This window comes from Streptomyces sp. NPDC043870, from assembly GCF_056435785.1.
The window spans coordinates 312,943-404,213 of sequence record NZ_JBWKDT010000005.1; the positions used below are offsets into that span (position 1 = coordinate 312,943).

Genomic DNA, 91,271 nt, shown 5'->3' on the forward strand with positions numbered 1-91,271 from the left:
GCTGGAGAGGGCGAGCTGAACCGACCGCCCGGGTAGGGCGGGCCCTACCCCCAAGACTCCGTCCCGCCGGGCTGTGCGGGAGGACCGACAGCGATTGAGTGTGAGGCATGAACGACGACGCGATTCAGTTGCGCTCCGTGAGCCGGACCTACGGATCGGGGGACAGCGCCGTCACCGCCCTCGACCACGTCTCCCTCGGCTTCCCCCGGGGCACTTTCACAGCGGTGATGGGCCCTTCGGGCTCCGGCAAGTCGACCCTCCTCCAGTGCGCCGCAGGCCTGGACCGGCCCACTTCGGGATCGGTCACGGTCGGGGACACCGAACTGACGAAACTGAGCCAGACCAGACTGACGCTGCTCCGGCGCGACCGTATCGGCTTCGTCTTCCAGGCGTTCAACCTGCTGCCGTCGCTGACGGCGGAGCAGAACGTGGCGCTGCCGCTGCGGCTGGCCGGGCGCAAGCCGTCCCGGGCCCGGGTGCGCGAGGTGCTGGGGCAGGTGGGTCTGGGTGACCGGGCCCGGCACCGGCCGACGGAGATGTCCGGCGGACAGCAGCAGCGCGTCGCCCTGGCACGTGCGCTGATCACCCGCCCCGAGGTGCTGTTCGGTGACGAGCCGACGGGCGCGCTGGATTCGCGGACGAGCCGTGAGGTGCTGACGATGCTGCGGTCCATGGTCGACCGCGAGGGACAGACGATCATCATGGTCACCCATGACCCGGTGGCGGCGTCCTACGCGGACCGGGTGGTGTTCCTGGTCGACGGCCGGGTCAACGGCGAACTGGTGTCGCCGACCGCCGAGTCCGTCGCCGCGCGCATGACCAAGCTGGAGGGCGCGCCGTGCTGAGCGTCGCCCTGCGTACCCTGCGTACGCGCTGGATCACCTTCGTCGGAAGTTTCGTCGCGCTCGCGCTCGGCGTCGGGCTGATCGCGACGATGGGTCTTGCCCTGGCGTCGAGCCTGGACGCCCCGGAGCGCGGACCGGAGCGGTTCGCCCAGGCACCGGTCGTGCTGCGGCCGGCGGACACCCTGCGAGTGCCCACGTCGATCGGCGACCGGGTCAGGCCGCTGGCGAACCCGAAGGCCGTCACCGCGGAGCAGGCCCGGCAGGCGGCCGCCGCCGGACGTACCGTCGAGGACCGTTCGTTCCCGGTACGGGCCGAGGGCGGCCCCGGCGATCTGGTCGGGCACCCGTGGTCGACGGCCGCTTTCGGCCCCTACCAACTCTCCGCGGGGCGGGCTCCGAAGGCCTCGGGCGAGGTCGTCGTGTCCGGCGACTGGGCCGGTCCGGGTCAGCGGGTGCGTACCGGCAGGGGCACGGTGACGGTCGTCGGGACGGTGTCCGGGCTCGGCTTCGAGAACGCCGTCTTCTACACCGACCGGCAGGCCGCCGAGATCTCGCCGCGCATCGATCAGCTGGTGGTCGACGCCGACGCCGACGCCGTACGGGAGAGCGCGGCGGGACTGCGGGTACTCACCGGCAACGACCGCCGCCTCGCCGACGCCGACCCCGACCGGGACAGCCAGGCGCTCGTCACGGTGAACGCGATGCTGGGTACGGCGGCCGGGATGACCGGTTTCGTCTCGGTGTTCGTGGTGGCGTCGACCTTCGCGTTCGCGGTGGCACAGCGGCGCCGTGAGTTCGGTCTGCTGCGCACGGCGGGTGCCACTCCGGTGCAGGTGCGCCGCATGGTGGTCGCCGAGGCGATGCTCATCGGTGTGCTCGCGTCGGCGGCGGGCTGTGTGCTCGGCGCCTACGGTGCGCCCCGGCTGGCGCAGTACATGGTGGACAACCAGGTCGCCCCGTCGTGGTTCGCGATCGGGGACTACTCCTGGCCCTACCACCTGGCCTTCTGGACCGGCCTGCTGGTGGCACTCGCGGGTGTCGTCGCCGCGTCGTGGCGGGCCGGCCGGGTCGGCCCCACGGAGGCCCTGCGGGATGCCTCGGTCGACAGCAGGACGATGACGTGGGGGCGCCGGCTGTTCGGCGGGGCGCTGCTGCTCACGGGTGTCGGCACGCTCGTGTTCGCGCTGCTCTCGGAGCCGGGTGACCTGCTGCACCGCAAGACGTACACGAGCCGTCCGATGCTGCTGATCACGGCGTTCGCGCTGCTCGCGCCGGTGCTGGTGCGTCCCCTGACCCGGCTGCTGGCCTGGCTGCCGGCCCAACTGCCGGGCCCGGGCGGCATGCTGGTCCGGGAGAACGCGGCGGCGGGGGTGCGGCGCACCGCGGCCATCGCGGCGCCGGTGCTGGTCACGGTCGCCCTCGCGGGCTCGCTGCTGGGCGCCACGGCGACCCTCAACGAGGCCAAGGCGACCGAGGTACGGGAGCAGACACACGCGGACTTCGTGATCAGCGGCGCGGGTCCGGGCGGCTTCGACGAGGCCACCGTGGAGCGGATGCGCAAGGTGCCCGGTGCTCAGGTCTCGGCGTCCGCGGAGTCCGCGGTGTTCGTCCTGGAGGAGGGTGTCGCGCTGATCAGGTCCGACGCCCGCGCGGCGGACCCGAAGGGACTCGCCGCCACGTTCGGTCTGCCGCTGGTGGCCGGGAAGGTGACCGATCTCGACGACCGCTCCATCATCGTCAACGACGAGTGGGCGAACCACACGGTGGGCAGCACGGTCGACGTGTGGCTGGGCGACGGCTCGAAGGCCTCGCTGAAGATCGCCGCCGTGATGCACGCAGGCACCGGCAACAACGGCGTGTACGTCAGTCCGGCCAACGCCGCAGGGGCGAGCGTCGACCGGGTCGACGTGAAGCTGACGGACGGCGCCGACCGCGCGGCCGTGGCGGCCGGTCTGCGCGAGGCGGCGGCTCCCGTCGGCGTCAAGGTGCTGTCGCGGGACGAGTGGGTGGCGGCTGCGTACCCCGAGACGAACCGGCAGACCCGGGTCGGCTATCTGGTGGTGCTCGGAATCGCGCTGCTGTACACGGGCATCGCGCTCGCCAACACCCTGGTGATGGCGACGTCGGACCGGGTGCGTGACCTGGCCGTGCTGCGGCTGGCGGGTGCGACGGGCGGGCAGGTGCTGCGGCTTGCCGCGGCGGAGGCCGCGATGGTGGTGGCCGTCGGCGGAGTGCTGGGCGCGGCGGTCGCCGGACTGAACCTGGTGGGCATGTGGGGCGCGCTGGGGGTGCTCCAGGTGTGGTCTCCGATCGTGGTGCCGTGGGGCACGCTGGGCGCCACGGTGGCGGCCTGCGGGGTGATCGCGGTGGTCTGCGCGGTGATCCCGGCGGGACTCTCGCTGCGTGTCCGGCCGGTGGAGCTCGCGGGCGTACGGGAGTGACGTACCCCAGGGCCGGATCCAAGGGACAGGCCCTCACTACAGCGACGGCCGGGCCGCCCCCTTCATCAGGGGGCGGCCCGGCCGTCGTGTGTCCGCCGTGATGCGGTGGCGGTCCCGTGGGTCAGGCGTCGTCCTCCACGGGCGTGTCGGCCCCGCCGCCGGTCCAGCGCGCGGCCGATTCCGGTCCGCCGGTCCGCCTGAACGCGTCCGCCACGAAGGAACCGATGCCCTGGCCGGATTCGGCATTGGTGAGGACGATGAAGCCCTCGCAGCTGTCGAGCCGGGTGAACGTGCCGGCCCGGATTAGTCGGCGTCGCGGGCCCGACAAGATCGCCCGGACAGGCCCAGTCGGCCGTGGACGGGGTCGTCGATGCGGCCGCAGGCGCTCAGCCGGCTCGTCGGGCCGCCATCGCCGGGGCGAGCAGCTCCAGTGCCTCCTCCCAGCGGAACGGCCCGTCCCCGCCCATCAGTACGCCCATCCCGCGCAACCGGGCCACACTCTCCCGGTACGCGGGATGGGCGGCGAGGTCGGCGTTCACGCTCGGCAGTACGGCGGTGGGAAGGCCCGACCCGTACGCTTCGCACAGCGTCGCCACGGCGAGGGTGTCGGCCAGTCCGGCGGCCCACTTGTTGATGGTGTTGAACGTGGCCGGAGCCACCGCCATCGCGTCCGCGGGTGGGAAGGGACGGGCCTCGCCGGGGCGGCGCCAGGCCGAGCGGATCGGGTGGCCGGTCTGGGCCGTCACGGCTTCGACGTCGATGAAGCCGAGGCCCTGGGGGGTGGCGATGACCCCGACATCCCACTCACGCTCCTGCGCGGCGGTGATCAGCTTGCCGACGTCGCCGGCGTTCCCGGCCGCGCACACGATGACGTAAAGGAACGGCTTCCTCGGCTGCTCACTCACGCGAAACTCCTGAACTCCTGAACCCGGACTCGTGAACCCGGGATCCCTGAAGCCTCAACCGGGACTCGTGAACCTTCAACCCGGGACCCCTGAACCCTCAACCGGGACTCGTGAACCCTCAACCTGGGACTCCTGATCGACGCTGCTCGAATGATGTCGGACCGTTTGACGACTGCTGCTCAAGGGCAGTTTGACGGCTGCTGAACGGCTGCCCGGCGGCCGCTTCGAGGGAGCGGGCAGAACACGGACCCCGGCCCGACCGGCCGTCGGGGGCGCTGAGGCAGTAGTAGCATCCGTGGCTTCGGGGGTCCGGTGAGGATCCGGCGTGGGGCTGAGCGCAGGAGGAATGGCATATGGCGTCTCCTTCCGGCCCGGGCGTACTCGCGCGGCTCGCCGACCTGCTGGCCGATGATGCGTCAGCCGAGCGGGGCGGGGCCTTGTGGCGCCTCGCGGAAGGCGGGCGGCAGCTCGACGCCAACGTGGTGCGGCTGCCACCGGACGCCGGGGTCGGCGAGCACGTGGAGCCGGATCTGGATGTTCTCCTGTATGTGGCCGCGGGCAGCGGGCTGTTGGACGTGGACGGCGTGCGCCACGAGGTCGCCGCGGGATCGGTCGTGTGGCTGCCGCACGGCAGCCGGCGGGCGCTGCGCGCCGGGCCCGAGGGGCTCGTCCAGCTGAGTGTGCACCGCCGGCGTCCCGGACTGGCCATCAAGAGCGCCGGCGGGCCGGCTGACGTCGACGGGGCAACGGACTTCAGCGGGGCGACGGACTCCAACGGGTCGGGAGTCGGGTCCCCGGAGGTCACCGGCTCGGCTGACGCCAACGGGTCGACGCAGGAGGGCGGCGAGGCCCCGTGTCTGCTGGACCGGGTGTGCCCGGAATGCGGGCGACTCGCGACGGAGTCCGACGCACGCTACTGCGGCCGGTGCGGGGAGCGACTGCCCGGCCGCTGAACCGCTCCCGAAGGAGACGGGTTGCCCCGGGTGGGGGGGATCGGCCCCCATCGGCATGGGGAACGACCGGGGCAACCCGTCCCCGGCCGTGCCCGGCGGGGCGCGCCGGAGTCCGAGCCGACATCGTTGTCTCACGTGTGCCGTTACGACCGTACAAGGCTCCCCGCCCCTGGGAGCTGTCGACTTGCCGTCAGTGTCGGCTTTCCGTCACGCCTGCGAGGCCCATACGAGGAGGGCGAACGAGGCGAGGACGAGCACCGTCCGGACAAGGTGGAGACGGTTCCATTTCGCCTCGAACGCGGCACGGACCTCGGAGTCGGGAGAGGCCTCGGAGGAGGCCAGCGCGTTGTTCAGCGGGATGTTCCCTGCGATCGTGACCAGGTGGTTGAGTACGGCGCACACCAGTCCGGCCAGGATCAGCCACATCTGGGTGTCCGAACGGCCCTCGACGGGCACCGCGAGGGCGGCCACCGGGAACGCGATGACGGCCAGAAAGACCACCAGGAACACGGCGCGCGGCACCTCTTCGTTGATGCGCCGCATGGCCGGTACGAACTGGTCGTCGGAGAGCCTGGCCAGCGCGGGCATGATCGCGGTCTGGAAGATCAGCATGAAGCCCGCGTACAGGCCGGTGAAGATGACGGCGAAGGCGAGCAGCAAGGTGGCCATGCCGCACATCATGACGCGGAGGCCGGGCGTACGCAGCCCACTTGCCACGGCCGCGCAGGCTGGAGGGGCGGGGCTGGGCCAGGACCGACGCGGGCCGGAGCGGGGGCCGGGGAGCAGCGGACCGGGAGCCGGCAGGGGCGGGCTGGTCCACCAAGTCCCGCTCCCGCCTGCTCCGGTGTCCCGGCCGGCCGCTTCGCCGATCGGCCACTTCGCAGGTCGGCCACTTCGCAGGTCGGCCACTCCGCCGATGAGCCGCCCCTACCGGGTCAGCCTGTCACTCGAGCAGCGAGTCGGCCTGGCGGATCGACTCGGCCAGCTGACGTACGGACGCGTCCTCCGTGCGCTTCGCGAGGGTGCCTGCCCGCTCCCCCAGGACGTCCAGCCGGGGCACGCCCGGAGTGTCGGAACCGCGCAGCCGCTCGGCGAAGTACGCGGCGACGGCGCTGACCTGCAGCCGCGGCGAGGTGCGCGGCGACCAGAGGTCTCCACCGAGCGCGCCCGCCTCCACGGTGCCCGACACCTCATGCGGGGCCCGGCTCCGCGGGTCGAGCCAGCGCACGGTCGCCGTCGCGACATGTCCGCTCGCGCCCTCCCGGAGTCGTACCGCGTACAGCGCGGTGACGGTGTGACCGGGGCCGACCTCACCACCGTCCACCCTGTCGTCGCGGAAGTCCTCGTCGGCAACCGCCCTGTTCTCATATCCCATCAGCCGGAATTCCTTCACCGTCTGCGGGTCGAAGGCGACCTGCGCCTTCGCGTCGCGGGCCCTCAGCTCGACATGCGCGGGCAGTTGGTCGACGAACACCTTCCTGGCCTGTGCGGAGGTGGACACGTACGTGGTGTGGCCGTCACCCCGGTTCGTGAGCCGCTCCATCAGTTTGTCGCCGTACTCACTGCCGACACCGACGCCGAAGAGCGTGATGCCGAACTCGCGGCGGGCGTCCTCGATCCGTTGCAGAATCGCATCGGCCTCGGTCTCACCGGTGTTGGCGAGCGCGTCGGAGAGGAGCACGACCCGGTTGTTCGCTCCACGCCTGCGGCCCTCGACGGCGACGTCGTAGCCGGTGCGCACGCCGGCCTCCACATTGGTGGAGTCGGTCGGTTCCAGTTCGTCGACGATGTTGTGGATGGTGTCCCGGTTGCCGGCGAGCCGGGTCATCGGCAGCCGCGTCTCGGCCTCGTCGCTGAAGGTGACGAGGGCGATGGAGTCGTCCTCGCGCAGCTGGTCGGTGAGGATGCCGAGTGACTCCTGGACGAGGTCGAGCCGGCCGGGCTCGGCCATCGACCCGGAGATGTCGACGACGAACGTCAGCGCGACCGGGGGTCGTTCGGCGCTGCGCGTGGACGAACGGGTCGCCAGGCCCACCCGCATCAGCGACCAGTCCTCACCGTCCCGGCTGCCCGCGTGGGCGCCGTCCACACTCACCGTGAACCCGTTGCCCTCGGGGCGCGGATAGTCCTGCCGGAAGCTGTTGACGAACTCCTCGGGCCGTACGGAGTCCGGCTCGGGCAGCCGTCCCCCGGCGAGACTGCGCCGCGCGTAGCCGTACGAGGCCGTGTCCACATCCAGCGCGAACGTGGACAGATAGTCGGGTGCGGGCGCGATGTCCCGCTGTGCTTCGCTGCTCTGCTCGCCTTCCTTTCCTTCGTCACGACTGCCTTCCGCAGGCCGGCCGCCGCCGTCGGGCGCCATCGGCGCCGGCTGGCCCTCCGCGCCCCGGTGCTCGCCCCCGCCCTGCGCCGCGCGATCGACCTGCCCACCACCCGCACCGCAGCCGGTCAGCAGCACTGCCCCGGCCAGCAGCGCCACGAGCGCTCCTCTGTACGTCCTTGTGTACGGCGTCATTCCGTCCCCCTGGATCGTCAGCACTTGTGAATGTGACGTGCGAGACGGTCCGAGGGAGCAGTCGAACGAGTTGCGGATGAATCTCAATGCGGCAACGACAAGCGGTCGTTGAGCGGAATCGGCATGCACCGCTTTCCGCGCCGCACCTCCAGACTGACGGACACCCACGTCGCGACTGAAGCGACTGGCAGACACTCGCCATCCCCTGAACTGGGTCTTGTCACGATTCGCAGTCGCATGCGTACATGGAGTGGCGTACGGCTCCGAGATCAGGGGGGTGGTCAGCCGTGCCGAATGTCATCACCATGCCCGGACCGGACTCCGTCAAGTGCAGGCCTGCCCTGCCCGAGGCGTCGCCGGGACGGTCTGTCAGAGGACCCGCGCAGGTGAGCGCCACGCTGACGGGTCTGGTCCACTCGGCCCGTCACGAACTGCTCACGTTCGACGACCCGGTGGGCCCGGTGGCCGCGCCCGAGCCGTTCCGTGCGCTCGCCGGCGCCTGCACCCGCACCGCGGCGGGGCGGACGGCGACGGTCCGCCGTATCGTGCCGCGGCGGGCACTCCCGTATCTGCCGCCGGCCGGACACATCGACGGGCGGGCACGGGTGGCGGACTCGATCCCGTTCAAGCTGGTCGTCGCGGACCGTACGGTCGCTGCCCTGCCGCTCGATCTCGATCTGCACTGCAACGGACTGCTGCTGATCCGCGACCCGGTCGTCGTCCAGGCGCTGGTCCGCACCCATCATGCCTGGTGGGACGGCGGTGACGACCTCGCGGCCGCCGCCTGCGGGACGGCCCCCGCGCATCTGCGCCCGGTCCTCGACGCACTGTTGGCGGGTCTCACGGACGAGTCGGCCGCGACCCGCCTGGGCATGTCGGCGCGCACGTACAGCCGCCGCGTCGGCGAGCTCCTGACGGCCCTCGGGACGGCGAGCCGCTTCCGCGCGGGAGCGGAGGCGGCCCGCCGTGGCTGGATCTGAGCGGACAGCGCCCCGGGGTCAGGACACGATGTCCTTCCGGGCGAACCCGCGGAACGCCAGGGCGAACAGGACGAGTGCGTATGTCACCGAGACGGCCGTGCCCTTCAGCATCCCGCCCCACTCCAGCTGGGGCTGCAGCGCGTCGGCCCAGGCGAACTGCCAGTGCGCCGGCAGGAAGTCGCGCCAGGAACCGAGTGCCGTCACCGCGTCCAGGACGTTCCCGATGATCGTCAGACCGACGGCGCCGCCGACCGCGCCCAGCGGCGCGTCCGTCTTGGTCGACAGCCAGAAGGCCAGCCCCGCCGTGACCAGTTGGGAGACAAAGATGAATGCGACGACGAGCGCGAGCCGCGGCACTGTGTCCGCCGTCGCCAGGGAGCCCCCGGTGGGCAGCGCCAGCGGCCCCCAGCCGTACGCCGCCGTTCCCGCGGCGAGTGCGACCAGCGGAAGCAGCAGCATCGCCGCCGCGCTGAAGCCCAGCGCGACCGCCAGCTTCGACCACAGCAGCCGCGCCCGGGGCACGGGTGCCGCAAGCAGATAGCGAAGGGAGGACCAGCTTGCCTCGGACGCCACGGTGTCCCCGCAGAACAGCGCGACCGGCACCACGAGCAGGAAGCCCGCCGACACGAAGAGGCAGGTCGCTGCGAAGTTCGCGCCGGACGCGGTCGCCGTGTCCATCAGCGTGATCCGGTCGCCGCCCCCGCCGCGCTCGTCCGGAGTGCCGCCGATCGCGAACGCGACGATCAGTACGAACGGCAGCACCGCCAGGATCGCTCCCATCACCAGCGTCCGCCGCCGCTTCAGCTGGCGTACCGCCTCGACGCGGAGCGGCAGGGTGTGCCGCGCCCGATAGCCGGGTGCGGTCGCCACGGTCGGCCCGTTGTGCACGGTGGTCATGCGGATGCTCCTCCGATCAGGGTGAGGAACGCGTCTTCCAGGCGTCGGTGCGGGCTGACGCCGGTCACCGGCACGTCCAGCCGTACGAGTTCGGCGATGAGACCGGCCGCGCTCGCGCCGTCGAGGCGGACCAGCAGCCCGTCTCCGTCGTCCGTGAGAACCGCGGAGCCGATCCCGGGCAGGGCCGCGATCTTCTCCACGAGTGGTGCGGACGGTTCCTCGGCGGTCGTCACCAGCAGGGTGTCGCCCGAGCCGGTGATCTCCGCGACGGGGCCCGCCTGCACCAGCCGGCCGCGGTCCATGACGACGAGATGCGTGCAGGACTGCTCGACCTCCGCCAGCAGGTGGCTGGAGACGATGACGGTCCGGCCTCCGGCCGCGTACCGGATCATCACGTCCCGCATCTCACGGATCTGTGGCGGGTCGAGTCCGTTCGTCGGCTCGTCGAGGATCAACAGATCCGGCAGGCCGAGCATGGCCTGCGCGATGGCGAGGCGCTGGCGCATGCCCTGCGAGTAGGTGCGCACGGCGCGGGCGAGCGCGTCGCCGAGGCCCGCGATCTCCAGGGCCTCCTCGATGCGGGAGTCCTCGGCGGGTCGGCCGGTGGCACGCCAGTACAGCTCCAGGTTCTCCCGGCCGGACAGGTGCGGCAGGAAGCCCGCCCCTTCGACGAATGCGCCGACCCGGGAAAGCACGGGCGCACCGGGCCTGATGGCGTGCCCGAAGACGCGGATCTCACCGTCGTCGGGAGCGATCATCCCCATCAGCATGCGCAGAGTGGTGGTCTTGCCGGCGCCGTTCGGGCCGAGGAGTCCGAGCACCTGGCCCTTCTCGACACGGAAGGAGAGGTCCCTCACGGCGTACCGGTCGGCGGACTTGGCATAGCGCTTGGTGAGACCGCTGATCTGCAGGGGTACGTCGGCGAGCTCAGGGGCGGGCGCGGGGGCCGTGGTGCGGCGGCGGGCGGTGAGCAGCAGCCCGGCGGCGACTGCCGCGCCCGCGGCGGGCAGGCCCCACACCCACCAGGGCAGCCCGGCGGCCTGGGTCGTGACGCCGGGCGCGGTGGGCACCGTCAGCTTCCCTGCGAGGGCCACGGTGTACGTGGCCGGCGCGGCCGGTGAGGCGTAGCCGAGGTCGGTGGCGGCGAGGACGAGGCGGAGGCGGTGGCCGGCTTCGACCTCGTGGTCCACGGCAGGCAGCGTCACCTCGACGGTCCGGCCCGGCTTGGCGCCCTGGACCCGGACCGGGGAGACGAGCTGCGCGGGCAGCACCTGCTGACGGCCGTCGGGGCCGACGTCGTACACCTTGCCGAAGAGGACCGCTTCGCCGTTGTCGGACGTCACCGTGGCCCGGACGGTGGGCGAGCCGGTGATCCGGGTGCGCCGGTCCAGCGGCTGGGAGTCGAAGCGGGCGTACTGCCCGGGGAAGTCGAGGGAGAGCCCGACGCCGAGAGAGGACAGTTGCGACAGCCCGCCGCCGACGCCCGGCACCGCGGAGATGGCGGGCGGGTTCGCCCCTGCCGGATTGCCGAAGGTCTGCGCGCGACCGTCGAGTTCGAAGGTCTGTCCGTCGGCGCGCAGGCCCGGGTAATCCGCCGCTGTGGCGCCGCGCAGGGTCGCCTGCCCGTCGGTGGAGTCAACTCCTCCGGCCCTGCTGACGCGGAACACCGGGCCGGTGTCCGAGGCCTCGTTCCCGTTCAGATACCGGTCGAACCACGCGGAGACTCGCCCCTGGATCCTGTCGGTCTCCAGGTCCCCGCCGTCGTGACCGCCCGCAATCCAGTCGACGGCGACAGGCGCACCGTTCCCCTTGATCGCCTTGGCCATCGCGTCGGCGTGCGAGAGCGGGAAGAGCGAGTCGGACTGGCCCTGCACGATGAGCGCGGGCACCTTGATGCGGTCGGCGACGGCGGACGGGCTGCGCGCCTCCAGCAGCGCACGGGCCTCGGCATCGGGTCGGCCTGCGGTGGCGACACGTTCGTACATCTCACAGAGGGTGGGCTGGAAGCGCCCGCATGCGGATGCGGCGGCTCCTGCGGTCCGACGGGCCGACGCCGAACCCGCCGCAGGCCGTTCGGCAGAGCCGCCATCGGCAGCCGGGCTGTCGTCGTCGCGCCCGGCCGCGCCCTGTCCGGTCCCGGCGGGTGTGTCCGTCCCCGCCGGGGCCTCCGCGTCCGGTGCTGGTCCTGTTGTGCCCACGGAGCCTGTGGTGAAGAAGATGCCTGCCCAGAGTTTCTTGAAGACCCCGTCCGGGAACAGCGCGTCCGCGAGATTCCAGTACGTGATTGCGGGAGCGATCGCATCGACGCGCCGGTCGTACCCCGCCGCGAGGAGCGAGACCGCCCCGCCGTACGAGGCACCCGTCACCCCGACGCGGGGGTCGCCCGTCGCGTCGAGGCGGACCTCCGGGCGCTCGGCGAGCCAGTCGATGAGCCGGGAGACGTCCTTGACCTCGTGATCCGGGTCGTTGAGCCCGATCTCGCCGGTCGACGCGCCGAAGCCGCGCGCGGACCAGGTCAGTACGGCGTACCCGTCACGGGCCAGGGCCTCCGCCTGTTCGCGCACGGAGTCCTTGCTGCCGCCGAAGCCGTGTCCCAGCAGCACTGCGGGCCGCCGCCCTGCGCCGGAGGCGGCAGACGTGAAGAACGAGGTGTCGATCCTCGCTCCCGGCATGGGCAGCACCTGGTCCTCGCGGTGCACGGAGGGCTCGTCGTCCGAGGCCGCCGCTGTCCACGTACCCACGCCTGCGAGCACGGCAAAGGCGGCGATTCCCGCGAACCATCGCCCGCGTCGCCGAGGCACGCTCGCCCGCCAGGGAAGTCGGATCTTCATGGTTGAAACCTTAAGCGGACGTCCATGCCGACCGCGGCTGCCGCCGGGCGGAACTCAGCGACCTCCTCGGGTAGTACCCGGTACCGTCCTCGTACACCAGACGCGGTACACGAAGGCCGGACCGGCCCGAGGAGGAGCTGCCTTGGAGATCCGCCGTGCGACGACCGTCACTGAGCTCCTTTCCGCCGAGCATCTGTACGACGGGCCGGCACGCACGGAGTGGGCGGAGCGCTTCCTGGCAGCGCCCGGGCATCTGATGCTGATCGCGTACGTCGACGGCGCGCCGGCCGGGATGGTATCGGGCATCGAGATGCTCCACCCGGACAAGGGCGCGGAGATGTGTCTGTACGAGCTGTCGGTGGACGAGGGGTACCGGCGGCGCGGGATCGGAAGGGCGCTGACCGAGGCGCTGGCGGCGATCGCCCGGGAGCGCGGCTGCTACGACATGTGGGTCGGTGTCGACACCGACAACGAACCGGCGCTGGCGACGTACACCTCCGCACATGCCGTGAACGAGGGTGAATTCACCTCGCTGACCTGGGAATTCATGACCGATGACGGTTCGGGCGATTCGCGCTGACGGGCCGCTGGAGCGCAACCGCCGGGGTGTGCACCGCTGATATCGGTGATGTCCGCCAAATTCGGTACGGCACCAGGGCATTGCCTTGAACCCATCGGTAACAACCTCTTGTCTGCTCGATCACTGCACGAGACGCTGTCCTGCACATCCGCACGAGCCATGCGGATTTTGTCGTGTTCCGATCAAAGAAAGGTCAGGTGCACGAGATGAGATTCACTGCCCGGCGCTCCATACGCATGGGCGCGCTGCTCCCCGCAGTCGCCCTCGCAGCCGGTCTCCAGTTCGCCGCCACCCCCACCGCGCAGAGCGCGCCCCTCGGCGATCTCCGTCTCGCCCCCACTGCAACCGCGGTCCAGGACAGCTGGATCGTCGTTCTCAAGGACGGCAGCACCCGTGCCGCCGATCTCGGTGTGACGCCCAAGCACACCTATCGGTCCGTCCTCGAGGGATTCTCCGCGTCGATGTCCAAGGCGAAGGCCGCCAGCCTCGCCGCCGATCCGCGCGTCGACTACGTCGAGCAGAACGCCACTGTGCGGCTCAACGACACCCAGTCGAACGCCACCTGGGGCCTCGACCGCGTCGACCAGCGGAACCTCCCGCTGTCGACGACGTACACGTACAACACCACCGCGTCGAATGTGAACGCGTACATCATCGACACCGGCATCCGCACCTCGCACAGCGAGTTCGGCGGCCGCGCGAGCATCGGAACGGACACCGTCGGCGACGGCCGGAACGGCCAGGACTGCCAGGGCCACGGCACGCATGTCGCGGGCACGGTCGGCGGCAAGACCTACGGTGTCGCCAAGAGCGTGAAGCTTGTCGCGGTCCGCGTGCTGGACTGCGAAGGCTCAGGTACGACGGAGGGCGTCATCGCCGGTGTCGACTGGGTGACGGCGCACGCGGTCAAGCCTGCTGTCGCCAACATGAGTCTGGGCGGCGGGGCCAGCGCCGCCCTGGACAACGCGGTGAAGAAGTCCATCGCGTCGGGAGTCAGCTACTCGATCGCGGCGGGCAACGGCATTCTCATCGGCATCCCCGTGAACGCGTGCAACTACTCCCCGGCCCGCGTCCCCGAGGCGATCACGGTCGGCGCGACGGACAACACGGACCGCAGGGCGTCGTTCTCCAACTACGGCACCTGCCTGGACCTGTTCGCGCCGGGGGTGAACATCACGTCGGCGTGGAAGGACAACGACACCGCGACGAACACCATCTCCGGTACGTCGATGGCCACCCCGCACACGGCGGGCGTCGCAGCGCTCTACCTCGCCAACCACCCCACGGCCACCCCGGCCCAGGTCCGCGACGCGCTGGTGAACAACGCAACAAGCGGCAAGGTCGTGGACGCGCGCACGGGCTCCCCGAACAAGCTGCTGCACTCGCTGTTCTGACATCGACGTTCGCCGCCGTTCGTCGATTTCGTCGCAGTTCACCTCTGTTTGTCGTCCGTCACTGTTCCGACGGTCAGTGCATGAGATGCCCGAGGAGCTCCACCCCACCCGGGTAGGGCCGCTCCTCGGGCATCAGCCTTTCCGCATGATGTGAGGCATCGGGCAGTCGTGCGGTCGGCGTGCCGCTTCCCGTGTCGCCCTACATCGGTCCGGCGACCGTCCGTTAGGCTCGCGTCGCCCACAAAGGTCCCGATCTTCACGGAGGGCAGGACGACGGGGATCAATCGAGAGCGCCTCGTCAGAACGCTGACGTTCTGGCTGCGGCCTGCCTTCGCATTGCGGGTCATCAACCGGTTCCAGAAGATCGTGGGTTTCGACCGCTCGATGGCCCTGGCGTCCAGCGCCTTGACGGCGTTGGTCCCGCTTTCCATCCTCCTTGGCGCTGTCTTCGCGCAGTACGACGCCGCAGAGGGGATCATCAGGCGCTACAACCTCACCGGAGCAGGCGCCACGGCAGTCAGCTCGCTGTTCTCTCCTGCCGAAGGGGCCAGTGCGAGCTTGGGCATCTTCGGGGTCGTGTTTCTGACGATCTCGGTGCTGAGTTTCACGCGAGCCGCGCAGCGACTCTTCGAACAGGCATGGGAGCTCAAACCCCTCAGTGTGCGCAACACGCGCAACGGCTTGTGGTGGATCCTCACTCTCGGTGGCTACGGCGTGGTCACCACGTTGCTTTCCGCGCTCCTTGGCGGGTACGCGCTCGGTCTGGCCGCCTTGGTGTGCCAGGTACCGGTGACCGCTGCATTCCTCGTCTGGAGCGGCTGGATCCTGTCGGCGAAGCGGATCAGCTGGCCGGACCTGCTTCCCTTCGGCGTCACCGGCGCCGTTCTGACGGCGGCCTATTCAGTGGGCGCAACCATCTACATGCCGCGTCTCTTCAACTCCTCCGCCGCACGCTACGGGGTGGTCGGTGCAGTCTTCGCGATGATCTCCGCCCTCTTCGCAGCCATGCTCGTCCTGGTTGCATCGGCGGCACTGGGACGAGAGGTACGAGACGAACTCAGCCGCATCCGTCAGGGCCACCGCCCTTCCGACCGTGAGGTCCGCCGGCAGTGGGACAACGTGGTCGAGCAGACACGGTCACAGTGGCGCACGGCGCGGGAACAGGTCTCTCGTCATCAGAACAAGGGCCCGAACCACTGACGGGCACGACCGGCCACCGCCCATATCCACGTTTCCAGCGTCACCGGCCAGGAAAGAGGTTGCGAACGCGCCTTGATGGCCCAGGCCATCAAGGACGACCGCGCGACCCGTACGGGGTGAGGGTTCCGTACGAGCCGCGCGGCGTGGGGAAGAGTCCGGTCGAGTGTCAGTGGTTGCGCGGGAAGCCCAGGTCCACGCCCGCCGGGGCCTCGGAGGGGTCCGGCCAGCGGGTGGTGACGACCTTGCCGCGGGTGTAGAACTGCACGCCGTCGTTGCCGTAGATGTGGAGGTCGCCGAAGAGCGAGTCCTTCCAGCCGCCGAAGCTGTGGTAGCCCACCGGCACCGGAATCGGCACGTTCACACCGACCATGCCTGCCTGGACCTCCATCTGGAAGCGGCGGGCGGCGCCGCCGTCGCGGGTGAAGATCGCGGTGCCGTTGCCGAACGGCGAGGCGTTGATGAGCTCGATGCCCTCCTCGTACGTCTTGGCGCGCAGCACGCACAGCACGGGGCCGAAGATCTCGTCCCGGTACGCGTCGGAGTCGGTGGAGACCTTGTCGAGGAGCGACAGCCCGATCCAGTGGCCGTCCTCGAAACCGTCCACCGTGTAGCCCGTGCCGTCGAGGACGACGTCGGCGCCCTGGTCCGCCGCGCCGTGGACGTACGAGGCGACCTTGTCGCGGTGGGCCCTGGTGATGAGCGGGCCCATCTCGGACGTGGGGTCGTTGCCCGGGCCGATCTTGATCTTCTCGGCGCGCTCGCGGATCTTGTCGACCAGCTCGTCACCGATCGCGCCGACCGCGACGACCGCGGAGATCGCCATGCAGCGCTCGCCCGCGGAGCCGTACGCGGCGGAGACGGCGGCGTCGGCCGCGGCGTCCAGGTCCGCGTCCGGAAGGACCAGCATGTGGTTCTTGGCGCCGCCGAGCGCCTGGACGCGCTTGCCGTTGGCAGACGCGGTGGTGTGGATGTGCCTGGCGATCGGCGTCGAGCCGACGAAGGAGACCGCCGAGACGTCGGGGTGCTCCAGGAGACGGTCGACCGCGACCTTGTCGCCGTGGACGACGTTGAACACGCCGTCCGGAAGGCCCGCCTCGGCCAGCAGCTCGGCGATCTTCAGGGACGGGGACGGGTCCTTCTCGCTCGGCTTGAGGATGAAGGTGTTTCCGCAGGCGATGGCGAGCGGGAACATCCACATCGGCACCATCGCCGGGAAGTTGAACGGCGTGATGCCGGCGACGACGCCGACCGGCTGGCGGATGGCCGCGACGTCCACCCGGTTCGACACCTGGGTGGACAGCTCGCCCTTGAGCTGGGTGGTGATGCCGCAGGCCAGGTCCACGATCTCCAGACCGCGGGCGACCTCGCCCAGCGCGTCCGAGTGGACCTTGCCGTGCTCGGCGGTGATCAGCTCGGCGATCGCGTCGCGGTTGGCGTCCAGCAGCGCGCGGAAGCGGAAGAGGATCGTGGTGCGCTGGGCCAGCGAAGACGTGCCCCAGGTGGCGTACGCGGCCTTCGCGGCGGCGACCGCCGCGTCGACCTCATCGACGGACGCGAGTGCGACCTGCGTGGTCACGGCTCCGGTCGCCGGGTCGGTGACCGGTCCCCAGTTGCCGGACGCGCCCTCGACGGTCTTGCCACCGATCCAGTGGTTGACGGTCTTCGTCATGACGAAAAGCTCCTTCAGATCCTTCAGAGATGGCGGCGTCGGGCTGCGACTTGCCGGTCGTACTCCTCTCGTGCCTTGACCGCCGACGGGCGGGTCGCGGTCTCGGCCACGGGAACATCCCACCACGCCTGGGCCGGGGGCGCGCCCGACACAGTGTCTGCCGTTTCGGTCTCGGCGTAGACACATGTGGGGCGGTCCTCCGCGCGGGCCTCCGCGAGAGCTTCGCGCAGGTCACGCACGGTCTTGGCCCGGATCACCCGCATCCCCAGGGACGCTGCGTTGGCCGCGAGGTCGACCGGGAGCGGGGGCCCCGTGTATGTACGGTCGGGCTCCCGATAGCGGTATGCGGTGCCGAACCGCTCGGAGCCGACCGCCTCGGACAGCCCGCCGATCGACGCGTACCCATGGTTCTGGAGGATGACCACCTTGATGGGGATGTTCTCCTGGACCGCGGTGACGATTTCGGTGGGATTCATCAAATATGTACCGTCGCCGACGAGGGCCCACACGGGCCGGCCGGGCGCGGCCATCGCGACGCCGATCGCGGCGGGGATCTCGTAACCCATACAGGAGTAGCCGTACTCGACGTGGTACTGGTCGTGCGAGCGGGTCCGCCACAGCTTGTGGAGATCGCCCGGGAGGGACCCCGCGGCGTTGATCACGATGTCGTCCTCGGTGATCAGAGTGTCGAGTACGCCGAGGACCTGCGGCTGCGTGGGGCGCACGTCTTCGTCGCGCGTCTCGTACGCGGCGTCGACGCGGTGCTCCCAGCGCTCCTTGTCGTCGGTGTACTCCGTCTCGTAGGTGTGCTCCACGTGGTGGCCGTGGAGGGACGCGATGAGACCGTGCAGGCCCGCCCGGGCGTCCGCGACGAGCGGGAGGGCGGAGAGCTTGTGGGCGTCGAAGCCGGTGATGTTGAGGTTGAGGAAGCGGACGTCGGGGTGCGTGAAGAGGGTTCCGGAGGCGGTGGTGAAGTCGGAGTAGCGGGTGCCGACACCGATGATCAGGTCCGCGGCGCGCGCCAGCTCGTCGGCGGTCGAGGTGCCGGTGTGGCCGATGCCGCCGACGTCCTGTGGATGGTCGTGGCACAGCGAGCCCTTGCCCGCCTGGGTCGAGGCCACGGGGATGCCGGTCGCCTCGACCAGCGTCTTGAGGGCGATCTCCGCACGGCTGTGGTGCACGCCGCCACCCGCGATGATCAGGGGGCGGCGGGCCGACCGTACCGCCGCGGCCGCCGCAGCGAGTTCGTCCGGGTCCGGCATCGGGCGGCGTACGTGCCAGACGCGCTCGGCGAAGAACTCCTCCGGCCAGTCGTACGCCTCGGCCTGCACGTCCTGCGGCAGCGCGAGCGTGACCGCGCCGGTCTCGGCGGGGTCGGTGAGGACCCGCATCGCGGCGAGGGCGGCCGGGATCAGTGCCTCGGGGCGGGTGATCCGGTCGAAGTACTTCGACACCGGGCGCAGGCAGTCGTTGACGGAGACGTCCCCCGCGTAGGGGACTTCCAGCTGCTGGAGGACCGGGTCGGCGGGACGGCTCGCGAACACGTCGCCGGGCAGGAGCAGCACGGGGAGCCGGTTGATCGTGGCGAGGGCCGCGCCGGTGACGAGGTTCGTGGCGCCGGGGCCGATGGAGGTGGTGACGGCGTGGGTGGAGAGCCGGCCGCACTGGCGGGCGTAGCCGACGGCCGCGTGCACCATGGCTTGTTCGTTGCGGCCCTGGAAGTACGGCATGCCGTCGGCGGACTCGCCGGTTTCGAGGAGGGCCTGGCCGATTCCCGCGACGTTGCCGTGGCCGAAGATGCCCCATGTGGCGCCGATCAGCCGCTGCCGGTGGCCGTCGCGCTCGGAGTACTGGCGGGCGAGGAAGGCGACGAGGGCCTGGGCCGTCGTGAGGCGGCGGGTGCCGGGGCGGCGCGTGCTGGGTCCCGTGCTCATCGGTAGCCCTCCGTGTGATCGGGGTGGAAGCAGATCCGCCATTCCCGCTCGGGGCCCGGGCCCGCCATGACGTTCAGGTAGTACATGTCGTGGCCCGGGGCGGCGATGGACGGGCCGTGCCAGCCGTCGGGGACGAGAACGGCGTCGCCGCTGCGGACCTCGGCGAGCAGGTCGGTGCCGCCGGGGCGGGACGGGGACACCCGCTGGTAGCCGAAGCCGTGCTCGCCCTCGATCTCGAAGTAGTAGATCTCTTCCAGTCTGGTCTCTCGGCCGGGCCGGTGCTCGTCGTGCTTGTGCGGCGGATACGACGACCAGTTACCGCCGGGGGTGAGCACCTCGACGGCGATGAGGCGGTCACAGTCGAAGGAGTCGGCAGCGGCGAAATTGTGCACCCTGCGCGCGCAGGTGCCGGTGCCGCGGTCTTCGACGGGGACCTCCGGCGCGGGGCCGTAGCGAGCGGGGAGTCGTCGCTCGCATTTCGCTCCTGCCAGGGCGAAACGGCCTCCCGCGCCGGAGGCGATCTGTGCATGGGCGTCGCGCGGCACGTACGCGAAGTCGGTGACTCCGGCGAACACGCCCTGCCTGCCCCGCAGTTCCATGGTCGTGCCGTCCGTCTGCACCGAACATCCGCCGCTCAGCGGAAGCACGATCCACTCGCTGTCCCCGGTGCCCAGCAGATGCGAACCGCCCGGGGGCAGCTCCAGGATCCGCAACGCCGAGTAGCCCCACCCGGCCGTCTTGGGGTCGATGTCCAGCGCGTACGGCCCCTCGGCCGCGGTGCCTGCCCGTACATGCATGTGGTCGTCCATGAGTTCTCCGTACCCCCTAGAGCAGCCCTACGGCCGTATCGACGGCTCCCGCCACATCGCCGTCGACCGGATAGAGCAGTGAGCGCCCCACCACCAGTCCCTGGACCGTGGGCAGTTGCAGTGCTCCGCGCCATTTCTCGTACGCCCGCTCCTGCCCTCCGGCGGAACCGCCCACTTCACCTCCGAGCAGCACGGCCGGCAGCGTCGAGGTCTCCATCACGCGGGCCATGTCGTCCGGGTTCTCGGTGACCGGGACCTTCAGCCATGTGTACGCCGACGTGCCCGCGAGGCCGGAGGCGATGGCGATGGAGCGGGTGACGGCCTCGGCGGACAGGTCGTTGTGCAGGTGACCGTCGACGCGGCGGCAGATGAACGGCTCGACGAAGACCGGCAGTCGGTACGCGGCCATTTCGTCGATTGCCCGGGCCGTGGAGTGCAGCGTCTCGAGGGACCCCGGGTCGTCGTAGTCGATACGGAGCAGCAGCTTGCCGGCGTCGAAGCCGAGCCGGGCCAGGTCCTCCGCGCGGTATCCGGTGAAGCGGTCGTCCAGTTCGAAGGCGGCGCCCGCGAGCCCGCCACGGTTCATCGAGCCCATGACGACCTTGTCCTCGAGGGCGCCGAGGAGAAGGAGGTCCTCCAGGATGTCGGCGGTGGCGAGGACCCCGTCGACGCCGGGACGCTCCAGGGCGGTGCAGAGCCGCTCCAGCAGGCCGACGCGGTTGGCCATGGCCAGCCGCTGATCGCCGACGGCGAGGGCGCCGCGGGCGGGATGGTCGGCTGCGACGATCATCAACCGGCCGTTGCTCCCGACGAGTGGGCGCCTCCGCCGGCGGGCGGCCGCCTCGGCGACGGCCTCGGGGCGGTGCGCCCTGATCCTGACGAGGCCGGCGACATCGACGCGGGTCACGACGCTGCCCCGGGTGCGGCACCGGGGCCGGGAAGCGGGTCCGTGTCCGGGTTCGGGTCCGTGTCCGGGTTCGGGTTCGGGTCCGTGTCCGGGTTCGGGCCGGGTGCTATGCCGGATGCGGGGCCCGGTGGGTGGCCGTCGAGGAGAGCATCCACTTCGGTGGTGTAGGGCATGGCCGAGGAGCAGGCGAGGCGGGAGGCGACGATCGCTCCCGCGGCGTTCGCGTACCGCATCACCCGCTCCAGCTCCCAGCCGGCCAGCAGCCCGTGCACCATGGCCCCGCCGAACGCGTCACCCGCACCGAGTCCGTTGACCACTTCGACCTCCACCGGCGGGACCTCGGCGGTGGTGCCGTCCCGGTGGACGGCCAGGACTCCCTTGGGTCCCTGTTTGACCACGGCCAGCTCAACCCCGGCACCGAGCAGCGCGCGGGCCGCGGCACACGGTTCGCGCTCGCCGGTCGCGATCTCGCACTCGTCGAGATTGCCGACGGCGACGGTGGCGTGAGCGAGGGCCTGTACGTAGTACGGCCTCGCTTCGTCCGGAGCCGCCCGGGCCGTGCTCTCCCAGAACATCGGGCGCCAGTCGAGGTCGAAGACCGTCGTACCGGACTTCGCCCGGTGTTCCAGAGCCGCGAGGGTCGCGGTCCTGCTCGGCTCCGCGCACAGGCCCGTGCCGGTCATCCAGAAGACCCGCGCCGAGCCGATGGCCGCCAAGTCAAGATCGTCCGCGCGCAGTTCGAGATCGGGCGCCTTGGGCTGCCGGTAGAAGTACAGCGGGAAGTCGTCCGGCGGGAAGATCTCGCAGAACGTGACCGGTGTGGGCAGCCCCGGCACCGCCGTCACCCAGCGGTCGTCGACCCCGAACTCCCGCAGCGCCTCGTGGAGATACTCACCGAAGGCGTCCTGACCCGTGCGGGTGACGACCGCGGAGCGGCGACCGAGCCGGGCCGCCGCCACCGCCACATTCGTGGCGGAGCCGCCGAGGAACTTCCCGAAGGTCTCGACGCGCGCCAGCGGCACCCCGGTCTGCAGGGGATACAGGTCTACTCCGATCCGGCCCATCGTGATCACGTCGTACGGCTGAGGCATACGTGTCCCTTCGGTTCCACGCCCGGCTGTCCCCTGGTCTAGCCCGCTCTCCTGAACGCTGTCAACATTTTGTCCTTACATTCGGACGAATGCTTGACACCTTTCTCGGGCGGCCGGAAAGCTGACCGCCATGACCTCCTCCGCACCCTCGCTCAACCGCATCCGGATCGGGTCGGCCCCGGACTCCTGGGGCGTTTGGTTCCCCGACGACCCGCAACAGGTCCCCTGGCGGCGTTTCCTCGACGAAGTCGCACAGGCGGGGTACGAGTGGATCGAACTCGGCCCGTACGGCTACCTCCCGACCGACCCCGCCGTGCTCACCGAGGAGACCGCGGCGCGCGGGCTGAAGGTCTCCGCCGGAACCGTCTTCACCGGGCTGCACCACGGGCCGGCCGTCTGGGACACGACGTGGGCCCATGTCGCCGACATCGCGGCGCTCACCCGCGCGATGGGCGCCGGCCATCTCGTCGTCATCCCCTCCTTCTGGCGCGACGACAAGACCGGCCAGGTACTGGAGGACCGCACACTCACCGCGGCCCAGTGGCGAGACCTCGCCACCCAGACCGAACGACTCGGCAAGGAGGTCGGTGACCGCTTCGGGCTGCGGATCGTCGTCCACCCGCACGCGGACACCCATATCGACAGCGAGGAGAACGTGAGCCGTTTCCTCGACGCGACCGACCCGGACCTGGTCTCGCTCTGTCTGGACACCGGGCACTACGCCTACTGCGGCGGCGACAGCGTCAAGCTCATCGAGACCTACGGTGAGCGGATCGGCTACCTCCACCTCAAGCAGGTGGACCCGGAGATCCTCGCCGAAGTGGTCGCGGACGAAGTGCCGTTCGGTCCGGCCGTGGCGCGAGGCGTCATGTGCGAGCCGCCCGCAGGCGTGCCCGCTCTGGAGCCGGTGCTGGCCGCGGCCCAGCGGCTCGACGCCGAACTGTTCGCCATCGTCGAGCAGGACATGTACCCCTGTCCTCCGGACAAGCCCTTCCCGATCGCCGAACGCACCCGCCGCTTCCTCCGCTCCTGCGGGGCGTGAGCCCAAGCCTGTCCGGCCAGATCCCCGGCCGACTCTGTGCAACCACGGGCTGCGTGACACGCTTACGTCACAGAAGTCGCCTCCTCGTCACATATGTCTCCGTTACGCGGGCCTTCCGTCACAGGTCCCCGACACCCCCTCCCTTCGGGTCGCTCTGTTTCGTTCAACGGGCACGGGCTCAGTGATCGCCAGCGTCCGCGCCGCAGCTCCCCCGACGGCTCCCCTGCCGCCGCTGTGGCGCGCGCAGGGAGGTGCCACAGATGACGGACAGAAAGCTCTGGTCCTACAAGGAGATCGCCGCGCACATCAAGGTGCAGCCGGACACGGTGCGTTCGTATCGCAAACACGGCCTCCTTCCCCCGCCGGACCATGTGGAGGCCGGCAAGCCTTACTGGTACGCGGACACCATCCGTATCTGGGTGGCCAACCGCCCAGGCAACAGGAGCCGCAGGGAGTGAGGCCGACGGGCCCCGCATCCGGCCGGTGCGGGGCCCGCCCCGAAATCGGCTTGCACCCAGCACACCGCGTTTTCAAGAATTCCCCGGTGACGCATACCCCGGCGACCGAGCAACCGACCACGGACTTCTCCGTCAAGCCCACCCTCACCGGCGAGAAGGTGGTCCTACGTCCCTTCACCGAGGCGGACACTCCGACCATGGCCGTGATCCTCAGCGATCCTGAGGTGGTCCTCTTCACCGGCTGCGCCGGCGATCCCCCTCTCTCCGAGGAGCGTCTGCACTCCTGGTACGCGACCCGCAGCGACCAGACCGACCGCCTCGACCTCGCTGTCGTCGACCGAGCCACCGGTGAACTCGTCGGCGAGGTCGTTCTCAACGAGTGGGACGAGCGGAACCGCAGCTGCTCCTTCCGTACCCTGATCGGCCCGCCCGGCCGAGACCGCGGTCTCGGCACCGAGGCCACCCGGCTGATCACCGGCTATGGCTTCGGGCAACTCGGCCTGAACCGGATCTCCTTGCAGGTCTTCGACTTCAACCCCCGGGCCCGACGGGCCTACGAGAAGGCGGGCTTCGTCGCCGAGGGCACCCAGCGCGAGGCCCTGCGCCACGGAGACGGGTGGATCGACGCCACGGCCATGTCGGTCCTGGCCCGTGAATGGACAGTCCACCGTGGCCACCCGCGCCTGTGAATCCCAGAGGCGCTCGGGGCCTGTCCGGTGGATCAGGCCCTGGGGAGTGTCTTCAAAGTAGCGTCGTCCGCCCGAAGGGCGGGCAGACGGGACTTTGAAGACACGACCTGGCCACGAGCCGGCTCGATGATCGTCACGCCCGCACCCGGGGTCCTCCCCATGGCCGACAGCGCGGCGGGAGCGGCGTCCAGGGAGATCACCGAGGTCACCAGGAGATCCGGCCGGAGCGCCCCGGAGCGAACCATCTCCAGCATCGGGCCATAGGCGTGGGCCGCCATCCCGTGGCTGCCGAGAATCTCCAGCTCCTCGCCGATGACCCGGCTCATGGGCACGACAGGGTCACCGGCTGCCGAGGGCAGCAGACCCACCTGCACATGCCGTCCGCGGCGGCGCAGGCTCTGCACGGAGGCCGCGCAGGTGATGGGCGAGCCGAGCGCGTCGAGCGAGAGATGGGCACCGCCGCCCGTCAGCTCGCGCACCGCCTCGGCAGTGCCGCCCGTACCCGTGAGCGCCGTGGCGTCCAAGCATTCCGCCGCGCCGAACTTCCGCGCCAGTTCCAGGGCGCGCGGTGAGACGTCCACCGCGACGACCCGCGCCCCGCACGCCGCCGCGATCATCACCGCGGACAGTCCGACTCCACCGCAGCCGTGTACGGCCACCCACTCGCCCGGCGCCACCCGTCCCTGGGAGACCACGGCCCGGAATGCGGTCGCGAACCGGCAGCCGAGCCCCGCTGCCGTCGCGAACGACAGCTCCTCGGGCACACCCACCAGATTGACGTCCGCATGCTCCAGCGCCACGAACTCGGCGAAGGAGCCCCAGTGCGTGAACCCGGGCTGGGTCTGGCGCTCACAGACCTGCTGGTCGCCTGCCGCGCAGGCGGCACAGCGGCCGCAGGCGCAGACGAACGGCACGGTGACCCGGTCCCCGGGTTGCCAGTTGGCGACCCCGGGGCCCACCGCCTCGACCACTCCGGCCAGCTCATGCCCGGGGACATGCGGGAGGGTGATGTCCGGGTCATGGCCCATCCAGCCGTGCCAGTCGCTGCGGCACAACCCCGTGGCCTCGACGCGCACGACCACGCCGTGCTCCGACGGCACCGGGTCCGGCACCTCGCGCACGCCGGCGTCCTGCCCGTACTGCTCGAACACCACAGCCCTCATCGGCCACGCCTTCCCTGGCTTCGCTCGATCCAGTGCGAACCTAACCGCCCACAGCGGCCTTGTCGCGGTCCCGGTCGTCCCGCCCCGGAATGCTCCGCGCCGCCTCGTCCCGCTCCTCGACGCCCTGCTCCGCCGGGGCGGGCCCGGATATCTCGCCCTCGCTGAGGCCGAACCTCGCGTGGAAGGCGCGCAGCGGAGCCGGCGCCCACCAGGTAGCCCGCCCCGTCAGCTGCATCACCGACGGAACCAGAAGGCTGCGCACCACCATTGCGTCCATGAGAACGGCGAGGGCGATCCCGAGACCGAGCATCTTCGTGTTGGCCACCCGCGAGGTGCCGATCGCGACCATCACGACAGCGAGGATCACGGCCGCGGCAGTGATCAGCCCGCCCGTGCGGCGCAGTCCGTAGGCCACCGCATGCTCATGGTCGCCGGTGCGGTCGTACTCCTCCTTGATCCGGGAGAGGAGGAACACTCCGTAGTCCATGGAGAGGCCGAAGGCGACACAGAACATCAGGACCGGGAGCGTCGTCTCGATGTCGCCGGTGGACGTGAAAGCGAGGGGCCCGGAGAGATGGCCTTCCTGGAAGACCCAGACCACGGCCCCGAACATCGCGGTGAGGCTGAGGCCGTTGAGGACGACGGCCTGGAGCGGGATCATCACGCTGCCGGTGAGCAGGAAGACCAACAGCAGCGTGACGACGGCGATGATGCCCGCCGCCCAGGGCAGCCGGTCACCGATCGCGTCCTTGGAGTCGACCAGCATCGCGGCCGCGCCGGTGACCGACGTCTCGAACGGGGCAGGCTCCGCGCGGAGCTCACGCACGATCCGCTGGGACTCCTCGCCCACGGCCTCCTCCTCGGGAAGCACCATGAAGGTCGCGTGCGTGCCGGAGACGAGCGGTCCGTCCACCCGCAGTACACCCGGGAGTGCCGAGACGCGCTCCCGGTACTCGGCGTACTGCGCGGGGGTGGCCACGCCCTCGGCGAAGACATCGAGGCCGCCGCCGGGGCTCCCGGGGAATCCGTCCCGGATGTGCTGCTGCACGACATGCGACTCGGCGGTCGGCGGCAGCTGGCGGTCGTCGGCGCGCCCGAACTTCACGTCCAGGAAGGGCAGTCCGAGCAGCACCAGCCCGGCGGTGGTGGCCGCGGCGAAGACCGGCGCCCGCCGCATCACCCACGCCACCACCCTGCCCCAGCGCGCACCTTCAGCAGCGTCCGAGGAGGCGGCCTTCCTGCTGCTGCCCCGGCGCAGCAGGCGGCGCAGATCCAGCGCGTTCACCCGGTTCCCCAGCAGCATCAGCGCGGCGGGGAGCAGAACAAGAGCGGCCGCGGCGGCCAGCAGCACCACCGCTATCCCGGCGTAGGCGAACGACCGCAGGAAGTACTGCGGGAAGACCAGCATCGCGGCCAGCGACACGGCCACGGTGAGGGACGAGAACAGCACCGTCCGCCCTGCCGTGCGCAGGGTGGTCCCGACCGCCTCCCGGGTCTGCGCACCCGCTGCCAGTTCCTCCCGGAATCTGCGCACGATGAACAGGGCGTAGTCGATGGCGAGTCCGAGACCGAGAGCTGTCGTGAGGTTCTGCGCGAAGACCGAGACATCGGTGAATTCGGTGAGTCCGCGCAGGACCGCGTTCGTACCGAGGATGGCGACGATGCCGATGCCCAGCGGCAGCAGGGCCGCGACCGCGCTGCCGAAGACCATCACCAGCAGCACCAGCGTCACCGGCAGGGCGATCATCTCGGCCCGCAGCAGGTCCTCCTGGATGATCGTCTGCATGTCGTGCATGACGGCGACGGGCCCGCCGACGGAGACCTTCACAGGACCGTGTGTCCCCCGGTATTCGGGGGCGATGCGCTCCAGCACCTGCCCGGCCGCCTTCTCGTCCCCTTCTATCCGGGCGACGATCAGAGCCTCGCGGCCGTCCTCGGCGCGCAACGCGGGCGACTTGCTCTGCCAGTAGGAGCCGACGCCCGTGACGCCTTTCTCACCTGCCAGCCGCTCGGTCAGCCGGGCGGCCTCGGCGGCGACCGCCGGATCGTCCACGCCTGCCGGCCCGCTGCCGACGAGCAGCAGCAGATTGGGCCGCGCGGCCGGGAACTCGCGGTCGAGCGCGTTCTTGGCGTACGTCGACTGGGCGTCGGGGTCCTCCCAGCCACCGCTGCCCATCCGGTCGCCCACTCCGCTGCCCGCGAACACGGCGAGTGCCGTGATGATCAGGGCGAGCAGCAGCGACAGCCGTGGTCGCGCGGTGACAGCCCTGGTCCAGCCGCCAAGGCGCGGCTCGGCGTTGACTTCGGACATCGTGCGGTGTCCCCTTCACCGAGACCGGTGCCGCGCAGCAGGCAGCACAGATCGTCCATTGCCATAGACTGACAAACACGAGTCATCGCTCGCGTTCCTCAAGAATGCGAGCGACCACTCGCGTTTGTCAACCGAACCTGAAGAGCTGGGGATTGGTGATTCACATGCCACAGGCACCCGACGCCGAGGCCCAGACCAAGCCCGCACAGGCCAAGTCCGCGCAGTCCAAGCCCGCGGAGCCCAAGCCCACACAGCCACGCCGCCGCCAGGCCCGCGGCGAGCGCCGTATCGCCCAGCTCCTGGAGGCCGCGGCGGGCATCTTCTGCCGCAGCGGCTACACCGCGGCCAGCACCAACGCGATCGCCCGCGAGGCAGGCGTCTCACCCGGCACGCTGTACCAGTTCTTCCCGAACAAGGAGGCCATCGCCGTCGAACTGGGCGGCCGACTGATGCAGCGCTGGCGCGAGTCCCACGGTGCAGCCTTCGAGGCGCTCGACCCCACCCTCCCCCTCCACGAGCTACTGGACTCCGCCCTCGATCCACTGATCGAGTTCAACTGCGAGAACCCGGCCTTCGCCGTCCTCATGCACAACTCCGAGATCCCCGGCCGGATCACCGAGGAGCACGACGCCGTGCACTCCGCACTGCTCACGCGCGCCGAGGAAATCCTCGGCGACTTCCTCCCCGACGCCGACCCCGCCGAGCTCCACCGCACGGCGAGCATGGCGTTCTCCGTCGCCAAGGCGGGCCTGGACCTGATCCTCGCCCACGAGGGGGACGAACGGGAGGCGTACAAAGCGGAGCTGAAAACGGTGCTGTACCGCTACCTCTCGCCACTGTTCGACCAGGCACCGCCGGAACACGCCCCTGCCGGGACAAGCTCGCATTAATACCCCCTAGGGGTATAGTCTGACGACTGTCAGGGAGTCCCGTCATTCCCAGGGGCCTCTTGATGCACCATGACTTCGTTGCACGAAGCGATCACAAAGCGACACGCCCTCGAACAGGAGAACGCCATGACCGTCGAGACGAAGACCGAGACTCCCGAGGCCACCGGCTCCTGCTGCTCGCCTTCCGGTTCCTGCCACGGCGGCGGCGCGGCAGACGTCCAGCTGGGCGGCGTCACCGCGGTGTACGAGGTGAAGGGCATGACGTGCGGTCACTGCGAGGGGGCGGTGACTGCCGAGGTCTCCGAGATCGCGGGCGTCACCTCGGTCAAGGCCGTCGCCGCCACCGGACAGGTCACCGTGATCTCCGACGCGCCACTGGACGAGTCCTCGGTGCGCGCGGCGGTCGACGAGGCCGGCTACGAGCTCGTCGGCCAGGCCTGACACCCCACATCCGGCCGGGCCTCAGCTGCGGCGGACGGCCCGGCCCCGGCCTTGGAACCCAGCACAGATGACCAGCAGCGCAACCGAGATCCCGGACGCGGGTGGCTCGCGGATCGAGCTCCTGATCGGCGGAATGACCTGCGCGTCGTGCGCGGCCCGCGTGGAGAAGAAGCTCAACCGCATGGACGGCGTCACCGCCACGGTGAACTACGCCACCGAGAAGGCCCGCGTCATCTACGGCGGCGGCACGGACGTCGTGGATCTCGTCGCCGTGGTCGAGAAGACGGGCTACGCAGCCACACCGCTCCTGCCTCCAACCGCGATACCCGGCACTCCGGCCGCACCCCTCCTGCCCCCAACCGCGACACCCGGCACTCCGGCCGCACCCCTCCTGCCCCCAACCGCGACACCCGGCACTCCGGCCGCACCCCTCCTGCCCCCAACCGCGATACCCGACGCTCCGGCCACGGCGCCTTCGGCCCCGGCCCCGGACACGGCAGGCGGGAACCCGATCGCCCAGCTGACGGAGAAGACCGAGCCCGGGCAGCCAGGACCCGAAGAAGAGACCGCGACCGAGACCCAGCCCAGGGCTCATCTCGGCACCACGACCGAGACCCAGCCCAGGGCTCGCCTCGAAGCCGCGACCGAAACACGCCCCAAAGCCCGCGACAGGGATCACGTCACCGCGCTGGGGCAGCGGCTGAGCGTGTCCGCCCTGCTCGCCGCGCCCGTTGTGCTGCTCGCCATGGCGCCCGCCCTCCAGTTCGACAACTGGCAGTGGCTCTCCCTGACCCTGGCCGCCCCCGTCGTCGTCTGGGGCGGACTGCCGTTCCACCGCGCCGCGTGGACCAACCTCCGGCACGGCGCGGCCACCATGGACACCCTCGTCTCCCTCAGCACTCTCGCCGCCTTCGGCTGGTCACTCTGGGCGCTCTTCTTCGGCCATGCGGGCATGGCAGGCATGCGCCACGGTTTCGACCTCACCGTGGACACAACAGCCGACCGCACCAGCGGAGCGTCGACCGTTTACCTCGAAGTCGCCGCGGGTGTCATCACCTTCATACTCCTCGGCCGGTATCTGGAGGCACGTGCCAAGCGGAAGGCCGGTGCCGCCCTGCGCGCGATGCTGGAGCTGGGCGCCAAGGACGTGGCCGTCCTCAAGGACGGCGCCGAGTTGCGCATCCCGGCCGCCCGGCTCGCCGTCGGCGACCTCTTCGTCGTCCGCCCGGGTGAGAAGATCGCCACCGACGGCACCGTCGTCGAGGGCACCTCGACCGTCGACGCCTCGATGCTGACGGGCGAATCCGTACCAGCAGACGTCAGCGTCGGCGACGCCGTCACCGGCGCCACCGTCAACACCGCGGGCCGGATCGTCGTCGAGGCGACACGCGTCGGGGCGGACACACAGCTGGCCCGGATGGCCCGGATGGTCGAGGACGCCCAGAACGGCAAGGCCCGGGTGCAGCGGCTCGCCGACCGCATCTCGGCCGTCTTCGTCCCCGTCGTCCTGCTGATCGCGCTCGGCACCCTGGTCGCATGGCTGCTGATCACCGACGATACGACCGCGGCCTTCACGGCCACCGTCGCGGTGCTGATCATCGCCTGTCCCTGTGCGCTGGGCCTGGCCACCCCCACCGCGCTCATGGTCGGTACGGGCCGTGGCGCGCAGCTCGGCATTCTGATCAAGGGACCGGAGGTCCTGGAGTCGACCCGCGCGGTGGACACCGTCGTCCTGGACAAGACCGGAACGGTCACCACCGGCCGTATGCACTTGCAGGACGTGTACGTCAGTGGCCCCACCACCGAGGAGGAGCTGCTGCGGCTCGCAGGCGCCCTGGAGCACGCCTCGGAGCATCCCGTCGCCCGCGCGGTCGCGGACGGCGCGGCTGAACGCGTCGGCCCGCTGCCCGTCCCCGACGCCTTCGAGAACGTCCCCGGCCTCGGCGTGCGCGGCACGGTGGAGGGCCGCACCGTCCTCGTCGGCCGAGCCCGCCTGCTCATCGACGCCGGAGTGGAACCGCCTGGCGAGCTCGACGGGATCACCGGACGCACCGCCGTCGCCGTGGCCTGGGACGGCAAGGCCCGCGGCGTACTGACCGTGGCAGACGCGGTCAGGAGCACCAGCGCCGAGGCGGTCGTCCGGCTGCGGGCGCTGGGGCTGAGGCCCGTGCTGCTGACGGGAGACGACCGCGCGGTCGCCGAGGCGGTCGCGGCCGAGGTAGGCATCCACGAGGTGTGCGCCGAGGTGCTGCCGCAGGACAAGGTGGCCGTGGTCCGGCGTCTTCAGGCAGAGGGCCGTACGGTCGCGATGGTCGGCGACGGCGTGAACGACGCGGCTGCGCTGGCCACCGCCGATCTGGGACTGTCCATGGGCACGGGCACCGACGCCGCGATCGAGGCCGGCGATCTCACGCTCGTACGGGGCGATCTGCGGGTCGCCGCCGACGCCATCCGGCTCTCGCGTCGGACCCTCGCCACGATCAAGGGCAACCTCTTCTGGGCCTTCGGCTACAACGTCGCGGCGCTGCCGCTGGCCGCCGCCGGACTGCTCAATCCCATGATCGCGGGAATTGCCATGGCTTTCTCGTCCGTTTTCGTGGTCAGCAACAGCCTGCGTCTGCGATCCTTCACGTGATACACAGGACCTTCACAAAGAGATCCAGATCACAGATATTTGAGGGTAACCATTCGGGCTCTTCGCGAGTCTAAGTGGGCGATGCCAGGACGTCTTGGGGGACGTTCATGGGATGTCTTGGGGGACGTCCCAGGCAAGCGTTGGCCGGGGCACGTACGACCGGGGAGCTTTGAGCGGCCCTCCCGTAGATACGTACCCCGGCAGACCGCGAAGAGCTTCTGCTGGACACCAGCAGACGCCCGGGCCGGATCCCGTGGGGGGAATCCGCACCGGGGATATGGGAAGCGCCCCGCTCGCCGACCCGTGGGGGGATCGGAAGCGGGGCGCTTCTCGCTGTACCGGGGCCCTCGCCGTTACCTGGGTTCTCGCTGTTCCCAGGGGGCGACAGCCCGGAACGACACCCCGGGCGACTGCCCGCGATGTCAGGCGTCGGGTGTCAGCGGGCCTCGACCGGGACGAAGTCCCGAAGGACCTCACCGGTGTAGATCTGGCGCGGGCGGCCGATGCGGGAACCCGGCTCCTTGATCATCTCGTGCCACTGGGCGATCCAGCCGGGCAGTCGGCCGAGCGCGAAGAGCACGGTGAACATCTCGGTCGGGAAGCCCATGGCCCGGTAGATCAGGCCCGTGTAGAAGTCCACGTTGGGGTAGAGGTTGCGCGAGACGAAGTACTCGTCGGAGAGCGCGTGCTCCTCCAGCTTGAGGGCGATGTCGAGCAGCTCGTCGGACTTGCCGAGCGCCGAGAGGACATCGTGCGCCGCCGCCTTGATGATCTTGGCGCGGGGGTCGAAGCTCTTGTAGACGCGGTGGCCGAAGCCCATCAGGCGGACGCCGTCCTCCTTGTTCTTCACCTTGCGGATGAAGGAGTCGACGTCGCCACCGTTGGCCTTGATGCCCTCGAGCATCTCCAGCACCGACTGGTTGGCGCCACCGTGCAGCGGCCCCCACAGGGCGGAGATACCCGCGGAGATCGAGGCGAACATGTTCGCCTGCGAGGAGCCCACCAGGCGCACGGTGGAGGTCGAACAGTTCTGCTCGTGGTCCGCGTGCAGGATGAGCAGCTTGTCGAGCGCGGCGACCACGACCGGGTCCAGCTCGTACTCCTGCGCCGGGACCGAGAAGGTCATCCGCAGGAAGTTCTCCACGTACCCGAGGTCGTTGCGCGGGTAGACGAAGGGGTGGCCGATCGACTTCTTGTAGGCGTACGCCGCGATCGTCGGCAGCTTGGCCAGCAGCCGGATCGTCGACATGTTGCGCTGCTGCTCGTCGAACGGGTTGTGGCTGTCCTGGTAGAACGTCGACAGCGCGCTGACCACGGACGACAGCATCGCCATCGGGTGGGCGTCGCGCGGGAAGCCGTCGAAGAACCGCTTGACGTCCTCGTGCAGCAGGGTGTGCTGGGTGATGTCGCCCTTGAATGTGGCCAGCTGGTCGACCGTCGGGAGCTCACCGTTGATCAGCAGGTACGCCACCTCAAGGAAGGTGGAACGCTCGGCCAGCTGCTCGATCGGGTAGCCGCGGTAGCGGAGGATCCCCTGCTCGCCGTCGAGGTAGGTGATCGCGGATTTATAGGCGGCTGTGTTGCCATAACCGCTGTCCAGGGTCACCAGACCGGTCTGCGCCCGGAGCTTCCCGATGTCGAAGCCCTTGTCACCGACGGTGCTCTCGACCACCGGGTAGGTGTATTCACCGTCCGCGTACCGCAGTACTACAGAGTTGTCGCTCACGTCATCCCTCACCGACGTAGTGCCTCTTCTTCGAGGTGCCCTGACTGTCTCTACCATCCCCCATTTGGCTGAGGAGAGTGCACTCGGGGTCGACCATTGGCCCTATTGGCGGCACTCAGTGCCGCCAGCCTGCCCATACTGCTCCCTTCGCCCCGGTTCCGGAAGTCCTAGGTGATCTTTCCCACGAACCGTCCACCTGTCAGCCGGTGGTCGAGTGCGGTAAAGCGCCTGCCTGCGGAAACGGTGCGGACTGCCTGTCCTATCGCCTTGCGGGAACCGACGAGTACAACGAGCTTCTTGGCGCGTGTCACGGCCGTGTAGAGCAGATTCCGCTGGAGCATCATCCACGCTCCGGTGGTGACCGGGATCACCACCGCCGGATACTCACTGCCCTGAGAGCGGTGGATCGTCACGGCGTAGGCGTGCGCGAGCTCGTCCAGCTCGTCGAAGTCGTACGGCACCTCCTCGTCCTCGTCCGTCAGCACCGTCAGCCGCTGATCGACCGTATTGAGTGAGGTCACCACGCCGACCGTGCCGTTGAAGACTCCGTTCTCCCCCTTCTCGTAATTGTTGCGAATCTGAGTGACCTTGTCGCCGACGCGGAAGACCCTGCCGCCGAGCCGCTTCTCCGGAAGATCGGGGCGGGCGGGGGTGATCGCCTGCTGCAGCAACCCGTTGAGGTTGCCCGCACCGGCCGGGCCTCGGTGCATCGGGGCGAGCACCTGCACATCGCGCCGCGGATCCAGACCGAAGCGGGCCGGGATACGCCGCGCCGCGACGTCCACGGTCAGCCGGCCCGCCTCCTCGGTGTCCTCCTCGACGAAGAGGAAGAAGTCACTGAGGCCCTGGGTGAGGGGCTGCACCCCGGAGTTGATGCGATGCGCGTTGGTGACGACGCCGGACTGCTGGGCCTGCCGGAAGATCCGGGTGAGCCGGACGGAGGGCACCGGGCTGCTGTCCGCGAGGAGGTCGCTGAGCACTTCTCCCGCGCCGACGCTCGGCAGCTGGTCCACATCCCCGACCAGCAGCAGATGCGCACCCGGAGCCACAGCCTTCACCAGCTTGTTGGCGAGCAGCAGATCCAGCATGGATGCCTCGTCGACCACCACCAGATCCGCGTCGAGCGGCCGGTCCCGGTCGTACGCCGCGTCGCCGCCCGGCTTCAGCTCCAGCAGCCGGTGGACGGTGGACGCCTCGGCTCCGGTGAGCTCGGCGAGCCGCTTGGCCGCGCGGCCGGTGGGCGCGGCAAGCACCACCTTGGCCTTCTTGGCCCGGGCCAGCTCCACGATCGAGCGGACCGTGAAGGACTTGCCGCAGCCAGGACCGCCGGTCAGGACGGCGACCTTACGGGTGAGTGCGAGGCGCACGGCCTCCTGCTGCTCGGGGGCGAGCTCCGCGCCCGTGCGGTCCGCGAGCCAGGCCAGCGCCTTGTCCCAGGCCACGTCCTGGAAGGCCGGCATACGGTCCTCGTCGGCGCGCAGCAGCCGGATCAGCTGGGCGGACAGGGACAGCTCGGCGCGGTGGAAGGGCACCAGATAGACCGCGGTCACGGGATCGCCCCCGTCCGCGGCCGGGACCTGCTCCCGTACGACTCCCTCGTCGTCGGCCGCGAGCTCGCCGAGGCAGTCGATGACGAGGCCGGTGTCCACCTGGAGGAGCTTCACGGCGTCCGCGATCAGCTGCTCCTCCGGGAGGAAGCAGTGGCCCTGGTCCGTGGACTGCGACAGGGCGTACTGCAGGCCGGCCTTGACCCGGTCCGGGCTGTCGTGGGGTATCCCGACCGCCTGGGCGATCCGGTCGGCGGTGAGGAACCCGATGCCCCACACATCGGCCGCCAGGCGGTACGGCTGGTTCTTCACGACGGAGATCGAGGCGTCCTCGTACTTCTTGTAGATCCGCACGGCGATGGACGTGGACACACCGACCCCCTGGAGGAAGACCATGACTTCCTTGATGGCCTTCTGCTCCTCCCATGCGGCGCCGATCATCTTCGTGCGCTTCGGACCGAGGCCGGGGACCTCGACGAGCCTCTTGGGCTGCTGCTCGATGACGTCGAGGGTGTCCGCCCCGAAGTGGTCGACGATCCGCTCGGCGATTCGGGGGCCGATGCCCTTGATGAGGCCCGATCCGAGATAGCGGCGGATGCCCTGGACGGTGGCGGGGAGGACCGTCGTGTAGTTCTCGACGGTGAACTGCTTGCCGTACTGGGGGTGGGAGCCCCAGCGGCCCTCCATCCGCAGCGATTCACCCGGCTGCGCGCCGAGGAGCGAGCCGACCACGGTGAGGAGGTCACCGCCGCCGCGACCGGTGTCGACGCGGGCGACCGTGTACCCGTTCTCCTCGTTGGCGTAGGTGATCCGCTCCAGGACCCCTTCGAGCACTGCCAGATTGGACATGATCCGACGCTACCGCCAGGGTCGGACAGCGTGCCGGGCCTGTGGACAACCGACGGGGTCAGACCTGTGGACAACCTGCCTCGGCAACCAACTTCAAGGGGCCCGGTCGATTGACCGGGCCCCGCCTCCCCCATCAGAGCTCCCCGATCCCCCCAGATCCCTCCCCCGGGAACCCCGATGCCAAGTACGACTCACCTCACGCCGGAAGGGTTGCACGACTGCGGGCAGTTATTTTTCCGGAATCTCGAAATGCTGATATAGCGGGGCAGACTCGGCGTTTTCGCCAAGAGTGACGATTCAGCGAAGCAGGCGCCGAGTGCTACAGCGCGTGCCGTACGTACCGCAATGCCGTCTCGGACAGCACCTCGACACCGTCCCGTGCCCATAGAGCGTCGTTGAACAGCTCCACCTCGACAGGGCCTGTGTAGCCCGCCGCGTCGACCCTCTCGCGCCAGGCGCGCAGGTCGATCACCCCGTCACCCAGCTGGCCGCGGCCGTTGAGCACCCCCGCCGGCAACGGGGTGACCCAGTCGGCCAGCTGGAAGGAGTGGATCCGCCCGCCCGCGCCCGCGCGGGTGACCGCCGCGGGCGCCTGGTCGTCCCACCAGACGTGATACGTGTCCACGACCACGCCCACCTGCTCCGCGGGGAACCGCTCCGCGATGTCGAGCGCCTGCGTCAGCGTGGAGACGGCGCAGCGGTCCGCCGCGTACATCGGGTGGAGCGGTTCGATCGCGAGGCGCACGCCACGCTCCTGTGCGTAGGGCGCGAGGACGCCGAGCGCGTCCGCGATGCGTTCCCGTGCGGCAGCCAGGTCCCGGCTGCCGGGCGGGAGCCCGCCCGAGACGAGTACGAGGGTGTCCGTTCCCAGCGTCGCCGCCTCGTCGATGGCCGCGCGGTTGTCGTCCAGGGCTCGTGCCCGCTCCCCCGGATCGGTCGCGGTGAAGAAGCCGCCCCGGCACAGCGTCGTGACGGCCAGTCCCGCCTCCCGTACGAGCTTGGCCGCGGCCTCGACGCCGTACGCCTGTACGGGTTCGCGCCACAGGCCGACTCCGGGTACGCCGAGCCCCCCGCACGCGTCTGTGAGCTCCGGCAGCGTGAGCTGTCTGACGGTCATCTGATTGATGCTGAACCGGGCGAGGCCACGAGCGCGAGATTCGTCGGTCACTGGACAACTCCGTACACCGTGAGCAGGGATTTCATCCGGGCTTCCGCCAGCGCCGGGTCCGGGAACAGACCCAGCCCATCGGCCAGTTCGTACGCCCGCGCGAGATGGGGCAACGACCGCGCGGACTGGAGGCCACCCACCATCGTGAAGTGCGACTGGTGACCCGCCAGCCACGCCAGGAGGACGACTCCCGTCTTGTAGAAGCGGGTCGGCGCCTCGAAGAGATGGCGCGACAGTTCGACGGTCGGGTCCAGCAGTTCGCGGAAGCCCTTGGTGTCGCCCGTGTCCAGGACGCGTACGGCTTCGGCCGCGGCCGGTCCCAGGGGGTCGAAGATCCCGAGCAGGGCGTGGCTGAAGCCGTGGTCGTCGCCCGCGATCAGCTCGGGGTAGTGAAAGTCGTCGCCCGTGTAGCAGCGCACTCCCTCGGGCAGCCGCCGCCGCAGGTCGATCTCGCGCTGAGCGTCCAGCAGCGAGATCTTGACTCCGTCGACCTTGTCCGGATGCTCGGCGATCACCTGAAGGAGGATCTCCGTGGCCACGTCGAGCTCGCCGCTCCCCCAGTAGCCGTCCAATGCGGGATCAAACATGGGTCCGAGCCAGTGCAGGACGACCGGCTCGCGCGCCTGCCTCAAGAGGTGGCTGTAGACACCGAGATAGTCCTCGGAGGTGCGGGCGACCGCGGCCAGCGCCCGGGACGCCATGAGGATCGCCTGTGCTCCGCTGTCCTCGACGAGTGCGAGCTGTTCCTCGTACGCCGCGCGGACCGCGGCGAGATCCGCCGGACCGGTCAGCTGGTCGGTGCCGGCACCACACGCGATACGGCCGCCCACCGCCTTCGCCTCCGCAGCCGAGCGCCGGATCAGCGCCGCGGCACCCGCCCAGTCCAGCCCCATCCCCCGCTGCGCGGTGTCCATCGCCTCCGCGACACCGAGTCCGTGCGCCCATAGATGGCGCCGGAAGGCGAGAGTGGCGTCCCAGTCGACGGCAGCGGGACCGTCCGGTGCGGTGTCCGCGTACGGATCCGCGACGACGTGCGCCGCCGAGAAGACCGTGCGGGAGACGAGCGGTGCACTGCCTACGGAGTAGGCAGTGGGTTCGGTACGCGGCGCGTACGTACGCGGTGCGCCGTCGACGCCGGGCAGCCGGATCGTCACAGCGTCAGCTCCGGAACGTCGAGACGGCGTCCCTCTGCCGACGATTTCAGCCCCAGCTCGGCAAGCTGCACTCCGCGCGCGCCCGCGAGCAGGTCCCAGCGGTACGGCTCCCCCACCGCGACGTGCCGCAGGAACAGCTCCCACTGCGCCTTGAAGCCGTTGTCGAAGACCGTGTTGTCGGGCACTTCCTGCCACTGGTCGCGGAAGGACTCCGTCGCGGGCAGATCCGGGTTCCACACGGGCTTCGGCGTCGCGCTGCAGTGCTGGACGCGGCAGCGCCGCAGACCCGCGACCGCCGAACCGTGCACCCCGTCCACCTGGAACTCGACCAGTTCGTCGCGGTTCACGCGGACCGCCCAGGAGGAGTTGATCTGGGCGACGGCTCCGCCCTCCAGCTGGAAGACCGCGTACGCCGCGTCGTCGGCGGTCGCCGCGTACGGCTTGCCGCGCTCGTCCCAGCGCTGCGGAACATGCGTGACGACCTGCGCCTGGACGCTCGTCACACGGCCGAAGAGCTCGTGCAGTACGTACTCCCAGTGCGGGAACATGTCGACGACGATGCCGCCGCCGTCCTCGGACCGGTAGTTCCAGGAGGGGCGCTGGGCTTCCTGCCAGTCGCCTTCGAAGACCCAGTAGCCGAACTCTCCGCGCACGGAGAGGATCTCGCCGAAGAATCCGCCCTCCACGAGTCGCTTCAGTTTCAGCAGTCCCGGCAGGAAGATCTTGTCCTGGACGACGCCGTTCTTGATGCCGGCGGCCTGCGCGAGGCGGGCCAGCTCGAGTGCCCCCGGCGTATCGGTCGCGGTGGGCTTCTCGGTGTAGATGTGCTTGCCCGCCGCGATCGCCTTTTCGACGGCCCCGACGCGGGCGGATGTGGCCTGGGCGTCGAAGTAGATGTCGACCGTTCCGTCGGTGAGCACCGCGTCGAGGTCCGTGGACCACTCCGTCAGGCCGTGGCGCTCGGCGATCTCACGCAGGGCGTGCTCGCGCCGGCCGACGAGGACGGGTTCGGGCCAGAGGAGATCGCCGTCGCCGAGATCGAGACCGCCATGTTCACGGATCGCGAGGAGGGAGCGCACGAGGTGCTGCCGGTAGCCCATCCGCCCCGTGACGCCGTTCATGGCGATCCGCACTGTCCTGCGTGTCACGAAGTTGCCTCCATACTTCCTCGAATCCTCGACAGGGTCGCGAAACGGTTATAGTAAGCGCTTTCTATCCGCTATGACGCTAGCCTGCCGACACCAGCCCGGACAAGGGCGCGGCCCGATCCCTCTCGGAGGAAAGCGATGACAGTCACGCTGGCTGATGTGGCCGCCCGCGCCCGGGTGTCCCCGGCGACCGTCTCCCGGGTTCTCAACGGCAACTACCCCGTCGCCGCGTCGACGCGGGAGCGGGTGCTCCGTGCGGTCGACGAACTCGACTACGTGCTCAACGGGCCGGCCAGCTCGCTCGCAGCGGCCACGTCCGACCTGGTCGGCATCCTCGTCAACGACATCGCCGACCCGTTCTTCGGAATCATGGCCGGGGCCGCGCAGACCGCGATCGGCGAGGGGGCGGCGGGACGTGCGGGCGGCGAGAAGCTGGCGGTCGTCTGCAACACGGGCGGCTCGCCGGAGCGGGAGCTGACCTACCTCACCCTGTTGCAGCGGCAGCGGGCCGCCGCGGTCGTCCTCACCGGAGGGGCGCTGGAGGACCCGGACCACATCGCCGCGATGTCGGCGAAGATCGCGAAGCTCGCGGACGCGGGGACGACGGTGGTGCTGTGCGGCCGGCCGCCCGTGCCCGGCGACTCCGTGACGGCGACCCTCACCTTCGACAACCGCGGCGGCGGACGGCGGCTCACCGAGCACCTGATCGCGCTCGGGCACCGCCGGATCGGCTACGTCGCGGGCCCGACGGAACGGACGACCACCCGGCACCGCCTCGAGGGCCACCGGGCGGCACTGGCCGCCGCGGGCATCGGCGAGGACGCGGGCGCCGGGGGCGGCACCGGCCTGGTCGATCAGGAGCGGCTCACGATCCACGGCCCGTACGACCGCCGCTCGGGCTACGACGCCACGCTGGAACTGCTGCGCCGCGACCCGGACCTCACGGCGATCGTTGCGGCCAACGACACTGTGGCACTGGGTGCCTGCGCCGCCGTACGCGATCGTGGACTGCGCATTCCGGAGGACGTCTCGGTGGCCGGATTCGACGACCTGCCGTTCTCGGTGGACGCGGTGCCGGCGCTGACCACGGTGCGGCTGCCGCTGTACGACGCCGGGGCACGGGCGGGCCGGCTCGCGATGGGCAAGGAGGCTCCGCCGCCGGGCGGGATCGCGACGATCGGCGCGGAGCTGATGGCGAGGGCGTCCACGGCACCGCCGCGGAAGCGCTGACGGGGCGAGTGCGGGCCCGGCGAAGCCGTCGGGCCGGGCCGGGTGATACCGGGCGGCCGACTGCCGGGCCGGCGGACACCCGGCCTGACCAGTTGCCGGAGCGATGGCCGCCGGGGCGATGCGTGCCCGGCCAGTACGCGCCGGGCCGGAGTTATCCACAGGCCTTGTCGGGGTGGATGCCCGAACCTACCCTTGACTCAGTCAAAGGAAAGGTCTGGGCAGGTCATGGCCATTCATGAGATCCGCGCGTTCAACCGCTTCTACACCAACCTCATCGGCGCACTCGACTACAGCAAGCACCTGTACACGCCGTACACGCTCACGGAGTCGCGCGTGCTCTACGAACTGGCCCACGCCCCACGTACCGACGCCGCGGACCTCCGGCTGGAGCTGTCCCTGGACGCCGGCTACCTGAGTCGGCTGCTCGGCAAGTTCGAGCGCGACGGCCTGGTCGAGCGGGCTCCCTCGGAGGTGGACTCACGGCGCCAGCGCATCACTCTCACGTCACGAGGGCGCGAGGCGACCGCACTGCTGGACGAGCGGTCACGGGAGGCCGTCGGCAAGCTCCTCTCCAGCGTGCCCGCGGACGACCGCACCCGTCTGACGGAAGCCATGCGCACGGTGCGGCACATACTGAGCGAGGCCCGGCCCGACGGGGACCGGCACGGCGAAGGTCCGGTGCTGCGCGATCCCGCGCCCGGCGACCTGGGCTGGATCGTCCAGCGCCACGGCGCGCTGTACGCCGCGGAGTACGGGTGGAACACGGACTTCGAAGGCCTGGTCGCGCGTATCGTCGCGGACTTCGCCCAGGACCACGACCCGCATCTGGAGCGGGTGTGGATAGCCGAGCTGGACGGCCACCCGGTCGGCTCGGTCATGTGTGTACGGGACGACACACCAGCCACCGCCCGGCTGAGGCTGCTCCTGGTCGAACCGGAAGCGCGGGGCCATGGCCTCGGGGACCGGCTGGTGGGCGCCGTCGTGGATTTCGCCCGTGAAGTGGGGTACAGGGAGCTGGTGCTGTGGACCAACGACGTCCTCACCGCCGCCCGCAGGATCTACCAGCGCGCCGGGTTCACACTCGTCGCCGAAAAGCCGCACCGCTCGTACGGGGCCGATCTGGTCGGCCAGGACTGGCGGCTCCCCCTCCAGGAAGGATCGCCCAAGTGAAGTTCGCCTTCTCGACCCTCGGCGTCCCTGCCATGCCCATCCCCGAGGTGGCTGCCCTTGCCGTCGCGACCGGCTACCAGGGGGTGGAGCTGCGTGCCGATCCGGAGGAGCCGGTCCACCCGGGCATCGGAGCGCGCGAACGAGCCGCGGTGGCGGAGGAGTTCGCCCGGGCCGGTGTGGAGATTCTGACCATCGCCGGCTACGCACGGGTGGCGGCGGGTGACGACGACGCCATGCGGCAGGAGCTCAGCGAACTGCTCCTCCTGGCCAAGGACTTGGGTGCCTCGTACATACGGGTCTTCCCGGGTGGTGGCGATCAGGATCCGGAGACGGCGGACGCGACCGCCGCTCGCCGCCTCGCCACGGCGGCGGAGACCGCAGCGGACCTGGGCGTACGCATCCTGCTGGAGACCCACGACTCCCATCGGACGGGGGCCGCGGCGTCCCGCATCCTGGGCCGGGTCGGTCACAAGCACCTGGGTGCGCTGTGGGACGTCCTGCATCCCTGGCTGGAGCACGAGTCCCCTGCCGCCACCCATGCGGCGCTGGGTCCGTACCTCGGCTATGTCCAGGTCAAGGATGTCGCCTCGGCACAGGACCTCGCGCCTCTGCCACTCGGAGCCGGTGTCCTGCCCCTGGCCGCCTGCCTGGCGCTCGCGGGCGACGACGGCTGGGTCTGCTGGGAGTACGAGAAGCGCTGGCACCCGGAAGCGGCGGAGCTGCCGGCGCTGCTGGTGGCCGGGAGGGAGCATCTGGAATCACTGCGGGGAGGTCACTGAGACGCGGGGAAACCCGCCCGCCACGGTGCAGCGCCCACGCCGGAACCCAGCACGCCACGGTGCGGCGACCACGCCGGAACCCAGTACGCCTACGCCGGGCGGGGGGCTGCCGTCGCGCGGCCGGACACGGCTGGAGAGATCGTCAGCCGGGGCGGCCGCAGTAGGCTGATTCTCATCGGCGACAGCGTGGAGAGTCCCCAGTGAGCCAGCACCCTCAGGACCCGCAGAACCCGCAGAACCAAGCCCCCGTCGTCATCGGCTGGAGCCACGGCGACCGCGTCGTCCGATGGACCTGCGCCGGGCAGACCGTGGAGAAGGAGTTCGCGAGTCCGACGCAGGCCGCGCTGGTCTGGGACGGCCGGGTTCTCGTTGTCGAGGCACTCGACGACACGCCGTACACGCCGACGGACAACGCGGTGGTGTACGAGGCCGACGGGTCGGAGCTGGCCCGGCTGAAGCCGCCGCGCGACCTGGTGGCGGACCCGTCCTGGATCTTCGGGTTCTACACGGCACATCTGGACACCGACGGGGTTCCGGTGCTCGTGATCGGGACCCAGGTCGGCGACTTCTGGGGGCATCCGGACCTGACGGCCGGCACCCTCGTCGACGTACACGAGTGGCGCTGAGGCGCGAAAGGGGGATTAGGGGGATTAGGCGGATTACGGCATCAGGGCGACCAGCAGCACGCCGCCACTGACGCAGGCCCTGGAGCGCCGACGGCGAGCCCTTCCCACGCCACACCCTTCCCGACGCCCCTTCCCGCCACGCCCTCCCCAACCCCCCACCCTTCGCCACGCCACGGCCTCCCCGACGTCCTGGCCGCGCCCGCGCCACGCCGCACTCGCGGCCCGCCCACGCCACGACCGACCCGTCCACCGCTCTCGCACGCCCCTCCGGCAGAATCCCTTGACTGGCAGTTACTTTCCGGATATCCGTGGCCCTTGGAAGTTTCCTTCACGGAAGGAGCACCAGTGCCCGACCGGACCACCCCCTCCAGACGTGCTCTCCTCGCCGCGACCGCCGCCGGAGCGGCATCCGTCGCCCTCTCCTCCGCCCCCGCACATGCCGGCACCCTCACGAACAGCGCCGGACCCGACCGTCATTACGATCGGAAGCGCGACCGACTTCGGAAGCTCATCGCCCGGATGAGCCTGGAGGAGAAGGTCGGCCAGCTCTTCGTGATGCGGGTGTACGGACACTCCGCCACGGCTCCCGACCAGGCCGACATCGACGCCAACCTCAAGGAGATCGGCGTCCGCACCGCCGTCGAGCTGATCGGGCGTTACCACGTCGGCGGCATCATCTACTTCGCCTGGGCGCACAACACCCGCGACCCGCACCAGATCGCCGATCTCTCCAACGGCATCCAGCAGGCGGGGCTCGCCCAGCCCACTCCCCTCCCGCTGCTGATATCCACCGACCAGGAGCACGGCATCGTGGCCCGCGTCGGCAAGCCCGCCACCCTGGCGCCGGGCGCGATGGCGCTGGGCGCGGGCGGTTCCCGCTCCGACGCCCGTGAGGCCGCGCGGATCGCGGGCGCCGAACTCGCCGCGATGGGCATCACCCAGAACTACGCGCCGGTCGCCGATGTGAACGTCAACCCGGCCAACCCGGTCATCGGCGTACGGTCGTTCGGCTCCGACCCGCAGGCGGTGGCCGGGCTCGTCGCCGCTCAGGTGCGCGGGTACCAGGGCGCGGGCATCGCCGCTACGTCCAAGCACTTTCCCGGACACGGCGACACCAAGGACGACAGCCACTACTCGCTCCCCACCATCCACCACACCCGCGAGCAGTGGGGTGAGCTGGACGCGCCGCCGTTCCGGGCGGCGATCGCCGCCGGGATCGACTCGATCATGACCGCGCACATCGTGGTCCCGGCGCTCGACCCGAGCGAGGACCCGGCGACGCTCTCGCGCCCCATCCTCACCGGCATCCTCCGCGAACAGCTCGGCTACGACGGCGTCGTCGTCACCGACTCCCTCGGCATGGCGGGCGTACGGCAGAAGTACGGTGACGACCGCGTGCCCGTACTCGCCCTGAAGGCGGGCTGCGACCAACTGCTCAATCCGCCGGACCTGGCCGTCGCTTGGAACGCCGTGTTCCAGGCCGTCAAGGGCGGCGAGCTGACGGAAGCGCGCATCGAGGAATCGATCCTGCGCATCCTCCTCCTGAAGTCGAAACTGGGGCTGTTCCAAGACCCGTTCGTCTCGCACGACGGCGTGGACCGCACCGTCGGCATCCGGTCCCATCTGGCCGCCGCCGACCGGATCGCCGAGCAGACGACGACCCTGCTGGCCGACGACGGACGGCTGCTGCCGCTGTCCCGCCGCCGCCACCGGAACGTGCTGGTCGTCGGCGCCGACCCGGCCTCCCCCTCCGGAACGACGGGCCCGCCGACCGCCACCCTCGCCAAGGCCTTCACCGAACTGGGCTTCACCGCCACGGCGTTGTCCACCGGCATCACCCCGACCGCCGCCAAGATCGAGGAGGCGGTGGCGGCCGCGGCCGGGAAGGACGTCGTCATCGTCGGTACGTACAACGTCTCGGCGACCAGTCCCCAGCGCACCCTCGTGTCCCGGCTGGCCGCGACGGGTGTACCGGTGGTCACGGTCGCCATCCGCAATCCGTACGACATCGCCCAGCTGACCGGCACCGGTTTCACGGCCTCACTCGCCGCGTACAGCTGGACGGATGTCGAACTGCGGGCAGCCGTAAGGGTGATCGCGGGCCGGGCCGAGCCCGAGGGCAGACTGCCCGTGCCCGTGCAGCGCGCGGACGATCCGACGCAGGTGCTGTACCCGGTCGGACACGGGCTGACTTATTAAGGCGTAGCGCGGTGTACGCCGCGCAACCTGCGCACCACCTCCACGCGGCGGAAAGCCCCCTGCTCCCCTGGCGTGCGCCCGCCCCGACGGGTCACGCTGGACGGACCGATCGGGGGGAACATGCGATTACGGCGTCTGGGCGTGGGGGTGGTGTGCGCTCTCGTCCTCACCGGCCAGGTCGTCGCCTGCCAGCAGATGCCCGGAGGCGATGCCTCTGGTTCCGGGGTGGCCCCGGCGACGGACACCGTGACGCCGTCCGGGTACGGGGCGGTGTTCCTGGGGCCCGGCGACTGCAGCAGCCGGGGCCGCGGCGACGTCCGTGAGGTGCCCTGCACCAGCGAGAAGGCGGCGGCCAGGGTGATCACGCGGTACGAGGGACGGCCCTCGGCGGGGCCCGCCTGCCCCGCCGCGACCGACTTCGTACTGCACATCTCGGAGAGCCGGCCCGCGCTGGACGAGGACGGGGACGGGGCGGTGCCGCAGGGGTATGCCTGCATGCGCAACCTGGAACCACCGCATCCGGGCGACCCCGGCGGTGGCGGCGGACCGCACACCGTCGTCGGTGACTGCGTCTCCACCCCTCGCAAGGGGCAGGTGAAGGAGACCGCCTGCGACGGTTCGGGCGAGCAGCGGCCCGAGTTCGAGGTGGCGTCGGCGGTGGACAAGCGGGCCCAGTGCCCGCCGTCGACCGATCTCTATGTGCAGCTCGGCGGCGAAAGGCCGGTGGGCTGCGCCCGTCGCCTCTGACCCAGCGGCGACGGACACAGCCCACAAGACCCCAGAACCCCAGATCCTCAGATCCTCAGAGCGTCAGAGCGTCAGAGCGTCAGAGCGTCAGAGCGATCTCAGGGTCTCGGAGCACAGAACGCTACGGCCGCAAGGCGAACGGCTCGCGCTCGATGTCCTGCTTGTCGAGCTTCGCGTCGTACCGCGTCAGCCGCTTCGCCAGCTCCGGGTTCTGCTGAACGGCTGCCGGAGCCACGCCCGCCCACTCCAGGATCCGCGCGGTCGCCTTCGTGCGGTCCGCGTCCCGCAGACCCGCGACGCTGGCGCCGTGGTTGCCGCCGTACTCGGTGAAGACGTACGCGTCACGCGAGCCCTTGCCGGTGCGGAAGCGCTCCGCGCCGTACGGGTCGTTCTCGCCGTACACCCACATCATGTGCTGGGCGTTGTGCCGCACCCAGGTGTCGATGCTCGCCATCGCCCGCCGGTCGAACGCCGGCATCGGGATCGCCCGGGGCACGTACGACCGGGGAGTGAAGTAACCCGGGTACCGCAGCACGTCCTTGAGCTGCGGGTAGGCGAGCGTGGGCGCGCCGAGCTGGGTGCCCGCCTGGTAGTAGTACGGCGTGTACGGCTCCAGACCCTGGTCGGTGTAGAAGGCGAAGCCGGAGATCGCGTCGAGGGAGTCGTAGATCTCCTGGTCGGTGGCGGTCTTCGCGTCCGGTACGGAGGCGCAGTCGGCGAGGAGGCTGTACTGCCAGAAGGCCCATGCGTAGTCGGAGACGAGGCTCTCGTACGCCTTGTCGAGCGAGCCGATGGTACGGAAGGTGCCGTCGTTCGCGGTGGCCCACTCCTGGTACTTGGCGGTGATCGCGGCCCGCCGCTTGCCGAGTGCCTCGCGCTGGACGGCGGTCAGCCGGTCGCGGCACTCCTTGGTGCCGACCTTCTCGAAGAACCGGTCGTACGCCGAGTCCTCCTTGTCGCTCACGTCGTTGGGCGCGACGTACGCGACGATGCCGTCCATGTCCCGCGGGTAGAAGCGTTCGTAGTACGTGGCCGTCATACCGCCCTTGGAGATGCCGGTGGCGATCCACTTCTTGGCGTAGATCTTCTTCAGCGCGGCGAAGACACGGTGCTGGTCGCTGGCGGCCTGCCAGATGTCGAGCTTGCTCCAGTCGGCCGGGCTGGGCCGGGACGGGGTGAAGAAGCGGTACTCCATGTCGACCTGGTTGCCGTCGACGATCTGGGTGGGCTCACGGCGTCGGGGGTTCGTACCGACGGCGTAGCCGCTGGTGTAGAAGACGGTAGGGCGGGCGGTGTCCTTGTGCAGCAGGGTGATGCGCTGCTGGAACGTGCCCTTGGACGGGTGCCGGTGGTCGACCGGCTGGGTGTAGTTGAGGACGAAGTAGCGGTAGCCGGGGTACGGCTTCTCCTCGATCAGGCTCATCCCGGGGATCGCGAGGATCCGGTCCTTGATGTCCGAGACCGAGCCTGAAGTGGTGGCCGGATCGGCGGCGGTGGCCGCGCTCGCCGTCGTGCCTGCCATGCCTATGAGCATGACGAGCGACAACAGCCATCTCAGCGCCTTGCGCATGCACCCTCCCCATGGTTCACAGCGGTCGCGGTGAACCTAGCGGGGGTAACACCCGTACCGCCAGACCCAGTTGTACCTGTGGGCGGGAGTCAGCCGGCGCGGCCGACGCATGGTGCGGCTTCAGCGTTCAGCGTTCAGCGTTCAGCGTTCAACGCAGGATCGGCGCGTGGTGCGGCTTCGGTTCTCAACGTTCAACTCAGGGTCGGCGCGGCGTGCGGCACGGGATCCGTACGGCGAGCGGCACGCTCAGCACAGGATCCAGCCCGTCGAGGCGCTCCGCCCCGCAATCGCGCCCGAGACGCGGACGCAGCGGTTGAGTGCGTGCACGGTGATCGGGCCGGCCTGCCGGGTGAAACGGCCCTTGTCGACGGCGGCCCGCCCGCCGCGCGGCTGGAGCGACACCGACATCGCCCTCGGTGCGCCGGGCCGTCTGGCGACCGCGAGGGCGCACACGTACTGCCGCTTCTTATAGATGCGCAGCTCCCCCGTGGCGAACGGCACCGTCTTCACCGGGCGCCCGGAACAGGCGGACATGGCCTCCGCCTGCTGCACCCCCGGGCCCGTCAGCGAAACGGCCACCACGACCGCGAGTACCGCGAGCACGTGCACCAGCAGTTTTCCGAACACTCTTGCTCCCCTCCCACACCACGCCGTACTGACGTACGACGCAGCGAACGCCCGCGCGGTTTCCGGCCGGGCACCATCACGCGGTCATGCACCCTCGGCTCGGCCCTGTACTCCCGCGCACTCCTGTATTCCGGCGCAGCCCCGTACTCCGTCGCACTCCTGAACTCCGGCGCAGCCCCGTACTCCCACGCGGCCCCGTACTCCCACACGCCCCTGAACTCAGGCCGGAGTGGGCGCCTCCGCGCCGATGAACGTCCGCCACAGCTCGGCGTACCGGCCGCCCAGCGCCAGCAGTTCGTCGTGCGTACCGTCCTCGACGACCCTGCCGTGGGCCATCACGACCACCCGGTCCGCGCGGGCCGCCGTGGTGAGGCGGTGGGCGACGACGAGGGTGGTGCGCCGGCCGGTGAGCCGGTCGGTGGCCTGGTTGACCTGCGCCTCGGTGGCCAGGTCGAGCGCGGCGGTCGCCTCGTCGAGCAGCAGTACGTCCGGGTCGACGAGCTCTGCCCGGGCCAGGGCGATGAGCTGGCGCTGCCCGGCCGAGAGGTTGCGGCCGCGCTCGGCGACCTCGTGCAGGTAGCCGTCCTCAAGGGTGGCGATCATGTCGTGGGCACCGACCGCGCGGGCGGCTGCCTCCACTTCGGCGTCGGTCGCTCCGGGACGCCCGTACGCGATGGCGTCGCGGACCGTACCGGCGAAGAGGTACGCCTCCTGCGGAACGACGCCGAGCCGGTGGCGGTACGCCGTGAGGTCCAGGTCGCGCAGATCGGAGCCGTCGGCGGTGACCCGGCCCGACGTCGGGTCGTAGAACCGCGCCACCAGCTTCACCAGTGTCGACTTTCCAGCGCCGGTCTCGCCGACGAAGGCGACGGTCTGCCCGGCGGGGATGCGCAGATCGATGCCGGTCAGGGCGGCTTCCGCCGCGTCACCGCCGTCGCCCCCGTAGGCGAAGCCGACGTCCTCGAAGGCGATCTCACCGCGCAGCGACGGCACGTCCAGGGGTTCGCCGGCCTGCGCCGTCGACGTCGGCTCCCGCAGCAGCTCCTGGATGCGGCCCAGCGACACCGTCGCCTGCTGGTAGCCGTCGAAGACCTGCGACAGCTGCTGCACGGGCGCGAAGAAGAGGTCGATGTAGAGGAGGTACGCGACCAGCGCGCCCGTCGTGAGCGTGCCGGCCTCGATCCGGCCGGCGCCGACGATCAGGACGGCCGCGGCGGCCACCGAGGACAGCAGCTGGACGAACGGGAAGTACACGGAGATCAGCCACTGGCCGCGCACCCGCGCCTCGCGGTAGCTGCCGCTGCGCTCCACGAACCGCTGGTTTCCGGAGCGCTCGCGGCGGAAGGCCTGGACGATCCGCAGCCCGCTGACCGACTCCTGGAGGTCGGCGTTGACGACGCTGATCCGCTCGCGGGCCAGTTCGTACGCCTGCACCGACCGCCGGCGGAAGAAGAACGTGCCGACGATCAGTACCGGCAGGGTGGCGAAGACGACCAGCGCCAGCTGAACGTCGATCACGACGAGCACGACCATGATGCCGAAGAACGTGACGACCGAGACGAACGCGGTGACGAGTCCGGTCTGCAGGAACGTGGACAGAGCGTCCACGTCCGTCGTCATCCGGGTCATGATCCGGCCGGTCAGTTCACGCTCGTAGTAGTCGAGGCCGAGCCGCTGGAGCTGCGCGAAGATCTTCAGCCTGAGCGCGTAGAGGATGCGTTCGCCCGTGCGTCCGGTCATCCGGGTCTCGCCGATCTGGCCCGCCCACTGGACCAGCACCGTGAGCAGCGCCAGGGCGGAGGCCGCCCACACCGCACCGATCGCCACCCGCTCGACACCGTCGTCGATGCCGTGCCGGATCAGCACCGGAAGCAGCAGACCCATGCCCGCGTCGACGGCGACGAGCAGCAGACTGACCAGCAGCGGGAGCCCGAAGCCGCGCAGCAGCCGGCGCAGCCCGTACGACTCCTCGGGGGTCACGGCCCGCGCCTCGTCGACCGCGGGGGTGTCGTCGGCCGGCGGGAGCGCCGCGACCTGGGCGAGGAGTTCGGGGGTGGCGCCGGCCACCGCGTCCTCCTCGGCCTCTTCCTTGCGGACCCAGAGCGGGGGTGTGATGCCGCGCTCGGCGTCGAACTCGGCGTCCATCTCGGCCCGGAGCGTGCGGTCCTCGGGGATCTCGACGGGGACGGTGCGGCCCGGGGAGACGCCGCCCATCTCGTCGGGGTCGGTCAGCAGCCGCCGGTACAGAGCGGAACGTTCCTGCAGCTCGTCGTGGGTTCCGATGTCGGCGAGGCGGCCGTCGTCGAGGACGGCGATGCGGTCGGCGAGGCCGAGGGTGGAGCGGCGGTGGGCGATCAGCAGCGTGGTACGCCCGGCCATGACGCCGCGCAGCGCCTCGTGGATCTCGTGCTCGACGCGCGCGTCGACGGCCGAGGTCGCGTCGTCGAGGAGCAGCAGCCGGGGGTCGGCGAGGATGGCGCGGGCGAGGGCGATGCGCTGGCGCTGGCCGCCGGAGAGGGTGAGGCCGTGCTCGCCGACCGTGGTGTCGTAACCGTCGGGAAGCTCATCGATGAAACGGTCCGCCTGTGCGGTGCGGGCCGCCTGGCGGATCTCGTCGTCCGTCGCGTCCGGCTTTCCGTACGCGATGTTGGAGCGGACGGTGTCGGAGAAGAGGAAGCTGTCTTCCGGTACGAGGCCGATGGCGGCCCGCAGCGAGTCCAGAGTGAGCTCGCGGACGTCGTGCCCGCCGACGAGGACGGCTCCGTGCGTGACGTCGTAGAACCGGGGCAGCAGCAGCGAGACGGTGGACTTGCCGCTGCCGGAGGAGCCGACCACCGCCACGGTCTCACCGGGGCGGATCTCCAGCGAGAAGCCGTCCAGGACCGGCTTCGAGCCCTCCCCGTCCCCGTAGGCGAAGCTGACGCCGTCGAACTCGACGGTCGCCGGGGCGTCGGCCGGGAGTTCCTTCGTACCGTCCTTCAGGACCGGCTCGGTGTCGATGAGCTCCAGGACCCGCTCGACACCGGCCCTGGCCTGCTGTCCGACGGTGAGCACCATGGCCAGCATCCGTACCGGTCCGACCAGCTGGGCCAGATAGGTGGAGAAGGCGACGAACGTACCGAGGGTGATCTGTCCGCGGGTGGCCAGCCAGCCGCCGAGCGCGAGCATGGCGACCTGTCCGAGCGCGGGGACGGCCTGCAGGGCGGGGGTGTACTTGGCGTTGAGCCGGATGGTGCGCAGCCGGCCGGCGAAGAGCGTGCGGCCGACGTCCCTGAGCTTTGCGGTCTCCTGCACCTCCTGGCCGAATCCCTTGACGACGCGGACGCCGGAGACGGCTCCGTCGACGACTCCGGCGACGGCGGCGGCCTGCTGCTGCGCGTACCAGGTGGCGGGGTGCAGCTTCACCCGGCTGCGTTTGGCGATGAACCAGAGGGCTGGGGCGACGGCGAGGGCGACGAGGGTGAGCGGCAGGGACAGCCAGGCCATGACGACCAGGGAGATGAGGAAGAGCAGGACGTTCCCGATCGTCATCGGGAGCATGAAGAGCAGACCCTGGATGAGCTGGAGATCGCTGGTGGCACGGCCGACGACCTGGCCGGTGGAGAGTTCGTCCTGACGGTGCCCGTCGAGCCGGCTGATGGTCCCGTACATGTCGGTACGGAGGTCGTGCTGGACGTCGAGGGCGAGCCGGCCGCCGTAGTAGCGGCGTATGTAGGTGAGGACGTAGACGACGACCGCGGCCGCTATGAGCAGGCCGGTCCACACGGCCAGTGACCGGCTGTGACTGCCGATGACGTCGTCGATGACGACCTTGGTGATCAGCGGAACGACGGCCATCACCGCCATGCCGGCGAGGGACGATCCGAGTGCGAGCACCACGTTCCGCCGGTACCGCCAGGCGTATCCGGCCAGCCGCCGTGCCCATGAATGCTCTGCCGCCGCCGTCACCAAAAGCCTCCCGTTGTTCTGTTCTGCCGGAAGGAACCAACGCGGGCGCGATCGGATTTCATCCCGTTGCAACAAGCTGCAACGGGCCGCAACGAAAGTACGGTCCCTGGTCCTAGGACCAGGGACCGTCTCCATCGTGGCCGATCTGCCGGGACAGGGCCCAGTGGCCGATCTGCCAGGGGGGCCTAGCGGAGCGCCGGGTTCGCGGACACCGCGTCCTGCGCCGGGCGGCCGGGGACCGCCGGAATCGCTTCCTGCGGGGTGGCGGTCGGCGTGTAGCCGAGGCGCGCGGTGGGGTTGAGGTCCTTGTGGACGGCACGGGCGACGGCCTGGATGGTGTTGATGCCGTCGGTCATCGTCGCGTTGTCGTGCGTGAGCACGGTGATCTGGTAGTTGTGCGCCGTTCCGGTGAACGCCCCGATCGAGTGGACGCGCCAGCCGTGGGTGGACCGGGACAGCCAGCCGTTCTTGACGTGGATCTTGGCGGTGGAGGGGGCGCCGGCCGGGGTGCCCCAGCGCTGCGACGAGATGACGGCGTTCATCAGCTGGAGGACGTAGCCGCGCGAGGCGTCCGTGAGCACCGCGTTCTTCGCGGTGAGCAGTGCGAGCAGCTTCTGCTGGTCACGCGCGGTGATCTGGGTGAGCCCCCAGTAGCCGTTCGCGCCCGGCACGGTCTTCGTCATGCCCGCGGCGGTGAGGAAGCCCTTGACCTTGGTCACACCCAGCTGGCGCCACAGCGCGCTGGTGGCGTCGTTGTCCGACTTGGTGATCATGGCCGTGGCGCGGGACTTCTCCGTGGCGGTCAGCTGGCGGCCGGTCTTCTGCGCGTCCCAGAGCAGGGTGGCGAGAACGGTCACCTTGACCACGCTGGCGGAGTCGAACTGCTGGTCCGGCCGCAGCACACAGCTGGTCTTGGTGATCCGGTCGTTGACGAGCACGGCGGTCGTCGAGGCGCGGCCCTTGAGGGCGGCGGTGATGTCCGTGACCAGCTTGGCGGCGAGGCCCGCCTTCTGGGAGGTGCAGGCCACGACGGGCACGGCCGCGGCGGCCGGCGTCGCGGTGGCGGCGGTCGGCAGGAGTACGCCGAGGGCGACCGCCGCGCAGAGGGCCCCGCGGCTGCGGCGGGGTATGGGGTTTCTCTTCACGCCTCACATGACTCGGCAGCACCCGAAAGGTTGTATGAAACCTGGCCGCCGCAGGGAGTGGTACGTCTCACTGGTGCGGCAGCCGCACGGTCAGTCGGTAGAGCCGGGTTGTCTGGGCGGCGTTCTGGTTGTCGTCGCTGGCCAGGAGGAGCCGGAGGCGGCCGCCGGGGCCGTGGGAAGTGACGGCCAGGGCCTCGATGTTGTCCAGCAGCGGATTGGGCTGGGGCTGCTTGGCGGGGGCGCCGAGAGAGGGGCAGTCGGCGATGTCGGCGAGGAGGGTCTTGCGGACCAGCCGGACACCGCCCTGACCGTCGACGTCCTGACCCTCGACGTCCTGACCGTCGGGGCGCTCGATACCGCTGACGTCCTGACCGTCGGGGCGCTCGATACCGCTGACGTCCTGACCGTCGAGGTGCTCGATGCGGCTGACGTCCGTGGCGTGGCGCAGGTCGGCGAGGTACAGCCGGACCGTGTTGCCGACGCCGGCGGTGAACCCGCGCTCCAGGACGAGGAGGCGCCCGTCGCCGGTGGCGGTGATCTCGCTGATGCCGAGGGCGGGGTCGGCGGCGTAGCCGTACTGCTCGGCGAGCCGGAAGTCACCGCCCCGGTGCCGTCGCCACGTCTGGATCCGCCTGACGCTGTCCCCGGAGAGAGGCGTCTCCATGGCCGCGACGATGGTGCGCCCGCCGGGCTGCAGGGTCAGCCCCTCGAAGGTGCCGTTGCGCAGGGCTCGTCCGGCGGGGGCGACCCGCAGGGCGTCAGGGACGGGGAGGCGGCCGAGGATGCGCCCGTCCGTGCTGTAGCGCCGGATGGACGGTTCGGTCTCGGAGGCCACGAGCCGGCTCCCGTCCCGCTCGACGACCAGCCCCTCGGAGTCCAGATCGGCCCCGTTCTCGTCCGCGAGCCGTACGACGCCGCGCGGCTGAAGGCTCCGCCCGTCCAGGCGGAACAGCTGCGAGCGATCCGAGAGAGCGGCCACCTGGCCGTCCCGGTCGACGGCGAGTGCGGAGAAGTTCCCGACGAAGGCCCCCTCGTACTCGGTCTTGTCGAGCGCATCGGAGTAACTCTCGATGCTCACGCGCGGCGAGCAGGCCCGGGAGTCGGTTGCCGCGGTGGCGGCAGTGGACGATGCCGGCCCGGCGGCGCTGAGACACGTGGCCACGGCCAGTGAGGCGGTGAAGACGACGGTGACGTTTCGCAGGCGCATACGGTGACGCTATGCCGCGTTGTGCCGCCCCGGGTTGAGTCCGGGGGGACTTCCCATGAACGTTCGCCGGACGAGGGTTCGGGGTAGTTACTACCGGCAGCCGCCGGGCGGGCCGGCGGGGAGGGGGAGTTCGTGGCGAACGGGCAGGAGAGTGCGGCGTATCTGTGCGGGCGGTTGTGGGCGGCTCTGCACGCGTTGCGTGTCATCGGAGGCGGCAACGAGAAGCGCAAGTTGGCGGAACTGCTCGACAAGGCGGAGAAGCGGCCGAGGGACCATGTCCCGGAGCAGTTGGAAAGGGCCGTGAAGTATCTGCTCGCTGCCCGGCAACGGGGCGCCTCGTACGGGAAAGCGGCCGATGAGCTCGTCCGGACGGCTCTGGACCTCGTACCGGACAACGGCAGGTTTCCCGGGAGCCACGGCCTCGAGGAGCAGAACGACTTCCGCAAAGGCTTCCGCCACGATCAGAGCACCTACGAGATCGCGCACCGGTCCCTCATGACGTGACCGGTGCGCGCCCTCGAAACGCTCACAGGTGCGTCGGCTCGAACATCCTCAGCAGCGCCGGCAGCACCACGACCGAAGGGCCTGGCTGTTCGAAGGACTTCGCCAGGTCCTCGCGGAGCGACTCGGGGGTCGTACGGACCGCCGGTACCCCGAACGACTCGGCGAGCGCCACGAAGTCCGGGCGGGACAGCTCGGTCGCCGTGGCCTCGCCGAAGGCGTCCGTCATGTATTCGCGCAGGATGCCGTAGCCGCCGTCGTCGACGATCAGCCAGGTGACGGGCAGGCCGTACTGCTTCGCCGTCGCGAGCTCCGCGATCGAGTACATCGCGCCGCCGTCGCCGGAGACCGCGAGCACCGGCCGGGACGGGTCGGCGGCGGCCGCTCCGAGCGCGGCGGGGAAGCCGTAGCCGAGGCCGCCGGCACCCTGGGCGGAGTGCATCGTGTTCGGGTGCCGGGCGTCGAAGGCGGACCAGGCCCAGTAGGCGAGGATGGTCATGTCCCAGAAGCTCGGGGAGTCGTCCGGCAGAGCCGCACGGACCGCGGCGAGCACCTCCTGCTCCAGGGTCAGTTCCTGGCCGGCGATCCGCTCCCGTACCTTCGCGAGAAGGGTGGACACCCGCTCGGCGACGGCCGGGTCGCGGCGCTCCTCCACCGTCTCCAGCAGCGCGGAGAGCGCGATGCGGGCGTCGGCGTGGATACCGAGCGCGGGGTGGTTGGACTCCAGCTTGCCGAGGTCCGCCTCGATCTGGATGACGCGTCCACGCGGGGCGAACGTGTGGTAGTTCGAGGAGAGTTCGCCGAGGCCCGAGCCGACGACGAGCAGGACGTCGGCGTCCTCCAGGAGGTCGGTGGTGTGCCGGTCCTCCAGCCAGGACTGCATCGACAGGGGGTGCTCCCACGGGAAGGCACCCTTGCCGCCGAAGGTGGTCACGACCGGCGCGTCCAGCTTCTCGGCCAGCGCCAGCAGTTTGCCGACGGCGTCGGAGCGTACGACACCGCCGCCCGCGATGACCGCCGGACGGGAGGCGTTGGACAGCAGGTGCGCCGCCACGGCCGTCAGTTCGGGGCGGGGCACCAGGTCGTGCGGTGTGGCGTCCATGGCCGTGACGACGGGCAGGCTCGTCCCGGCGAGCAGCACGTCCTGCGGGATCTCCACCCAGACCGGGCCGTGCGGGGCGCTCAGCGCGGACTCCCAGGCGGCGGCGATCGCGGAGGGGATCTGCGAGGCCGTACGCACGGTGTGCACGGACTTGACGATGTCGCGGAACGACGCCTTCTGGTCGCGCAGTTCGTGCAGGTACCCGTGGCGTCCGCCGCCGAGACCCGCGGTCGGGATCTGGCTGGAGATGGCGAGCACCGGAGCGGACGCGGCCGCCGCCTCCTGCAGCGCGGCGAGCGAAGTGAGCGCGCCGGGCCCGGTGGAGAGCAGCAGCGGGGCGACCTCGCCGGTGATCCGGCCGTAGGCGTCGGCGGCGAAGCCCGCGTTGTTCTCGACGCGCAGTCCGACGTACCGGAGCGACGAGCGGCGCAGGGCGTCGAACATGCCGAGCGCGTGCTGGCCGGGCAGGCCGAAGACGGTGGTGGAGCCGAGGCCCTGGAGGGTCTCGACGACGAGGTCACCGCCGTTGCGCCCGGCCGGCGGGTTGAGCGCGGCCTCGACCTGCTGCGCGGTCGGACGCAGTACGAGGTCGTGGTCGTGGGTCACTTCGCGGTCCTCGCGGCCGCGATCTGGCGGGACATGATCGTGGTCAGTTCGTACGCGGTGTGGGAGGCCGCGACCGACGTGATCTCGGCGTGGTCGTAGGCGGGGGCGACCTCGACGACGTCCGCGGAGACCAGGTTGCAGGAGGCGAGCCCGCGCAGGATCTCCAGCAGCTCGCGGGAGGTCATGCCACCGGCCTCGGGGGTGCCGGTGCCGGGCGCGTGCGCAGGGTCGAGGCAGTCGATGTCGATGGAGATGTACAGCGGACGGTCGCCGATGCGCTGGCGGAGCTGGTCGGCGACCTCGTCGGCGCCACGGCGGTAGACGTCGGAGGAGGTGACGATGCCGAAGCCCAGCTTCTCGTCGTCGGTCAGGTCCTGCTTGCCGTAGAGCGGGCCGCGGATGCCGACGTGGGAGAGCGCCTCGGTGTCGAGGATGCCCTCCTCGACGGCGCGGCGGAACGGGGTGCCGTGGGTGTACTCGGCGCCGAAGTACGTGTCCCAGGTGTCCAGGTGCGCGTCGAAGTGGAGCAGCGCGACCGGGCCGTGCTTCTTGGCGACCGCGCGCAGCAGCGGCAGCGCGATGGTGTGGTCGCCGCCGAGCGTCATCATCCGGGCGCCGGTGCCGAGCAGATCGTCGGCCGCGGCCTCGATGGTCTCGACGGCCTCGTTGATGTTGAACGGGTTGGCGGCGATGTCACCGGCGTCCGCGACCTGGGCGAGCGCGAAGGGCGAGGCGTCCTGCGCCGGGTTGTACGGGCGCAGGAGCCTCGACGCCTCACGGATGGCGTTGCCGCCGAAGCGCGCGCCGGGACGGTAGGAGACCCCGGCGTCGAAGGGCACACCGACGACGGCGACATCGGCGCTGCCGACCTCGTCGAGCCGTGGCAGCCGGGCGAACGTCGCGGGTCCGGCGTACCGCGGGATGCGGGACGAGTCGATGGGGCCGCGCGGCGTCTCGTTGCTGCTCATGACCATGCCTTCTTTCTACGCTTTTCCTACAGTTCGAGGCTGTTTGACTTTAGTGGACCGCCGGGACCGATTCCGCGTCGGTCGCCGGCTCGGTCTCGGGGGTGCGGCCCGCGAGGCGCTCGCGCCAGGCGGCCAGGACCGCCGCGTCCGTCGGCCTGGTGGCCAGCGAGACGATCACGTAGGCCGCCAGGGAGGCCAGCAGACCGTAATAGACGGGCTGGTTGGCGAGGATGCCGTACTTCCACATCAGGCCGATGACCGCGAGGCCGCCGACGACGACGGAGGACAGCGCGCCGTGGACCGTGCCGCGCTTCCACAGCAGTCCGCCGAGGATCGGGACCAGCAGCCCGCCGACGAGCAGGTTGTAGGCCACGGTCAGCGCCTCGATCACGTTGTTGAGGGCGATCGCGATGAGGATGACGGCGACACCCATCAGCAGGATGAATGTCCGGTTGCCCTTGACCTCGTCGTGCGCCTCGGCGTCGGCGCGGTGTTGGGTGACGGCGCCGCGCAGCTTCGACCAGATGTCGTTGTTGGCGACGGTGGCACAGGCGATCAGGGCGCCTGAGGAGGTTGACATGACCGCGGCGAGCGCGGCGGCGAGGACCAGGCCCCGCACACCCATCGGGAGCGCGTCCTTGACGATGGTCGCGAAGGCGTCGTCGGCGTTGCCGAGGTTCGGGTAGAGCACCTTGGCGGCGGTGCCGATGACGGCGCCGGCGAGGGCGTAGATGAGGCAGTAGGTACCGGCGACGGTGCCGCCGTAGCGGGCGACCTTGTCGTTGCGGGCGGTGAAGACGCGCTGCCAGATGTCCTGGCCGATCAGCATGCCGAACGTGTAGATGAGGACGTACGTGAAGATCGTCTCGCCGCCGATGCCGAGCGGGGCGAAGTACTCGGTGGGCAGCTGGGCCTTCATCTCGGCGAAACCGCCCGCCTTGATCACGGCGATGGGCAGCAGCAGGAGGAGCACGCCGACCGTCTTGACGACGAACTGCACCATGTCGGTGAGGGTGATCGACCACATGCCGCCGAGCGTGGAGTAGGCGACGACGATCGAGCCGCCGAGGATGATCGCGAGCGTCCGGTTCATGTCGAAGAGGACGTCGAAGATCGTGGCGTAGGCGATGGTCGAGGTGACCGCGAGCATCAGGGTGTACGCCCACATCACAACACCGGTGATGAGGCCGGCCCGGCCGCCGTAGCGCAGGTCCAGCATCTCGGACACGGTGTAGACCTTCAGCCGGGCGATGCGCGCGGAGAAGAAGACCGAGAGGGCGAGGAGTCCGAGGCCGATGGCGAAGACCATCCAGGCGCCGGAGAGGCCGTACTTGTAGCCGAGGCCGACGCCGCCGATCGTGGAGGCGCCGCCGAGGACGATGGCAGCCATCGTGCCGGAGTACATCCAGGGGCCGAGCCTGCGGCCCGCCACCAGGAAGTCGCTCTTGGACTTGGCGCGGCGCATGCCCCACCAGCCCATGGCCAGCATGCCGGCCAGATAGGCGACGATCACTGCGTAGTCGACGGCCATGGGGCCTCCTTCGCTCACTCTCGGTGGCGTGTCGTGCAAGGGGATACGAGGGGACGCAGCAGCTCTTGCGCGGGGACATCCGCCCGTACCCGCGGCTGCTGGACGTCTCGACGATAGGTGGCCGGAAAGCGACGCTGAAGTGTACGTTTCATCCATTCCCGAAGACGACATCGGATGGAACGTCCACCATGCCGGACCCCACCACTCGCCCCTCCGCCCCACCGGCCCCGCCTGTCCCGCTGGCCGCGCTGCTGGCCCGTGCTGACCTCGGCCTGCGGCTCATCGCGGGTGTCGCGGATCCCGAGAACCCCGCGAGCGCCGAGAACATCGTCATCCAGTGGGTGCACACCTCGGAGATGGCCGATCCGTACCCGTATCTGCTCGGCGGCGAGCTGCTGCTGACGGCGGGCGTCCTGCTGGAGGATCCGGAGATGTACGCCGCCCGCGTGGTCGAGGCGGGCGGAGCGGCGATCGGCTTCGGTGTCGCTCCGGTGTACGACTCGGTGCCGGAGGCGCTCGTCGCGGCGTGCGACCGGCGCGGCCTGCCGCTGATCGAGGTACCGCCGCAGACCCCTTTCACGGCGATCGCCCGCGCGGTCTGGCGGCTGATGGCCCAGGTCCGCCTCCAGGAGGTGCGCCGGGTGAGCGAGGCCCAGCAGGGCCTGGCCACCGCGGCGGCCCGACCCGACCCGGTCCCGGCGGTGCTCCAGCAGCTGGCGTCCCGGCTGGGCGGCTGGGCGGTCCTGCTGGCCCCGGACGGCTCGGCCCTGCAGGCGGCCGGCCGGGCGCCGTCACGGGAGGCACGCGAGGCGCTGGGGCGGCTGTCCCGGGTGGTGAGGCCGGAGACGGAGGATGGGGAGAACGAGGAGGACGGGGCCGGGGGCCCGGGTCCCCACACGGCCCCTTCCCCGCCTTCCCCCGGTACCCAGCCGGCGGCCGGCGCGCAGGCCGCCGGCTCCGCGCGGCCGGCACCCGCCTCGGCCACCGATTCCGTCGGGGACACCCACCTCGCCGCGTACGCGCTGGGCGGCGGCGAGGGCCTCGTCCTCGGGATCGCCGCCGAGGCGCGCGAGGTCGGCGGGCACACGATCGCGGGAGTCGCCGTCGTCCTGCTGTCGCTGCTCACCGCCCCGCATCAGGGGGCCGACGCGACCGGGCGGTCCGCCGCGCTGTTGCGGCTGCTGCTGGGGGCCGCTCCCGCCGACGTGGCACCGGCGCTCGGCCAGGGACCGTGGACGGTGGTGCACGCGACCCGGCCGGGGCAGCCGGACCGGATCGCGGCCTCGGCCCTCGGCGCGGCGCTGGGAAGCACCCTGGTGGACGCAGACGGTGCGACCGTACGGGTCCTGCTCTCCGGCGAGCGGCGAATCGAGCCGCAGCCGGGCTGGACCCTCGGAGTGAGCGCCCCCGCCGAGCCCTCCGAGCTCACCGCCGCCGACACCTCCGCGGCGCGCGCCCTGCGCCGGGCCGAGGCGACCCGGGCGCCGCTGGCCCGCCAGCGGGACGCGGGCCTCGCCGAGCTGATCGCGCCCGGCGAAGCCGCCGTCCACGCCCGCACCCTGCTCGCACCCATCGTGGCCTCGCCCGCGCTGACCGAGACCCTGCGCGTCTGGCTCTCGCTGCACGGCAGCTGGGACCGCACGGCGCTGGCCCTGGGGGTCCACCGCAACACCGTGCGGCAGCGGATCGCTCGCTGTTCGTCGCTGCTGGGCGTCGACCTGGACGACGCGGACGTACGGATGGAGCTGTGGTTCGCACTGCGGTACGCGTGACGGTCCGCGTACCGGCCGCGGAGCCGGCCGGAACGGCATGCCCGATGGCGGCGAGGGCGGACGCGCCGAGCGCCACGACCTCGGCGCCGAGAGCCCCGGAAAGACGCTCACGGCGGCGGACGCGTCGCCGTTGTCCTGCGCTGCTACGCGTCGCACGGCAGCGGCGCCGCGGTTTCGTGGAGAGCCCACGACGTCGACACCCGAAGGCTGTTGTGTCGACCCAACTCCCTTGAGCCACAGGCGTGTTGGAATACCGGCATGGTGACTCCCGCCGACGGAACCACGCTGCCGAACCCGGACGGCCCCGAGCGCCGCCTCCGAGCAGAGCTCGCACGACTACGGGACGAGGCGACGCGCCAGAAGGAACTTGCCCACCGGCGGGCCGAGTTCTGGGCCAAGGCCGATGTCGCCCTCGGCTTCCCGGCCGCGCTGCTCGCCGGCACGGCGGGAGCGGCGGGACTGGCCACGGCGGACGCGCGCATACCCGCGGCCCTGCTCGCCCTGGCCTCCGCCGGCTTCGCGGCCGGCGCGGGCTTCCTGCGGAGCGCCACGAGGTGCCGGGCCAACAAACGGGCGCGGCACGCCTGGGCCGCGGTCGAGGGCAGGGCCACGGTGAAGCTGGCCCAGGACCACGTGAGCCCCGAAGACCTCGGTGAACTGCTGGAACGCCGCCAGGCCGCACTGGCGGCGTACGACGGCGAGGACCCGCAACCTGGGCCGCCGCCGCTCGCCCCGGGCTGAGCCCCACGCCCGGAAAGGAGCGAAGCGGAGTCCGTGCAGCGGTGACCCCCTGCCGTGATCAGGTCACCTCACCGAGCCACCGGCCCCCGCCCCACAGCGGGGGCGTTCTCATGCGCCCACGCACCTCCGGCGTTGTCGAGCGTGCTGATCCTCACTCTGGACAGGCTTGCGAACCGCCCGGTAACTTGGTCTGAGCAAGCGCTTAGACATTGCTGCCCCAAGGACTGCGAAGGAGGCGTCGACCGTGCGCCGTACCGTCTACAACGAGGACCACGAGGCGTTCCGGGAGACCATCCGCGCCTTCATCGAGGCCGAGGTCGCCCCCGTCTACGACGAGTGGTACGCGGCCGGCCAGGCTCCTCGCGACTTCTACTACAAGCTCGGCGAGCTGGGCATCTTCGGCATCAACGTCCCCGAGGAGTTCGGCGGCGCGGGCCTGGACACGCACAAGTTCGAGGCCGTCCTCTACGAGGAGACCTCGCGCGCGGGCGTCAACTTCGGCGGCTCCGGCGTGCATGTGCTGCTCGCCCTGCCGTACATCAAGATGCTGGCCGACGACGAGCAGAAGAAGCGCTACCTGCCGAAGTTCGTCAGCGGCGAGGAGATGTGGGCGCTGGCGATGACCGAGCCGGGCACCGGCTCCGACGTCGCGGGCATGAAGACCACCGCCAAGCTCTCCGAGGACGGCACGCACTACGTCCTCAACGGCGCCAAGACCTTCATCACCGGTGGTGTGCACGCCGACCGTGTGATCGTGTGCGCCCGTACCTCCGCCCCGCGCGAGGACGACCGCCGCTTCGGCATCTCGCTGTTCGCAGTGGACACCAAGTCCGAGGGCTACTCCATAGGCCGCAAGCTGGACAAGCTCGGCCTGAAGACCTCCGACACCGCAGAGCTGGCCTTCGTCGACGTCAAGGTCCCCGTCGAGGACCTGCTCGGCGAGGAGAACAAGGGCTTCTACTACCTCGGCCGGAACCTGCCGTCCGAGCGCTGGGGCATCGCGTTCGGCGCGTACGCCCAGGCCAAGGCCGCCGTCCGGTTCGCCAAGGAGTACGTGCAGGAGCGCACGGTCTTCGGCAAGCCGGTCGCGCACTTCCAGAACACCAAGTTCGAGCTGGCCGCCTGCCAGGCCGAGGTGGACGCCGCCGAGGCCGTCGCCGACCGCGCCCTGGAAGCACTGGACGCGGGAGAGCTCACGCCCGCCGAGGCCGCCTCCGCCAAGCTGTTCTGCACCGAGGTCGCGCACCGCGTCATCGACCGCTGCCTCCAGCTGCACGGCGGCTACGGCTACATGAACGAGTACCCGATCGCCCGCCTCTACGCCGACAACCGCGTCAACCGCATCTACGGCGGCACCAGCGAGGTCATGAAGTCGATCATCGCCAAGGACATGGGGCTGTAGTCCAGGTGACGAACGCGCTCGAAGACCTGCTCGATCTGCTCGACCTGGAGCAGATCGAGCAGGACTACTTCCGGGGCCGCTCGCGCTCGGCGATCGTGCCCCGGGTCTTCGGCGGACAGGTCGCGGCCCAGGCGCTCGTCGCCGCGGGCCGCACCGTCCCCGACGACCGCACGGCCCACTCCCTGCACGCGTACTTCCTGCGCATGGGCGACCCGGGCGCCCCGATCGTCTACACGGTCGACCGGATCCGCGACGGCCGGTCCTTCACGACCCGGCGGGTCGTCGCCGTCCAGCACGGCCAGCCGATCTTCCATCTCTCGGCGTCCTTCCAGACGTACGAGGAAGGGCTCGACCACCAGGCACGGATGCCGCAGGCCCCGGACCCCGACTCGCTGCCGACGGCCGCCGAGACGATTCCGGCGCACGCGGAACGGTTCAGCATCCCGCCGGACACGGCCCGGAGGATGCTCGAGGCACGCGCGGCGGTCGACCTGCGGTATGTGGACGCTCCTCCCTACGCCACCGTCGGGGAGCCGCGCGAGCCGCGCTCTCAGGTGTGGTTCCGTACGAACGGCAAGCTCGCGGACGATCCCCTGCTGCACGTCTGCCTGGCCACGTACGTCTCGGACATGACGCTGCTCGACTCGGTGCTGCTGGCGCACGGGCGGGGCGGCTGGACCGTCGGTGACGTCGTGGGCGCGTCGCTGGACCACGCGATGTGGTTCCACCGGCCGTTCCGGGCGGACGAGTGGCTGCTGTACGACCAGGAGTCGCCGAGCGCGTACGGCGGACGCGGCCTCGGGCAGGCCCGTATCTACACGCAGGACGGACAGCTGGCCATCTCGGTCATCCAGGAGGGCGTGGTCCGGGTCCCGCACGACTAGGTCCTGTCCGGGCGGTATTGTCGGGCCCGCGTCCGGGGACATGGCGTCCCGCGCGACCAGGCCGTGACGGACATACGCTCCCAGACATGGCGAGCGAACAGATCACCGGAGACGCGGCGGACGCCCCCGTTCCGCCCCCGGAACGGATCGATCCCGGTGAGGCTCCCGAGAGCGCCTTCACCGTCATCGTGGCGGGGCTGGCCAACCTCGCCGCCGCCCTGGCGAAGGCCGTCGCCGGAGTCGTCAGCGGCTCCAGCGCGATGCTCGCCGAGGCCGCACATTCGGTAGCCGACACCGTCACCGAGGTTCTGCTGCTCACCGCCCTCAGACGGAGCGCGCGGCCGGCCGACGACGAACATCCGCTGGGCTACGGGCCCGAGCGGTACGTCTGGGCGATGCTCGCCGCCATCGCCACCTTCGTCGGCGGCGCCGTCTTCGCCGTCTACGACGGCATCCACACGCTCACGCAGGGCGAGGAGCCGGGCGACCCGCTCGTCTCGTACATCGTGCTCGCCGTCGCCGCCGTCATGGAGGGCTACTCGCTGCGGACCGGCGTCCGCCAGATCCGCGGCGAGGCCGCCCGCTTCGGCACACCCGCGCGCCGCTATCTGCGCTACACCCCGGACACCGCGGTGAAGGCCGTCGTCATGGAGGACTCCGCCGGAATCAGCGGCCTGCTGCTCGCCGCGGGCGGCCTGGCCGGCGCGCAGCTCACCGGCTCCGGCGTGTGGGACGGCATCGCCTCGATCCTCATCGGCCTGCTGCTGGTGTACGTGGCGTGGGTGCTGGGCCGGAGCAACGCACAGCTGCTGATCGGGCGGCCCCTGCCGCCGCGGATGCGGGAATCGGTGCGCGAGGAGCTGCTCACCGTGCCGCACATCATCGAAGTGCTGGAGCTGACCACACTCATCCAGGGCCCGGCCGAGATCCTGATCGCCGCGAAGGTGAACTTCCGGGACGTCGCGTCGGCCGAGCAGGTGGAGTGGGCCTGCGAGGACGCCGAGGAGCAGTTGCGCCAGCGCTTCCCGGCGATCCGCAGGGTGTACCTGGATGCGACACCAGGGGTGCATCAGGTGCGGCCTGCGGCGGCGGGCGGGCCCGGCGGGCCGTCCGAGGGGTCGCCCCCCGGGTGAACACAGCCGGCCCGCGGCGGGGGCCCGGCGGGCCGTCCGAGGATCCTCCCCCGGGTGAACACAACCGGCCCGCGGCGGCGGGCGGGCCCGGCGGGCCGTCCGAGGGGTCGCCCCCCGGATGAACGCAGCCGGCCGACGGCGGTGGGCCCGGCGGGCCGTCCGAGGGCCCTCCCCCGGGTGAACACAACCGGCCCGCGGCGGCGGGTGGGTCCCCCGGCGTCGGACAAGACCCGCCGATGGGTGCGCAGTGATCACCACGAGGCGGGCGCCGACAACGGCAGCACCGCCTCGAGGGCGAAGCCGCCGTCCGGCGCCGGGGCGGTGGTGAGGGTGCCGCCGAGGGCCGCCGTGCGGGCCCTCAGGCCCGGCAGGCCCTGGCCGCCCCCGGGCTCGGGGCGCGGACCGGGCACGGACCGTGGCCCGTTGCGGACGGAGATGTGCAGGGAGTCGGGTGTGTAGCGCACCGCGACATCGGCCCGGGCGCCCGGCGCGTGCCGGCGCACGTTCGTCAGTGCCTCCTGGACGATGCGGTACGCGGTGTGCTGGATCTCCGGCGGGCAGCCCGCGAGGTCCACTCGGGCGAGGTCCGCGCTCACACCGTCGCCCGCGGCCACGACAAGCTCGGGGAGCTGCGCCAGGCCCGGTGTCTCGTGGCGGATCGCCTGGCGCAGGTCGGCCGCCGCGTGTCTGCTCAGCTCGCCCAGCGCCTCGGCCTCCTGGCGGTAGCCGGGGGACTCCGCCGCGGCGGCGAGTGCGGTGCACCGGAGGCTGATCAGGCTCAGGTGGTGGGCTGCGGTGTCGTGGACGTCGCGGGCCAGCCGCTCCCTTTCCCGCAGCGCCGCCTGCTCGGCGGCGTAACGGCGCTCGCGTTCCCGTGACAGAGCCAGTTCGGCGAGGCGGCCGGCGAGTTCGCGGCGGGCGCGGCCGAGCAGGCCCAGCGCGGCGGGCGCGACCGCGAGCAGCCCGGCCAGCAGGACGCCGAGGGTGGTGTCAGGGAGTGTCCAGACGTACCCGTCGAGGTCCCGCCACGGGACGAACGCGACCGCCGCGACGGCCGCCGCCCCGGCGATCACCTCGCCGCGACGACGTTCGGAGGCGGCGAGTGCGTGCAGCGCGCACATCGCGGGCAGCCACAGCACGCCGGTGGCGAGGGTGGGCAGCGCGAGGACGAGAACCGTCCGCGGCCAGCGCCTGCGCAGGACGAGGACGACCGCGACGGCGAGCGCGCCGACGAACATCCAGTCCGCCAGCCATTGCCGGGTCGCAAGTGCCTCGACGACGGCGACGACGACCACCAGCGCTTCGACTGCCCATCGGCGGGCGGTCATCCCGAACCCTGCCCGGCAGCGGACCGGTGGACCACCGTGGCGAGGCCCACCCGGCTGGTGACGGCGAGCTTCCGCTTGAGCGCCCCGATGTGGGTCTTGACCGTGGTCACGCCCATGCCGAGGTGGGCGGCGATGTCGGTGTTGGGCAGCCCGGCCGCGATCAGTACAAGGACCTCGCGCTCACGGTCGGTGAGCCCGGCCAGCCTGTCGGACGGGTCGGGTGCGGATATCGGGGCCGAGCCGGCACAACGGGCAAGGACGTCCGCGCTGCCTGGCGGTGTGCAGATGACGCCACCTGCGGCGAGCAGCCGCACGGCGTCCACGAACAGCCGCGGTTCGGTGCTCTTGAGCAGAAACCCGGACGCGCCGCTCCGCACCGCGCGCTCGACGTGGTCGGCCCTGTCGAGGGCGGTGAGCATGGCCACGACGGGCGGTCGGGGAAGTGCGCGCAGGCGGCGCAGCACGTCCAGGCCGCCGACGGCCGGCATGTCGATGTCCAGCAGCACCACGTCGGGGGCGTGTCGCCGGACCATGTCGACGGCTTGGGGGCCGTCGCAGGTCCCTTCGACGGTGATGGCGTCGGCGGCGTCGAGGATGCGCTGCAGTGCGGCGCGTACGAGCTCCTCGTCGTCGACGACGAGCACACGCACCGGCGGCCTCAAGTCGTAGAGCAAAGGTCGTCCTGTGGTGTGAGCAAAGTGGTGCCGGGGGCTGCGAGCCTGGATGCAGATCCTAGGACGCCACAGCGCCCAACGGGATCCCCGGGACCCGACCAAACTCCCGGGACCTCGCTGCACGGGCCGCTGGGCGCGCTCGCGAAGTATGCGGTGCCACCGGCCGAGGAGGAACCGTCGCACGCCGATGAGTCGGCCTGGGACGCGGCCCGGACCGCCGCCCGGGCGAGGCATTGCCTGCGCCCGGGCGGAGTGGCCCGTCGGAACCGTGCAGATCGATCAGGATCGTCGCCTTCGCCGGCGGCGTTGCCGTCGCCGTTCCCGGCGGAGGGACGGCGGGTCCGACCGACGTACGGACCGCCGTCAGGAGCGAGCCTGCCTGTTCGGCAGGGCTGAGCTCCTCCGAGTGACGTCCCCCATGGGTCACTCGGAGGAGCTGAGTCCCGCTGCGTCCAGCAAGTACGCCGTCAGCGGATCGTAGAAACGCGGGTCCGTGACATGGTCGTCCAGCGGGACCGTCACCTGAAGGGTGCCCTCCGCCTCGGCGATGAACAGCGCCGGGTCGTTGCAGTCGGCGTAGCCCACGGCGTCGATCCCGCGCTGCCCGGCGCAGCCCGCCCAGCCGTGGTCGGCGACCACGAGATCCGGCTGGGGCCGCCCCGTGCCCGCCAGCGCGTCCAGAATCGCTGCCATCGGTTCCGGCGAATGGGTGTGCCACAGCGTCGCGCCGCGCTCCAGCATGGCGACATCGGCGAACTGGAAGACCATGCCCTCGTCCGCGGTGAGCCCGGAGGGGATCCGGACGATCTCGCAGCCCGCGGATCTGAGCGCGTCCGCGGTCTGCCGGTGCACATCGAGCAGCCCGCCCGGGTGACCGGTCGCGAACAGCACCGACTGCTGCGCGGCGGCCGCCTCCTTCAGCCGCGCCGCCATCCGGTCCAGGGCGTCGACGGTCAGCTCGGGGTCGATGGTGTCCTGTCCGAACCGGTACTGCGGATCGTCGTTGACGCCGCAGCGCTCGGCCATGACGGCCAGCACGTCCTGCTCGTCGGTCCAGCGGTCGCCGAGCTCCAGGCCCAGCCAGTAGTGGCGGTCTCCGTTGGCGAGCTTGCGGTAGTGGGAGAGGTTGTTGTCGCGGGGTGTGGCGACATCTCCGGCGATACGTGTGCGGACGAGGTGGTCGACGAGGGCGGCACGGTTCGGTATCGGCATGCGCCCATTGTGCCGTCAGGTGTGCGGAGCGTGCCGGGCGTCCCAAAGCCCGGACGCCGCTGCCGACCGCCGCCCCGCCCCGGGGCGCCGGCTTCACCCGGACAGCGACGCGAACGCCCCGTGGGCCAGCTTGCGCAGCAGCGCCTCCATCGAGGCGCGGCCCGGCAGGCCGTTCCCGTACGAGCCGAGGTGCGGAGTGGAGTTGAGCAGGCCGAACACCGCGTGCACGGCCGCCCGCACCTGGCCCTCGGGGACCTCGGGGTGCAGCGTGCGGACGACGTCCACCCACAGTTCGACGTACTGCCGCTGGAGCTGTCGCACCAGCTTGCGGTCGCTGTCGCGCAGCCGGTCCAGCTCCCGGTCGTGGAGCGTGATCAGCGGGCGGTCGTCGAGGGCGAAGTCGATGTGCCCGTCGATCAGCGAGGTCAGAACCTGCTCCGGGACGCCGTCGGCCTCGGCGACGCGGCGCCTGCCGCCGTCCAGCAGTCGGCCGGAGATGCCGACCAGCAGCTCGGCGAGCATCGCGTCCTTGCCCGCGAAGTGGCGGTACAGCCCGGGGCCGCTGATTCCGACAGCGGCGCCTATCTCGTCCACGCCGACCCCGTGGAAGCCGCGCTCGGCGAAGAGGCGGGCGGCTTCCTTGAGGATCTGCTCGCGACGGGTCAGGGAGTCGGTCCGGGTGCTCATGGCATTGATTCTAGACAAGGCAGTTAGCGCTCGTTAACCTGAAGGAAATGGGTTAACGCTCATTAACACGAAGGGAGCCCTGCCGGATGCAGCAGGCACCTGTGCTGGCGAGCGCGGCAGACCCCGCCTCCGCCGCTTGGCAGGCCAATGAAGCGGCACACCGCGCCCTGGCCGACACGTTGCGCGCGAAGCTCGGCGCGGCCCGGCTGGGCGGCGGCGAGAAGGCCCGCGCCCGGCACACCGCGCGCGGGAAGCTGCTGCCGCGCGAGCGGGTGGACACCCTCCTGGACCCGGGCTCGCCCTTCCTGGAGCTGGCGCCGCTCGCCGCCGAGGGGATGTACGGCGGGCAGGCCCCGGCCGCCGGGGTGATCGCCGGCATCGGCCGGGTCAGCGGCCGCGAGGTCGTGATCGTCGCCAACGACGCCACGGTCAAGGGCGGCACGTATTACCCGATGACGGTGAAGAAGCACCTCCGCGCCCAGGAAGTCGCGCTGGAGAACAGACTGCCCTGCGTCTATCTGGTCGACTCCGGCGGCGCCTTCCTGCCGATGCAGGACGAGGTCTTCCCGGACCGCGACCACTTCGGCCGGATCTTCTACAACCAGGCGCGGCTCTCCGGCGCCCGCATCCCGCAGATCGCGGCGGTGCTCGGCTCCTGCACGGCCGGCGGGGCGTACGTCCCGGCGATGAGCGACGAGGCCGTGATCGTGCGGAACCAGGGGACGATCTTCCTGGGCGGCCCGCCCCTGGTGAAGGCCGCGACCGGCGAGGTGGTCACGGCCGAGGAGCTCGGCGGCGGCGAGGTCCACTCCCGGGTCTCCGGCGTCACCGACCACCTGGCCGAGGACGACGCCCACGCGCTGCGCATCGTCCGCAACATCGTCGCGACACTGCCGGAGCGCGCGCCGCTCCCCTGGTCGGTGGAGCCCGCCGAGGAGCCGAAGGTCGATCCGTACGGGCTGTACGGGGCGGTGCCGGTGGATTCGCGTACGCCCTACGACGTGCGGGAGGTCATCGCCCGCATCACGGACGGTTCACGGTTCGCCGAGTTCAAGTCGGAGTTCGGGCAGACGCTCGTCACCGGCTTCGCCCGGATCCACGGCCATCCGGTCGGGATCGTCGCCAACAACGGCATCCTGTTCTCCGAATCCGCCCAGAAGGGCGCGCACTTCATCGAGCTGTGCGACCAGCGCGGCATCCCGCTGCTGTTCCTGCAGAACATCTCGGGCTTCATGGTCGGCAAGGACTACGAGGCGGGCGGCATCGCCAAGCACGGCGCCAAGATGGTCACGGCCGTGGCGTGCACGCGCGTGCCGAAGCTGACGGTCGTCGTCGGCGGTTCGTACGGCGCGGGCAACTACTCGATGTGCGGCCGGGCCTACTCACCGCGCTTCCTGTGGATGTGGCCCAACGCCAAGATCTCGGTCATGGGCGGCGAGCAGGCCGCCTCGGTGCTCGCGACCGTCAAGCGCGACCAGATCGAGGGCCGCGGCGAGGAGTGGCCGGCCGACGAGGAAGAGGCCTTCAAGGCCCCGATCCGCGCCCAGTACGAGCAGCAGGGCAGCGCGTACTACGCGACGGCCCGGCTGTGGGACGACGGAGTGATCGACCCGCTGGAGACGCGGCAGGTGCTGGGTCTGGCCCTGACCGCGTGTGCCAATGCCCCGCTGGGTGAGCCCGGCTTCGGCGTCTTCCGGATGTGAGGGACTGATGTTTGACACTGTTCTGGTCGCCAACCGCGGCGAGATCGCGGTCCGCGTCATCCGCACGCTCCGGGCCATGGGGATCCGCTCGGTCGCCGTCTTCAGTGACGCGGACGCCGACGCCCGGCACGTCCGGGAGGCGGACACGGCGGTGCGGCTGGGCCCGCCGCCTGCCGCCGAGAGCTATCTGTCCGTCGAGCGCCTGCTGGACGCGGCAAGGCGCAGCGGGGCGCAGGCGGTCCACCCCGGCTACGGCTTCCTCGCGGAGAACACCCGGTTCGCGCAGGAGTGCGCGGACGCGGGCCTGGTCTTCATCGGGCCGCCGGCCGAGGCGATCTCCCTGATGGGCGACAAGATCCGCGCGAAGGAGACCGTGCGGCTGGCCGGCGTTCCGGTGGTCCCGGGTTCTTCGGGATCCGGCCTGACGGATGATCAACTGGCCGAAGCCGCCCGCGAGATCGGCATGCCGGTGCTGCTGAAGCCCTCCGCCGGCGGCGGCGGCAAGGGCATGCGGCTCACCCGTGTGGAGTCGGCCCTGCTGGACGAGATCGCGGCGGCCAGGCGCGAGGCGCGGGCGTCGTTCGGCGACGACACGCTGCTCGTGGAGCGCTGGATCGACCGCCCGCGGCACATCGAGATCCAGGTCCTCGCGGACGGGCACGGCAATGTGGTGCACCTCGGCGAGCGCGAGTGCTCGCTGCAGCGCCGCCACCAGAAGATCATCGAAGAGGCTCCGTCCGTCCTGCTCGACGAGAAGACCCGGGCGGCGATGGGCGAGGCGGCGGTACAGGCGGCCCGCTCCTGCGGCTACCGGGGCGCGGGCACGGTGGAGTTCATCGTCCCGGGCGGCGACCCTTCCGCGTACTACTTCATGGAGATGAACACGCGCCTCCAGGTCGAGCACCCGGTCACCGAGCTGATCACGGGCCTGGACCTGGTGGAGTGGCAGCTCCGCGTCGCGGCGGGTGAGCGGCTGCCGTTCACACAGGACGACATCGCGCTCACCGGCCACGCCATCGAGGCCCGTATCTGCGCCGAAGACCCCTCCCGCGGTTTCCTGCCCTCCGGCGGCACGGTTCTCGCCCTCCACGAACCCCAGGGCGACGGCATCCGCACGGACTCGGGCCTCAGCCAGGGCACTGAGGTCTCCAGCCTGTACGACCCGATGCTGTCGAAGGTCATCGCGTACGGTCCCGACCGCGCGACCGCCCTGCGCAAGCTGCGCGCGGCTCTCGCGGACACGGTCACCCTGGGCGTCCCGACGAACGCGGGCTTCCTGCGCCGTCTGCTGGCCCACCCGGCGGTCGTGTCCGGCGACCTGGACACGGGGCTCGTGGAGCGCGAGGTGGACGGGCTGGTCCCGGACGGGGTCCCGAACGAGGTCTACGAGGCGGCAGCGCTGCTGCGGCAGCCGTCCCCGTCCGCGGGCCCGGGCGGCTGGGTCGACCCGTTCTCGGTTCCGAGCGGCTGGCGGCTCGGCGGCGAACCGGCCCCGACGGTGCACCATTTCCGGGTGCCCGGCCACGACCCGGTCGCCGTCCGCGTTCGCGGTACGGCCCAGCAGGCCGAGAGCGCCGTGGGCGACGCGCCTTTCAAGTCCGTCGGGGGCGCCTCCTGGGGGCACCCCCAGGCGCAAGCTCTGGGGGAAAAGCTCGGAGGGAATTCGAGGACCGGCACACGGGCTGCGCTCACGGAAGAGGGCACCACCGTCACTGTCGAACTCGACGGCGTCACGCACACCTTCACCTACGCCACCACCCGCGGAGGGACCTGGCTCGGCCGGGACGGAGACTCCTGGCACGTCCAGGACCACGACCCCGTGACCGAAAGCCTGCGCGGCGCCTCGCGGCAGGGCGCGGACACGCTCGCCGCACCCATGCCCGGGACCGTCACCGTCGTCAAGGTGGCCGTCGGGGACGAGGTCGATGCCGGCCAGAGCCTGCTCGTCGTCGAGGCGATGAAGATGGAGCACGTCATCTCCGCCCCGCACGCCGGCACCGTCACCGAGCTGGACGTCATCCCGGGGACGACCGTCGCCATGGACCAGGTCCTGGCCGTCGTCACCCCGCACGCGGAGAGCCAGGAGGCGAGCGATGACTGACGGACTGCCGATGGAGGTGCCCGTCGCGGACCTTCCGCCGCGGGTGCGGATCCATGAAGTGGGGCCCCGGGACGGGCTGCAGAACGAGAAGGACGTCATCCCCACGGACGTGAAGGCGGAGTTCATCCACCGCCTCGCCGACGCCGGGCTGACGACCATCGAGGCGACCAGCTTCGTCCACCCCAAGTGGGTGCCCCAACTGGCCGACGCCGAGGACCTGTTCCCCCGGGTCTCCGGCATCCAGGGCGTCGCGCTGCCCGTCCTGGTGCCGAACGAGCGGGGGCTCGACCGGGCCATCGCCCTCGGCGCGCGCCGTATCGCCGTCTTCGGCTCGGCGACCGAGACCTTCGCCGCCCGCAATCTCAACCGCACGATCGGCGAGTCGCTCGCCATGTTCGAGCCGGTCGTCGCCCGCGCCAGGGCGGACAAGATCCATGTCCGCGGCTATCTCTCGATGTGCTTCGGCGATCCTTGGGAGGGCAAGGTCCCCGTCCACCAGGTCGTCCGCGTCGCGAAGCAGCTGATGGACCTGGGCTGTGACGAGCTCAGCCTCGGCGACACGATCGGCGTCGCCACCCCCGGCCATGTCCTCGCCCTGCTCGCCCAGCTGAACGAGGAGGGGGTGCCCACCAGCGCCATCGGGGTGCACTTCCACGACACCTACGGCCAGGCGCTGGCCAACACCTTCGCGGCGCTGGAGCACGGTGTCACGACCGTCGACTCCTCGGCCGGCGGCCTCGGCGGCTGCCCGTACGCGAAGAGCGCCACCGGAAATCTCGCCACCGAAGACCTCGTGTGGATGCTCCACGGCCTCGGTATCGAGACCGGAGTCGATCTCGACCGGCTCATCGCCACCAGCGTATGGCTGGCCGAGCGGCTGGGCCGTCCCAGCCCTTCCCGCACCGTTCGTGCCCTCGCGGGCACGGCCTCCCACAAGGAGTCCTAGTCATGTCGCTCGACCACCGCCTCGCCCCCGAGCACGAGGAACTCCGCCGCACCGTGGAGGAGTTCGCCCACGACGTCGTCGCCCCGAAGATCGGCGACTTCTACGAGCGGCACGAGTTCCCTTACGAGATCGTCCGCGAGATGGGCCGGATGGGCCTGTTCGGGCTGCCCTTCCCCGAGGAGTACGGCGGGATGGGCGGCGACTATCTCGCACTCGGCATCGCCCTGGAGGAGCTGGCCCGCGTCGACTCGTCCGTCGCGATCACCCTGGAGGCCGGGGTCTCGCTCGGCGCCATGCCCGTCTACCGCTTCGGCACGGAGGAGCAGAAGCGCGAGTGGCTGCCCCGGATGTGTTCCGGTGAGATCCTCGGCGCCTTCGGCCTGACCGAGCCGGACGCCGGTTCGGACGCGGGCGGCACGAAGACCACCGCCGTGCGCGACGAGGCGACGGGCGAGTGGGTGATCAACGGCTCCAAGTGCTTCATCACCAACTCCGGTACGGACATCACCGGTCTGGTCACGGTCACCGCGGTCACCGGCCGCACGCCCGAGGGCAAGCCGCTCATCTCCTCGATCATCGTCCCGTCCGGCACTCCCGGCTTCACGGTCGCCGCGCCCTACTCCAAGGTGGGGTGGAACGCGTCGGACACGCGTGAGCTGTCCTTCTCCGACGTCCGTGTCCCGCTGGCGAATCTGGTCGGCGAGGAGGGCCGCGGGTACGCGCAGTTCCTGCGCATCCTCGACGAGGGCAGGATCGCCATCGCCGCGCTCGCGACGGGCCTCGCCCAGGGCTGTGTGGACGAGTCCGTGAAGTACGCGAAGGAGCGGCACGCCTTCGGCCGCCCGATCGCCGACAACCAGGCCATCCAGTTCAAGATCGCGGACATGGAGATGCGGGCGCACATGGCCCGTATCGGCTGGCGCGACGCGGCGTCCCGCCTCGTCCACGGCGAGCCGTTCAAGAAGGAGGCGGCGCTGGCGAAGCTGTACTCCTCGACGGTCGCCGTCGACAACGCGCGCGAGGCCACCCAGATCCACGGCGGCTACGGCTTCATGAACGAGTACCCGGTCGCCAGGATGTGGCGGGACTCCAAGATCCTGGAGATCGGCGAGGGCACGAGCGAGGTCCAGCGCATGCTGATCGCCCGGGAGTTGGGCCTGTCCGCGTAGTGCACGCCGGCGCCGCGGTGTCCGCCGTGGCCGCACTGCCGGGCACGGTGATCAGTGTCACGTGGGGGCGGCCTCCGAACAAGATCTGAGGTTAGGCTAACCTACCTTCGACTTGCTCAGAGGCCGCCCCCACCGGCACGCACCGAAAGCGAACCCTCATGTCCAATGCCCGCGCTTCCCACCTCACCCGCCGTGGTCTGCTCGCCGCGGGCGGCGCCCTCGGCCTCGGCGCCGCACTCACCGCCTGCGGATCCGACAAGAAGAGCGACTCGGCCTCCGACGCGAAGAAGTCCGGCCCCTGGGAGTTCAAGGACGACCGCGGCCAGACGGCCAAGACGAAGTCCGCCCCGAAGAACATCGTCGCGTTCACCGGCATGGCGGCCGCGCTCCACGACTTCGGCATCGAGGTGCAGGGCGTCTTCGGCCCGACCTACGTCGAGGACAAGGCGAAGGGCACGAAGACCCCGGACGTCCAGGCGGGCGACCTCGACATCAACAAGGTCAAGGTTCTCGGCAACGTCTGGGGCGAGTTCAACGTCGAGCAGTACGCGGCGCTCGCGCCCGACGTGCTGATCACCGACATGTGGGAGAAGAACGCCCTCTGGTACGTGCCGGACCAGTCCAAGGACAAGATCCTCAAGCTGGCCCCGAGCGTCGCCCTGTGGGCCGCCGACTACTCGATGCCCAAGGTGCTCCAGCGCCACGTCGACCTGGCCGAGTCCCTCGGTGCCGACGTCAAGGCCAAGAAGGTCACCGACGCGAAGGCCGCCTTCGAGAAGGCCGCCGCCCGGCTGCGCGCCGCCGCGAAGGCCAAGCCGGAGATCAAGGTGCTCATCGGCTCCGCGAGCGCCGACCTGTTCTATGTCTCCACGCCGGTCCGGCCGACCGACACGCTCTACTTCAAGGAGCTCGGCGTCAACCTGGTGACGCCCACCAAGCTCGACGCCGGCGGCTGGTTCGAGGGCCTCAGCTGGGAGAACGTCGACAAGTACAAGGCCGACATCATCATGATGGACAACCGCGCCTCGGCCATTCAGCCCGACGCCCTGAAGTCCAAGCCGACGTGGGCGCAGCTGCCCGCCGTCAAGGCCGGCCAGGTCATCCCGCGCGTCACCGAGCCGATCTACTCGTACGAGAAGTGCACGCCGATCCTCGAGGACCTGGCGAAGGCCATCGAGAACGCGAAGAAGGTCGCCTGACCATGACGACCGCCGTAGCCGCCCCGTTCCGTTTCTTCCCCCTGCAGGTCGTACGGACGCGGCGGCTCGGTCCGTCGCTGGTGCGTGTCACCTTCGGTGGAGAAGCCCTCGCGGACTTCGCGTCCGGAGGCCGCGACCAGTCCCTCTCGCTCTTCCTGCCGCACCCCGGCCAGGACGCCCCGGTCGTCCCGCTGTCGGACGACGGGGACATGTACGCCACGCTCGGCGCCTGGCGGGCGCTGCCCGATGAGCTACGGGCCGTGATGCGCTCGTACACGGTGCGGGAACAGCGCCGCGAGGCCGGTGAACACGGCGAGATCGACATCGACTTCGCCGTCCACCCGGACGGCGGTCCCGCCTGCCGCTGGGCGCAGAAAGCTTCCGCCGGTGACCGTGTGACGGTCCTCGGCCCCGCGGTGGCGGACAACACGGCCGTACGCTTCCGGCTGCCCGACGACGCCGACTCGGTGCTGATCTGGGCCGACGAGACGGCACTGCCGGCCGCTTCGGCGATTCTGGAGTCGCTGCCCGCCGGTATCCGCGCGCAGGCCTGGCTCGAAGTCCCGCACGCCGGGGACCGGCTGGAGCCGGCCACCGCCGCCGACGCCCGCGTCACCTGGCTGGTGCGGGACGAGGGTGCCCCCTCCGCCGTCGAGGCCGTGCGCGCCGCCGAGTTCGCCGGTTCGGCTCCGTACGCCTGGATCGCTGGCGAGTCCGGCTCGGTCAAGGCGCTGCGGCGCCATCTGGTGAATGAGCGTGAACTCGACCGCCGCCGCGTCACGTTCGTCGGCTACTGGCGCAAGGGCCTCAGCGAGGACGCCCTGCGCGAGGCCCCTGACGACGACGCGTGACCCTCGCGTGGCCGCATGGCCACACAGCCGCAGAGGCCTGTGGCGACGGCGCGCCGCCACGCGTCGAAAGTGTGACCCAACTCCTGTGTCCCGTAGGGCGCGAGGGGTCGGCATGGCTGAAAACTTAGGTTAGGCTAACCTTAGTTAAATGTCGTCCCCTCGCCCCTCTCCCCGGGGGGCGACACGTCCCCGTACCGGGAGGACCCCCACCATGCGCTCGCACCTGCTCAATGACACAACGGCGGAGCGATACCGGCGCTCCGTGACCGAAGGAGTCGAGCGGGTGGCGAACAAACTCGCCACGACCCGGCAGCCGTTCACCGGAGTGACCCCCGACGAACTCGCTCCCACGATCGCCGCCGTCGATCTCGACCAGCCCCTCGGTGACGCCTCCGCCGCACTCGACGAGCTGGAGCAGGTCTACCTGCGCGACGCGGTCTACTTCCACCACCCCCGCTACCTGGGCCACCTCAACTGCCCGGTCGTCATCCCCGCCGTCGTGGGCGAGGCGGTCCTTTCCGCGGTCAACTCCTCCCTGGACACCTGGGACCAGAGCGCGGGCGGCACGCTCATCGAGCGCCGCCTCATCGACTGGACCGCCGGCCGGATCGGCCTCGGTCCCGCCGCCGACGGCGTGTTCACCAGCGGTGGTACGCAGTCCAACCTGCAGGCGATGCTGCTGGCCCGCGAAGAGGCCAAGACGGACGACCTGTCGAAACTGCGCATCTTCTCCTCCGAGTGCAGCCACTTCAGCGTCCAGAAGTCCGCGACGCTGCTCGGCCTCGGCCGCGACGCCGTCGTCTCCGTCCCGGTCGACCGGGAGCGGCGCATGCAGACGGTCGCCCTCGCCGCCGAACTGGAGAAGTGCAGGCGGGACGGACTGATCCCGATGGCGGTCGTCGCCACCGCCGGCACCACCGACTTCGGCTCCATCGACCCGCTCCCCGAGATCGCCGACCTGTGCACGCTGTACGGCGCCTGGATGCATGTGGACGCCGCCTACGGCTGCGGACTGCTCGCATCGCCCACCCGACGCCACCTCCTGGACGGCATCGAGCGCGCCGACTCGGTCACCGTCGACTACCACAAGTCCTTCTTCCAGCCGGTGAGTTCGTCGGCCGTACTCGTCCGGGACGGGGCGACGCTGCGCCACGCCACGTACCACGCGGACTACCTCAACCCGCGTCGCACGGTCCAGGAGAGGATCCCCAACCAGGTCGACAAGTCCCTCCAGACCACCCGCCGCTTCGATGCCCTCAAGCTGTGGATGACCCTGCGGGTCATGGGCGCCGACGGCGTCGGTCAGCTCTTCGACGAGGTCTGCGACCTCGCCGAAGAGGGCTGGCAGCTGCTGGCCGGCGACCCGCGCTACGACGTCGTCGTCGAGCCCCGGCTGTCCACGCTGGTCTTCCGCTACATCCCGGAGCACGTGACCTCCCCGGCCGAGATCGACCGCGCCAACCTGCACGCCCGCAAGGCCCTGTTCGCCTCCGGCGAGGCCGTGGTCGCCGGGACCAAGGTCGACGGCCGCCAGTACCTGAAATTCACCCTGCTGAACCCCGAGACGACCGTGCAGGACATCGCCGCCGTCCTCGATCTGATAGCCGGCCACGCCGAGCAGTACCTTGGAGAGAACCTTGTCCACGCCTCCTGAGCACCGTGACATCCACGATTTCATCGGTATCGGACTCGGCCCGTTCAACCTCGGCCTCGCCTGCCTGACCGAGCCCATCGACGAACTGAACGGCGTCTTCCTGGAGTCCAAGCCGGACTTCGAATGGCACTCGGGGATGTTCCTCGACGGCGCCCACCTCCAGACACCGTTCATGTCGGACCTGGTCACCCTCGCCGACCCCACCTCCCCCTACTCCTTCCTGAACTATCTGAAGGAGAAGGGCCGGCTCTACTCGTTCTACATCCGCGAGAACTTCTATCCGCTGCGGACCGAGTACAACGACTACTGCCGCTGGGCCGCCGCCAAACTGAGCAGCATCCGCTTCAACACGACGGTGACGAAGGTCGCGTACGACGCCGGAAGCGAGCTGTACTCCGTCCACACCACCGACGGCACGACCTACCGCGGCCGCCGGCTCGTCCTGGGCACCGGCACCCCGCCGTACGTCCCGGACGCCTGCCAGGGCCTCGACGGCGACTTCGTCCACAACTCGCGCTACCTCCAGTCCAAGGAGGAGCTGCAGCGGAAGAAGTCCATCACCCTGGTCGGCAGCGGGCAGAGCGCCGCGGAGATCTACTACGACCTGCTCGCCGAAATCGACGTCCACGGCTACCGGCTCAACTGGGTCACCCGCTCCCCGCGGTTCTTCCCGCTGGAGTACACCAAGCTGACCCTGGAGATGACCTCCCCGGAGTACGTCGACTACTTCCACGCGCTGCCGGAGGCCACCCGCTACCGGCTGGAGTCGCAGCAGAAGAACCTCTTCAAGGGCATCGACGGAGACCTCATCAACGAGATCTTCGATCTGCTCTACCAGAAGAACCTCGGCGGCCCGGTCCCGACCCGGCTGCTCACCAACACCGCGCTCCACACCGCCTCGTACCAGAACGGCACGTACACCCTGGGGCTGCGCCAGGAGGAGCAGGAGAAGGACTTCGAGATCGAGACCGAGGGCCTGATCCTGGCCACCGGCTACAAGTACGTCACCCCCGAGTTCCTGGAGCCCGTGCGCGACCGTATCCGCTGGGACGGTCAGGGCCGCTTCGACGTCGCCCGCAACTACGCCGTCGACATCACCGGGCGCGGCATCTTCCTGCAGAACGCCGGGGTGCACACGCACTCCATCACCTCGCCCGACCTGGGCATGGGCCCGTACCGCAACGCGTACATCATCGGTGAGCTGCTCGGCAGCGAGTACTACCCCGTAGAGAAGACCATCGCGTTCCAGGAGTTCGCCGTATGAGCACCACCGCCTCCGCCCTCGGGACGTTCACCGTCCGTCCCCTCGACCCGATCGCGGACGCCGAGCTTCTGCACGGCTGGGTCACCCACCCCAAAGCCGCCTTCTGGATGATGCAGAACGCCAGACTCCACGACGTCGAGCGCGAGTACATGGCGATCGCGGCCGCCGAGCACCACGACGCGTTCATCGGCCTCCACGACGGCGAGCCCGCCTTCCTCATGGAGCGGTACGACCCGGCGTACGTCGAGCTGGTCGGCCTGTACGAGGCGCAGCCGGGCGATGTCGGCATGCACTTCCTGGTCGCCCCGACCGACACTCCCGTCCATGGCTTCACGCGTGCCGTGATCACCGCGGTGATGCGGGAACTGTTCGCGGACCCGGCGACCGAGCGCGTCGTCGTCGAGCCGGACGTGGCGAACAAGGCCGTCCACGCGCTCAACGAGGCGGTCGGCTTCGTACCCGAGCGCGAGATACAGAAGCCCGAGAAGAAGGCCCTGCTGAGCTTCTGCACGCGTGAGCAGTTCGAGGCGGCCGTGGGTGCCGTGGGGGTGGCCCGGTGAGCGCCCCGATCGACAGCGTCTCCCACCTCACCCCCGAGCTGTGGGCCGAGGCCAACCGGCAGCTGATCCGCAAGGGCCTCGCCGAGTTCTCCCACGAGCGGCTGCTCACGCCTCGCGCGCTCGGAGACGACCGCTACGCGGTACTGAGCGACGACGGCAGGACCGAGTACCGCTTCACGGCCGGCCGGCTGGCCCTCGACCACTGGCAGGTCGACGCGGACTCCGTCTCCCGCCACCGCGACGGGGCCCGGATCCCGCTGGACGCCCTGGAGTTCTTCACCGAACTCCGCGGTGCACTGGGCCTGTCCGACGACATCCTTCCGGTCTATCTGGAGGAGATCTCCTCCACCCTGTCCGGTACGGCCTACAAGCTCACCAAGCCCGAGGTGTCCGCCGCCACGCTGGCCGGCGCCGGGTTCCAGGCGATCGAGACGGGGATGACCGAGGGGCACCCCTGCTTCGTCGCCAACAACGGACGGCTGGGCTTCGGCGTGCACGAGTACCACCGGTACGCCCCCGAGGCCGCGGCCCCGGTCCGGCTGCTGTGGGTCGCCGCGCACCGCTCCCGCGCGAGTTTCACCTCCTGCACGGACCTCGGCTACGAGAACCTGCTGCGGGCCGAGCTGGGCGAGGAGACACTCGGCCGCTTCGACGCCCGGCTGCGCGGGCTCGGCCTGGACCCGGACGACTATCTGCTGATGCCGGTCCACCCCTGGCAGTGGTGGAACAAACTGTCCGTCACCTTCGCCGCCGAGATCGCCCAGCACCGTCTGGTGCCGCTCGGCGAGGGCGACGACGAGTACCTGGCCCAGCAGTCGATCCGTACCTTCTTCAACACCAGCGACCCGGCCAAGCACTATGTGAAGACGGCGATGTCCGTCATCAACATGGGCTTCATGCGCGGCCTGTCCGCCGCGTACATGGAGGCGACGCCCGCCATCAACGACTGGCTGGCCGCGCTGATCGCGAGCGACGACGTGCTGAAGGCGGCGCGCTTCTCGATCATCCGGGAGCGCGCGGCGGTCGGCTACCGGCACCTCGAGTACGAGGCCGCCACGGACCGCTTCTCCCCGTACCGCAAGATGCTCGCCGCGCTCTGGCGCGAGAGCCCGGTGGCCACGCTGGAAGGCGGTGAGCGGCTGGCCACGATGGCCTCGCTGCTGCACACCGACCGCTCCGGGAAGTCCTTCACGGGCGCGCTGATCACGGAGTCGGGGCTGGCCCCCGAGGTGTGGCTGCGGCGCTACCTGGACGCGTATCTGCTGCCGGTGCTGCACTGCTTCTACGCGTACGACCTCGTGTACATGCCGCACGGCGAGAACGTCATCCTCGTCATCGAGGACGGCGCGGTGAAGCGCGCGATCTTCAAGGACATCGCCGAGGAGATCTGTGTGATGGACCCGGACGCGGTCCTGCCGCCGACCGTGGAGCGGGTCCGTGCCGAGGTCCCCGAGGACATGAAGCTGCTGTCGGTCTTCACCGATGTCTTCGACTGCTTCTTCCGCTTCCTCAGCGCCACGCTCGTGACGGAAGGCGTACTGGACGAGGACGCGTTCTGGCGGACGGTCGCCGAATGCGTCACCGCGTACCAGGAGTCGATGCCGCATCTGGCCGACAAGTTCGCCCAGTACGACATGTTCGCCGAGGAGTTCGCGCTGTCCTGCCTCAACCGGCTGCAGCTGCGCAACAACAAGCAGATGGTGGATCTCGCGGACCCGTCGGGCGCGCTCCAGCTGGTGGGTGACCTGGAGAACCCGATCGCGCGGTTCAGGTAGGCCCCCGGGCCACAGACGGGCGGGCGCCCTCCGAGTACGCGGCAGTCGACAGCGGCTGCGCCGCGGGTCGGAGGGCGCCCGCTTCCTTGTCCGCGCACGGCTACGCGGCAGGCCAGGGCACCTGCGGCGAGCGGTAGTAGTCGATGCCCAGCGCCGACATCCGCGGCCCCTGCGCCGCGAGCCGCACCTTGTACGCGTCCCAGTCGTGCGTGGACGCCGGGGACCAGCCGAGCTCCGCGACACCGGGCAGCCTCGGGAAGGCCATGTACTCGATGTGGTCGCTGGTGGAGATGGTCTCCGACCAGAGCGGCGCCTCGACTCCGGCGACGGCCGAGGCGGGCGCGCCGGGCAGATACGCGCCCGGGTCCCAGTCGTAGGAGCGCTGCACCTCGACGTAGCCGGCCCAGGCGAGGCCCAGCGGGGTGTCCTTGGTGTACTTCATGTCCAGGTAGATGCGGTCGGCGGGCGACAGGATCAGCTTGGTGCCGTTCTGCGCGGCCTTGGCGACCTGCGCCTTCTCGGCGGCACTGGTGCCGTCCAGGCCCCAGTACTGGGCGACGGCACCCTCGGCCGGAGTCGCGCCGGTCAGCTGGTGCCAGCCGACGACCGTCTTGCCGTACTTGGCGACGACCGCCTGCGCCTTGTCCATGAACGCCACATAGTCGGCGTGGCTGGTGGAGTGGGCCTCGTCGCCGCCGATGTGGAGGTACGTGCCGGGGGTGAGCGCGGCCAGTTCGCGTACGACGTCGTTCACGAAGTCGTACGTCACGGCCTTGGGCACACACAGCGAGCTGAAGCCGACGTTCGTACCCGTGTAGAGCGGCGGGGCGACACCGTCGCAGTTCAGCTCGGCGTAGGAGGCGAGGGCGGCGTTGGTGTGGCCCGGCATGTCGATCTCCGGGATCACCTCCAGATAGCGGGAGGCGGCGTAGGCCAGGATCTCCTTGTACTGGGCCTTGGTGTAGTACCCGCCGGGACCGCCGCCGACCTGCGTGGAGCCGCCGTACGTCGCGAGCCGCGGCCAGGAGTCGACGGCGATCCGCCAGCCCTGGTCGTCGGAGAGATGCAGATGCAGCTTGTTGATCTTGTAGAGGGCGAGCTGGTCGATGTAGCGCTTGACCTGGTCGACGGTGAAGAAGTGGCGGGAGACGTCGAGCATCGCGCCGCGGTGGCCGAAGCGCGGGGAGTCGGTGATGGTGCCACCGGGGATCTGCCAGGGGCCTGCCTGGCGGGAGTCCTTCTCGACCGAGGCGGGCAGCAGCTGACGGAGCGTCTGGACACCGCGGAAGAGCCCCGCGGGCTTGTGGGCGGTGATGGTGACGCCGCCGCGGCCGGACTCCAGCCGGTAGCCCTCCTCGCCGAGGCCCTGGTCGCGCGCCCCGAGCGCGAGCCGGATGCCGCCGCGTTCGTCGTCGTCCGTGACGGGCAGCGGATAGCCGGTGGAGGGACGCAGCACAGCGGCGAGATACGCGCCGATGCGCCGCGCCTCGCGCGAGTCGTCGTCGACCCCGATCCGGGTCGCGGGGGTGAGGGCGTACGGTGTGCCGGCCGGGCGTACCGACGCGGGCGCGGGCACGACCTCGCCGAGCGGCCGGGGAGCGGCCGGGGCGGCGGCGGGGGCGGCCCCGACGCCGGCGATACCGGCCGCCGCGACGAGCAGCAGCGAGCCGAGGAGACGGGGGAACGTTCTGCGCTGTCTCACAAGCTGGGTCCCTTCCGAGGGGGGTCACAACTGTGGTGCCGAGCAACCGAACGGTCACCATGCGTACCGCGCGCCTCAGACGTGGTCAAGGTGTAGACCACTTCCCGTCGAGGACCGGCCGGCGGAGCCGCCCCTCCACCGCCCCTCCACCGCCCCTCCACCGCCCCGAGGGACAGCGCCGATACCCCGGCAGTCCCAGTCCGGCGATCACCTTCATGCCGGCTGCAACTCGCCTGCGGACAACCCCCGGACCTCCGCGGCAGTCCCGATGCGACAATCACTTTCATGGCGGAAATCATCCAGAAGGACGGGACTTGGACCTTCGACGGGGACACGCTGCGCATCGTGCCAGGCCACGACAAAGGCGTGAGTCTGCTGCGCAGGACCCTCGGTGAAATCGCCGTACCACTCGGCGCGTTGGCCGGGATCTCCTTCGCGCCCGGCAAGAAGTCCGGACGGCTGAAGCTACGGCTGCGCGAGGGCGCCGATCCGCTGCTCCAGATCACCCAGGGCACGCTCGAGGACGGCTCCGACCCGTACCAGCTGACGGTGTCGAACGACCGCGCCGGTGTGGCCGAGTATCTCGTCGACGAGGTGCGCAACGCGCTGCTGCTGGAGCAGATCGAGAAGGGCCCGGCGAGCGCGTATCTGCTCCCCGGTCCCGCCCTGCCGATCACCGTGGGCGCGGGTGACGGCACCGTCACCTTCGACGGCGAGCGGATCCGGCTGGAGTGGAACTGGAAGACGGAGGAGTCCAAGTCCTCCGGCGGAGCCCGCGTCCTGGACCTCGACGATGTCGAGGCGGTGGAGTGGCTGCCCGCGGCCGGCCTGGAGAACGGCTACCTCCGGTTCCGGGTGTCCAAGATCGGCTCGCCGCCCGCCCCGAAGTACGATCCGCACGCCGTGGAGCTGTGGGGCTTCCGCAAGGATCCGCTGATGGCGCTGGTCGCGGCGGCCGTGGCGGCACGGATGCCGCATCCGTACGCCCCGGAGGACGCCGCACCCTCCGCCGCGCCCCCGGCCGACGACCATGATGTGCTGCTGCGGAGACTGCGCGAGCTGGGTGAGCTGCACCAGGCCGGGATACTGACCGACGAGGAGTTCTCCACGGCCAAGCAGGCCGTCCTCAGGCGCATGTAAAGGCAGCCCTCAGCCGCATGCAAGGGCCGTCCTCGGGCGTATATAAAGAGGGCGTAAATCCCCACTGTAAGCATGATCACGCAGGTTCCTGCCCGAATTCGGGCAGGATTCTTGCGCAAGGCCGGGGGAAGCCCTCAGTATCTACGGGTGCTCGAACGCCGCTCGTCGCATGACGACCTCGTCGACCACCTGGTGCGCAGCACCGCGCTCCAGCGCGGTGAGGCAGCCCGGGTGGTACTCGATGTGCTGGCGTTCTTCGACGAGACGACCGAGGAATTCGTCCGCCGCCGCCACCGCGAGCTACAGGCCGGCGGAGCCGTGAACACGGAGATCTTCGAGCGGATCGCAGCCGAGCTGCCACACCGCGCCGTAGCGCCGCCCGAGCTCTCGCTCCGGCAGCTGCGGCGCATCGTCTATGGCTGAGCACACACCTGAACGTCTTCGGAGGGGCATAGCTCTATGTGCGGAATTGTCGGTTACATCGGGAAGCGGGATGTCGCGCCGCTGCTGCTGGAAGGCCTGGCGCGGCTGGAGTACCGGGGTTACGACTCCGCGGGCATGGTGATCACCAGTCCCAAGGCCCCCGGCCTGAAGATGGTCAAGGCCAAGGGCCGCGTCCGCGACCTGGAGGCCCGGGTCCCCAAGCGCTTCACCGGCACCACCGGCATCGCCCACACCCGCTGGGCCACCCACGGCGCCCCGAGCGACATCAACTCGCACCCGCACCTGGACCCCGAGAACAAGGTCGCCGTCGTCCACAACGGCATCGTCGACAACGCCGTCGAGCTGCGCGCCAAGCTGGAGGCCGAGGGCGTCGTCTTCGTCTCCGAGACCGACACCGAGGTGATCACCCACCTGGTGGCCCGCTCCCAGGCCGAGACCCTGGAGGAGAAGGTCCGCGAGGCGCTCAAGGTCATCGAGGGCACCTACGGCATCGCCGTCATGCACGCCGACTTCAGCGACCGCATCGTGGTCGCCCGCAACGGCTCCCCCGTCATCCTCGGCATCGGCGAGAAGGAGATGCTCGTCGCCTCCGACGTCGCCGCGCTGATCGCCCACACCCGCCAGGTCGTCACCCTGAACGACGGCGAGATGGCCACCCTGAAGGCCGACGACTTCCGGACCTACACCACCAGCGGCACGACGACCACCGCCACCCCCGAGACCGTCGAGTGGGAGGCCGCCTCGTACGACATGGGCGGCCACGACACGTACATGCACAAGGAGATCTCCGAGCAGCCCGACGCCGTCGACCGCGTGCTGCGCGGCCGCATCGACGACCGGTTCTCCACCGTGCACCTGGGCGGTCTGAACCTGGACGCCCGCGAGGCCCGCGGCATCCGCCGCGTCAAGATCCTCGGCTGTGGCACCTCGTACCACGCGGGTCTGATCGGCGCCGGGCTCATCGAGTCCCTGGCCCGTATCCCCGCGGACTCCGAGCCGGCCTCCGAGTTCCGCTACCGCAACCCGGTCGTGGACCCCGACACCCTCTACATCGCCGTCTCGCAGTCCGGTGAGACGTACGACGTGCTGGCCGCCGTCCAGGAGCTCAAGCGCAAGGGCGCGCGCGTCCTGGGCGTGGTCAACGTGGTCGGCTCCGCGATCGCCCGCGAGACGGACGGCGGCGTGTACGTGCACGCCGGCCCCGAGGTCTGCGTCGTCTCGACGAAGTGCTTCACGAACACCGTGGTCGCCTTCGCGCTGCTCGCGCTGCACCTGGGCCGCATCCGCGACCTGTCGGTCGCCGACGGCAAGCGGATCATCGAGGGCCTGCGCAAGCTGCCCGCCCAGATCTCGGAGATCCTCGAGTCCGAGGACGAGATCAAGAAGCTGGCGGCCGAGTACGCCGACGCCAAGTCGATGATGTTCATCGGCCGGGTCCGCGGCTACCCGGTGGCGCTCGAGGCCTCCCTGAAGCTCAAGGAGATCTCCTACATCCACGCCGAGGCCTACCCGGCCTCCGAGCTGAAGCACGGCCCGCTGGCGCTCATCGAGCCGGCGCTGCCGACGGTCGCCATCGTCCCGAACGACGACCTGCTGGAGAAGAACCGCGCCGCGCTGGAGGAGATCAAGGCCCGCAGCGGCAGGATCCTCGCGGTCGCGCACCAGGAGCAGGAGAAGGCCGACCACACCATCCTGGTCCCGAAGAACGAGGACGAGCTGGACCCGATCCTCATGGGCATCCCGCTCCAGCTCCTCGCTTACCACACGGCCCTGGCCCTCGGCCGGGACATCGACAAGCCGCGCAACCTGGCCAAGTCCGTCACGGTGGAGTAGGTCCCGCCCGCGACAGCGGCAGCGACGATTGAGCAACCCCCTCGGCGAGCAACCACGTCCGCGAGAGCGGCGGCGGCTCAGCCGCAGGGAGGTGCGGCGACCCCCTCTGCGCACGCCACCAGCGCGCAGAGGGGGTCGCCCTTTTCGTCGCCGGCGTCGCCCTCACGCCGGCCTGTGGCCGCTCAGCCGGTGGCCGTCACCCCCCGGCCGGCAGCGCGCCCGGTGAAAGTGGGCCAGTGCGCCAGCGCCGCCGTGGCGCCGTACCAGGCCGCGAGGCCCGCGACCGCGCCGACCCAGCCGCCGGCCTTCGCGAGGCCGTCGTTCCCCGCGAGAGACGCGATGGCGAGAAGCAGCATCGAGACGAACAGCAGCCCGTACACGCCCTGACCGAAGAGCCCGCTGCCGCCGGAGGCGGCGGTGAGGGTGAGTGCCAGCAGCGCGAACAGCAGCAGGAAGAGTCCCGCGGCCTCCGCCGAGACCTCCGTGCCGACGCCGGTGCCCCAGGTGAACCAGAAGGCGCCGAGGCCTGCGAAGGCCGTACCCGTACCGCCGTTGCCCGAACGGAACTCGAGCAACCCGACGATGAACAGTGCGACCCCGCCCACCCAGGTCGCGAGTGACGCGGCGTCGGATGCCGCGACGTTGTCGATCACACCGGTGTGGCCGATACCGAAGGCCAGCAGAGTCAGGCCCAGTGCGAGGTGGCCGAGAGTGGTTGACGTGGCGCTTCCCGCGGAGACTTCGTTGTCCACGGCGGGCTCCCTTCATGCGCGCGTTGGTGCTGTTTCCCAGCCACCCTTATGTACCCTTCACAAGCGCACAATCCACCTGTACGGACGAGTAGATTTGACGGTCGTCAAAAAGTTATGATCTCGGCCCGACCTGGGCGAACGAGGGGTGACGCGCGGGCCTGGCGGGGGTTACGGGATGACGATGACGGGCCGCTGCGCACGGCGTGCCAGCCGGCCGGCCACGGAGCCGAAAATGCGCCCGACGATGCCGTGCGTGGACCCGACGACGATCGCATCCGCCGAATACTCTCGGCCGACTTCCTCGAGCTCATGGCAGATGTCGCCACCACGCTCCACGAGGATCCACGGCACCTCGGAGAGATAGTCGGCACAGGCCAGTTCCAGCCCGAGGACTTCGGTGCGGTGGTCCGGTACGTCGACGAACACCGGCGGCTCGCAGCCCGCCCACACGGTCGTGGGAAGACGGTTGGCGACATGCACGATGATCAGGCCGGAACCGGAGCGCCTGGCCATGCCGATGGCGTACGCGAGCGCTCGCTCACTGGACGTCGATCCGTCGAAGCCGACGACGACTCCGTGCCGGAAGGCGGGATCGCAGGAATGGCGTGACTGTTCCGCCGCCTGCAGATCCGACCGGAAGTCGGCGACCTGCTTGCGGTCCGCGGGTTCGGGGAATTCGTGACCGGCCATCGGTGTCTCGGCGTTCAGATCCTCATGGGAGGGCGACGGTTGGCGGCGGAGCTGTGTCCGGGAATCATCTTCCCAAGCCCATACCCCCAAGGGTACGGCGACACTCCTCCCCTGCCCAGAGCTCGCGGCCCTACTCACGGCGTTCCAGGGTGCTTGCGTTCCAGGGAGCATGCACGAGCACGCTCTGTATGGCAATGGCGCCTGCACCGTACAGGCTTCACCGGTGACGCCCGTTGTCCGGCGGTACCGGCGATGCGGCAGCAGTGACCGGAGGAGCCGCTCCTCGTTGGTACACGGATCCGCCCGCCGCCCCCAGGGAGCCTCCGTGCCCGCAACACCGGCCGACCGCGCCTCCGTCGCCGCACGGGGGCAGCGCCCCGCCCCGACGCCGTGGCGCGGCAGCCGAAGGGCGTCGCGGCAGGCGGTGCCGACGACGCCGGACGAACCGGCGACTGAGCCGGCGGCCGGACCGGCGACCGAACCGTGGGGGGTTCCGCCCGCCGTGCCGCCGCAGGAGCGTACGACGCCCGCGGAGATGCCGAACGCCCCCGCGGACTCCGTTGGCGACGTGGTCCGCTGGGCGGCCTTCAGCTGCGTCCTGGTCCCCGTCGTCCTCGTGGTGTACGGCACATCCGTCGGCGGGGCCGCGGTCGTCGCGCTCGAACTGGCCGCCGTGACCGCCGCCTGCCGGGTGCTGCTGCGCCGGTCGGAACGGGCGGCAGCACGCCCCGTACGGGCGAGGGCGCGCAAGGGCGGTTCCCGGCGCGCACGAAATGCGCCGAGAGACTGACGGTTTCGTACGCACGCACCCGTATGTTTTCAGCCAACTTCACGGCCACGACCGATCCTTGCCGAAATGGCCCGCGAACCCCCTTGTCACCAGGGAAGAAAGGACCGCACGGGCCGCTCACACCCTACGGGGACGGGCCATGCGCGCCATGCGCACTTCCCTGCGCGGCCCGTGAGTGGAACGCTTCGTGATCGAATGCTTCGCGCCAAGTTGCCTTGTCGACAATGTGCCGGATCGAGAACTTGTCACGCCGGCACCACCGGACGCAGTAGATTCGATCATGAGTATCGAAGTCTGGGGACTTGTGCAAAACCGAGGGGAAACGTGCAGGAGCGACAGGCCCGACAAGAACGGGGAGACGCGAACACCGAGGGGGGCTTAGCGTCATGAGTCAGGACTCCGCCGCACCGGAGGCCGCGCGGAAACTTTCCGGGCGCCGCCGCCGCGAAGTCGTCGCGGTGCTGCTGTTCAGCGGCGGCCCCATCTTCGAGAGTTCCATTCCGCTCTCGGTGTTCGGAATCGACCGCCAGGACGCCGGAGTTCCCCGCTACAGGCTGCTCGTGTGCGCCGGCGAGGACGGACCGCTGCGGACCACCGGCGGCCTCGAACTCACCGCGCCGTACGGGCTGGAGGCGATCGGCAGAGCCGGCACCGTCGTGGTCCCGGCCTGGCGGTCCATCACGTCGCCACCGCCACCGGAGGCACTCGACGCGCTGCGCCGCGCCCACGAGGAGGGCGCCCGCATCGTCGGACTGTGCACGGGCGCCTTCGTGCTGGCCGCCGCGGGGCTGCTGGACGGCCGCCCGGCGACGACACACTGGATGTACGCACCGACGCTCGCCAAGCGCTATCCGTCGGTCCATGTCGACCCGCGCGAGCTCTTCGTCGACGACGGCGACGTCCTCACCTCCGCCGGGACCGCGGCGGGCATCGATCTCTGTCTGCACATCGTGCGGACGGACCACGGCACCGAGGCCGCCGGGGCGCTGGCCCGCCGGCTGGTCGTGCCGCCGCGGCGCAGTGGCGGGCAGGAGCGCTATCTCGACAGGTCTTTACCAGAGGAGATCGGCTCCGACCCGCTCGCCGAGGTCGTGGCCTGGGCGCTGGAGCATCTTCACGAGCAGTTCGACGTGGAGACCCTGGCGGCGCGCGCGTACATGAGCAGGCGGACCTTCGACCGCAGGTTCCGCTCGCTCACCGGGAGCGCTCCCCTGCAGTGGCTGATCACCCAGCGGGTGCTGCAGGCGCAGCGGCTGCTGGAGACCTCCGACTACTCGGTCGACGAGGTCGCGGGCCGCTGCGGCTTCCGCTCCCCGGTGGCGCTGCGCGGCCACTTCCGCCGCCAGCTGGGCTCGTCCCCCGCGGCATACCGGGCCGCCTACCGGGCCCGGCGCCCGCAGGGCGACTCCGGCCCCGCCCCGGTGGCGGAGGCGGTCGTGCCCCAGCAGGCATCCGCGCACGCGAGGCGGCCCGCCACGGCGACGGCGACGGCCCCCGGTGCTCCCTCGGAACCGGGAAAGCCCGGCTCCGACGCCTATGCCCCGGGCCGTCCGGCGCTCCCGGGTCAGCGGAGCGCGCCCTAGGTGTGGTGGGGGGGGGGGGGGGGGGGGGGGGGGGGGGGGGGGGGGGGGGGAGGAGGGGGGGGGGGGGGGGGGGGGGGGGGGGGGGGGGGGGGGGGGGGGGGGGGGGGGGGGGGGGGGGGGGGGGGGGGGGGAGGGTGGGGGGGTGGGGGGGGGA

73 protein-coding genes and 1 pseudogene (1 of these 74 running past the window's edge) are annotated in these 91,271 nt (G+C 70.6%); 41 read left to right on the forward strand and 33 right to left on the reverse strand.

Features of this window, described 5'->3' with window-relative positions; all coding sequences use genetic code 11:
* The 3 genes from AC0699_RS09620 to AC0699_RS09630 all read left to right on the forward strand — a co-directional run.
* On the forward strand, positions 1-19 hold the 3' portion of the coding sequence (locus AC0699_RS09620) for an AfsR/SARP family transcriptional regulator (protein WP_478657767.1). Its footprint begins 938 nt before the window's first position; the window shows 19 of its 957 coding nt (coding positions 939-957); the start codon falls outside the window, past its left edge; it ends in the stop codon at positions 17-19.
* Between the two features lie 88 nt (positions 20-107).
* Positions 108-845, forward strand: coding sequence for an ABC transporter ATP-binding protein (locus AC0699_RS09625; protein ID WP_478657770.1), 738 nt, complete (start codon positions 108-110; stop codon positions 843-845).
* Positions 839-3,286: an FtsX-like permease family protein gene (locus AC0699_RS09630; protein WP_478657773.1), complete on the forward strand. Its 2,448-nt coding sequence runs from the start codon at positions 839-841 to the stop codon at positions 3,284-3,286. Before AC0699_RS09625 ends, AC0699_RS09630 begins: the two co-directional genes overlap by 7 nt.
* Positions 3,287-3,407: 121 nt before the next feature.
* Here the strand turns inward: AC0699_RS09630 and AC0699_RS09635 are convergent, their stop codons facing one another.
* Positions 3,408-3,614, reverse strand: a complete 207-nt coding sequence (locus tag AC0699_RS09635; protein WP_478657775.1) for a hypothetical protein — start codon at positions 3,612-3,614, stop codon at positions 3,408-3,410.
* Between the two features lie 58 nt (positions 3,615-3,672).
* On the reverse strand, positions 3,673-4,191 hold the full coding sequence (locus AC0699_RS09640; RefSeq protein ID WP_478657778.1) for a flavoprotein: 519 nt from the start codon (positions 4,189-4,191) through the stop codon (positions 3,673-3,675).
* Positions 4,192-4,544: 353 nt separating this feature from the next.
* Here AC0699_RS09640 and AC0699_RS09645 point away from each other — a divergent pair, with 353 nt between their 5' ends.
* Positions 4,545-5,144, forward strand: a complete 600-nt coding sequence (locus AC0699_RS09645; RefSeq protein ID WP_478657781.1) for a cupin domain-containing protein — start codon at positions 4,545-4,547, stop codon at positions 5,142-5,144.
* Positions 5,145-5,351: 207 nt separating this feature from the next.
* Here AC0699_RS09645 and AC0699_RS09650 read toward each other — a convergent pair whose 3' ends face one another.
* Both AC0699_RS09650 and AC0699_RS09655 read right to left on the reverse strand, forming a co-directional pair.
* Positions 5,352-5,813 (reverse strand): anthrone oxygenase family protein, encoded by a 462-nt coding sequence (locus AC0699_RS09650; RefSeq protein WP_478657784.1) that lies wholly within the window; start codon positions 5,811-5,813, stop codon positions 5,352-5,354.
* Positions 5,814-6,087: 274 nt separating this feature from the next.
* Positions 6,088-7,659, reverse strand: coding sequence for a vWA domain-containing protein (locus AC0699_RS09655; protein ID WP_478657787.1), 1,572 nt, complete (start codon positions 7,657-7,659; stop codon positions 6,088-6,090).
* Positions 7,660-8,045: 386 nt separating this feature from the next.
* On the opposite strand from AC0699_RS09655, the gene AC0699_RS09660 reads away from it, so the two are divergent.
* A complete protein-coding gene (locus AC0699_RS09660) occupies positions 8,046-8,639 on the forward strand; it encodes a helix-turn-helix domain-containing protein (RefSeq protein WP_478657789.1) in 594 nt (197 codons plus the stop codon).
* An 18-nt stretch (positions 8,640-8,657) separates the two neighbouring features.
* On the opposite strand, the gene AC0699_RS09665 is transcribed toward AC0699_RS09660, so the two are convergent.
* Together AC0699_RS09665 and AC0699_RS09670 are read right to left on the reverse strand one after the other, a co-directional pair.
* Positions 8,658-9,536: an ABC transporter permease gene (locus AC0699_RS09665; RefSeq protein WP_478657792.1), complete on the reverse strand. Its 879-nt coding sequence runs from the start codon at positions 9,534-9,536 to the stop codon at positions 8,658-8,660.
* Entirely contained in the window at positions 9,533-12,367 is a 2,835-nt protein-coding gene (locus tag AC0699_RS09670; RefSeq protein ID WP_478657795.1) for an alpha/beta fold hydrolase, read from the reverse strand. Before AC0699_RS09670 ends, AC0699_RS09665 begins: the two co-directional genes overlap by 4 nt.
* 142 nt (positions 12,368-12,509) lie before the next feature.
* On the opposite strand from AC0699_RS09670, the gene AC0699_RS09675 reads away from it, so the two are divergent.
* From AC0699_RS09675 to AC0699_RS09685, 3 genes are all read left to right on the forward strand, one after another.
* The gene (locus AC0699_RS09675; RefSeq protein WP_478657797.1) at positions 12,510-12,947 is read left to right on the forward strand and encodes an N-acetyltransferase family protein; all 438 of its coding nucleotides are present in this window, start codon (positions 12,510-12,512) and stop codon (positions 12,945-12,947) included.
* A 206-nt stretch (positions 12,948-13,153) separates the two neighbouring features.
* Positions 13,154-14,341, forward strand: coding sequence for a S8 family peptidase (locus AC0699_RS09680; protein ID WP_478657799.1), 1,188 nt, complete (start codon positions 13,154-13,156; stop codon positions 14,339-14,341).
* Between the two features lie 336 nt (positions 14,342-14,677).
* Positions 14,678-15,541, forward strand: coding sequence for a hypothetical protein (locus tag AC0699_RS09685; protein ID WP_478657801.1), 864 nt, complete (start codon positions 14,678-14,680; stop codon positions 15,539-15,541).
* A gap of 166 nt (positions 15,542-15,707) precedes the next feature.
* Here the strand turns inward: AC0699_RS09685 and AC0699_RS09690 are convergent, their stop codons facing one another.
* Genes AC0699_RS09690 through iolC form a run of 5 tightly spaced genes read right to left on the reverse strand, consistent with a single transcriptional unit; the run spans position 15,708 to position 21,951 of the window.
* Positions 15,708-17,210: a CoA-acylating methylmalonate-semialdehyde dehydrogenase gene (locus AC0699_RS09690; RefSeq protein WP_478657804.1), complete on the reverse strand. Its 1,503-nt coding sequence runs from the start codon at positions 17,208-17,210 to the stop codon at positions 15,708-15,710.
* A 23-nt stretch (positions 17,211-17,233) separates the two neighbouring features.
* The gene (gene iolD, locus AC0699_RS09695) at positions 17,234-19,144 is read right to left on the reverse strand and encodes a 3D-(3,5/4)-trihydroxycyclohexane-1,2-dione acylhydrolase (decyclizing) (protein ID WP_478657806.1); all 1,911 of its coding nucleotides are present in this window, start codon (positions 19,142-19,144) and stop codon (positions 17,234-17,236) included.
* The gene (gene iolB, locus AC0699_RS09700) at positions 19,141-19,953 is read right to left on the reverse strand and encodes a 5-deoxy-glucuronate isomerase (protein ID WP_478657808.1); all 813 of its coding nucleotides are present in this window, start codon (positions 19,951-19,953) and stop codon (positions 19,141-19,143) included. The genes iolD and iolB overlap by 4 nt, the downstream gene beginning before the upstream one ends.
* 16 nt (positions 19,954-19,969) lie before the next feature.
* Positions 19,970-20,860, reverse strand: coding sequence for a Cgl0159 family (beta/alpha)8-fold protein (locus AC0699_RS09705; protein ID WP_478657811.1), 891 nt, complete (start codon positions 20,858-20,860; stop codon positions 19,970-19,972).
* Entirely contained in the window at positions 20,857-21,951 is a 1,095-nt protein-coding gene (iolC, locus tag AC0699_RS09710; RefSeq protein ID WP_478657813.1) for a 5-dehydro-2-deoxygluconokinase, read from the reverse strand. Before iolC ends, AC0699_RS09705 begins: the two co-directional genes overlap by 4 nt.
* A 130-nt stretch (positions 21,952-22,081) precedes the next feature.
* On the opposite strand from iolC, the gene AC0699_RS09715 reads away from it, so the two are divergent.
* The 3 genes from AC0699_RS09715 to AC0699_RS09725 all read left to right on the forward strand — a co-directional run bounded on the left by AC0699_RS09715 (position 22,082) and on the right by AC0699_RS09725 (position 24,140).
* The gene (locus tag AC0699_RS09715) at positions 22,082-22,993 is read left to right on the forward strand and encodes a sugar phosphate isomerase/epimerase family protein (protein ID WP_478657816.1); all 912 of its coding nucleotides are present in this window, start codon (positions 22,082-22,084) and stop codon (positions 22,991-22,993) included.
* A 260-nt stretch (positions 22,994-23,253) separates the two neighbouring features.
* Positions 23,254-23,451 carry a helix-turn-helix transcriptional regulator gene (locus tag AC0699_RS09720; protein ID WP_453658070.1) on the forward strand — a complete coding sequence of 66 codons (198 nt, stop codon included), beginning with the start codon at positions 23,254-23,256 and terminating at the stop codon, positions 23,449-23,451.
* An 86-nt stretch (positions 23,452-23,537) separates the two neighbouring features.
* A complete protein-coding gene (locus AC0699_RS09725; protein ID WP_478657819.1) occupies positions 23,538-24,140 on the forward strand; it encodes a GNAT family N-acetyltransferase in 603 nt (200 codons plus the stop codon).
* A 119-nt stretch (positions 24,141-24,259) separates the two neighbouring features.
* Here AC0699_RS09725 and AC0699_RS09730 read toward each other — a convergent pair.
* Together AC0699_RS09730 and AC0699_RS09735 are read right to left on the reverse strand one after the other, a co-directional pair.
* A pseudogene (locus AC0699_RS09730) lies at positions 24,260-25,303 on the reverse strand (zinc-dependent alcohol dehydrogenase family protein); the annotation flags it as partial.
* 40 nt (positions 25,304-25,343) lie between these two features.
* Positions 25,344-27,614 carry an MMPL family transporter gene (locus tag AC0699_RS09735; RefSeq protein WP_478657822.1) on the reverse strand — a complete coding sequence of 757 codons (2,271 nt, stop codon included), beginning with the start codon at positions 27,612-27,614 and terminating at the stop codon, positions 25,344-25,346.
* Positions 27,615-27,778: 164 nt separating this feature from the next.
* Between AC0699_RS09735 and AC0699_RS09740 the strand changes: the two genes are divergently transcribed.
* From AC0699_RS09740 to AC0699_RS09750, 3 genes are all read left to right on the forward strand, one after another.
* Complete coding sequence (locus AC0699_RS09740) at positions 27,779-28,504, forward strand: TetR/AcrR family transcriptional regulator (protein WP_478657825.1); 726 nt, start codon at positions 27,779-27,781, stop codon at positions 28,502-28,504.
* Between the two features lie 126 nt (positions 28,505-28,630).
* Positions 28,631-28,945, forward strand: a complete 315-nt coding sequence (locus AC0699_RS09745) for a heavy-metal-associated domain-containing protein (protein WP_478657827.1) — start codon at positions 28,631-28,633, stop codon at positions 28,943-28,945.
* A 67-nt stretch (positions 28,946-29,012) separates the two neighbouring features.
* Positions 29,013-31,580: a heavy metal translocating P-type ATPase gene (locus AC0699_RS09750; protein ID WP_478657830.1), complete on the forward strand. Its 2,568-nt coding sequence runs from the start codon at positions 29,013-29,015 to the stop codon at positions 31,578-31,580.
* Between the two features lie 436 nt (positions 31,581-32,016).
* Here the strand turns inward: AC0699_RS09750 and AC0699_RS09755 are convergent, their stop codons facing one another.
* From AC0699_RS09755 to AC0699_RS09775, 5 genes are all read right to left on the reverse strand, one after another.
* Entirely contained in the window at positions 32,017-33,306 is a 1,290-nt protein-coding gene (locus AC0699_RS09755; RefSeq protein WP_478657832.1) for a citrate synthase, read from the reverse strand.
* A 167-nt stretch (positions 33,307-33,473) separates the two neighbouring features.
* Positions 33,474-35,702, reverse strand: coding sequence for an SF1B family DNA helicase RecD2 (recD2, locus tag AC0699_RS09760; RefSeq protein ID WP_469771458.1), 2,229 nt, complete (start codon positions 35,700-35,702; stop codon positions 33,474-33,476).
* A gap of 319 nt (positions 35,703-36,021) precedes the next feature.
* Complete coding sequence (locus tag AC0699_RS09765) at positions 36,022-36,819, reverse strand: sugar phosphate isomerase/epimerase family protein (RefSeq protein WP_478657835.1); 798 nt, start codon at positions 36,817-36,819, stop codon at positions 36,022-36,024.
* A 47-nt stretch (positions 36,820-36,866) separates the two neighbouring features.
* Positions 36,867-38,024 carry a dihydrodipicolinate synthase family protein gene (locus AC0699_RS09770; RefSeq protein WP_478657837.1) on the reverse strand — a complete coding sequence of 386 codons (1,158 nt, stop codon included), beginning with the start codon at positions 38,022-38,024 and terminating at the stop codon, positions 36,867-36,869.
* Positions 38,021-39,172, reverse strand: coding sequence for a Gfo/Idh/MocA family protein (locus AC0699_RS09775; protein WP_478657839.1), 1,152 nt, complete (start codon positions 39,170-39,172; stop codon positions 38,021-38,023). Before AC0699_RS09775 ends, AC0699_RS09770 begins: the two co-directional genes overlap by 4 nt.
* A 138-nt stretch (positions 39,173-39,310) precedes the next feature.
* Here AC0699_RS09775 and AC0699_RS09780 point away from each other — a divergent pair, with 138 nt between their 5' ends.
* The 6 genes from AC0699_RS09780 (at position 39,311) to AC0699_RS09805 (ending at position 45,923) form a co-directional block, all read left to right on the forward strand.
* Complete coding sequence (locus AC0699_RS09780; protein ID WP_478657842.1) at positions 39,311-40,402, forward strand: LacI family DNA-binding transcriptional regulator; 1,092 nt, start codon at positions 39,311-39,313, stop codon at positions 40,400-40,402.
* A gap of 225 nt (positions 40,403-40,627) precedes the next feature.
* Positions 40,628-41,572 carry a bifunctional helix-turn-helix transcriptional regulator/GNAT family N-acetyltransferase gene (locus AC0699_RS09785; protein ID WP_478657845.1) on the forward strand — a complete coding sequence of 315 codons (945 nt, stop codon included), beginning with the start codon at positions 40,628-40,630 and terminating at the stop codon, positions 41,570-41,572.
* The gene (locus tag AC0699_RS09790) at positions 41,569-42,351 is read left to right on the forward strand and encodes a sugar phosphate isomerase/epimerase family protein (protein ID WP_478657848.1); all 783 of its coding nucleotides are present in this window, start codon (positions 41,569-41,571) and stop codon (positions 42,349-42,351) included. The genes AC0699_RS09785 and AC0699_RS09790 overlap by 4 nt, the downstream gene beginning before the upstream one ends.
* 200 nt (positions 42,352-42,551) lie before the next feature.
* Positions 42,552-42,977: a hypothetical protein gene (locus AC0699_RS09795; RefSeq protein WP_478657850.1), complete on the forward strand. Its 426-nt coding sequence runs from the start codon at positions 42,552-42,554 to the stop codon at positions 42,975-42,977.
* Positions 42,978-43,322: 345 nt separating this feature from the next.
* Positions 43,323-45,176 carry a glycoside hydrolase family 3 protein gene (locus tag AC0699_RS09800; protein WP_478657852.1) on the forward strand — a complete coding sequence of 618 codons (1,854 nt, stop codon included), beginning with the start codon at positions 43,323-43,325 and terminating at the stop codon, positions 45,174-45,176.
* A 120-nt stretch (positions 45,177-45,296) separates the two neighbouring features.
* Positions 45,297-45,923, forward strand: coding sequence for a hypothetical protein (locus AC0699_RS09805; RefSeq protein WP_478657855.1), 627 nt, complete (start codon positions 45,297-45,299; stop codon positions 45,921-45,923).
* Between the two features lie 121 nt (positions 45,924-46,044).
* Here AC0699_RS09805 and AC0699_RS09810 read toward each other — a convergent pair whose 3' ends face one another.
* The 5 genes from AC0699_RS09810 to AC0699_RS09830 form a co-directional block, all read right to left on the reverse strand.
* Positions 46,045-47,493, reverse strand: a complete 1,449-nt coding sequence (locus tag AC0699_RS09810; RefSeq protein ID WP_478657857.1) for an aminopeptidase — start codon at positions 47,491-47,493, stop codon at positions 46,045-46,047.
* Positions 47,494-47,739: 246 nt separating this feature from the next.
* Complete coding sequence (locus AC0699_RS09815) at positions 47,740-48,120, reverse strand: hypothetical protein (RefSeq protein WP_469771469.1); 381 nt, start codon at positions 48,118-48,120, stop codon at positions 47,740-47,742.
* A gap of 219 nt (positions 48,121-48,339) precedes the next feature.
* Positions 48,340-52,068: an ABC transporter ATP-binding protein gene (locus tag AC0699_RS09820; RefSeq protein ID WP_478657859.1), complete on the reverse strand. Its 3,729-nt coding sequence runs from the start codon at positions 52,066-52,068 to the stop codon at positions 48,340-48,342.
* A gap of 185 nt (positions 52,069-52,253) precedes the next feature.
* Positions 52,254-53,213, reverse strand: coding sequence for a serine hydrolase (locus AC0699_RS09825; protein WP_478657861.1), 960 nt, complete (start codon positions 53,211-53,213; stop codon positions 52,254-52,256).
* Between the two features lie 67 nt (positions 53,214-53,280).
* The gene (locus tag AC0699_RS09830; RefSeq protein ID WP_478657863.1) at positions 53,281-54,420 is read right to left on the reverse strand and encodes an esterase-like activity of phytase family protein; all 1,140 of its coding nucleotides are present in this window, start codon (positions 54,418-54,420) and stop codon (positions 53,281-53,283) included.
* A 132-nt stretch (positions 54,421-54,552) separates the two neighbouring features.
* Between AC0699_RS09830 and AC0699_RS09835 the strand changes: the two genes are divergently transcribed.
* Positions 54,553-54,924, forward strand: coding sequence for a hypothetical protein (locus tag AC0699_RS09835; RefSeq protein ID WP_478657865.1), 372 nt, complete (start codon positions 54,553-54,555; stop codon positions 54,922-54,924).
* Between the two features lie 22 nt (positions 54,925-54,946).
* Here the strand turns inward: AC0699_RS09835 and AC0699_RS09840 are convergent, their stop codons facing one another.
* Genes AC0699_RS09840 through AC0699_RS09850 form a run of 3 tightly spaced genes read right to left on the reverse strand, consistent with a single transcriptional unit; the run spans position 54,947 to position 59,128 of the window.
* Positions 54,947-56,629 (reverse strand): thiamine pyrophosphate-binding protein, encoded by a 1,683-nt coding sequence (locus tag AC0699_RS09840; RefSeq protein WP_478657867.1) that lies wholly within the window; start codon positions 56,627-56,629, stop codon positions 54,947-54,949.
* Positions 56,626-57,597: an agmatinase gene (gene speB / locus AC0699_RS09845; RefSeq protein ID WP_453660180.1), complete on the reverse strand. Its 972-nt coding sequence runs from the start codon at positions 57,595-57,597 to the stop codon at positions 56,626-56,628. Before speB ends, AC0699_RS09840 begins: the two co-directional genes overlap by 4 nt.
* 49 nt (positions 57,598-57,646) lie before the next feature.
* Complete coding sequence (locus AC0699_RS09850) at positions 57,647-59,128, reverse strand: sodium:solute symporter family protein (protein WP_478657870.1); 1,482 nt, start codon at positions 59,126-59,128, stop codon at positions 57,647-57,649.
* A 188-nt stretch (positions 59,129-59,316) separates the two neighbouring features.
* On the opposite strand from AC0699_RS09850, the gene AC0699_RS09855 reads away from it, so the two are divergent.
* The 5 genes from AC0699_RS09855 to AC0699_RS09875 all read left to right on the forward strand — a co-directional run bounded on the left by AC0699_RS09855 (position 59,317) and on the right by AC0699_RS09875 (position 65,060).
* The gene (locus AC0699_RS09855) at positions 59,317-60,900 is read left to right on the forward strand and encodes a PucR family transcriptional regulator (RefSeq protein WP_478657873.1); all 1,584 of its coding nucleotides are present in this window, start codon (positions 59,317-59,319) and stop codon (positions 60,898-60,900) included.
* Between the two features lie 258 nt (positions 60,901-61,158).
* Entirely contained in the window at positions 61,159-61,641 is a 483-nt protein-coding gene (locus AC0699_RS09860) for a hypothetical protein (protein ID WP_478657875.1), read from the forward strand.
* 244 nt (positions 61,642-61,885) lie between these two features.
* Complete coding sequence (locus tag AC0699_RS09865) at positions 61,886-63,043, forward strand: acyl-CoA dehydrogenase family protein (protein ID WP_469771476.1); 1,158 nt, start codon at positions 61,886-61,888, stop codon at positions 63,041-63,043.
* A gap of 5 nt (positions 63,044-63,048) precedes the next feature.
* Complete coding sequence (gene tesB, locus AC0699_RS09870) at positions 63,049-63,927, forward strand: acyl-CoA thioesterase II (protein ID WP_478657877.1); 879 nt, start codon at positions 63,049-63,051, stop codon at positions 63,925-63,927.
* A gap of 86 nt (positions 63,928-64,013) precedes the next feature.
* On the forward strand, positions 64,014-65,060 hold the full coding sequence (locus tag AC0699_RS09875; protein ID WP_478657880.1) for a cation diffusion facilitator family transporter: 1,047 nt from the start codon (positions 64,014-64,016) through the stop codon (positions 65,058-65,060).
* A 251-nt stretch (positions 65,061-65,311) separates the two neighbouring features.
* On the opposite strand, the gene AC0699_RS09880 is transcribed toward AC0699_RS09875, so the two are convergent.
* The 4 genes from AC0699_RS09880 to AC0699_RS09895 form a co-directional block, all read right to left on the reverse strand.
* Positions 65,312-66,388 (reverse strand): sensor histidine kinase, encoded by a 1,077-nt coding sequence (locus tag AC0699_RS09880; RefSeq protein WP_478657882.1) that lies wholly within the window; start codon positions 66,386-66,388, stop codon positions 65,312-65,314.
* A complete protein-coding gene (locus AC0699_RS09885) occupies positions 66,385-67,062 on the reverse strand; it encodes a response regulator (RefSeq protein WP_478657884.1) in 678 nt (225 codons plus the stop codon). Before AC0699_RS09885 ends, AC0699_RS09880 begins: the two co-directional genes overlap by 4 nt.
* A 423-nt stretch (positions 67,063-67,485) precedes the next feature.
* The gene (locus tag AC0699_RS09890; RefSeq protein WP_478657886.1) at positions 67,486-68,274 is read right to left on the reverse strand and encodes a phosphatase; all 789 of its coding nucleotides are present in this window, start codon (positions 68,272-68,274) and stop codon (positions 67,486-67,488) included.
* Between the two features lie 93 nt (positions 68,275-68,367).
* A complete protein-coding gene (locus AC0699_RS09895; protein WP_478657888.1) occupies positions 68,368-68,961 on the reverse strand; it encodes an SACE_7040 family transcriptional regulator in 594 nt (197 codons plus the stop codon).
* Between the two features lie 86 nt (positions 68,962-69,047).
* Here AC0699_RS09895 and AC0699_RS09900 point away from each other — a divergent pair, with 86 nt between their 5' ends.
* The 10 genes from AC0699_RS09900 to AC0699_RS09945 all read left to right on the forward strand — a co-directional run bounded on the left by AC0699_RS09900 (position 69,048) and on the right by AC0699_RS09945 (position 82,183).
* Positions 69,048-70,664 carry a carboxyl transferase domain-containing protein gene (locus AC0699_RS09900; protein WP_478657890.1) on the forward strand — a complete coding sequence of 539 codons (1,617 nt, stop codon included), beginning with the start codon at positions 69,048-69,050 and terminating at the stop codon, positions 70,662-70,664.
* Positions 70,665-70,671: 7 nt separating this feature from the next.
* Positions 70,672-72,765, forward strand: a complete 2,094-nt coding sequence (locus tag AC0699_RS09905) for an acetyl/propionyl/methylcrotonyl-CoA carboxylase subunit alpha (RefSeq protein ID WP_478657892.1) — start codon at positions 70,672-70,674, stop codon at positions 72,763-72,765.
* On the forward strand, positions 72,758-73,711 hold the full coding sequence (locus AC0699_RS09910) for a hydroxymethylglutaryl-CoA lyase (protein WP_478657894.1): 954 nt from the start codon (positions 72,758-72,760) through the stop codon (positions 73,709-73,711). The genes AC0699_RS09905 and AC0699_RS09910 overlap by 8 nt, the downstream gene beginning before the upstream one ends.
* Before the next feature lie 2 nt (positions 73,712-73,713).
* Positions 73,714-74,880: an acyl-CoA dehydrogenase family protein gene (locus AC0699_RS09915; protein WP_478657896.1), complete on the forward strand. Its 1,167-nt coding sequence runs from the start codon at positions 73,714-73,716 to the stop codon at positions 74,878-74,880.
* Between the two features lie 158 nt (positions 74,881-75,038).
* The gene (locus AC0699_RS09920; protein WP_478657899.1) at positions 75,039-76,079 is read left to right on the forward strand and encodes an ABC transporter substrate-binding protein; all 1,041 of its coding nucleotides are present in this window, start codon (positions 75,039-75,041) and stop codon (positions 76,077-76,079) included.
* A gap of 2 nt (positions 76,080-76,081) precedes the next feature.
* Positions 76,082-76,930, forward strand: coding sequence for a siderophore-interacting protein (locus AC0699_RS09925; RefSeq protein ID WP_478657901.1), 849 nt, complete (start codon positions 76,082-76,084; stop codon positions 76,928-76,930).
* Positions 76,931-77,141: 211 nt separating this feature from the next.
* Positions 77,142-78,584 (forward strand): pyridoxal phosphate-dependent decarboxylase family protein, encoded by a 1,443-nt coding sequence (locus AC0699_RS09930; protein ID WP_478657904.1) that lies wholly within the window; start codon positions 77,142-77,144, stop codon positions 78,582-78,584.
* Positions 78,568-79,848: a lysine N(6)-hydroxylase/L-ornithine N(5)-oxygenase family protein gene (locus AC0699_RS09935; RefSeq protein WP_478657907.1), complete on the forward strand. Its 1,281-nt coding sequence runs from the start codon at positions 78,568-78,570 to the stop codon at positions 79,846-79,848. Before AC0699_RS09930 ends, AC0699_RS09935 begins: the two co-directional genes overlap by 17 nt.
* Positions 79,845-80,408, forward strand: a complete 564-nt coding sequence (locus tag AC0699_RS09940) for a GNAT family N-acetyltransferase (protein ID WP_478657910.1) — start codon at positions 79,845-79,847, stop codon at positions 80,406-80,408. Before AC0699_RS09935 ends, AC0699_RS09940 begins: the two co-directional genes overlap by 4 nt.
* Complete coding sequence (locus AC0699_RS09945; RefSeq protein WP_478657913.1) at positions 80,405-82,183, forward strand: IucA/IucC family protein; 1,779 nt, start codon at positions 80,405-80,407, stop codon at positions 82,181-82,183. The genes AC0699_RS09940 and AC0699_RS09945 overlap by 4 nt, the downstream gene beginning before the upstream one ends.
* A gap of 100 nt (positions 82,184-82,283) precedes the next feature.
* On the opposite strand, the gene AC0699_RS09950 is transcribed toward AC0699_RS09945, so the two are convergent.
* Complete coding sequence (locus AC0699_RS09950) at positions 82,284-83,885, reverse strand: beta-N-acetylhexosaminidase (RefSeq protein ID WP_478657915.1); 1,602 nt, start codon at positions 83,883-83,885, stop codon at positions 82,284-82,286.
* A 285-nt stretch (positions 83,886-84,170) separates the two neighbouring features.
* On the opposite strand from AC0699_RS09950, the gene AC0699_RS09955 reads away from it, so the two are divergent.
* The 3 genes from AC0699_RS09955 (at position 84,171) to glmS (ending at position 87,302) form a co-directional block, all read left to right on the forward strand.
* A complete protein-coding gene (locus AC0699_RS09955) occupies positions 84,171-85,025 on the forward strand; it encodes a DUF4429 domain-containing protein (protein ID WP_478657918.1) in 855 nt (284 codons plus the stop codon).
* A gap of 147 nt (positions 85,026-85,172) precedes the next feature.
* Positions 85,173-85,448 carry a hypothetical protein gene (locus AC0699_RS09960; protein ID WP_469771498.1) on the forward strand — a complete coding sequence of 92 codons (276 nt, stop codon included), beginning with the start codon at positions 85,173-85,175 and terminating at the stop codon, positions 85,446-85,448.
* Positions 85,449-85,484: 36 nt separating this feature from the next.
* Complete coding sequence (glmS, locus tag AC0699_RS09965) at positions 85,485-87,302, forward strand: glutamine--fructose-6-phosphate transaminase (isomerizing) (protein ID WP_478657921.1); 1,818 nt, start codon at positions 85,485-85,487, stop codon at positions 87,300-87,302.
* A 182-nt stretch (positions 87,303-87,484) separates the two neighbouring features.
* Here the strand turns inward: glmS and AC0699_RS09970 are convergent, their stop codons facing one another.
* Together AC0699_RS09970 and AC0699_RS09975 are read right to left on the reverse strand one after the other, a co-directional pair.
* A complete protein-coding gene (locus AC0699_RS09970) occupies positions 87,485-88,054 on the reverse strand; it encodes a GPR1/FUN34/YaaH family transporter (protein ID WP_478657924.1) in 570 nt (189 codons plus the stop codon).
* Between the two features lie 168 nt (positions 88,055-88,222).
* Positions 88,223-88,744, reverse strand: a complete 522-nt coding sequence (locus AC0699_RS09975) for a universal stress protein (protein ID WP_469771501.1) — start codon at positions 88,742-88,744, stop codon at positions 88,223-88,225.
* Positions 88,745-89,069: 325 nt separating this feature from the next.
* On the opposite strand from AC0699_RS09975, the gene AC0699_RS09980 reads away from it, so the two are divergent.
* Together AC0699_RS09980 and AC0699_RS09985 are read left to right on the forward strand one after the other, a co-directional pair.
* Positions 89,070-89,534, forward strand: coding sequence for a hypothetical protein (locus AC0699_RS09980; protein WP_478657926.1), 465 nt, complete (start codon positions 89,070-89,072; stop codon positions 89,532-89,534).
* A gap of 386 nt (positions 89,535-89,920) precedes the next feature.
* The gene (locus tag AC0699_RS09985; protein ID WP_478657928.1) at positions 89,921-91,117 is read left to right on the forward strand and encodes a helix-turn-helix domain-containing protein; all 1,197 of its coding nucleotides are present in this window, start codon (positions 89,921-89,923) and stop codon (positions 91,115-91,117) included.
* Positions 91,118-91,271 lie beyond the last annotated feature (154 nt).

Excerpts from the sequence above, each read along its gene's own strand:
- AC0699_RS09645 (WP_478657781.1), top strand. The coding sequence starts at position 4,545 with ATGGCGTCTCCTTCCGGCCCGGGCGTACTCGCGCGGCTCGCCGACCTG.
- AC0699_RS09650 (WP_478657784.1), bottom strand. The coding sequence starts at position 5,813 with ATGGCCACCTTGCTGCTCGCCTTCGCCGTCATCTTCACCGGCCTGTAC.
- AC0699_RS09855 (WP_478657873.1), top strand. The coding sequence starts at position 59,317 with ATGCCGGACCCCACCACTCGCCCCTCCGCCCCACCGGCCCCGCCTGTC.
- AC0699_RS09665 (WP_478657792.1), bottom strand. The coding sequence starts at position 9,536 with ATGACCACCGTGCACAACGGGCCGACCGTGGCGACCGCACCCGGCTAT.
- AC0699_RS09810 (WP_478657857.1), bottom strand. The coding sequence starts at position 47,493 with ATGCGCAAGGCGCTGAGATGGCTGTTGTCGCTCGTCATGCTCATAGGC.
- speB (WP_453660180.1), bottom strand. The coding sequence starts at position 57,597 with ATGAGCAGCAACGAGACGCCGCGCGGCCCCATCGACTCGTCCCGCATC.
- AC0699_RS09890 (WP_478657886.1), bottom strand. The coding sequence starts at position 68,274 with ATGCCGATACCGAACCGTGCCGCCCTCGTCGACCACCTCGTCCGCACA.
- AC0699_RS09740 (WP_478657825.1), top strand. The coding sequence starts at position 27,779 with ATGCCACAGGCACCCGACGCCGAGGCCCAGACCAAGCCCGCACAGGCC.
- AC0699_RS09625 (WP_478657770.1), top strand. The coding sequence starts at position 108 with ATGAACGACGACGCGATTCAGTTGCGCTCCGTGAGCCGGACCTACGGA.
- AC0699_RS09895 (WP_478657888.1), bottom strand. The coding sequence starts at position 68,961 with ATGAGCACCCGGACCGACTCCCTGACCCGTCGCGAGCAGATCCTCAAG.
- AC0699_RS09975 (WP_469771501.1), bottom strand. The coding sequence starts at position 88,744 with ATGGCCGGTCACGAATTCCCCGAACCCGCGGACCGCAAGCAGGTCGCC.
- iolB (WP_478657808.1), bottom strand. The coding sequence starts at position 19,953 with ATGGACGACCACATGCATGTACGGGCAGGCACCGCGGCCGAGGGGCCG.
- AC0699_RS09680 (WP_478657799.1), top strand. The coding sequence starts at position 13,154 with ATGAGATTCACTGCCCGGCGCTCCATACGCATGGGCGCGCTGCTCCCC.
- iolD (WP_478657806.1), bottom strand. The coding sequence starts at position 19,144 with ATGAGCACGGGACCCAGCACGCGCCGCCCCGGCACCCGCCGCCTCACG.
- AC0699_RS09930 (WP_478657904.1), top strand. The coding sequence starts at position 77,142 with ATGCGCTCGCACCTGCTCAATGACACAACGGCGGAGCGATACCGGCGC.
- glmS (WP_478657921.1), top strand. The coding sequence starts at position 85,485 with ATGTGCGGAATTGTCGGTTACATCGGGAAGCGGGATGTCGCGCCGCTG.
- AC0699_RS09750 (WP_478657830.1), top strand. The coding sequence starts at position 29,013 with ATGACCAGCAGCGCAACCGAGATCCCGGACGCGGGTGGCTCGCGGATC.
- AC0699_RS09880 (WP_478657882.1), bottom strand. The coding sequence starts at position 66,388 with ATGACCGCCCGCCGATGGGCAGTCGAAGCGCTGGTGGTCGTCGTCGCC.
- AC0699_RS09860 (WP_478657875.1), top strand. The coding sequence starts at position 61,159 with ATGGTGACTCCCGCCGACGGAACCACGCTGCCGAACCCGGACGGCCCC.
- iolC (WP_478657813.1), bottom strand. The coding sequence starts at position 21,951 with ATGCCTCAGCCGTACGACGTGATCACGATGGGCCGGATCGGAGTAGAC.
- AC0699_RS09765 (WP_478657835.1), bottom strand. The coding sequence starts at position 36,819 with ATGACCGTCAGACAGCTCACGCTGCCGGAGCTCACAGACGCGTGCGGG.
- AC0699_RS09900 (WP_478657890.1), top strand. The coding sequence starts at position 69,048 with ATGCAGCAGGCACCTGTGCTGGCGAGCGCGGCAGACCCCGCCTCCGCC.
- recD2 (WP_469771458.1), bottom strand. The coding sequence starts at position 35,702 with ATGTCCAATCTGGCAGTGCTCGAAGGGGTCCTGGAGCGGATCACCTAC.
- AC0699_RS09735 (WP_478657822.1), bottom strand. The coding sequence starts at position 27,614 with ATGTCCGAAGTCAACGCCGAGCCGCGCCTTGGCGGCTGGACCAGGGCT.
- AC0699_RS09785 (WP_478657845.1), top strand. The coding sequence starts at position 40,628 with ATGGCCATTCATGAGATCCGCGCGTTCAACCGCTTCTACACCAACCTC.
- AC0699_RS09905 (WP_478657892.1), top strand. The coding sequence starts at position 70,672 with ATGTTTGACACTGTTCTGGTCGCCAACCGCGGCGAGATCGCGGTCCGC.
- AC0699_RS09805 (WP_478657855.1), top strand. The coding sequence starts at position 45,297 with ATGCGATTACGGCGTCTGGGCGTGGGGGTGGTGTGCGCTCTCGTCCTC.
- AC0699_RS09655 (WP_478657787.1), bottom strand. The coding sequence starts at position 7,659 with ATGACGCCGTACACAAGGACGTACAGAGGAGCGCTCGTGGCGCTGCTG.
- AC0699_RS09940 (WP_478657910.1), top strand. The coding sequence starts at position 79,845 with ATGAGCACCACCGCCTCCGCCCTCGGGACGTTCACCGTCCGTCCCCTC.
- AC0699_RS09690 (WP_478657804.1), bottom strand. The coding sequence starts at position 17,210 with ATGACGAAGACCGTCAACCACTGGATCGGTGGCAAGACCGTCGAGGGC.
- AC0699_RS09780 (WP_478657842.1), top strand. The coding sequence starts at position 39,311 with ATGACAGTCACGCTGGCTGATGTGGCCGCCCGCGCCCGGGTGTCCCCG.
- AC0699_RS09910 (WP_478657894.1), top strand. The coding sequence starts at position 72,758 with ATGACTGACGGACTGCCGATGGAGGTGCCCGTCGCGGACCTTCCGCCG.
- AC0699_RS09915 (WP_478657896.1), top strand. The coding sequence starts at position 73,714 with ATGTCGCTCGACCACCGCCTCGCCCCCGAGCACGAGGAACTCCGCCGC.
- AC0699_RS09875 (WP_478657880.1), top strand. The coding sequence starts at position 64,014 with ATGGCGAGCGAACAGATCACCGGAGACGCGGCGGACGCCCCCGTTCCG.
- AC0699_RS09720 (WP_453658070.1), top strand. The coding sequence starts at position 23,254 with ATGACGGACAGAAAGCTCTGGTCCTACAAGGAGATCGCCGCGCACATC.
- AC0699_RS09955 (WP_478657918.1), top strand. The coding sequence starts at position 84,171 with ATGGCGGAAATCATCCAGAAGGACGGGACTTGGACCTTCGACGGGGAC.
- AC0699_RS09715 (WP_478657816.1), top strand. The coding sequence starts at position 22,082 with ATGACCTCCTCCGCACCCTCGCTCAACCGCATCCGGATCGGGTCGGCC.
- AC0699_RS09850 (WP_478657870.1), bottom strand. The coding sequence starts at position 59,128 with ATGGCCGTCGACTACGCAGTGATCGTCGCCTATCTGGCCGGCATGCTG.
- AC0699_RS09925 (WP_478657901.1), top strand. The coding sequence starts at position 76,082 with ATGACGACCGCCGTAGCCGCCCCGTTCCGTTTCTTCCCCCTGCAGGTC.
- AC0699_RS09830 (WP_478657863.1), bottom strand. The coding sequence starts at position 54,420 with ATGCGCCTGCGAAACGTCACCGTCGTCTTCACCGCCTCACTGGCCGTG.
- AC0699_RS09985 (WP_478657928.1), top strand. The coding sequence starts at position 89,921 with ATGAGTCAGGACTCCGCCGCACCGGAGGCCGCGCGGAAACTTTCCGGG.
- AC0699_RS09920 (WP_478657899.1), top strand. The coding sequence starts at position 75,039 with ATGTCCAATGCCCGCGCTTCCCACCTCACCCGCCGTGGTCTGCTCGCC.
- AC0699_RS09670 (WP_478657795.1), bottom strand. The coding sequence starts at position 12,367 with ATGAAGATCCGACTTCCCTGGCGGGCGAGCGTGCCTCGGCGACGCGGG.
- AC0699_RS09745 (WP_478657827.1), top strand. The coding sequence starts at position 28,631 with ATGACCGTCGAGACGAAGACCGAGACTCCCGAGGCCACCGGCTCCTGC.